We start from the raw sequence: 113,461 nt of genomic DNA on the forward strand, positions 1-113,461 counted from the left end.
CAGGTAGACCGGCTTGCGCCCGAAGGCATCGGAGAGCCGTCCGACCTGCGGGATCACCAGGAAGTGGATGACGTGGGCGACCAGCAGGGCCAGCAGCAGCTGGCTCGTGTCATAGGCGTGCACTGTCTTCAGGTACACGATGGTGAAGGAGACGATGATGTAGTAGAGGATGTTCTCGGCAAAGCGCAGGCCCATGGCCCCGAAGATGCCCTTGGGGTACTTCTTCACAACTTCAAGCACGCCGTAGCTGACTGCCTTGTCGGCTTCCACCTGGGCGCGGGCCTCAAGGAAGATCGGCGCCTCGGACACGTGGGTGCGGATGTAGTAGCCGATGACGACGATGACCGCGGACAGCCAGAAGGCCACGCGCCAGCCCCAGGAAAGGAACTGGTCGGACGGAAGGATCCAGCTCATGCCCAGCAGCACCAGGGTGGCCAGCAGGTTGCCCACCGGAACGGCGGCCTGCGGCCAGCTGGACCAGAACGCACGCGACTTGTTCGGGCTGTGCTCGGCCACCAGCAGGACGGCACCGCCCCATTCGCCGCCCACGGCGAAGCCCTGAATGAAGCGCAGGATCACCAGCAGCGCCGGGGCCCAGTAGCCAATGGAGTTGAAGCCCGGTAGGCAGCCCATCAGGAACGTGGCCACGCCGACCATGATGATGGTGACCTGCAGCGTGTGCTTGCGCCCGAGCTTGTCGCCGATCTGGCCGAACACGATGCCGCCCAGCGGCCGGGCGATGAACCCCACCGCGTAGGTCAGGAATGCCGCGATGATGCCGTCCAGCTCGCTGTCGGCGTTGGGGAAGAAGAACTTGCCGAAGACCAGGGAAGCCGCGGTGGCGTAGAGGAAGAACTCGTACCACTCCACCACCGTGCCCACCATCGAGGCGGCGACAATCTTTCTCAGCCCCGAGTCCTCTTTCGTGCCTACATCCGTTGGCTGGTTGACGCTCATCGGCGCACTCCTTTGTTCTGCCGGTGTCTGCGTCGACCTCGGCGTTGCGGGTGGTCCTGTGACCCATCGCACAGGAAGACTGCACCCAGTATGGACACGAACCCGACTCTGCAACAATGACCACTTAGGCAGAGATCGGGTGCAGAATTGCAGATATGAAATCCCCGTCACCCGGCGGCACCGCCGCCAACCCCGATGACCTGCTGATCCTGCTCGCCGTGGCGCGCACCGGGCGCTTCACGACCGCGGCCGAAAGCCTGGGCCTGAACCACACCACCGTCTCGCGCCGGATCGCCGCCCTGGAAAAGGCCCTTGGGGGCCGAACGCTGGCGCGCACCGTAGGCGGGTGGGAGCTGACGGACCTGGGCCGAAGGGCAGTGCGGGCGGCGGAGGACGTGGAAACCGCGGTGGCCACCATCGTGGCGGGCGATGAAGACGCGGACAAGATCGCCGGCGTGGTGCGCATTTCCGCCACCGACGGATTCAGTGCGTTCATCATTGCCCCGGCGGTGGCCCAGCTGCGCCGAAAGCACCCGAAGCTCAGCGTGGAGATCGTCAACGTCACCCGCCGGGCGCTGCAGCACCGCTCCGGGCTGGACCTGGAGGTGGTGGTCGGCGAGCCGCAGGTGCACCGGGCGGAGGCGATCCGGCTCGGCGACTACACGCTGGGGATGTACGCCTCGCGCCGCTACCTGGATGAATTCGGCACGCCCTCCGGTGTCACCGAACTGGGCGCACACGGGCTGGTGTACTTCGTCGACTCGATGCTGCAGGTCGATGACCTGGATGCCCCGCGCCGGCTGGTTCCCGGGATGTCGGATGCGCTCAGCTCCACCAACGTCTTCGTCCACGTCGAGGCCACGCGTGCCGGGGCCGGGATCGGCTTCCTGCCCTGCTACATGGCCGACCGCCACCCGGATCTGGTGCGGCTGTTGCCCGGGGACTTTGCCGAACGGCTGCCGTACTGGATGGTGCTGCGCCCGGACTCGCTGCGCCAGCCCGCGGTCGCCGCGGTGGCGCAGGCGCTGCGGAACCGCACGGCCGCCGTCCAGGAGGCCCTGCTGGGCGCCGAGGTGCTGGAGTACTGAGGATTCCCCGGGCACCGCCCGGGCTCAGCCCAGCAGGTTGACCGGCGTCCCCGCCGCCCAGGCGGCAATGTCCTTGACCGCGCCGGTGTAAAAGATCCTGAACTGGTCCTCGGTCACGTAGCCCAGATGCGGGGTGGCGATCACCCCGGGGGTATGGGCCAGGCGGTGGTTGGCGGGCAGGGGCTCGATGTCGAATACGTCGATGGCGGCCAGCGCCGGGGCGCCGAATTCCAATGCAGCCACCAGGGCATCCTCGTCGATGATGGCGCTGCGCGAGGTGTTGACCAGGATCGAGCCGTGCTTCATCAGCGCCAGCTGCCGCGCTCCCACCACGCCGGTGGAACGCTCGGAGAGCTTGAGGTGGATGGTGAGCACGTCGCTGCGCGCAAAGAGCTCATCCTCGCCGACCAGCTCGACCCCGACCTCCGCGGCGCGTTCGGCGGTGAGGTTCTGGCTGTGGGCGATGACGCGCATTCCGAAGGCCTGGCCGATGCGGGCGACCTGGCTTCCCAGCTTGCCCAGGCCGTAGACCCCGAGGGCCTTTCCCGACAGCTCGGTGCCCAGGGTCTGCTGCCATGGTTGGTCGGGTGCCGCCGGGCGTGCGGCGGAGAACAACTCGACATCCAGGCGGCGGGCCGCCGCCATGATCAGCGCCCAGGTGTGTTCGGTAGCCGCCGCGGGGCTGCCGGCGGTGCCGCACACGGTGATGCCCAAGTCGCTCGCCGCGTCCAGGTCGATCGAGGCATTGCGCATGCCCGTGGTGACCAGCAGCCGCAACGACGGGAGCCGGCGCAGCCGCTCCGCGGTGAAGGGTGTGCGTTCGCGCATGGCCACGATGACGTCGAAGTCCCGCAGCGCGGCGGCGACCGCGGAATCGTCGTGCCCCAGGAACGCGGTGAAGAAAACGACCTCGCCGGGAAGCGAATCCCAGTCGGCGAGGGAAGAGGCAACGTCTTGGTAGTCATCGAGGACGGCTATGCGCATGGCCCCAGTCTAGAAGCCCCGGGGCGGGTACGGTGCAGACACGGCCGCGGTGCACCGACGCGAACCCGGAAGATGCCGCCCGGTCGCGCCGTTGAACGAACCGAAAGACGGACAAGTCCATGAACGGGCGGCAGGGCGTTCCGTGGCGGATACCCCTGCCGGCCGCTCGCCTCGGACCATTGCCCCCCGGCGGTTAGGCCTGTTGGGTGGCCAATTCACCGGCGGCGGAGCGAACAGCCTGGGCCAGCGTCGTGGCGGGCCGGCCGATCAGGGAGCTCAGGGCGTTGCCCTCGACGAGCAGCTCGCCGCGGGCGATGCCGCTGTCGCTGTCTGCCAGGATCCTCGCGAAGGACTCGGGCACCCCGGCGCCCACGAGCAAGCGCGAGAAATCCTCCTCCGGCAAGTCCTGGTAGGTCACTGTCTGGCCCGTGGCGGTGCTGACCTCGCGGGCCAGATCGTCAAGGGTGAAGGATTCTTCGCCGCCCAGCTCGTAGACCATGCCCGCCTGGTCGTCCGCGAGAAGCACCGCCGCGGCGGCCTGTGCCAGATCGGCCCGGCTGGCGCCGTTGAGCCGGCCTTCGCCCGCGCTGCCGAAGACCGAGCCATGCTGCAGGTATCCTTCCAGCTGGTCGGTGTAGTTTTCCAGGTACCAGCCGTTGCGCAACAGGACGTAGGGGATCCCGGAGTCGCGCAGTGCCCGCTCGGTTACCTGGTGGTCCTCGGCCAGGGCCATGGTGGTGGTGTCGGCGTTGGGGATGCTGGTGTAGGCCAGCAGCTGGACACCTGCCTCCTTGGCGGTCTCGATGACGTCGAGGTGCTGGGCCACGCGCGGACCCGGCTCACTGCCGGATACCAGCAGCAATTTCTCGACACCGGTGAATGCCTCGCGCAGCGATGCGGGGTCGGAGTAGTCCATGGCGCGGACCTTGACCCCGAGTTGGGCGAGGTCGGCGAGCCTCGAAAGGTTCCTGCCCCCGGCCACAATCTGTTCCGCTGGAACGTTTCGCTCCAGGAGTGCTTCAACAACGAGGCGGCCGAGCTTGCCGGTGGCGCCGGTGACGAGAATGGTCATGGGGGAGTCCCTTCAAGGAATAATGACTGTCCCCCATCACAACCGCGGATCCGGAACATTACTTCCCGAAAGTCGGAACGCACTTTAATGCAAGGTGTTTTCACCTCGGCAACCCGGCGCCTCCAACCATTGGATGTTGAGTGCCGCGGTGAGCCGGGATTTGATTCCGCGCTTGCTACGGGCGAACAGCACTATCGGTGTTTTGCCTGGTCCGCTCACGGCGTGGTCTCTTGGATCCGGGGCGTATTAGGCGGCGGCTGGAGCGAGGGACTCGATGAGGCCCTCGATTCGGGTCTTGATTTCGTCGCGGATCGGGCGGACTGCGACTACGCCCTGGCCGGCGGGGTCCTCGAGGACCCAGTCCTCGTAGCGCTTGCCGGGGAAATACGGGCACTCGTCGCCGCAACCCATGGTGATGACGACGTCGGATTCCTTGACGGCTTCGGTCGTGAGGACCTTGGGGATCTCGGCGGACATGTCGATGCCGAGTTCGGCCATGGCCTCGACGGCGGCCGGGTTGACCGCGTCCGCGGGCTGCGAGCCCGCCGAACGGACCTCGATGGCGCCGCGGGAAAGCGTGGTGAGGAACGCGGCGGCCATCTGGGAGCGGCCCGCGTTGTGCACGCAGACGAAGAGGACGGATGGCTTCTTGGTGGTTTCAGTGCTCACTGGATTCTCCTGTGGTGGGCGGGGCTGGTGTCTGTTTGGATTGGGTTCGGGGATTCGCGGCTAGGCGGCGTGCAGCCGGGGCGCGAGGCCTTGGACGCGGCGGGCGATATCGAGGTAGGCGTCTTCGAAGGCTGCGCCGGTGTCCAGGCGCAGGGGATCGGGAACGGACCAATGGATGCCGTCCAGCTCGGTCAGTTCCTCGTGGGCGTTGTCGCACACCGTCACGACGAAGTCCCCATCGCGGGCCACCTGCTCCAAGCTTCGGGGCGCGAGGCTCGTAAGCTCCAGGCCATGGCGAAGGGCAACCTCGGTGGCGCCTTGGGCAATGCGGTCCGCCGGATGCGTCCCGGCCGAAGTCGCGGGGATTTCGCTGACTTGCCGCCAAAGCGCGGTCGCAAGTTGCGAACGGGCGCTATTGCGCGTGCAGACAAACAGGATGCGGTGGGCACCGTGCTCGGTGCCCGGGACCAGCCCGTCCAGTGCGCCGGTGGCCAGCCGGAAATAGCTACGGCGCTTGTCCGCCTCGGAGCGTTGGCGCATGATGAGGCCGGCCCCTTCCAACGCGCGCAGGTGGTGGGAAAGCAGGTTCGAGGGCATTCCGAGCTCGGCCTGCAGCTCCTTGGGGGAAAGGTCGCCCAGGGTCAGCATGTCCACGATGCGCAGTCGCGCAGGATCCGCGAGGGCGGCATGCCTGGCGGCACGCTCCCTCAGGGAATCCGTTAGCTCAATATTCATTGGTTCAACTTTGACTGAGATAAATTATTCTGTCAAGCTGATTTCCATGACTTCACACCAGCCGCCATTGTGGCGCCGCGCCATCGCCGAAGTGCTTGGAACCGGCTTGCTTGTGGCCATCGTCGTCGGTTCGGGGATTGCCGCCCAGCAGCTCTCCCCGAACGACATCGGCCTGCAGCTGCTCCAGAACAGCACCGCAACCGTGCTGGGCCTGACGGTGTTGATCCTCGTGTTGGGACCGGTCAGCGGCGCACACTTTAATCCCGTGGTTTCCCTGGTCGACTCGATCCTGGGCAGGCGCAGCGGCACCGGGCTGAGCGTGCCCGAGCTTGGAACCTACGTGGTGGCGCAGACGGTGGGTGGCATCGGCGGCAGCGTCTTGGCGAACGCCATGTTCGAGGTGGGCACCTCAATTTCCACCAAGGACCGGGCCACCCCGGGGCATTTGCTGGCCGAGGTGGTTGCCACCGCCGGGCTCGTCCTGCTGATCTTCGCACTGGCCGCCACCAACAGGGGCGTGTTGGCCGCGCCGGCGGTTGGTGCCTACATCGGGGCGGCGTACTGGTTCACCTCCTCGACATCGTTCGCGAACCCGGCCGTGACCGTGGGACGTATCTTCAGCGACACGTTTGCCGGCATCGCCCCCGCATCGGCCCCCGGCTTCATCGTGGCGCAGCTAATTGGTGCGGCGGTGGGCCTGGGCCTGCTCCTTGTCCTGTTTCCGTTCGCGGGACGCTCCGCGGACGACGTGGTGCTCCCGCACGGCGCCCAGAGCTCCAACCCCTAGCAGTTGTCACCGACGGGCCGCGGACGCCCGGACATGATCCAAAAACGCCGGGTCCCTGACAATTCAGCTGAATCGTCAGGGGCCCGGCGTTTTGTGTGTGGCAGGAAGCCTACTTGGCGTCCTGCGCCTCATATTCGGCAAGGACTGCCTTGCCGATCTTGAAAGCGGTGTTGGCCGCAGGCACCGAGCAGTAGATGGCCGACTGCAGGAAGACTTCCTTGATCTCGTCCGGGGTCATGCCGTTGCGCAATGCGGCGTGCACGTGCATTTCCAGTTCTTCCCAGTAGCCGCCGGCGATCAGCGCGGTCAGCGTGATGGCGCTGCGTGTGGTGCGCGGAAGCCCGTCGCGGGTCCAGATGGTGCCCCAGGCGTAGCGGGTGATCATTTCCTGGAACTCGTCGGTGAAGTTGGTCGAGTTGGCCGTGGCGCGCTCGACGTGTTCGGTGCCCAGGACCTGCTTGCGGACCTCGAGCCCGGCGTCGTAGGTGTCGCCGGGCAGGCGGGAAGAATCGGTCATGCCTTGGTCTCCTGTGTGACGGAAGCAAAGAACTCGACCAACAGTGCGGCGGTCGCCTTCGGGTCCTCGGCCGGGGCCAGGTGCGCGACGGTGTCGATGGTGGCAGCCTGGGCGTTGGGTGCGTGCTCGGCGATGAACTGCGCGTCGGCCGGAGGGCAGACGACATCGTGGGCACCGGCGATGGCCAGGATCGGGTCCTGCATGGAGGGAAGCGCCTCGCGCAGGTCGAAGCCGGCCAGGGCGCCGCAGACGTGCGCGTAGGCGAACCGGTCCGCATCCTGCAGGTTGTGCAAAAGGTCGGTGGACACCACCGGGTTGGCCTCGATGAAGCCGGGGGCGAACCAGCGCTCGGCCGAACCGGAGAGAACCACCGGGGTGCCGGCCTTGGCCACGAGCTCGGCGCGTTCCGTCCAGCCCTCCGGGGTGCCAATCTTGGCCGCGGAGCAGATGACCGAGAGCCCGGCGAAGGCACCGGGGAAGTCGTTGGCCAGCTGCAGGGCAATGGCCCCGCCCACGGAAACGCCGGCGTAGAACAGCGGGGCCGACGCGGTGATGGCCTTGTCGGTCTCCAACGCCTCGATCATCTTGATGACACCGGCGGCCAGCTCGGCCATGGAGAATTCCTCGGTTGACGGCGCGGACTCGCCGTGGCCGGGCAGATCCCAGGCCACCAGCTGGAAGTGTTCCTTGAGGAACGGCACGGCCGGTCCCCACAGGGCCAGCGAGCCGGTGCCCAGCGAGGGGCCCAGCACCAGGGTGGGGAGGTCGGCTGCCGAATGCAGCAGGGACGGGGTCAGGGCGGGAATGCTCATGAGTCCTTCCAATCTGTGAAGTCTTCGCGGATACGGGTAATGAAATCGGTGGCCGAACCCAGGTAGCCGGCCGGGTCCAGCAGGTCATCGAGGAACAACTGGTTGTCCATGTCCGAGGGCAGCGCCCCCTGCAACAGGGTACGCAACGGGGTGCCGGTGCGCAGGGAATCAAGGACCAGTTCCTGCACCGCGGCCTTGCCGCCCGCAACCAGGGGTGCTGCGACGGTGGCGATGCGTTCGGAAACCAGCAGGTCCCCGGACAGGGCCATGTTCCGCGACATGGCCTCGGGGTGCACGACCAGCCCGGTGGCCAGGACTGCCGCATGGTGCGCGGCGCCCCCGGCCAGGCGGACTAGCTCGCGCACCGAAGCCCACTCGGCGTGCCAGCCGCCGTCGGGGCGTTCGTCCACCGCCGTGCCGGCGGCGGTGTAGAGCGCGGCAACGTGGGCGGGGGCGGAGAGTGCCGCGTTGCGCAGCAGCACCGAGTGCACGGGGTTCTGCTTTTGCGGCATGGCCGAGGACCCGCCCTTGCCCGCCTCGCGCGGTTCGGACAGCTCGCCGATTTCCGGGCGCGAGGCGGTGAGCACGTCGGCGCCGAAGGTGCCCGCGGCGGCGATGACGGATCCCAGCGCGGAGCCGAGCCCCAGCACGGGCTGGCGCACGGTGTGCCACGGGGCGATCGGTGCGACCAGGCCGAGTTCTGCCGCCAGCGCGGCGGTGAGCTCGTGGGCGCGTTCGGCCAGGCGCTTTTCGGACTTGTACGGCAGCGCGGAACCCAGGCGCTGGTGCAGCGAGGCCAGGGTGCCCACGGCACCGCCCCATTGCAGCGGCAGGGAGGCGGCGACGGCGTCCAGTTGGCGCCCGGCGGCGGTGAGGGATGAAAGCCAATTGGCGGCGCGCAGCCCGAAGACCGTGGGCAGTGCATGTTGGGTGAGCGAGCGCGCCACGCACAGCGTCGAGGCATGGGCCGCACTGATCTCGGACAGGGCGCCGGCTGCGGTGAGCAGGTCGGTGCGGATCCCCGCGATGGAGCGGGAGGCAACGAGCATCAGGGCGGAATCGATGATGTCCTGGCTGGTGGCCCCGCGGTGCAGGGCGGTCGCGGCGGTGGCCGGTGCCCCCGTGTCAGCGAGTTGCTTGCGCATCATGCCCAGCAGCGGGATCAGCGCGTTGGCGCCGTCCGGGCCCGCGGAGGCGAGTGCGGCCAGGTCGTAGAGTTCGACCTTGGCGATCTGCTCCACGGCCTGCGCATCCGCGGAGCTGCACAGCCCGGCTTCGGCCTGGACCTTGACCCAGGTTGCCTCGACATCGAGCATTCCCTGGGCGAAGGCGGCGTCCGAGGCGGTTTGCGCCACGGGCGTCGCCGCCCATGCCGGGGTCAACAATCCGTAATCGGCCGGGTACATGGGCGGTGCTTCTCCTGTGGGTCTGTGGTTCGGGGGTGTTGCAGGCGGTGGGGGGGCGTGAACCCCACAAAACCCCCGCAGCGCGGGAACCCGCCTTTTCCATCATCCCGGTTTGGGAGGGGATCGGCGAGTTCCGTGGCGCACGGGGGTCACATGCGGGATGCGGCGTTGGCTAGCTCTCGCGCGGGTAGGAGAGGAACACTGTTTCGTCCTCGCCCTGGAGCGAAATGTCGAAGCGCAGCGAGCCGTCGGCCTCGCGGGTGGCGATCAGCGTCTTGCGCTGTGCGTCGTCCAGCGAGGAGAGCAGCGGATCGCTGGCCAGCGCCGCTGTGTCCTCCGGCAGGTAGATGCGGGTGAACAGGCGGTTGAGCAGGCCGCGGGCGAACACCGTGAGCATGATGAACGGTGCCTTGCCGGCCTCGGTTGCCCCGGGGTTCAGTGTGGTGAAGGTGTAGTGTCCGACGTTGTCCACGGCGGTGCGGCCCCAGCCGGTGAAGGTGTAGCCGTCGCGCACCAGCGAGCCGTCCTTGGAGACGATGTTGCCGTGCTCATCGGCCTGCCAGATTTCCAGCAGGGCGTCGGGGATCACGGTGCCGGCACCGTCGGTGACCACGCCGTGCAGGCGCACCGAAGCAGGGTGGGCCTGGTTGACCAGCTCGTTGTCCTTCTCGAAGGGCAGCGCGTAGCCGTAGAACGGGCCGATGGTCTGGCCCGGCGTGGCGGCGAGCTTGAGCGCGGGGGCCTGGGTGTTTGGTGACTGTGCCATGTTAGTGATCTCCCTCTTCGTCTTCCATCCAGGTCCGGTTGCTGCCGGTGAGTACGATGTCCCAGTTGTAGCCGGTGGCCCATTCGTGCGACGTAATCGAGTGGTCGTAGGTGGCGACCAGGCGGTCGCGGGCATCCTTGTCCGTGATCGCCTGGTAGATCGGGTCGAGGGGGAAGAGCGGATCGCCCGGGAAGTACATCTGGGTGATCATGCGCTGGGTGAAGTCGGTGCCGAAGAGCGAGAAGTGGATGTGCGCCGGGCGCCAGGCATTGTGGTGGTTCTTCCACGGGTAGGGTGCCGGCTTGATGGTGGTGAAGGAGTATTCGCCGTTGGGTCCGGTGATGGAGCGGCCCACGCCGGTGAAGTTCGGGTCGATCGGGGCAGGGTGCTGGTCGCGCTTGTGGATGTAGCGTCCGGCGGCGTTGGCCTGCCAGATTTCCACCAGCTGGCCGGCGACCGGGCGGCCGTCTCCATCGAGCACGCGGCCCGCGACCACGATGCGCTCGCCGATGGGCTCGCCGTTGTGCTGGATGGTCAAATCCGACTCCAGGGCGTGCACGTCGCGCTCGCCGAAGGCGGGGGAGTGCAGCTCGATGGTCTCGGGGTCCGCGTGGTGCAGGTTCTTGGTGGGGTGGCGCAGCAGCGAGGAGCGGTAGGGGGCGAAGTCGATGCGCGGCTGCGTCTCGGCCTTCTTCCCGTCCACGACCGACTGGCGGTAGGCCGCGTGGATGTCGGTGATTTCCTTGCTGATGGATTCCTGCGAGACGGTCGTGGCGGCGGGGTCCAGGACGTGCGAATCGTTGAACGTCTCGTTCGCGGTGGTTTGGGTGCTCACTGCGTGCTCCTTTCGGTGGGGCGTGCGGATGTGGTGAAGGGGGTGAACGGGGGCGGGGCTAGGCGTGCGGCCAGCCGGTGTAGGACTCGGCCAGATATTGCTGTCCATAGCGCGAGGAGGTGACGGTGTCGAGCTCGCCCAGGGCGCGCTTGGCCATGAACGGGTCGGCGTCCACCGGGGTGTGCAGCATCGAGGTCATCCAGTAGGAGAAGTTCTGCGCCTTCCACACGCGTTTGAGCGCCTTGTCCGAGTAGCCGTGTAGCAGGGACTCGTTCCGGGTGGAGTAGTAGGAGTCGAGGGCTTCGAAGAGCACCTTGACGTCGGCGAACGCGAGGTTCAGGCCTTTGGCGCCGGTGGGCGGGACGGTGTGTCCGGCATCGCCGATGAGATACATCCGGCCGTGGGAGAGCGGTTCGCGCACGAACGAGCGGAACTTCAGCACGGTCTTGTCGAAGATGTTCCCGGTCTTCAGGGTGAACCCGTCCGGCCCGTCGACGCGGCGCTGCAGCTCGTTCCAGATGCGGTCCTGCGACCAGTCATCGACGTTCTCGTTCGGGTCGCACTGGAAGTACATGCGCTGGACGGTCTCGGAGCGCTGGGAGATCAGCGCGAAGCCGTGCGGGGAGTTGGCGTAGATGAGTTCGGGGGCGGACTTGGGTGCCTCGGTGAGGATCCCGAACCAGGCGAAGGGGTACTCGACCTTGAAGTCCTTGCGGTTGGTGTCGGGCATCTGCCGGCGGCAGAAGGAGCGCGAGCCGTCCGCGCCGACCAGCACGTCGCAGTGCACCTCGAACTCGGCACCCGTCTCGTCGGTGAAGCGGAACTTGGGGGTGTCGGTTTCCAGGTCCAGCAGTTCGGTGACCTCACTGGAGTAGCGCACATCGCCGGCATCGCGCTTGCGTGCGGCGGCGAGGTCGACGAAGACCTCGTTTTGCGCGTAGAGGGTGACGGTGGCGTCGACCAGGTCGCGGAAGTCCAGCGGGTGGGATTCGCCGTTGAAGCGCAGGTCGATCCCGGCGTGCTCGTCCCCGTGGGTGAGCACGCGTCCCTCGACACCGGAGTCCACCAGCATCTTCACGGCCTGAGATTCGAGGATCCCGGCACGGTGGGTGTTGCGGATGGTCTCGTGGTCCCGGGCCTCCACGACGATGTTCTCGATGCCGGTCTTGGCGAGCAGGTGCGAAAGCATCAAGCCGGCGGGGCCGCCGCCGACGATGCCGACCTGGGTCTTGAGAATGGTGCGCGCTGGTGCCATGGGGGGATCGCGTTCCTTTGGTGCGGCGGATCGGCGGGTGGCAGCGGCACGTCGTCGTGTGGTGTGCTCCCGGCAGCGATCTGGGTTTGTGGGGTATCTGCATCCAGTCTGTGGGCGCGGACACCAAACGGCCACGACCATCTCATTGAATGAGAATTATCTGCCGCGTCTCCCAGCGTCCCCGCAAAGACGGAAAGGGAGATCAGGCCGCGTAAATGGTGACGGCGGTGGCCTTGAGCACGAAGTAGGCGCGGGTTCCAGGCACCAGTCCAAGGTCCGCCAGCGCCGCCGGGGTGATGTCGGCGGCCAGGTCACCCGCGCGCACCCGGATGGCGTCGCCGTGCGGCTCCAGGTCCGTCACGGTTGCCTCGAGCATGTTGCGCGGGCTTCCGTGTGGCGGTTCCAGGTACACCGAGACGGCGGAAGCGGGGAATGCCGCGGCCGCCGCCTCGCCGGGGACCAGCTCGGATTCACGAGTTCCGAAGATCCGCCCGAAGGCCGTGTCGATTCCATCCCCGTGCGCGGTGCCGGTGACGAGGTTCAGCCCGGCGAGCCCGGCGGCGAAGCGGGATCGCGGCCTTCCCAGTACGTCCCGGGTTGGACCGCTCTCGGTGATTCGTCCGTTCTCCAAGATGACGACCTTGTCCGCCAGCATGAGCGCATCGAGGATGTCGTGGGTGATGATGATGGCACTGCGCTCGGCGAGGACGTGTTTGAGCAACCGACGCATCAGGGGCGCGGCGTGGATGTCCAGGGCCGCCATGGGTTCGTCGAGCAACAGCAGGTCAGGGCCCGCTGCCAGCGCCCGGGCGACAGCGACCCGCTGCGCCTGCCCGCCGGACAGTTCGCCGGGCTTCCGTGCGGCCAGGGTCTGGGTGTCCGTGGCTTCGAGCCATTGACGGGCCGCCACCCTGGATTTGGCCGCTCCGGTGCCCTTGCTCCGCGGACCGAACGCGACGTTCTCGAGAACGCTCAGGTGCGGAAAGAGCAGGGGTTCCTGCGCAAGCAACGCGGTGCCCCTCGCGTGCGGCGCCAACCATTGCGGGCGCGCGGAATCGAGGTCAAAGAGCGTGCGCTCGCCGATGGACGCCGTTCCGGAATCCGGGCGCAGCAACCCGGCCATGATCGAGAGCAACGTCGACTTGCCGGCCCCGTTCGGTCCCAAGACCGCGAGGGTTTCGCCCCGGGCGAGATCCAGGGAGACGTCGAAATGCCGTGCGGTGAGCGTGGCTTCAAAACGGATCGTCACCGTGCCGCCCCCGGCATGGCCTTCTTCGTGCGGTGCCCGCCATAGGACAGGGCCACCACGATGACGGCCACGGCAACCAGGACCAGGGACAGGGCCACTGCCGCGTCGGCATCGGTCTCGCGCTGCAGGTAGATCTCCAGGGGCAGGGTCCGCGTGACACCCTGCAGGGAACCGGCAAAGGTCAACGTTGCCCCGAACTCGCCGAGGCTGCGTGCAAAGGAGAGGACCGCCCCGGAGGCCAAGCCGGGCAGCACCAAAGGAAGGCTCACCCGACGCAGCACCGTGGTCGGACGGGCGCCCAGAGTTGCTGCAACGGCTTCGTACTTTCCCCCGGCGGTGCGCAGGGCGCCCTCGAGGCTGACGACCAGGAAGGGCAGGGCAACAAAGGTCTGGGCCAGAATGACCGCTGTAGTGGAGAACGCGATCTGGATCCCCGCAATCTCAAGACTGCGGCCCAGCAGGCCCTGGCGCCCGAAGGTGTAGAGCAGGGCGATGCCGCCCACCACGGGCGGCAGCACCAGTGGCAGGAGCACGAAGGCCCGCAGCACGCGCTGGCCCGGGAAGCTTCCACGGGCCAGGACCAGCGCCAGCGGAACGCCCAAGAGGATGCACAGCATGGTGCTGGCCGCCGAGGTGCGCAGGCTCAACCCCAGCGCGCTCAGCGAGGATTCGGAGGTGATGAGAGGAATGAACTGGGGCCAATTAACCCTGGCGAGCATCGCCAGCAGCGGGAGCAGCACAAACAATGCTCCCGCGCAGGCGAGGACGTAAATCCACGAGGGAACGGCGGAGTACCCGGTGCCGCTGCGGCGAAACACCGGGGCCCTACGGCTTTCCGAAGCCGGCATCGGCCAGGACCTTCCTGCCCTCGGGGCCGGTCACGGCGGAGATGAACGAGTTGGCCAGATCCTTGTTAGCGCTGGTGGCGACACCGGCTATCGGGTAGGCGTTGACCGCCGTTTTGGATTCGGGGAACTTGATTCCCTTGACCTTGTCGCCGGCCGCCAAGACGTCAGTGACATAGACCAGCCCGGCATCTGCCTCACCGCTGGTCACCTTGCCCAATACGTCGGTGACGGAGGATTCCTCACTGACCGGAGTGAGCGTTGTCCTTGCGGCATCCTCGACGCTCTTGGTTGCTGCACCGCACGGTACCTGCGGCGCACAGATGACGACCTTCACCCCCGGAGTTGCAAGGTCGGAAAACGTGGCGATCGAGGCCGGGTTGTCCGGTGGGACCGCGATGGCCAGGGTATTGGTGGCGAAGGTTGTGGGCGCGCCGTCGACGAGCCCCGCCGCGGAAAGCTTGTCCATGTTGCTTGGGTCGGCCGACGCGAACACATCGGCGGGTGCTCCGGCGGAGATTTGGGTGACTAGGTCAGAGGACCCGGCGAAGTTCAGCCCGATCGCCGTGCCCGGGTGTTTCGCCTCGAATCCTTCCGCGATCTCGGTAAACGGGGCCTTCAGCGAGGCCGCGGCAAATACGGTGATTTCCCCGCTCGGGCCCGCGCCGACCGGTGGTGGCTGAGCGGGGGATGCGCATCCGGCCAGTCCCAGGACCCATGCCAAGGCGAGGACGATTGCAGCGCCGATCCTGCGGCGGACGCTCATGTCCCCGTCTTTCCCTGCGGGGATTCGATGATGACGGTGGTCGCCTTGACCACTGCCGTGGCGATCGATCCCAGCTCGAGTCCCAGTTCGCGGGCGGCTTCGCTGCTCATCAGGGACACGACGCGAAACGGGCCGCATTGCAGCTCGACCTGGGCCATGACGGTATCCATGGTGATGCCGGTGACCAATCCGACGAACCTATTGCGGGCCGAGGACCCAACCAGCGACTGGTCATCGGGGAGCTGGGCCTGGCTGCGTGACAGTTGGGCAAGCTCGAGTCCGTCCACGGCCACGCGACCGGAATCGTCCTTATGCGCGGTAAGGGTTCCGTTGTCGGTCCAGCGGCGAATGGTGTCGTCGCTGACACCGAGGAAGCGGGCTGCTTCGGAGACTCGAATTTTCGGCATGGTTCAATAATGCCTCATATGCGGTGATTTGAGGTTGATATCGTCGCAAATTCCAAATCCGAAGGATGCTGTCGAGACCAAACGGTGCTGCGGAGGGGCGGGTGGTTCCTTCGTTGCGCAGTGGTGCGGGGGCTGCGCGGGCGTTGCCGGGGGACTCGGTCTAATCACGGAAGGCAATGCGCGAGAGCAGTTCGCGCAGGGTCTCTTGTTCGGGCTTGCTCAGCATCGCCATGGCAATGGCTTCACCTTCGGCCGTGGCCGTCCGTGCCTTCTTGTAAAGCTGCTCGCCGGCCTTCGTCCCGGTGATGACCTTCGAGCGGCGGTCGTTGGGGTCGGCGGTCCGCTCGACCAGCCCCTCGCCCTCCAGCGCGTCCACCAGCGGCACGATCTGGCTCGGATCCAGCGAAAGGAATTCCGCCAGTTCGCGCTGCGTGGGTGCCAGCCCGCTGCAGGCCAGCGAGAGCACCGAGTAGGAGCGGACCTTTAGCCCCAGCGGGGCCAGGAGCCTGTTGGCGCGTGCCGATCCCAGTGAGCGGGTGCGGGCGGTGAGGAACTCGATGTCTCCCGCCAGTTCGCTGTCCAGGAATCGTTCAATGGTGTTCATGGTGGTGCCCGGCTTGGTCGCCATGCTGCTGCCCCTCGGGATTGATAAGAAACTTAATCGTTGACTTTATCAAGAGTTTAAGTTGTTATGTATATAGCAAGGTTCCCACGACAGGGTCGGCGGGGGCAATAACTACCCTTGAAGGAGCAGACATGTCACTGTCTGGAAAAGTTGCAATCGTTACCGGCAGCGGCCGCGGACTCGGCCTGAGCTACGCGCAGGAACTGGCCCGCCAGGGTGCCGCAGTGGTCATCAACGACGTCGATGCAGACGTGGCCGCCGAGGCCGTAGCCTCGATCAACGCGGCGGGCGGCAAGGCCGTGTCGGTCGTGGCCCCCGTTGGTTCCACTGAAACCGCCAAGGCGCTCGTGGCCTCCGCCGTGGAAAACTTCGGGCGCCTGGACATCCTGGTCACCAACGCCGGCGTCCTGCGCGACAAGTCGATCCTGAAGATGACCGACGAGGACTTCGATACGGTCATCAACGTGCACCTGCGCGGCACCTTCACCTGCGTCCGCGAGGCCTACGGCTACTTCAAGGAAAACAACATCGCCGGCCGCATCATCACCATCGGCTCGCCGACCGGGCAGCGCGGCAACTTCGGCCAGACCAACTACGCCGCCGCCAAGGCCGGCATTGTGGGCATGGTGCGCACCTGGGCCATGGAAATGAAGCGCGCCGGGGTCACCGTCAACGCCGTCATCCCTGTGGCAGCCACCGCCATGACCAAGACCGTCCCGTTCTTCGCCAAGGCCGTCGAGGCCGACCAGCGCGGCGAGGCCATGCCGGACTTCTTCCGCAAGGAGCTGGGTTTCGGCACCGCCGACGACGTCGCCGGACTCATCGCCTTCCTCGCCTCGGAGGAAGCCGGCAACATCACCGGCCAGGCGATCGGCGCCGGCGGGGACCGCCTGCAGCTCTGGAGCCACCCGGAGGCCATCGCCTCGGAATTCAACGACGGCGGCTGGGATTACGCCGCCTTGCGCGAACGCTTCCCGTTCTCCGATAACCTGCAGTCGGTCGGCGAGACGTTCCCCGAGCTGCCGGCCGAGCTGCAGCCCGAACCGGCCGCCAAGTAGAAAGCACCCGCACCACGATGAGCGTTCGCTACGAATCCAGGATCGACCTTGAGGCGATCACCGCAATCGACATGCACGTGCATGTCGAGGTCGATGATTGCGGGCACAAGGCCATGCCGGAGGACCTCTTCGAGGCCTCGGCCGCGTACTTCAAGTCCGAGGACCGCACCCCTTCGGTGGACCGCATCGCGCAGGTGTACCGCGACGCGAAGATGGCGGCGGTGCTGTTCACCGTCGACGCGCGCACCGCGCTGGGCCACGAGCCGAACTCCATTGACGACCTGGTGGCCGGGGCCGCGCGCAACAACGACGTGCTGATCCCCTTCGGCTCTGTCGACCCGCGCACCGGCCCGGCCGCGATCACCGAGGCGCGCCGCCAGGCGGACGAGCTCGGGGTGCGCGGCTTCAAGTTCCATCCCTCGCTGCAGGGATTTGACCCCTCCTCCCAGGAGTTCTACCCGCTGTGGGAGGTGCTCCAGGAACTGGGTCTGCCGTGCATCTTCCACACCGGGCAGAACGGCATGGGCGCCGGGCTTCCCGGCGGGCGAGGCATCAAGCTGCGCTACTCCAACCCGCTGCTGCTCGACGACGTGGCCGCGGACTTCCCGGGGCTGACCATCATCATGGCCCACCCCTCGGTGCCGTGGCAGGACGAGGCCAACTCGATCGCCACGCACAAGGCGAACGTGTTCATCGACCTTTCGGGCTGGAGCCCGAAGTACTTCCCGGCATCGCTGGTGAAGATGAGCAACAACGTGCTCTCGACCAAGGTGCTCTTCGGCACCGATTACCCGTTGATCACCCCGGCAAAGTGGCTCGGAGCCTTCGCCGAGCTGCCGTTGAAGGACGAGGTTCGCCCGCTGATCTTGAAGGAGAACGCGGTGCGGGTGTTGGGACTGGGCAAGTCATGACCGATTTCTACCCCAGTGACCAGTACGGCTTCGCCCGGCTGCTGTCCGACGCCGAACGGGCGGCGCTGCTGCGCCTGCGCGCCGTGCTTGATACGCACGTGCGTCCGGTGCTCGCCGATCATTGGGAGCGCGGGGAATTCCCCGAATCCATCGTCGCCCCGCTGATCGAGCTGGACATGATGCGCCCGGCCGAGGTGCTGGCCGCCGGCGAACAGGTTCGCGGCCTCTTCGGGGGCTTTAGGAACTTCGAGCTGGCCCGGGTGGACGCCTCGGTGGTCACCTTCTACAACGCCCAGTCCGGGCTGTTCCGCACCACGGTGAACCTGGGCGGCAGTCCGGAGCAGGCCGCGGAGCTGGATCCGCGCATCGCCTCCTACGAATACAAGGGCGTCTTCGCGCTCACCGAACCGGACCATGGATCGGACATCGCCGGGGGACTGGCCACCACTGCCACATTCACCGACGACGGCCGGGGAGGGCACTGGGTGATCAACGGAGCCAAGCGCTGGATCGGCGGAGCGGCCCAGGCGGACGTGCTGGCCGTCTTCGCCCGCGACACCGCGGACGGAAAGGTCAAGTGCTTCCTGGTTCCCACCGATGCCCCCGGGTTGAAGCTGAGCAAGATCGAGCGCAAGACCAGCCTGCGGATCATGCAGAACGCCGACATCGAATTGGTTGACGTCAGGGTTCCGGAGACGGCGCGGCTGGCGAACATCAACTCTTTCGCCGACGTCGCGGCGTGCCTGCGCAACATGCGCTCGGACGTCGCCTGGATCGCCGCAGGCGCGGCGGCCGGCGCCTACGAGGCAGCGCTGAAATACGTCACCGAACGCCACCAGTTCGGCAAGCCGCTGGCGTCCTTCCAATTGATCCAGGAAAAGCTCGCCACGATGCTCACCAACGTGACAGCCTCCCTGGCCATGGTCACCAGCCTGACCCAGGCCCAGGACGAGGGCATCTACAAGGATGAGAACTCGGCCATGGCCAAGATGTTCACCGCGCGCATGCTGCGCGAGACCGCTGCCCTGGCGCGGGAGGTCTGCGGGGGCAACGGCATCGTGCTTGACTACGATGTCGCCCGTTTCCACGCCGACGCCGAGGCCATCTATTCCTACGAGGGCACCGACGAGATCAACGCGTTGATCCTCGGCCGGGCCATCACCGGCATCGGGGCCTTCCGCTAGGCCAGGGCCCCGGCACCGCCAAAATCCCTACCAAACACGTCAATACCAACCACGTAATTAAAAGGAGTACCCATCATGGGCCAGACAGTTCTTTCCTACGAACAGCTCGCAACCGCCGCCGGCACCGACCTGGGGTACAGCGACTTCCGCACCGTCACCCAGGACCAGGTCAACACGTTTGCCGACGCGACCGACGACCACCAGTGGATCCACACCGATCCGGAAAAGGCCAAGGACGGCCCCTTCGGCGGTCCGATCGCCCACGGCTACCTGTCCCTGAGCCTGCAGATCGCCTTCTGGTCCGAGCTTTTCGACGTCACCGGGGTCTCCACCCGCGTGAACTACGGCCTGGACAAGGTCCGCTTCCCCTCGCCGGTGCCCGTCGGTGCACAGATCCGCATGAAGGCTCAGATTTCCGAGGTTGAAGAGGTCAAGGGCGGCTACCAGATCGCCGTCGACCAGGTCGTCGAGGTCGAGGGCGCCCCGAAGCCGGCCGTGGTGTCCCGCGGCATCTACCGCTTCTACGCCTAGCCGTCGTTCCGGGCACGCCGCGCGGCGGCTGGCCCGGTGCGGCTGACCCAGGTGGGCGCGGGAAGCCCCGCGCCCACCGTGGCGCCCCCCTTGTGCCCGAAATTGCACAGCCCCCACACTTGAACACACCTCGGCAGCGCCATCGAAACAGCGGTGGATGGAAGGAGAAACGCTCATGTTGAACCAAGGACTTGGAAGCTGGATCCACAAACGCCGCGTGAAGTCGCACGGACAAACGGCCGTCATCGACGGCGCGGTGACGCTGCGCTACGAAGAGCTGGCCGAGCGCATCGACAGGCTGGCCAACGCGCTCGCGGGTGCGGGGATCGGGCGCGGGGACCGCGTGGCCTACCTGGGCAACAACCATCCCGCCTTCCTCGAGACGCTCTTTGCCTGCGGCAGCCTCGGCGCGATATTTGTTCCGGTCAACACCAGGCTGGCACCGCGCGAGGTGGCCTTTGCCCTGCAGGATTCCGGAACCAGCCTGCTGGTCAACGCCCGCCAGTTGGAGTCCCTGGCCGCGGCGGCCACCGAGATCGCCCCCGTCGCCGCGCGGCTCGTCGTGGAGGAGAACCCCGAGACCGTGGGGTCCTACGAGGCGGCCATCCGCTCGGCTTCGGCGGAACACCGGGACGAGCCGGTCGCGCTTGAGGACACCGCCATCATCCTCTACACCTCCGGCACCACCGGGAACCCCAAGGGCGCGATCCTGACCCACGGGAACATGACGTGGAATTCGCTGAACGTGCTGGTCGACTACGACGTCACCAGTACCCAGGTGGCGTTGATGATCGCACCGATGTTCCACGTCGCTTCCCTGGGGATGGGCGCGCTGCCCACCCTGCTCAAGGGCGGAACCCTGGTCCTGCAGGACCGCTTCGAGCCCTCGGCTGTGCTGGCGGCCATCGAGCACTACGGCGTCACCGCGCTCTCCGGGGTGCCGACCACCTACCAAATGCTCGCCGAGCACCCCGCGTGGGAAGCCACCGATCTTTCCTCGATCCGCATGCTCACCTGCGGCGGATCCGCCGTCCCGATGCGGGTGCTTGAGGCCTACGAGGCCCGCGGGCTGTCCTTTTCCGGGGGCTACGGCATGACGGAAACCGCCCCGGGGGCCACGTCGCTGCAGCCCGAGTACTCCCGCGAAAAGGCCGGATCGGCCGGTCTTGCGCACTTCTTCACCGGCATTCGCGTCGTCGACGCCCTGGGGGAGGACCTTCCCGCCCACGAGGTCGGGGAAATCCTGATCGAGGGCCCCAACGTGATCCCCGGCTATTGGAACCAGGAGGACGCCACGGCGTCCTCCTTCCAGGACGGGACGTGGTTCAAGTCCGGCGACATGGGGTACCTGGACGACCAGGGTTTCCTCTTCATCGCGGACCGCCTGAAGGACATGATCATTTCCGGCGGGGAAAACGTCTACCCGGCCCAGGTCGAGCAGGCCATCATGGAATTGCCCGCGGTGGCCTCCGTGGCGGTGATCGGCGTTCCGGACGAGAAATGGGGCGAGGCCGTGCATGCGGTCATCGTTCCCGCGGAGGGACAGCACGTCACGCGCGAGGACATCGCCGCCCACCTCGACGGGAAGCTTGCCCGCTACAAGATCCCGCGCACCATCGAGGTCGTTGCGGACCTGCCGCGCACGGCCAGCGGAAAGATCCGCAAGACCGACCTGCGCGAGAACCACCGCAAGAGCACCCTGGCCTGAGCCCGGGGCAAGACTACGGAGGCGGGGAAAGGCGCAAGCGTGTCTTCCCCCGCCTCCGGCGTTTCCCGGCTGCGGGGCGAACGGCCACCTGCCTTCCTGCCCGCTGGCACTGGCCCCGCAGCCCATGTGCCAAGGCCGACCAGAGCATTCAATGAACAATTATTGATTTACTCAATGGTTTGGTTTAGGTTGTAGATATGGCCTGTGGCGAGGGTCACACATCGCAAATGAAGCCGGGGTTTCTTGGCCCCCGGACTAGCAAGGAGAACTCATGAAGAAGCGTCTTTCCACGCTCATCGCAGGCGCATCGATTGCCGCGCTGGCGCTGACCGGTTGCGGCCAGGGCTCGCTTTCCGGCTCGGCCGCGTCCGACAGCGAGTCGGCGGGCGCCTCGGGCGACGGCGCGTTGACGAAGGTGGTCGTCGGGGTCTTGCCCATCGCCCCGTCCGTGGCGGTGAAGTACGGAATCGACAAGGGGATTTTCGAAAAGCACGGGCTGGACGTGGAATTCACGACCAGTTCGGCTGGTGCCGCGATGCTGCCCGCTGTCTCCACCGGGGACCTGAACTTTGCCGTCGGCAACCCGCTCTCCGTGCTGACCGCCGTGGACAAGGGCCTGGACATGAAAATCGTCTCCGGCTACTCGGATTCCAAGGCCGAGGGCGATGACATCAACGGCGTGGTCGTGCGCGCCGACTCGGGAATCAAGGACTTTGCCGGCCTGGCAGGCAAGACCACCTCGGTCAATGCACTGAAGACGCAAGGCGACCTGACCATCATGGAATCAGCCACGATCGACGGCGGGGACGCGGGCGCCCTGAAATTCTCGGAGATGCCGTTCCCGGACATGGAAGCCCAGCTCGACCGCGGCAATATGGACGCCGTCTGGCTCCCGGAGCCGTTCCTGTCCAAGGCCCTGGCCAACCCGGACAACGAACTGCTTGGCTACCCGAACCAGAAGGCCATCCCGGGCTTGCCGACCATGGTCAGCTTCACCAGCGGCAAGTACGCCCAGGAAAACCCCGAGGTCGTCGCCGACTTCAAGGCCGCAATGACCGAAACCTTGGCAGCGGCCGAGGGCGACCAGGCCGGCGCCAAGGCCATGTTGCCGGAATTCATGAAGATGGACGCCAAGGTGGCCGAAAACCTGAAGATGGAAACCTGGGACGGCGCCGTGCCCAGCGACCAGCTGGCCAAGCTCGCCGAACTCGCAGCCAAGCTCGAATTCCTCTCCAAGGCCCCGGACGTCGAGGCCATGACCGTCAAGTAGCCGCCGCGCCCCCGGGCGCGACATGCAGCAACCGGCGTGCGGCGCGGAGGGGGCACTCCCCGCGCCGCACGCCCAACGATCCATGGCGGGGCATCCCGCCGCACCCACCGTCAAGGCACGATGAGGATTCATGAGAAACAAACTTGCACTCGCAATGGCCGCACTGGGGATCCTGGCCCTGGGCGCCTGCGGTTCGGGGTCGCCCAGCGGCCAGACCGCCTCCACGGCTGCGGATGGCGGAGCCGGCCTGGAGAAGATCACCGTCGGAGTCATCCCGATCGTGGACACCGCGCCGATCTTCTTGGGCGACTCCAAGGGCTTCTTCGAAGCCGAGGGCCTGGACCTGGACATCCAGACCGCCACCGGCGGCTCGGCCATCGTGCCGGGGATCCAATCAGGAAGCTACGACTTCGCCTTCTCCAACTACGTCTCGCTCATGGTCGCCAATGACAAGGGCCTGAGCATGAAGGTCGTTGCCAACGGCGTGACCACCTCCGGGAACGAGGACGGGGACTTCGGTGCCGTGGTGGTCCCGAAGGACTCGCCCATCAAGAGTCCGAAGGACCTGGCAGGCAAGAAGGTCTCGGTGAACAACCTTTCCAACATCGGAGACATCACCGTTTCGCAGGTCGTCAAGGACGACGGCGGGGATCCGAGCACCGTTGACTTCGTCGAGGTTCCGTTCCCCGAGGCCCCGGCGGCCCTGGAAAACGGCATAGTGGATGCCGCCTGGATCCTCGATCCCTTCCTGGTCCAGGCCAAGGGCGACGGCGCGCGGGTCGTGAGCAACAACTTCTCCGACTTCGATGCGGAACTGGACATCGCCGGCTACTTCACCTCCACGGACAAGGTCGCCGCCGAACCCGAGCTGACGGCCAAGTTCCAGCGCGCCATGAACAAGTCGCTGGAATACGCGAACGAGAACCCGCAGGAGGTCCGCGACATCGTGGGCACCTACACCAAGATCGACGAGGAAACCCGCGCCAAGCTGGTGCTGCCGCGCTACCGCGTGGACATCAACAAGGACGCAGCACAGAAGCTCGGCGACGCGACCCGGGAATTCGGGGCCATTTCCAAGCCCGTTGACCTCGAGACCCTGTTGCCATGACCCATACGACCGAACCATCGACGCGCGCCGCGGTGAAGGCCAAGGCCTCCCGCGCGCCGTCCAAGGGTCTGCCGAAGTGGGTGTTGGGTCTGGTGGGCATCGTGGTGTTCCTGGGGTTCTGGGAGCTGATGCCGGCACTGGGCGTGGTGCAGGCCAAGTACCTGCCGCCGGCTTCCGAGGTCATCGCGGCGCTGGTGACGGACCTGGGTTTGACGGCGTTCTGGGTGGCCGTGGGTGACACCATGGCCGCCTGGGCGATCGGGTTGGCGATTGCGGTGGTGGCCGCGCTGGTGTTGGGCCTGGTGATCGGGATGTCCCCGTTTTTGCGCCGCTTCACCAACTCGTCCATCGAGTTTTTGCGTCCGATCCCGTCGGTGGCGCTAATCCCGCTGGCGGTGCTGCTCTTTGGCATCAAGATCGAGTCCTCGCTGCTGTTGATCGTTTACGCCTGCTTCTGGCAGGTTCTCATCCAGGTGCTCTACGGGGTGGCGGACGTGGACAACGTGGCGATGCAGACTGCGCGGTCCTACGGCTTCTCCTACGCGCAGCGGGTGCGGGACGTTGTGTTCCCCACGATGCTGCCGTACCTGATGACGGGTATCCGATTGGCCGCTTCGGTGGCGCTGATCCTGGCGATCACCGCGGAGTTGCTGATCGGGTCCCCGGGGCTGGGCAAGGAGATTGCCTTGGCGCAGTCCGGCGGCGCGATCTCGGGGATGTATGCGTTGATCCTGGCCACCGGGTTCCTGGGTGTGGGCATCAACGCGGTGACGCGGGTGGTGGAGAAGCGGGTGCTGTCCTGGCACCCGTCGGTTCGCGGGGAGGCGACGGTATGAAAACCCTGAAATCCTTCGGCTACCTGTTGGGGTTGCCGCTTATCCTGTTGGCCTGGTGGTGGCTGGCGACCTCTGGGGAGCCTAACTTCTTCGTGCCCACCCCGGCGAAGCTTCTGACGACGTTCGTGGAGACCTGGTTCGGGGAGCGGATGCTCACCGACGTGCTACCCAGCATCATGCGCCTTCTCGTCGGCGTGCTGGCCGCGATCGTACTGGGCATTGTGCTGGGGCTGGCCGTGGGCCTGAACCGCACGCTGCGTGCGGTGACCGAGCCGGTGTTCGAGTTCTTCCGCGCGCTGCCGCCCCCGGTGCTGGTGCCGGTGCTGATGCTGCTGGTGGGCATCAACGACGGGATGAAGATCGCCGTGATCATTTCCGGCTGCGTCTGGCCGGTGCTGCTGAACACCATCGAGGGCGTGCGTTCCATCGACCCGGTGCAGAACGAGACCTCGCGGTCCTACGGGATCACCGGGTTCTCCCGGATCCGCTACCAGATCCTGCCTTCGGCGACCCCGACGATCATGGCCGGCGTGCGCCAGGCGCTGTCCATCGGGTTGATCCTGATGGTCATCTCCGAGATGTTTGCCTCGTCCTCCGGCCTGGGGTTCACCATCGTGCAGTTCCAGCGGTCCTTCGCGGTCCCGGAAATGTGGTCCGGCATCGTGGTGCTGGGGCTGATCGGCGTGGCCCTGTCCTTCATATTCCAATGGGTCCAGCGGCGCGTGCTGCGCTGGTACCACGGCCTGAAAGAGGTTGAAAATGCTGTCTAACAATCCCACGTCCCACCAAGGCGGGCGGACCCTGCCCGAGGGGCAGGCACTGCTGTCGGTCCGCGGACTGAAGAAGGTCTATCACACCGATGCCGGGGACATCGAGGCGGTGCGGAACCTGACCTTTGATTTGGGCCGCGGCGAGCTGGTTTGCCTGGTCGGTCCCTCGGGCTCGGGCAAGACGACGCTGCTCAAGTGCATTGCCGGGCTGTTGGGCACCACCGAGGGCGAGGTGCTGCTGGACGGGCAAAAGGTCACCGGGCCGCCGAAGAAGATGGCGGTGGTGTTCCAGGAATACGGCCGCTCCCTCTTCCCCTGGCTGCGGGTGGCCGAGAACGTCGAGTTGCCGCTGAAAAACGCCGGGGTTCCCAAGGAGGAACGCAAGCGCCTGGTGGCCGAAGCGCTGGAGGCGGTGGGCCTGGCGCACGTGCCCAAGTCCTACCCGTGGCAGCTCTCCGGCGGCATGCAGCAGCGCGTGGCGATCGCCCGCGCCGTGGCCTACCAGCCCGAGGTGCTGTTGATGGACGAGCCCTTCGCCGCGGTGGACGCGCAGACCCGTGCGGACCTGGAGGACCTGATCCGCAGTGTCTGGAAGAAGCTGGGCGTCACGGTCCTGTTCGTCACCCACGACATCGACGAGTCGATCTACCTGGGGGAGCGGGTGATCATCCTGTCCTCCTCCCCGACGATCGTGCAGGAGGACATCATGATCGACCTTCCGGCCGAGCGGGACCAGCTGGAGACCCGGTCGCTGCCGCGCTTCACCGAGCTGCGCCACCACGTGTATGCGGAGATCCAGAAGGCCAAGCAGGGGCACCGCCCCGAGGAAGCCATCACCATGACCGCCAAGTAGCGCCTTGGTCGACCAACGAGGCAGGGCCGCCGACTCCCGAGGGAGCCGGCGGCCCTGCGTCCGTAACCGGCCTACTTCCCGTAGGAGGTGCGCCATCCGCCCTGGTATTCGGCCCGGGCCACGTTCGAGTACGGCACCGGGCTGACCACCACGCGGGCCTCGAACTGGCGGTGCTCCTCGACGGTGGTCTTCTTCGTCCCGCCGTCGGGCTCGCCCCAGACCACCCGCAGCTCGGTGCCCTCCGGAACATCCGGATCGACCACGGCCAGGGACAGGCCGCGGCGCTCATTGGAGCTGTAGCCGGTGAACATGGACAGGCCCACGGTCTTGCCGTCGGCATCGATGACGCGGTCGTAGTTCGAGGATCCGTAGTTGGCCAGCGGCAGGTCGAAGTACTTGTAGGGGAGGGCGTCCGGATCGAGCATGGAGGTCAGGATGGTGCCCAGGTCCTCCGCGTTCCAGGCCAAGGTGACCTTCTTGCGCTGGGTGGCCGGATCGATCTTCTCCAGTGCCTCGCGGCCGATGAAGTCGTGGTCGAATTTCACGAAGGACCCGTATCCGAGCTCCCAGGGCGTGTGGTAATAATCCTCGATGTCCGCCGAGTCGAAGCTGCCGGCCACGGCGTTGGTGGCCTCGTAGCTGTCGGCTCCCAGCCATTCGCGGTATGGGCGCAGCTCTTCACCGGTGTAGATTCCCGGCAAGGGAGAAGGAATCCACCCGGATTCCAGGGTGTTCGAGGGATAGGCCCGCGCCCCGACCGGCATCATGCCGAACTCCGCACCGGCTTCCAGCACCGCCTCGCGGATCAGGTCGTAGGACTCGTACGGACCCCAGATCTCCAGCCCGGGCGCCCCTGCCATCCCGTGGCGCAGCGTGCGTACTTTTTGGCCGGCGATGGTCATGGTGTCCATGGAAAAGAAGCGCTGCTTTTCCAGCGGCTCCCCGTTCAGCTTCTCGATGATGTTCCAGGCCTGTGGACCCTGGATCTGGAATCGCCAGTACGTGCGTCGCACCGGCTTGCCCATGGGCCGGGAGGGCGAGCGGCGATCCACCTCGATCTGCACGTCGTACCCGCCGGTCTCGGACTGGAAGAGCAACCAGTTGGCGGCCGGCGCCCGGCCCACATAGACGTATTCGTCCTGCTCCTCGTGGAACAGGATGCCGTCGCCGATGACGTGGCCTGCGGGAGTCGTGGGTACATATTGCTTGGCTCGGTTCACCGGGAAGTTGGAAACGCTGTTGATGGCGGTGTCGGAGATCAGCTTCAGGGCGTCGGGGCCCTTGATGAAGAGATTGTCCATATGGTGGGTCTGGTCGTAGAGCACGGCGGTTTCCCGCCAGGCCCGCTGTTCGGTGCGCCAGTTCGAGAACTCCGGGGCCACGACCGGATAGACGTAGGCACCAAGCTGGGAATTGCGCAACAGCTCGACGGTGTTTCCGGCGGCATCCAGGACGTCTTGTAGGTTCTTGGGTGACATGCGAGAAGGCTTCCTTTCCTTGGGGGAGCGGTGCCCGCAACGACGGGGTCCGCCCTGGAACTCGAAGGCGCAGCCTACCGGCCGCTACCCTGACCCTAAGCCACCCAACTCACTAAGTCGATAGCTATTCACGCGAAAATCAGGCCGCGCCCGCCCGACGGTGATCGAGGTGAGGGTCCACAAGTTGGCGAGGCGCAAAAGATTAGTTCCAAACTCTCCCCAAATCACTATCAAAATAGGTAGTATGCGACGTACATCACTCGTCATTCGGGGAGACCCCCGAGAATCCTGGAGACCAGCATGAAAAAGATCAAGGGGGCCCTGGCCCTGCTTGCGGCATTGAGCCTGGCCGCCTGCGGCAGCGGATCGCCGTCGAGCGGCCCGGCCGAATCGTCCACGGGGGCGGCGACTGGCAGTGGTGCGGCCACCGCGCTGGAACAGATCGAGGTTGGCGTGATCCCGATCGTCGACGTTGCCCCGATCTACCTTGGGGTCAAGGAGGGGCTCTTTGAAAAGGAAGGCCTAGACGTCAAGCTGACCCTGGCCCAAGGCGGAGCGGCCATCGTCCCGGCCATCACGAGCAAGCAGATGGACTTCGGCTTCTCGAACGTCACCTCCATGATCGTGGCCCGTTCAAAGAACCTGCCGCTGAAGATGGTGGCACCCGGGGGCAGCTCCACCGGCGACACCAAGGCGGACTTTGCCGCGGTGATGACCAAGCCGGACAGCGGCATCAAGGACATCAAGGACCTGGTGGGAAAGAAGGTCGCCGTGAACACCCTGAACAACATTTCCGACTCCACCATCAGCGAGGCCGTGAAGCTGGCCGGCGGAGACTACACGAAGGTTCAGTTCGTGGAGATGGGCTTCCCCGACATGGCGGCACAGCTCGCTGCCGGCAACGTCGATGCGATGGCGGCGGTCGAACCCTTCGTGACCATCTCCGAGGCAGACGGAAACGTTCCGGTCTTCTCCAACTACGCCGAGCCGGTCGATGACCTGACCGTCGCCGTCTACTTCACCTCGGATGAGTACATCGAGGAGAATCCCGAAACGGCGGCCAAGTTTGCCCGGGCCATGATTGCCTCGCAGAAGTTCGCCGATGAGAACCCGGATAAGGCTAAGGCGGTTCTTCCCGACTACACCTCGCTGGAACCGGACGTGATTGAGAAGCTCACGATGCCCCGCTTCTACACCGAGGTGAATGAGGCTTCCATTGAGAAGATTGCCGAGATCTCGCTGGACCGCGGGCTCATCGAGCAGGTCCCGGATCTTGCGGCACTGCTGCCTGCCAAGTAGCACGCAGATGACATGACGGCGGTGGCCCGCCGGGAATGAGATTTCCCGGCGGGCCACCGTTGTCGCATGTTGTTGGGCGTCAGCGATGTGCGGCGACCCAGTCCGCGGTCGTCTCGATGCCGCCGAAGGTGTAGAAATGTAGCTTGATCTGTCCGTGCAGCGTCGGGACATGGTCCCGGGCCAGGTCCGCGACGAAGCGCTCGGGCCCGGCGGTTCCCAGCAGGTTCCCCAGGGAGAATCCGTAGCGCTTGGCTATCCCCGCGGAGGAGGCGACGCCGAACCTCCGGGCGTAGCCCAGCAGCCGCTTGATGCCCGCCGGCCCGGGGACGCCGATGCGCACCGGCAGTGTGATTCCTCGGCCGCGCAGCTCGGCCAGCCACTCCAGCACCGGCAGGGTGTCGAACCCGAACTGGGTGATGATCTCGCCCTCCAGCCCCTGTTCCCGGAGCGAGGCGGCCTTGGCCTCGAGCGCTGCCCACAGGGGACCTTCCGCAATGTCGGAATGGCCGCCGGGATACCCGGCGATCGACACCTTTTCCACCCCGGCTGCCTCGAGCCGGCCGGAGGTGATCAGCGCGAGCGCATCGGGGTAGGGGCCCATGGGTTCGGCGGGATCACCGCCGACGGCGAAGACGTGTTTGGCTGCCCCGACCCGGGCCAGTGCCTCGAGAAAACCGTCGAGGTCGCCGGCGGAGGAGATCCTGCGGGCGGAAACATGCGGCACGGGGTGGTGCCCGGCCTGTTTGACGGCCGCGGCGGCCGCCACGCGCATCTCAAGGTCCTCGTTGCCCAGGAACGTGACGTTGACCGGGGTGCCGGGCGGCAGCGTGGGTGCCGCGGCCCGGAGCTCGGGCACGTCCTTGCCGGTCATTTCCAGGGAGAACCCTGCCAAAAGGTCGGCGGCGGCGAACGTGGATCCGGGATGGTCGGTGGTCATGGGGATTTGCCCTTTCCGTGCCCCTGTGGGGCGGATCGGCGTCATTGCCTATGCCCATAGGTATATCCCGGAATCCGGGTGCTGTCCATGGCCGCCGGGTGCCGGCGGCCCGCCTGCGCGCCCGGCGCGGGCCGTTGGCCGGGCCGGGTCCGCGGCGGACATTGGCGGCGTTCAGGCGTTGAGCCGGTCGACCAGTTTCAGGCCGCGCCGCGCCCAGGCGATTTCGGCCTCGGCTTGAGACATGAGCCCTTCGTAGGTGAAAATCTTGTACGCGATCGTCTTGTCGCGGTCGGCTTTCGGGGTGTTGGCCAGACGGCGATTGAGCATGGCGCTGCTGCCGTCCTCGATTTCCCTGACCTTTTCGCGCCACTGGGCCAGCAGTCCGGTGTGGTGCTCGATGTGGGCCCGCAGCTGCTCCCTGGCGGCTGCGGGGTCCGCCCATTCCAGGTAGGCGGCCTTCAGGTGGGCCGGATCACGGGTACGCGCATATTCCAGCGGGGTGTCCATCCACGCCCTGAATGCAGCCTTTCCGGCAGTGGTGACGTGGTACTGGCGCTTCTTGCCGCGCGGCCCCCACGGGATCTCCTCACCCTCGAGCAACCCCTCGGCCTCCATCCGCTTGAGCTCCGGATAGATCTGCGAATCCGGCGCGTGCCACACATGGCCCACCGAGGATTCGAACTGCTTGTGCAGGTCGTAGCCGGTCATCGGCTCCACGACGAGCAGGGCGAACAGGGCATTGCGAAGGCTCATGGCGACTTTCTTCGGAGGCGGGTGTTGCAAATCACTATATCGACAGTTAGTCTTTGACCAACACCACTAACTATGTCGATAGGTAGTTTAGCTGCCGTATCGAAAGGAAATCCGCCATGACCGTCGTCTCCCAGACCAGTTCCACCACCAACAAGGTCCTGCCACACCCTCTGAACGCGTGGTACGTGGCCGGCTGGGACCACGAGGTCACCCGCAAGCCGATGTCCCGCCGCATCGCCAACCGTCCGGTGGCCCTGTACCGCACCGAGGACGGGAAGGCCGTCGCCCTGGCCGACGCCTGCTGGCACCGCCTGGCCCCGCTGTCGAAGGGCAAGACCGTGGGCAAGGACGGGATCCAGTGCCCGTACCATGGGATCGTCTACAACTCGGCCGGCCGCTGCGTCTCGATGCCCGCCCAGGAAACCATCAACCCCTCGGCCACCGTTCCCTCCTTCCCGGTCGTGGAGCGCTACCGTTACGTGTGGATCTGGATGGGCGACCCGACACTGGCCGACCCGGACCTGGTACCCGACATGCACCAGATGTCCAGCGACGAGTGGGCGGGGGACGGGCTCACCATCCACGCGGCCTGCAACTTCCAGCTGGTGCTGGACAACCTCATGGACCTCACCCACGAGGAATTCGTGCATTCCTCCACGATCGGGCAGGAGGAGCTGAGTGAATCGGACTTCGTCACCGTCCGCGAGGGCAACAAGGTCACGGTCACCCGCTGGATGCGCAATATCGACGCCCCGCCGTTCTGGGCGAAGAACATGCGCGACAAATTCCCCGACTTCGAAGGCAAGGTCGACCGCTGGCAAATCATCAACTTCGAGGCCCCCTCGACCATCAACATTGACGTGGGCGTGGCCAAGGCCGGCACCGGGGCCCCGGAGGGCGACCGCAGCCAGGGCGTCAACGGATTCGTCATGAACACCATCACGCCGGAGACCGACCGCTCCTCCCACTACTTCTGGGCCTTCATGCGCAATTACCGCCTGGACAGCCAGCTGATCACCACCCAGCTGCGCGACGGCGTCCACGGGGTATTCGGCGAGGACGAGGAAATGCTCATGGCCCAGCAGGCAGCCATCGACGCCAACCCGGACTACGAGTTCTACAACCTGAACATCGATTCGGGCGGCATGTGGGTGCGCCGCATCCTCGAGGCGATGCTGGCCGCCGAGGGACGCCTGGCCGTCTCCGCCTAGGGGTGGACGGACTACGAAGGGATACGGACAAGGACCATGGCAGCAACAAACATTGAAACCTGGCAATCGGCCACCGTCGAACAGGTGGTTCCGGTCGCCGACGGCATTGCACGCATCGTGCTCATACCCTCCCTGCCGCTGAAGGCCGAGCCGGGCTCGCACGTGGACCTGATGGTTCAGGTCAACGGGGAGGCGGCCAAGCGCTCCTACTCGGTGGTCGAATCCAGCGACGACGGCACCCGTCTGGTGATCAGCGTGATGAAGGCCCCGCTCTCGCGCGGCGGCTCGATCTTCATGCACTCGCTGGTTCCCGGGCAGCAACTGGAAATCACCCAGCCGCTGCAGAACTTCCCGCTGCGCGTCGGCGCGCGGCGCTACATCCTGCTCGCCGGTGGCATCGGCATCACCGCGATCGCCAACATGGCCGCGGTGCTCAGGCGGCTGAATGCCGACTACACCGTGGTGTACGTGGGCCGAACCCGCAGCGCGATGGCCTACCTGGCCGAATTGTCCGAACTGCACGGGGAACGGCTGCAGCTGCACGTCGACGACGAGGGCAGCCCGCTGAGGGTCCCCGAGCTGGTGGGCCGCGCCGATGCGGACACCGAACTGTACATGTGCGGGCCCATCCGGCTGATGGATGCGGTGCGCCGCAACTGGGCCGAGCGCGAACTGGATTTGCCGAACCTGCGCTACGAGACCTTCGGCAACAGCGGCTGGTACGACCCCGAGGAATTCATTGTGCGCGTCCCCAAGCTTGACCTGGAGGTCGTGGTCCCGCAGGGCCGCTCGATGCTCGAGGCCCTCGAGGACGCCGGGGCGGAAATGATGTACGACTGCCGCAAGGGCGAATGCGGACTTTGCGAGGTGCGCATCACCGCGCTCTCCGGGGCCATCGACCACCGCGACGTGTTCTACTCCGAACGCCAGCAGCGGCTCTCCACCAAGATGAATTGCTGCGTCTCGCGCGCCGTCACCTCCGCCACCGGCGCCCGCTCCGACGCGGCCCACGCGGGCCCGGCCATCATCACCATCGAGCCGAACTGAGCGCCGCACCCGGGGCGCCGCACCCGGCGTCCGGCACGGGCGCGGGTTGCCCGGCCGAACAGGGCAAAATGAAGGCAGACATCGTGAAAGGAACGGCCGTGGCCCAGACCCCAACCCCGCCGGTACTCGACTTCGTGGCAACCATCGACGTCGAGGTCAGCCCGACCATCGACATCGGCACCACCGCCCAGGGCATCCGCCGGGTGGCCCCGATCCGCGGCGGGACGGTGGCCGGCCCGGGCCTGTCCGGGAAGGTGCTCGATGCCGGGGCCGACTTCCAGCGCTACCCGGCGCCCGATCTCGCGTTCCTGGAGGCCAACTACGTCCTGGAGCTGGACGACGGCCAGCGGATCCTGGTGGAAAACCGGGCTATGCGCTCGGCGGACCCCGCCGACCTGGAACGCATGATGGCCGGCGAAACCGTCGATCCCTCCCGCGTCTACTTCCGCTGCGTGCCTGGCCTCTCGGCCGACGACTCCGGGCCGCACGCCTGGATGAACCGCACGCTGTTCCTGGGCGTCGGCGAGCGCCTGGCGACCGGCGTACGCATCGACGTATTCCGCGTGCGGTAGCCGGTCCCCGCCGGCGGCGGAGTCCGGGAGGTGTGCCTCCGCTACCCTTGAACAAAGCCCGAAGCCCGAGGAGAACCGCCGTGTCCTGCTGCCACCCCGCCGACCGTCCGCGTCCTGCCACAGCGGGAGCCGCTGCCCCCGCCGTGGACCCGGCCGTGCCCTCCGGCATGCTCGACGACGGCCCGCGGACGGTGCAGGAGGTGGCGCTGGCCGGCGGGCGCTTTGCCATGGGGGATGCCTTCGACGAGGGCTACGCGCAGGACGGCGAGGTCCCGGTGCACGCCGTTCGGCTTTCCCCCTTCGCGATCGATGCCACCACGGTGACCAACGCCGAGTTCGCCCGGTTCGTGGAGGCCACCGGGTACCTGACCGAGTCGGAGGTTTACGGGTTCTCCGCGGTGTTCCACCTGCTGGTCAGGGCGCCGAAGCGGGATATCGTGGGCAGCGCCGAGGGCGCCGGCTGGTGGCTCACGGTGCGCGGGGCCGACTGGGCCCATCCGCACGGGGCCGAATCCAGCTGGCGGGACGCCGCCGACCATCCGGTGGTCCAGGTCTCGTGGAACGACGCGCAGGCCTACTGCGCCTGGGCGGGCCGGTCCCTGCCCACCGAGGCCCAATGGGAATACGCTGCCCGCGGCGGTCTCGAATCCCGGCGCTACCCGTGGGGCGACGAGCTGCACGGGCCGGACGGGGAACACCTGTGCAACATCTGGCAAGGCGAATTCCCCACGCGCAACACGCTCGGTGACGGTTTCCTGGGCACTGCCCCTGTCACGTCCTTTCCGCCCAACGGCTTCGGGCTGCACGAAGTCAGCGGCAACGTGTGGGAATGGTGCGCCGACTGGTTCCTGCCCAAGTACTACCGCAATTCGCCCGACGCCGACCCGGCCGGGCCCAGCATCGGGCGCGGCCGGGTCATGCGTGGCGGGTCCTTCCTCTGCCACGACTCCTATTGCAATCGCTACCGGCTTTCGGCGCGCACCTCCAACAGCGCGGACTCGGCCAGCAGCAACACCGGCTTCCGCACCGTCGCCCGCACGGGCTGACGGGCGGAAGCCGGCCGGCTATTCGAAGACCCGGGCCATCTCCCGGTCCAGTTCCAGCACCTGCTCGGGGTTGTAGTCGGCCTTCGCGCCCGGGGTGTAGTGCACCCGGTGCAGGGTCCCGGTGTAGCGGAAGGCGCCGTGGCGCCGGGACAGCTCCCAGTCCACGGGGCCCCCGCGATCCAGCCCCACGCTGATCCCGGCGAACGGCGCCATCCCGGTCAGCTGCAGCAGGTTCTCCAGCCGCGCCGTTTCCACCCCGTCCACGAGCAGCCGCACATCCCACTTGATCCCGGGCCGCGCGATGAAGTCGAGGGTGACCAGGTGGCTGCCGGGCTCCAGCGGTGCGCCGGTGCGCAGCATCTTCCCGTACTGGTTGTAGGCCAGGGTCAGGTTCCCGTCCTCGGTGTACAGCACGTAGCCGCCACCCTGGTCGCCGTGGGCGACGAGCACGCCGGCAGCCCCCGGCCCGTGGTCGATGGCCACGTCGACGGTGAAGGAACGCAGCCGGATCAGCTTGGCGGAGCGGAAGCGCTCCAGCGTGGGGGCGCCGGGGTACAGGGTCGCCGGTGCCTCGAGCAGCAGCTCGGTGGCGGGGCGGTTGCGGTTGAAGGAGCCGTCGTCGTTCAGCGGGAACACCTGGTTGTGCCAGGCGGCGGCCCGCCAGCGTTCGGCCAGCTCGCGCACCTTCTGCGGGTGGGCGGCTGCCACGTCGACGGTCTCGGTCGGGTCGGCTGCCAGGTCGTAGAGCTCCCAGGTGCCCTGCTCCCAGCCGGGCCCGTTGGGTTCGGGGGCCACGGCCTTCCAGTTGCCGTCGAGGAGGGCGCGCCGGCCGTTGAGCTCGGTGTACTGCTCGGTGTGCGCCGAGTCCAGGGTCGGCTCGCGCAGCCACCTATCGAAGGGGATCCCGTCGGTTTCCTGGGCCGGGACCCCGTGGCGCTGCTCCAGCGGGGAGACACCGGCGAGGTTCAGCAGGGTCGCGCCGACGTCGGTGGCGTAGGCGTACTGGTGGCGGATCCCGTCATCGCCCGCGGCCTTCGGCAACCCCGCCGGCCAGGACAGCAGCATCGGCACGCGAGTGCCGCCGCCGTAGGTGTGCATCTTGTAGAGCCTAAACGGGGTGTTGGAGGCGTAGGCCCATCCGCGCGGGTAGTGCACGTAGGCCCGCGGCCCGCCGATCAGTTCCGGGTCGCGGGCCACGTCGGCGTCCCAGTCCTCGGGCAGGCCGAAGCGCGGGGCGCCGAAGCGGCTGAAGTAGCTGCGCGTGCCGGTGTCCCCGCCCTCGGCGGTGGCCCCGTTGTCGGAGGTGAACACGATGATGGTGTTCTCGTATTCGCCGGTGGCCTTCAGGTGGTCGGTGATCCGCTTGAGGTTCTGGTCCACGTTGTCCACGGCAGCGGCGTAGGCCTCCATGTAGCGGGCGAAGAGTTGGCGCTGTTCCGCCTCCAGCTCGTCCCAGGGCACCACCTCGGCGCCCGGCTCGGTGTTGCGCGGCGCGCAGGCGGTGCCCTCGGGGAAGAGCCCGGCGGCGATCTGGCGGGCGAAGCGCGCCGAGCGGATATGGTCCCACCCGGATTCGTAGCGTCCGCGGTATTTTTCCAGGTCCGCGGCCTTGGCCTGCAGCGGGCCGTGCACGGCCTGGTGGGCGAAGTAGAGGAAAAAGGGCTTGGCCGGGTCGTTGGCGCGCAGCTCGCCGATCATGCCCAGCGCCTTGTCCGTCAGGTCGTCGGTGAGGTAGTAGTCCGCGGGGTATTCGTCGATGACCACCTGGCTGTTGTCCGAGATGATCCGGTGCGGGTGGAAGAGCGAGGTGAACCCGTCCATGCAGCCGTAGTAGCGCTCGAAGCCGCGGGCCAGTGGCCAGCTGTCCTTCGCCGCCCCGTCGTGCATCTTCGATTCCACGGTCAGGTGCCACTTGCCGACCATGAAGGTCGCGTATCCGCCGGCCCGGAAGTTCTCCGCCAGCGTCGGGGCATCGGCGGGAAGTTCCATGGCGGTGTTGGGGAACCCGGGATCCATGTGCGGGACGTAGGCGAAGCCGGCGCGGTGCGGGTTCATCCCCGTGAGCAGCGCCGCCCGGGCCGGGGCGCACATCGGCGGGGTCTGGTAGTTGCCCAGCCGGTAACCGTCCTCGGCAATCTCGGCCAGCGTGGGGGTGTCGATCTCGCCGCCGAAGGGCGAGATGTCGCTGTATCCCATGTCGTCCATGAGCATCACGATCACGTTCGGCGCCCCCCGCGGTGCGTGCACCGGCGGCTTCCAGGCCGGGACCGAGTCGCTGGCCTTTTCGGAGACCGCCCCGGTGAAGGAGCCGTACCCGCGCACGGGGAAGGGGCCGGAATTTATCTGGGCGGACATCGTGGGACTTCTCTTTCGCTGGATTTCGTGGGACAATGTGCCGGCACCCCGGCCACCGCGGTGCTGCGGTGGCCGGGGTGGCCGGTCGGCTGTTAGGAGAGGCTGGTCTTCGAGCTTTCGCGGGTCAGCAGCACCGCGACCAGGCCGATGGCCATCACGACCATCCAGAACCCGGCGACCAGGCCGAATCCTCCGCCGGCGGCGATGACAAGCCCGGAGGCGATCATCGGGGTGAACCCGGCGCCGACCACCGAGGCGCCCTGGTAGGCCAGCGAGGCACCGGTGTAGCGGACGTGGGTGGGGAACTGTTCGGCCACGAAGGCGCCGATCGGGCCGTAAAGCAGGCCCTGGACCAGGCCGTTGCCCACAGCGATCGCGACAGCGAAGCCCCACATGGTGCCGTTGTTCAGCAGCGCCATCAGCGGGTAGGCCAGCACGATGCCGATGATGCCGGCGAAGACCAGCATGCGGCGCCGGCCCACGCGGTCGCTCATCCGGGCCGCCCAGAAGGTGACGACGAGGGTCAGCACCGCGCCGGCGGCCTTCCAGTTCAGCACGCCGGAGCGCTCAACTCCGTTGGACACCGCGATCGAGACGCCCCAGACGGTCAGCAGGCCCTGGCAGCAGTAGAAGCTGACGGTGGCCAGCAGGGCCAGCACCACGGCGCGCGGGTGGTTGCGCAGCACGTCCAGCAGCGGCATCTTGCGCTTTTCGCTGGCCTCGGCGAGCTTGTTGAACATCGGCGTTTCGGCGACCTTGAGCCGGATGACCATGCCGACGGCGATCAATGCAGCGCTGAGCAGGAACGGGATGCGCCAGCCCCAGGTCAGGAACTGGTCCCCGGTGGCGGCGGACACGGCGGAGACCACCAGGGTCGCCATGATCGCACCGGCCGGGCCGCCGGCGTTGGCGAAGGACGTGGCAAATCCGCGCTTGGACTGCGGGGCGTGCTCCAGGGCCATGAGCGCGGCCCCTCCCCATTCGCCGCCGACAGCGATGCCCTGCACCACGCGCAGCACCACCAGCGCCGTCGGGGCGAGGATGCCGATCTGCGCCGTGGTGGGCAGCAGGCCGATCATCGTGGTGGCCACACCCATCATCAACATCGAGAGCACCAGCATCTTCTTGCGGCCGATGCGGTCGCCGAAGTGGCCGAAGACGATGCCGCCCAGCGGCCGGGCCACGTAGCCCGCGGCCAGCGTGGCGAAGGAGGCGAACAGCCCGAACGAGGGGCTGAGGTCCGAGAAGAACACCTTGCCGAAGACGATCGAGGCGGCCGTGGCGTACAGGATGAAGTCGTAGTACTCGATGGCGCTGCCGACGAAGCTGGAGGCCAGGATGCGGCGCATGTCCTTGGTGTTCAGCGAATCGTGGGGAGCATGGCGTGGCGGCGTCTTTGCCGTCCCGATGGTCTTGTTGCTCATGGGGATTTCCCTCGGTTAGGTCGGATGGTGATTGGCTTGCCTCCAGTGTGCTCCACGCCACATGATATAGATAATCAATTGATTCAATGAGATTCATCAGGAGAACTTATGGGCGAGCTCACGCTGCGCCAGCTGCAGTATTTCGTGGCGGTCGTGGACCACGGGTCGGTCACCGCGGCTGCCGAAGCCTGCCATGTTTCCCAGGCGGCGGCCTCCATGGCGATTGCACAGCTGGAAAAATCGCTGGGGGTGGACCTGCTGATCCGCAGTCAGTCACGCCGGCTCTCGCCCACCGCGGCCGGGACCGAGTTCGCCGCCCATGCGCGTGCGGTGCTTGAGCGCCTGGCGGAGGCCGAGGCAGTGGTGTCCGAGAGCGTGGGGCAGATGCGCGGGGCCCTGCGCGTCGGCTGCAGCCCGACGCTCTCTCCCCGGCTCATTCCGCCGCTGGTGCAGTTTTTCACCCTTCACCATCCGCAAATTGACCTGCGCATCAGCGAAGGGGCGCCGGTCCAGACCCAGGACGATGTCCGCCATGGGCGGCTGGACCTGGCCTTCGGCTATGCATGGCAGGCCGACACCGATCTGCGCCGCGAGCACATCGCAGACGTCCGCCTCCAGGTGATGTTGGCCGCCGGGCACTCCCTGGCCGGACGCAAGTCGGTGCACTTGGCCGAGATCGTGCACGAACCGGCCGTGATCCTCAATGTGCCGCCCACCGCCGAGCGGCTCATTGCGCTGGTCCAGTCGCTTGGACTCGAGCTGGACATCAAGTTGACCAGCACCAACATGGAAACCATTCGCTCGTTGGTGGGACGGGGTCTGGGGTTCTCGTTCGTCAACAGCGCACCGGCCACGGGGACCACGTTCGACGGGCTGGAGGTCGTCTACGTCCCGGTGGCCGATGCGATGCCGCAGAACTCCATCGTGGCGATGCTTCCTGCCGGGCATGCTGTGCCGCGCAGGGTTTCGGCGGCGCTCGAGGTGCTGCGCGACGACGTCCGGTCCCATCCCTGAACGCAGGTCGCCGGCACGACCCGGACACAGCGGCGACTGCCACCTCCGCGTTGGTTGGCCATGGCAGATCGTCGGAATCCTTGGATTGGAGATGTTCTTACGGAGATTGGCCCGGGATTTCTGCGGCTTTCCGTGGGGATGGGCGTGGTGGTTCATGAGATCTATGGCGCGTTGTTGACGTGTCCGATGCCCGTGGTAATCGCGGACGAATAACCAAGTCGATGCAACAACAATGCCTGGGGTACTCCGAGCGGAACGGAATATCCCAGGCATTGCCTAGCTAGCTTGAATGGAGTGAGGCTTACCCTTGCAGGCTTGCGTTTCTTTCGCGGCGCGAGGACTCGTTGGCAGGCGCCTGGATTGCCGCACCCATGTCCGCATCCAGGTTCTGGATATCGGATCCGGAGCGGTCCTTGGCGTACAGCAGGGCGACCAGCGACATGGTCGAGAACGACATCCAGAGCAGGGCTACCAGCCAAAGGTCCCCGCCGCCGGCGATGACCAGGGCGGTGGCGATCATGGGGGTGAATCCTGCGCCAAGTGTGGAGGCCATCTGGTAGCCGATGGAGGTTCCCGAGTAGCGCACCGCAGTCGGGAAGAGCTCGCCGGCGAAGGCGCCGTAGGGCCCGGAGGTGAAGCCTTGGACAAGGCTCAGACCCAGCACGATGGCCAGCATGAAGGCAACCGTGTTGCCCATGTCGAGCAGCGCCATGACAGGAAAGGCCAGGACAATGGCTCCTGCGTTGCCCCAAATGAGGATCCTTCGCCGGCCGAGCTTGTCGCTGAGCTTCGAGGCAACGATGATGGCCAAGACGGTGAAAAGGCCGCCAAAGGCTTTGATGTTCAGTACCTCGGTCTGTGCCAGGATGGCTTGCTGCACGGCGAAGGAGATCGCCCAGGCACCCATCAGGCCCTGCGCCATCTGGCCGGAAAGCCCGGACACCATGGCAATGAGCAGCGGCTTGCGGTGATGGCGGAAAAGCTCGGCAATGGGAATGCGCTTCTTGGCCTCCTGCGAAGACTTGGAAACCTCGGTGAAGACGCGGGATTCGGAGACCTTCATGCGGATGAAGATGGCCAGCATCATGAGCACGGCGGAGAACACGAACGGTACGCGCCAGCCCCAGGCCAGGAACTGTGCCTTGGGCAGGGTCGACATCGCCGAAAGGATCAGGGTGCCCAGGATGGTTCCGGCCGGCGCCCCCATGTAGGCGAAGGCGGAGGCGAATCCGCGCGAGCCCTTCTTGGAGTTCTCAAAGGCAAGCAGCATGGCCCCGCCCCATTCCCCGCCCACGGCCAGGCCCTGGAAGACACGCAGGGAGACCAACAAGATGGGCGCCCAGATCCCGATCTGTGCGGTGGTGGGCAACAAGCCGATCAGCGTGGACGCGATGCCCATGGCCAATACGGTGGTGATCAAGATGGCCTTGCGCCCGATCTTGTCTCCCAGGTTGCCGAAGAGGAACGCGCCGAGGGGTCGGGCGATGTAACCGACCGCCAGGGTGCCGAAGGAAACGAAGAGCGCAACGTTCGGGTCCAGGTCTGCAAAGAACACTTGGTTGAACACGATGCCTGCGGCCGTCGCGTAGAGGATGAAGTCGTAGTACTCGACTGCTGTGCCGAGGAAGCTGGAAAACAGGATCCTGCGCATCTCCTTCGGGTTGGCGTGATAGACCTTTCCTTCCGGTGCTGGGCTTGCCGGATCGGCAGTGCTGCTGTGGCTCATGGCGTGGTCCTTTCAGGGCTCGGAATTGGGAGTTAGCGAGTGGTCGCGCTGGAGGAAGACAATCGCGCGGCGGCGCGGGCGGCGGGGCCGAATGGAATGACTTCCAAGTCGTCCGGGATCGAGAGGGTCCCGGCAAAAGTCGAGCGGGCCTCTTGCCAGGCTTCCGGTGGTGAATAGCTCGGTACCAGGTGATGGAGTGCCAGGTGGGTGGCACCGGCATCGCTGGCGATTCGGCCGGCTTCCGCCGCGGTGGTGTGTGCGCGGCGGTGGTGGTCCATGGTTGCCTGCAGCATCTGTGCGTCGGAGTATTGTGCGGCAAGGACTTCCAGATTGATGGCCTCGTGCAGCAAGAGGTCGGTGCCCCGGGCAAGGCGAACCATGTTGCTGCAGGGTGCGGTATCCCCGGATATGGTCACTGATCCGCCAACGGTCTCGAAGCGGAAGGCGTAGGCCGGGGCGGTGGGATGGTGGGAGACCAGAATGGCCGTGACGGTCACATGTTCGTCCCGGAAGACTTCGATGGGTTCCATCTCGGGGGCGACGTCGGTGTCGGGGTCAAACCCGATTCCCCCGGGCAACCGGATCTCTCGCGGATCGAACTGCGCCGCAGGGGAAACCGCGAGGGAGTCGAAGATCCGGTCGTTGCAGTCGGTCGCGTAGGCCGAAAGGATGCCAGACACCAGTCCCTCGATGCCGGGTGTTGGGCGATGCGGGGCAATCGGCGTTGGGGTGGCCGTGGCCCGCGGGGAGAGCGGCGGCAGCTTGCCGCGGTCGCCCGGTCCGACGATGGGAATCGGCCCGCGGGGGCTGTTTTTGAGTTCGAACGCCCCGAAGAGGAGCAAGGAGGGCAGATCGACGGTGTGGTCGGAGTGCATGTGGGTGATGAAGATAGCGCCCAGGTTCGACATCGATAGGCCGGCTGCATTCGCCTGGCGGCCGGCACCCTGACCACAGTCGACCAGGTACCAGGTTTCGCCGACCACCACCGCAGTGGCAATACCGAACCGCGGCGTACCCTCGTGGTCCTTCCACCAGCGGGGCCCGCCCGCGGTGCCGAGGGTGACTACATAGGGAATCATCGGAGACGGGCTGGCATCGGTCATGGTGGAGCTTCTCGCTTTCCGGCGGGTGGATGAACAAGTCGGAGACGGGGCTCCTGGCAAGAAGGCTTGCGTGCCGACTTATTGCTTGACTCCATCTTGGTGTCGTCCATCACATTTGCCTAGCTAGAATAGTTGCACGCGGTCATAAGGAGAGCTAATGAGCGAAATCACGCTGCGGCAACTCGAGTACTTCGCGGCGATCGCGGAAACCCAGTCGGTCACCAATGCGGCCCGTCATTGCCATGTCAGCCAAGGGGCGGTGAGTCTGGCGCTGGGACAGTTGGAGCATGCCCTGGGAGTCACTCTTGCGATGCGGCAGCGGGGCCGCGGCATTGCGCTGACGCCAGAGGGGCAGGAGGTTGCCACGCGGGCTCGATTCATTGCCGACCAGGTCGAACGGCTGCGCGACGCCGTCTCCAAGGCGCACACCGGACTGTCGGGGCGGCTGAGCATCGGGGTTTTCACGACGTTGGCGGTCCACGTGGTCCCGCATCTCATCGATTGGTTCTGTGCTCGCCACCCCGAGGTGCAACTGGTGTTCGTCGAGGGCAGCGGCCCCGAAATCCAGGAGGCATTGTTTGCCGGGCGCACGCAGCTGTCAATCGGCTACGAGACCCAGTTCGGCCAAGACTGCACGATGGAAGTGCTCCAGGAATTCCACCGGAAGGTCGCTGTGAGCCCTTCGCATCCGCTGGCACAATACGAAGAGATTGGTTTTGCCCAGCTTGCCCAATTCCCGGCGGCCTTCCTGAACCTGGAACCGGCACTGCAGCATACGCTGGCGGAATTCCAGCGTCATGGCGTCACCGCGAACGTCGGCTGGCTTCTGGCCAACGTGCCCTCCATCCATTCGATTGTGGGCCGGGGATTGGCCTACTCGCTGCTGATGCAACCGACCGAGAACAGCATGGAGGATCGCCCGCTGGTGTTCCGTTCCCTCTCGGATGAAACCCAGGCCAACTCGCTGGTGGCAGCGGTGCCCACGGGCGTCAGTCGCAGTGCCATGGTGACGGAAGCGCTGGCCGCCCTGCATGCCCAATGGAAATGAGGCCGGTCGGGCAGGATGCCATCCGGACGGGAATCTCCCGGTGCTGCCCGGGTATCTGCCGTGGATTGGAATTTGCGGAGCGGCGCTCCGCAAGCTTCTCCACGGGAAGAAATTGGGGTGGCGGATCCTGAAGGTCTACGGCTTTGGACCATGGACGGACATCGGCCATCCGGTATTACTGAAAATGTAGGGGACGAGTCCGCGGCGCCGCTGGAGGTCAACCAATCCTGATGGCCCGAACACCCAGCGCATGGTTCCTGCCCGCCGCCTTGCCGGTCCGGTCCAGGATCGAGGTGATGAGTTCTAGGGGTGGCGGGTGATCCGGCAGCGCGGCAAGGTAGGCTTCATGTGCGCCGAGCGAGGCGACCGCGAGGTCCACCGAGTGCTTGCTGACGGGTATGGCGTGGGTGTTTCGGGACTCGGTGACCAACAGCCAGGAGACTGACCACGCTTCGTCCACCGCTTCGCCTCCGGTGGTGCGAAAGAGCCATGGGTTGTCAGCGTCCCGGATTGCGTCCACGACCGCAAGCCCTGCAGCCCTGTGGTCCGCGTGGTTGAGTCCCCATGGGGTCTCCAGGTCCCACGTCATGGTCATGACCGCATCGGGTTTGAAGCGGCGGATGTGCATGGCAATTCGTTGCCTCAGGGCAAGCCCCGGTTCCAGCAGCCCATCGGGAAAATCCAGGATGGCCAAGTCGGTAACCCCAACGATTTCGCAAGCTCGCCTTTGTTCTTCGGCGCGAAGGGGACCTGCGGCGGCCGGTGGCAGGTTCCGTATGCCTGATTCGCCCGATGTCAGCAAGAGATAGCCCACCTCGACTCCCTTGGAAGTCCACTCGGCCACGACGGCCGAAGCGCCGTATTCCATGTCGTCGGGGTGCGCCACCACGCATAGCACGCGTTGCATGGCTGAATCGTCCAAAATCGGAAGCGGTTTTGTTGGACCGAAATCTTTTGCAACCGCGGAATCGTTGCCCATTTATTCAGTGTAGGGCTTCATGCATTGCCTCTGGCGCGGTGGTTTCGGGCTGATCCACCTCTGTTTCCCCGGGCCAGGGACGCTTTCCCGGCAGCCCCCAATTTCTCACGAGCCTTGAACCATGCCGCTGTAGCGGCCATGGCTACTTCAGCTGCAGGGATCAGGTGTCGGTCGCGGGAACCAGTGCGCGTCCGATGCCGCGCACCGCGGTCTGAAGGGCCATCACCGCAGCGGGCAAAAGATCCGAGCCGCGCGGAAGCACCACCGCCAGGACCGCCAGCGCATGGCCGCGGCCATCGAGGATCGGTGCGGCGGCGCCGGTGGATTCCGGGTCGATGAGCCCGTCGAAGGTCGCGTACCCGCTGCGCCGGATCTCGGCCAGCTCGTGGCGCAGCTTCGGGTGGCGGGCCAGCATGGCCTCGCCGTGGCGTGCGAGGTACCCCTCCAGCACGCTGGCGGGGGAGTAGGCCAGCAGGGCCATGCCCATGGAGGTCAGGTGGACCGGCATGCGGCCAGCCACGTTGGCCTGGTTGACCACCGATCCGGGGCGCGAGAGCCGCTCGATGACCAGCACGTCGTCCTCGTGCAGCACCGCCAGCTGGGTGTTCTGGCCCACCAGCTGGTTGATGTCCTCCATGAAGGGCAGGGCCGCCTGGCGCAGGCTCAGCGTCGAGGCGCTGCGGTTGGCCAGTTCCCACAGCCGCAGCCCGAGGCGCACTTGGCCGTCGGTGTCGCGGGCCAACAGGCCGTGGGCAACCAGGTTCTCCAGCAGCCGGTAGGTGGTCGCCCGGGGCACATCGGCGCGGCGGGCGAGCGCGTTGACCGTCAACGTGGGATTTTGCGCGTCAAAGGCATCGAGGATCCGCACGAGGCGGTCCAGCATCGAGTCGCCGCTGCGCGAATTGGCCATGAAACCACTGTAGAACAGTTGGAATCCGGTATTGGCCGCGAGGGACAGCGGACCCGCGGCAGCGCCGCGTGGAGATTAAAGTAACCGCGGCCAATCTTCCGGATTTCGGCGGACGAAGCCTACGATGAGCACAGCAGGCAACCAGGTGCAATAGGTTCATCCGACCCCGCTTTTTGCTGTTTGACAAGCGGTTCCCCGTCCCGTGGACCCACATGTGGCAACACCTGGTCCACAGACCAAAGGAGAAGCACGTGGCCGAGCCAGAAGACGCCGGGAAGAAGCTGAACGAACGTCCCGAATCCATGCCCGAGCGCAGCCGCTTCGGCGTCAGTGAACGGCGCAAGGACCCCGTCGCCGAGGAATTCCGTGCCCCGATCACCAGCACCGAACTGAGCAAGGGGCCCGGCGAACTCGTCGAGCATGCTGGCCCCACGGTCAACTGGCGCGTCTTCCTGATCTCCGCGGCCATCATCCTCGCCTTTTCCATCTGGGCCATCATCGTGCCGGACAACGCTGCGGCCTCGATGCGGGCGGCTGTCTCCTGGATCTCGATCAATCTCGGCTGGTTCTACGTCGTGACGGTCACCCTGGTCGTCCTTTTTGTCCTCTGGGTTGCCTTCTCCAAGGAGGGCAGCGTCAGGCTGGGACCCGACCACTCGCGACCGCAGTACAACCTCTTCACCTGGGTTGCGATGCTCTTTGCCGCCGGCGTGGGCATCGACATGCTCTTCTACTCGGTGACCGGACCCATCACCCAATTCATCGCCCCGCCCTCCGTCGACGCCGAGTCGGCCGCCGCAGCCCAGGACGCGGTCGTGTGGACGATGTTCCACTACGGCATCGCCGGCTGGTCCATGTATGCGCTGCTGGGCATGGCCATGGGCTACTTCGCCTACCGCTGGGGCATGCCGCTGTCCATCCGAGCGGCTCTCTACCCGCTGCTGGGCAAGCGCGTGCGGGGGGTGACGGGCGATGTCATCGACATCTTCGCCCTGGTCGGCACCGTGTTCGGTGTGGCCACCTCGATGGGCATCGGCGTGGTGCTGCTCAACGTCGGGTTCTCCTGGCTCTTTGGCCTGCCCGAGGGCCTGGCCCTGCAGATCGCCCTGGTGCTGGTGGCGGTCATCATGACCATTGCCGCCTGCACTTCCGGGGTCGACAAGGGAATCCGGCTGGTCTCCGAGCTGAACCTCTGGTCGGCTGCGGCCATGATGCTCTACATCCTGATCACCGGCAAGACCTCCTTCCTGCTCACCGCCCTGGTGGAGAACATCGGGCGCTTCATCTTCACGCTGCCCGAACGCACCCTGCAGACCTTCGCCTACGAGGACGGCGGGGCCGAATGGATGGGCAGCTGGACCCTCTTCTTCTGGGCGTTCTGGCTGGCCTGGGGCCCATTCGTCGGCCTCTTCCTGGCCCGAATCTCCCGTGGCCGCACGCTGCGCGAATTTGTCATCGCCGCGATCACCGCCCCGGTGCTCTGCGACTTCTTCATCGTCTCGATCTTCGGCAACAGCGCCATGAGCGAGGTGCTCGGCGGCAACACGGAGTTCGCGAAGCTGGCCATCGAGAGCCCGGAACACGGCTGGTACGCGTTGCTGGAGATGTTCCCCGGCGCCCCGTTCCTCATCGGCTTGGCCACGCTCTCGGGCCTGCTCTTCTACCTGACCAGCGCCAACTCCGGCGCGATGATCATGTCCAACTTCTCCTCATCCATCCCCGACCCCTCGCAGGACGGGGCCAAGTGGCTGCGCATCTTCTGGGCGCTGGTCACTGCGGTGCTGACCGTGGCGATGTTGATAGCAGGCGGTGTGACGACCATGGAGCACGCGACGCTGATCTTCGCGCTGCCGGTCACGATCATTGCCTACCTGGTCATGGCCTCCTTCTCCAAGGTCCTGCGGATGGAACACGCCGAGCGCGAGGGCCACGTCATGCGCCGCCGCTCGGTCGCCGCGCACGGCGGGGCCGCCCCGGAGAAGACCTGGCGCCAGCGGATGGCGCAGCTGCGCGCCTACCCGTCCAACAAGGCCGTCGCGCAATTCGTGGAGCGGACCATCCACCCGGCCCTGGAAGAGGTGGCGGGCGAGTTCAACAAGCTGGGCTACCAGGCGGAGCTGACCTCCACGCCGAACGCCAAGACGCACATCGACGAGCACACGCTGCTGGTCCACATGCACGACCACCGCAACTTCCACTACCAGGTGGCGGCGGTGGAGGCGCCGGTGCCCGCGTTCGGCGCGCGCACCGTGTCACGCGAGGTCGATGTGTACTTCCGCCTCGAGGTCTTCACCCAGACGGGAACCGAGGGGTACGACCTGATGGGCCTGAGCAAGCAGCAGGTCATCAACGACGTGCTTGACCGCTACGAGGCGCACCTGTCGTTCCTGAAATACTCCTCCGAGCACGACTACGCCTCGATGCTCACGCCCCCGCGCCCGGCCACGGGCATGATCCCGCAGGTGGACGGGGACCCAGACCATGAGGACGGCAAGAACAGTCAGTAAAACGTCCTCGGGAGCCTCTCTCGTGGAAGTCGCGAATCGACGGCGCACGGGAATACTTCCCAAACCCCTTGATGGGAGCCGGGCCTCCTGATAAAGTTCATTTGGTGAACAAGCGTTCGCGATGCGAACAAATCGACCAGGAAGCCAGGACCCCACATCATGAAGCAGGCGTACCTCTACGACGCGATCCGCACCCCCTTCGGCAAGATCGGCGGAAGCCTTTCCTCGCATCGCCCCGACGACCTGGCCGCGCACGTGGTCCGCGAGCTCGTCGCCCGCGCGCCGCAGCTGGATCCGGCTTCCATTGACGAATCGATCTTCGGCAACGCCAACGGCGCCGGCGAGGAAAACCGCAACGTGGCCCGCATGGCCACCCTGCTGGCCGGCCTGCCCACCTCGCTGCCCGGCACCACCATGAACCGCCTCTGTGGCTCCTCGCTGGACGCCGCCATCGCAGCCTCCCGCCAGGTCAACACCGACGACGCGGACCTGGTCCTGGTCGGCGGCGTCGAGTCCATGAGCCGCGCCCCGTGGGTCCTGCCCAAGACCGAGCGTCCCTTCCCGATGGCCAACCTGGAGCTGGCCAACACCACCCTGGGATGGCGCCTGGTCAACCCGGCCATGCCCAAGGAATGGACGGTGTCCCTGGGCGAGGCCACCGAACAGCTGCGCGAAAAGTACGAGGTCACCCGCGAAGACCAGGACGAATTCGCAGCGCTCTCACACACGCTGGCAGCCGAGGCCTGGGCCAACGGCAAGTACGACAACCTTGTGGTCTCCGTGCCCCCGGCCAACAAGCGCGGCACCGAGGTGACCATGGATGAGACCATCCGCCCCGGTTCCACCGCCGAGACCCTGGCCGGGCTGCGCCCGGTCTTCCGCGACGCCGCCACCGGCACCGTCACCGCGGGCAACGCCTCGCCGATGTCCGACGGCGCCTCCGCAGCCTTCATCGGCTCCGAGCGCGGCGGCGAGCTGCTGGGAGCTGCCCCGCTGGCCCGCATTGCCGGCCGCGCCTCCTCGGCCCTTGACCCGCAGTACTTCGGCTTCGCCCCGGTTGAGGCCGCCAACAAGGCGCTGGCCAAGGCAGGGATCTCCTGGTCCGACGTCGCAGCAGTGGAACTCAACGAGGCCTTCGCCGCCCAGTCGCTGGCCTGCGTCCGCGCCTGGGACATCGACGCCGGAATCGTGAACGCCTGGGGCGGTGCGCTGTCCATCGGCCACCCGCTGGGAGCCTCCGGCCTGCGCATCCTGGGCACCCTGGCACGCCGGCTGCAGGAGAACAACCAGCGCTGGGGCGTTGCAGCCATCTGCATCGGCGTCGGCCAGGGCCTTGCCGTCGTGCTGGAAAACCCGAACGCCGCCTAGGCACCCTCGGGGGAGTTGAACCCCCCCCATCCCCTGACCGAACAGATTTAGGAGAGAACAACTTATGGCACCACGTATTGCCACCTCGGCGGCCGAAGCCGTCGCCGATATCAAGGACGGAGCCACAGTGCTCATCGGAGGCTTCGGCAACGCCGGCCAGCCGATGGAACTGATCGACGCACTCATGGAGTGCGGCGCCAAGGAACTGACCGTCGTGAACAACAACGCCGGGCAGGCCGACGCCGGCCTGGCCCTGCTCATCAAGGAACGCCGCGTCAAGAAGGTCATCTGCTCCTTCCCGCGCCAGTCCGACTCCTGGCACTTCGACGAGGCCTACCGCGCCGGCGAGCTCGAACTCGAGCTGGTCCCGCAGGGCAACCTGGCCGAACGCATCCGCGCCGCCGGCGCCGGCATCGGCGGCTTCTTCACCCCCACCGGCTATGGCACCATGCTTGCCGAGGGCAAGGAAACCCGCATGATCGATGGCAAGGGCTACGTGCTCGAGACCCCGATCAGTGCCGACTTTGCCCTCATCAAGGCACTGCGCGCCGATGAGCTGGGCAACCTGGTCTACCGCAAGACCGCCCGCAACTTCGGGCCCATCATGGCCACCGCCGCGAAGCAGGCCATCGTGCAGGTTTCCGAGATCGTCCCCGCCGGGCAGATCGACCCGGAAACCGTGATCACCCCCGGCATCTTCGTCGATACCCTCGTCACCATCGGAGGCACCAAGTAATGAGCCAGTACAACTCCACCGAGGCCGCGCTGACCCGCGACGAAATGGCCAAGCTGGTCGCCGCCGACATCCCGGCCGGCGCGTTCGTGAACCTGGGCATCGGCCAACCGACCAACGTGTCCAACTTCCTCACCACCGAGCAGGGCGTCACCCTGCACACCGAGAACGGCATGCTGGGCATGGGCCCGGTCGCCACCGGCGAGGACGTCGACGAGGACCTGATCAACGCCGGCAAGATCCCGGTGACCGAGCTGGCCGGGGCCAGCTACTTCCACCACGCCGACTCCTTCGCGATGATGCGCGGCGGGCACCTGGACGTCTGCGTCCTTGGGGCCTTCCAGGTCTCGGCCGAGGGCGACCTGGCGAACTGGCACACCGGCGCCCCGGGCGCGATCCCGGCAGTCGGCGGGGCCATGGACCTGGCCATCGGCGCCAAGCAGACCTGGGTCATGATGGGCCTGTTCACCAAGACCGGTGAGTCCAAGCTGGTCGAGGCACTTTCCTACCCGGTCACCGGGCTGGGTTGCGTTTCGCGCATCTACACCGAGTCCGCGATCTTCGTCATCGACGAATCCGGGGTCACCGTTCGTTCGACGCACGGCATCACCTTCGAGGAACTCGACGCCAAGATCCCGGTGGACCTGATCAAGGCATAGCCCTGCAAGTCTGAAAGAATGGGGGCCGCCGAAAGAACGCCCCCATTCTTTTTGCCTTCCCCCGTCCATGCATTTTGGGCGGCAACCACCGATGAACACACAGGAGCCATTCGCCATGAGCCAGGATGCAGGAACCGCCGCAGCTGGCGGCTCCACCTCGGTCCAGTCCCTGGCCCGAGGCCTGGATGTCATCTGCGCCTTCGACGCCGAGCACCCCTCGATGACCCTGAGCGAGGTCGCCAAGCGCACCAACCTCTCCCGTGCCACGGCCCGCCGCTTCCTGCTGACCCTGCAAGAGCTTGGCTACATGCGCGGGGACGGGAAGTTCTTCGAACTCACCTCCAAGGTCCTGCAGTTGGGATACTCCTACCTCTCCAGCGCCACGCTGCCGCAGCTGATGGAACCGGTGCTCGAGGAACTCTCCTCGCAGGTCCACGAGTCGGCCTCCGCCTCGGTGCTCGAGGGCAGCGAGATCCTCTATATCGCCCGGGTGCACACCCGCTCGATCATGCGCGTGGGCATCAGCGTCGGGACGCGTTTCCCCGCGGCCAACACTTCAATGGGCCGGGTGCTGCTGGCCTACCAAGCGCCCGGGGTACTGGAGCAACTGCTGGCCGCGGGGGTGAGCGCGCCGACCGGACACGGGATCGGCAGCGTTGCGGAACTGCGCGAGGAACTCGAGCGCGTGCGCACCCAGGGCTACGCGATCGTCGACCAGGAACTCGAGGTGGGCCTGCGTTCGGTCGCGGTCCCGGTGTTTGCGGCCGACGGGGCCGTGGTCGCCGCGATGAACGTGTCCATGGGCGTGGGGCCGCAATCGCCTGTCAGTGCGCAGGACGCCGCGGCGCGCGTGCTGCCCGCGTTGCAGCGGGCCACGCACCAGGTCCAGGACGCGCTGGCCGCCAGCCGCTAGGCGGAATCGGCGGATGGAGCGACCCCGGTGGCCCGCGCCGGCACGGCAAGGGTGCGACGCGCGGCAAACTTCGCCGGTGCCGGACCGCTGCCGTCGGCCAGGTCCGCCAGGATCCTCCCGATGACCGGCGTGAACTTGAATCCGTGGCCGGAAAACCCGGCACCGATCACCAGTGGCCCGATGCGGTCCAGGACAAAATCCTCGTCCGGCGTGGTGGTGTAGGTGCAGCTGACCTCCGTGAAGGAATCGGCATCGACGCCCGGGAGCCACTGCCGGGCGTAGTCCTGCAAGGCACGCAGCTGGAGCGGCTCGGCGGCGAAACTTCGCCGGTCGGGATGGGTCAACGCCCCGGTTCCGTGCCAGCCCGCCTTGATCCCCTCGCCGGGTGTCAGCATGCCGTAAACCGGGGAGTAGGCATTTTCAAAGCCGGGGGAACCCGGAACCAAGGTATGGTTGAAGCCGGGCCACACATCCTCCTGCCGTCGCCGGGCAAAGTGCACCGGCTGTTCCTGCGTGACGCGCAGGGCCGGCAGGCGCACCGATCCGGGGAGCAGCTCGCCGGTCCAGGCGCCCGCGGTGACAACGACGCTGCGGGCCTCCACGGTTTCACTGCCTTCCGCGGTTTCCAAGGCCAGGTGGACCTCCCTGTCCCCGGCGATTTTCATCCCGGTGACCCGCACCCCGTGGCGGATGAGGGCGCCGTGCCGCTGCGCCACCTGCTGGAAGGACGGCAGGGCCAGGTCGGGGTTGAGCTGCCCGCCGTCGGGCATGTGCAGCGCGGGGCCCGTGAAGCGAAGGCCGCTCCAGCGCTCACCTGCCTCCGCGGCCGACAGTTCCTCCGCCGCGATGCCGGCAGCCGTCAGGGACGCCAGCACCCGTGCCTGTTCCCGCGGGGCGCCGTGGTTGACGATTCCCGCGCGCGTCACCTGGGTCTGGCCGCTTTGCTCGCCGAGCAGGTCCCAGAGTCCGAGTGCCTCGGCGAGCATGGACACGTAGACCGGATCCGCATAGCCAAGGTTGAGGTTCCGGGTACTGCCGTGGGATGCGCCCAGGGTGTGCCCGGGAGCGAACTGCTCCAGCAGCGTGACCTCGCGGCCGCGTGTGGCCAGCGCCCAGGCGGTGGCCGAGCCCATGGCCCCGCCGCCAACCACTACGGTATCCAAGCGGGTAACCATGTCGCGTGTTCCTTCCGTCGAACCACCAACCAGTCTATGCATCAGCCCACCTGTCCGCCGCCGAGGCGCATGCCCGTGCATTGCCGCACGGCACATGTGCCCAAACGGGCCACCTCATCCCGGGTGCAAACGCTTCCAACTTCACTGTGACCTGGGCCATACTCGGAGGCGTGATCGGCAAGCGGCAATTGCCCCAGGTGCCGTCCGTGGAACCTTCGGAGGTTGGAAGTGGCTTCATCTCGCCCCAGCAGTGACAGTATCCAGGAGCGCAAGGGACTCAAGCGCGTCGTGGTCGCCTCGATGGCCGGAACGGTCGTCGAATGGTACGAGTTCTTCCTGTACGCGACGGCGGCAACGCTCGTCTTCAACAAGATCTTCTTCCCCGAGGCAGCCAACGAGCTGGACAACATCATCAAGGCGTTCCTGACCTACGCCGTGGGCTTCATCGCCCGCCCGATCGGCGGCATCGTCTTTGGCCACTTCGGGGACAAGTACGGCCGCAAGCACCTGCTGCAGGTGGCCATCATCCTGGTGGGCGTCACCACCTTCCTGATGGGCTGCCTGCCGACCTTCGACGCCATCGGCTACGCGGCGCCGATCTTGCTGGTGGTCCTGCGTTTCTTCCAGGGCTTTGCCGTCGGCGGCGAATGGGGCGGTGCGGTGTTGCTGGTCGCCGAGCACGCACCGGACAAGGAACGAGGGTTCTGGGCATCCTGGCCGCAGGCAGCGGTGCCGGCAGGCAACCTGCTCGCCACCATCGTGCTGCTGGTGCTCTCCTCCACACTGTCCGAGGAGGCCTTCCTGGCCTGGGGCTGGCGGATCGGCTTCTGGCTCTCGGTGGTCATCGTCGCGGTGGGCTACTACGTGCGCACGCGGATCTCCGACGCCCCGATCTTCCAGGAGGCCAAGGCCGAGCTGGAGCAGAACGCCGAGGCCGGCTACGGCGTGGCCGAGGTCTTCCGCCGCTACCCGCGCGGCGTGTTCACCGCCATGGGCCTGCGGCTGGGCGAGAACATCCTCTACTACATGGTGGTGACGTTCTCCATCACCTACCTCAAGACCCAGCTGAAGATGGACACCTCCACGATCCTGCTGCTGATGCTGGTGGCACACCTGATCCACTTTGCGGTCGTTCCGGTGATCGGGCGCTACACCGACAAGCTGGGCCGCCGCCCGGTCTATGCCCTGGGTGCCGCGCTCATGCTGGTCTGGGGATTCGTGGCCTTCCCGCTGTTCAACACGCAGAACGACTTCGTGATCCTGCTGGTGGTCGTGGCGGGCCTGCTGGTCCACGGCCTGATGTACGCCGGGCAGCCGGCCATCATGGCCGAGATGTTCCCGACCCGCATGCGCTACTCCGGGGTTTCCCTGGGTTACCAGGTCACCTCGATCGTGGCCGGCTCGATGGCCCCGATCATCGCCACCTTCCTGCTGAGCATCTACGGGTCGTGGGTGCCGGTGGCCATCTACATCGGCATAGCGGCGATCATCACCCTGGCCGTCGTGTACTCCATGCGTGAAACCAACGGTATTTCCCTGCACGACATCGACGAGGCCGACCGGGCCCGGACGATCGTCATCAACACGGAGGCATCGGAGGCCGCGGCGCGCGACAGCGTGAAGTAGTACAGAGACATGAGGCAACAATGCCTGTGGGAAGCGGCGATGGCCGCTTCCCGCAGGCATTTGCGCGCCCGGGTCCCTACCCGGTGGCATCTCCCATGGCCGCAACCGCCGCCAGCACCGCCGGGTTGCGCAGCGCCTCTTCGCGCCCGACCACCCAATAAGTGGCGGCATGTGCATAGTCGCCCGGCAACAGACGCACCAGATCGGCCTCGAGGTCGGCCAAGAAGTCCGGCAGGATGCCGATCCCGGCCGAGGCCTTGGTCGCCGCAATATGGGAGAACACGCTGGTGGAGGTGATGCCCCGGGGCATCGGCGGCAGTGATTCGGTCGCACTGTCCAGCTCGTCAATGGTCAGCGCGGATTCCACATAGTAGTTCAGGCGGTGCGAGACGAGATCGGCAAGCCCCTGCGGTTCCCCGTGGTCGGCAAGGTACTCGCGGGAGGCATAGAGCCCCAGGTGGTAGGTGAGCAGCTCGGTCGCCACAGCCTTGTGCACGTGGGGCTTGCCCACCACCACTTCCAGGTCGACGCCCGAACGGGTTTGCCTGGCCCTCTGGGTTGCGCTCATCAGCTCGACTGCAAGCCGCGGGTGCTTGCGTTGCAGGGCGGCCATGGCCGGGGTCGCAAAATGCGCGGCGAAGGCGTCCGGCACCCCGATGCGAACCGTTCCGGCGAGTTCGCCGGTGGCACGGGTCTCGGTGAGGCCCGTCAGCGCCCGCTCGATGTCCTCGGCGACCCCCAGGGCACGACGTCCCAGGTCAGTGACCTCCCAACCGGAGGGTGTGCGCGTGAGCACGCGGCCGCCCACAGCCTTTTCGAGGGCGGCAATGCGGCGCGACACCGTCGAGTGGTTGACACCCAGCACGTCGGCCGCCGCGGTGTAGCGCCCGAGTCGGGCCACCGAGAGAAAGGTGATCAAGGATTCCAGATGGTGGTGGTCAAGGGTACGTTCCATGCACTCATTGTGCGTTGACGCACATGAGTGGTGCAAACCTGGGCCCATCTTGTGCGTTGAACGTCAAGAAGTGGACACATAGTGTGGTGGCTATCACGGCCCGATCGGGCGGACCACGGCGCAGGAGGAATCATGGCAGTTTACGGCTGGATCGGACTAGGAAACATGGGCGGGCCAATGACCGCAAATCTCGTTGCGGCCGGGCACCAGGTCAAGGGATACGACCTCAACCCGGAGGCCTGCATCGCCGCCAAGGAACATGGCGTCGAAATCGTTGGCTCCATTGCCGAGGCGGTCCAGGGATCCGATGCGGTCTTCACCATGCTCCCCAAGGGCGAGCACGTCCGCAGCGTGTACGAGGGCAATGACGGAATCTGGGCCCACGCCACCGCGCAGACGCTGCTGCTGGACAGCTCGACGGTAGACATCGAGACCTCGCGCTTTTGCCACGAAGGCTCGCTCGAGCGTGGCCTGAAATTCGTCGACGCACCTGTCTCCGGGGGAATCTCGGGGGCCGCCGCCGCAACCCTGGCCTTCATGATCGGGGGAATCCCGGAGCACACGGCCGAAGCGGTGGAGCACATCAAGCCGCTGGCGGGCAAGACCATCGTGGCCGGCGGGGCCACGACCGGCATCGCCGCCAAGATCTGCAACAACATGATGCTCTTCATCGACCTGATGGCCTCGGCCGAGGGTTCCCAGCTGGCCGAGAAGCTGGGGCTGGATCCCAAGGTCTTCTGGGAGATCGCCTCGGTCTCTTCGGGACGCTCGTGGGCGCAGCAGACCTGGTACCCGGTGCCGGGCGTCATCGACACCTCGGCTGCAAACAACAACTTCGATGCAACGTTCCGGGTGGACCTGGCCCGCAAGGATGTCGGGCTGGCCCTGGACGCCGGCGAGATGACGGGAGTCAAGCTCCCCGCGGCGACCCTGGCACGCGAGCACTTCGACGCACTGATCGCCGAAGGCCTGGGAGACAAGGACTGCTCCCTGATCGTCAAGAACGTTTCACCGGACGGCACCGTAGCCGGCTACACCCAGGAGAAGAACTGACCATGTCGCAAACCCTTGAACACCTGTCCGTGTCCACCATCGGCCACCACATCGGCGGCACGTCCATCACCGACTCCGAACGCTTCAGCCCGGTCTACAACCCGGCCACCGGCGAACAAACCGGCCAGGTAGCACTGGCCAGCGCACAGACCGTGCGCGAGGCAACCACCACCGCGGCTGCGGCACAGCGCGGTTGGCGCCGCCTGGGACTGGCCAAGCGCAGCCAGATCCTCTTCAAGGTCCGCCAGCTCATCGATGAACGCCGCGCCGAGCTCGGCGCGATTATCACCGCTGAACACGGCAAGGTCCTCTCCGACGCGGACGGGGAGATCGTCCGCGGCCTGGAAAACGTGGACTTCTGCACCGGGCTGATGCACCACCTCAAGGGCGAATACGCCGAACAGGTCGCCACCGGCGTCGATGTCCACCAGACCCGGCAGCCGCTGGGCGTGGTCGCCTGCATCACCCCCTTCAACTTCCCCGCCATGGTTCCGCTATGGATGATCACCACCGCCATCGCCGCCGGCAACGCGGTGATCCTCAAGCCCAGCGAGCGCAACCCCTCGGCCGCGAACTGGATCGCCGAGATCTTCGAGGAGGCGGGCCTGCCGGCCGGGATCCTGAACGTCGTTCACGGTGACAAGGTGGCAGTCGACGAGATCCTCGCCAACCCCGCGATCACCGGGGTTTCCTTCGTCGGTTCCACGCCGATCGCCAAGTACGTGTATTCCACCGCGGCGGCAAACGGCAAGCGCGTCCAGGCGCTGGGAGGCGCCAAGAACCACATGGTCGTGATGCCAGATGCGGACCTGGATGCCGCCGCGGATGCCGCGATCTCCGGTGCCTACGGCTCGGCCGGGGAACGCTGCATGGCCGTCTCGGTCGTCGTGGCCGTCGGCTCCATCGCCGATGAACTCGTTGCCAAGATCTCCGAGCGCATCCCCGGGCTCAAGGTCGGCGACGGGACGCACCCGGACTCGGAGATGGGCCCGCTGATCACCGCCGCCGCACGGGACCGGGTGGCAGGATTCATCGCCTCGGCCCAGGAAGAAGGTGCCGAGGTATTGGTCGACGGCCGAAACCAGCACTTCGATTCCAACGGCTACTTCATCGGGGTCTCGCTCGTTGACCACGTGAAGCCCGGGATGCGGGTCTATGACGAGGAGATCTTCGGCCCCGTCCTGGCCGTGGTGCGCGTGGAGGATTACGCGCAGGCCGTTGAGTTGATCAACTCGAACCGCTTCGCCAACGGCACGGCGGTCTTCACCCGCGACGGCAAGACCGCCCGCGAGTATGAGTTCGACATTGAGGTCGGGATGGTGGGCATCAACGTGCCGATCCCGGTGCCCATCGGCGCCTTCAGCTTCGGCGGGTGGAAGGACTCGCTCTTCGGCGACACCCACATGTACGGGCCGGAGTCCTTCAACTTCTACACCCGGCGCAAGGTCGTCACCAGCCGCTGGCCCGACCCGAGCGAATCCCAAATCGAATTGGGATTCCCCACGCACTGACCGAGTTTCCGCGCCAGGCTGGGTCGGGAACCCCCACGGGGGCGCTCGACCCAACCTGGCGTGGGGACCATCGAACACAGCCATAGATTTCGATTTAACCCAGGACAGGATAACGCGACATGCCCGAGTCCATGAACGCCGTGGTGGTTTCCGAACACGGAGGCCCGGAAACCTTTGAATTTCGGCAAGCCGAGCGGCCGTCGCCAGCGGCGGGCCAGGTCCTGGTGCGGTTGTCCGTCGCCGGGGTGAACTACCTCGACGTCGCCCAACGCAAGGGGGCAACACCGCTGCGGGCCCCGTTCCTTGCAGGGGTCGAGGGCGTGGGAGTCATCAAGGCACTGGGCGAGGAGGTCACCGGGCTTGCGCCCGGACAGCGCGTGGGGTGGCTTGCCGGAGGCCAGGGGAGCTTCTCCGAGTTCGCGGTGGTCGATGCCTCCAAGGTGGCGTCGATCCCCGACAGCATTGACGACGCCACAGCCGTGGCAGCGTTGATGCAGGGCATCACTGCCCACTACCTGGTGCATGACACCTACGCCGTCGGCCCGGGCGACACCGTGCTCATCCATGCGGCCGCCGGGGGAGTGGGCCAATGGCTGACACAAATCGCAAAGCTGAAGGGTGCACGGGTCATCGGGACGGTTTCCACCAAGGCCAAGCAGGACGTGGCGCTGGCCAACGGGGCGAATGAGGCCATCGGCTACGAAGGGTTTGCCGACAAGGTCCGCGAGCTCACCGGAGGGGAAGGCGCATCGGTCGTTTACGACGGGGTTGGGAAGGCGACCTTCGACGAAAGCCTGCGGGCCCTGCGGATACGCGGCGTGCTGGTCGCGATCGGCGGCGCCAGCGGACCGATTCCAACCCTGGACGTGAACTCGCTGGCCGGGCTTGGTTCCCTGTACGTCACGCGGCCGACCGTGGTCCACCACGTGCGCACGGCGGAGGAAATTGCCGGTCGCGCCTCGGACATCTTCGACTGGATCGCTTCGGGGGCCATCAAGGTTCCCCAGGTGACGCAGTACGGCATCGCCGATGTCGTCGAGGCGTTCAGGGCGCTGGAATCCCGCGGCACCACGGGCAAGGTGGTCCTGAAGCACTCGGCGGACAGCCGCCACATGGAGTAACTGTCGTGGCCGGGCGGATGGGTCCGAATCCCGCCGACTCCCGGGGAAATCAATCCTGTCCGGCGGCGTCGTACGCGGGATCTTAACGCGCGGTTCACCTCACCGTGGCCGCAGCGTTGTTCGGGGCGGGCAGCGTGGTGGGTGTCCGTCCCCGACATCGAAGGATCCCCATCATGAGGCTTCGCACCATCACCCTTGGAACACTCACCGCATGCCTGGCCGCAGGGCTGGCAGTCCCGGCCGTTGCCGCGCCCGTCGTACCGCAGGAGAACGAGGCGCCGATCCTGATCGGCCACCGCGGAGCCGCCGGCGTCGCACCGGAGAACACCCTGGCCGCAGTCAAGGCCGGCAGCCAGTCGGGTGCCGACTTCGTCGAGATCGACGTCCAGCTGTCCAGCGACGGCGTCCCGTTCATCTTCCACGACAACACCCCCGCACGCACCACCAACGTCGCCGAAGTGTTCCCGGAGCGCGTCAACGACCCGATCACCTCCTTCAGCTGGAACGAGCTGCAGCAGCTCGATGCTGGATCCTACTTCTCGGCCGACTTCGCCGGCGAAAAGATCCCGCACTTCGATGCCGTGGCCGACGTGCTCACCGGCGAGACCGGCGTGTTCATCGAGATCAAGTCCCCGTCCCAGTCCCCGGGCGTCGAGCAGGTCGTTGCCGATGCCCTGGCCAACGATGCCGAGTGGAGCGAGCTGGAAAAGGCCGGCAAGATCGAGGTCCTGGGCTTCGACGCCGCCTCGAACAAGGCTTTCGCGGAGCTGGCCCCGGAGGTCCCGCTGCAGCAGTTGACCGGCACCGTCCCCGGCGACGCGGTCCTGGCCGACTACGCAACCTACGCCGATTCCTTCGGCACCAGCTACCGCACCCTCGACGCAGCAGGCGCAGCTCGGGTCAAGGAAGCAGGCCTGGGCCTCGGCGTTTACACCGTCAATTCCACCGAGGCCGCGGATGCCTCCCTGGAACTTGGCGTCGAGCGCATCACCGGCGACTTCCCGCAGCAGGTCAACCGGCACCTCAATGGCCAGAAGGTCTTCCCATCGAACAACGGAGTTGTCATCTCAAACGCGATCAACGACGTGCCGGGCAACGACCTTCAGCCGGAAACCGGCGAACACGTCATCCTGACCAATAACGGCAACCGCACGATCGACGTCGGCGGCTACGTGCTGCGCGATGCAGCCAACAACATCCTGCGCATCGGCAAGGGTTTCAAGTTGACGCCGGGCGCGGAACTGCGCGTGTACTCCGGGCCCGGTACCAACACCGCCGAGACGTTCTACCTGGGCGGCGAGACCGCAGTCCTGAACAACGGCGGCGACTCACTCGGTCTCTGGACCGCCAAGGGCCAGCTGGCCGATACCTTCGCCAACTAGCTCCGGCAGCAGCAACTGCCGTACCAAGACGGCCGGGCCCACCCCAATCGCTCTAGGGGTGGGCCCGGCTTTCTTGTGTCTGCCTACAATGTGCGCACATCGCGCCGAATCGGATGGTCTTCGGGAACCTGCACCAGCACGATCCGGGTGCCGTCCGGGTCCTGGATCCATCCCTCGATCAGTCCCCACGGCTCGGTCTGCGCCTCCCGAGCGATCCCGACGCCGAGGCCCGCGAGTCGCTCCAGCTCCGCCTGGACGTCCCGTACCTGCAGCCACAGCACCAGGGACGAGTCGCTGCCGACCTCGCGGGTGCCCGCAACCTCGAGCAGGCCGTTGCCCAGGAAGAACAGCAGCCCGCGGTGCCCGGCGGGCCCGAACTCGCGGGACACAGCCAGGCCCAGCACGTCGCGGTAGAACGCTTGGGTCTCGGGCAGGTTCACGGGCCGCAGCAGCACCCGGCTTGAGAGGATCTCCATGGATCCCAATCTACCGGCGGCAGGGGTCCCTAGCGCCAGGAAACCTCATTGATGAGTGCCTGGCCCTCGGCAACGTATCCGGCCATCTCCTCCGGGGGCACCATGGAACCGCCGGTTGACCACACCACATGGGTCGCGTTGGCCAACGCCGCATCATCCAGCCCGAACGCGGCGCGGTACGTTTCGTCTTCGAGGATGCGCCACGGCCCGGCGAACCCGGCCGCTGCGGAAGGCTCCACGTCGATGCCCTCGGTGTCGTGCAACAGGCCGACGAACGCCTTCATGCGCTCGTCGGTGACGGTCACGTATCCGTCGATCAGCTGCTGCAGGTGCTCGCCGACCAGCCTCGAGGGGCGGCCCACTGCCAATCCGTCCGCGGCGGTGAGTCCGTCCAGGCCGATGTCCGCCACGGAAATTGAATCGTGCAACCCGGTGCGCACGCCCAAGGACATGCAGGGAGAGTTCACCGGCTCGGCAAAGACGCAGTGCACCGCGTCCCCGAAGGACACCTTGAGCCCGAACGTCACTCCGCCCGGGCCGCCGCCCACCCCGCAGGGCAGGTGGACGATCAGCGGGTGCCGCTCATCGACCCTGACGCCCAAGGACGCCAGCTGCCCGGCCAGGCGGGCCCCGGCGACCGAGTAGCCGGCGAACAGGCTCAGCGAGGCCTCGTCGTCGACGAACCAGACGCTCGGATCCTCTTCGGCGGTGCGGCGCCCGGCGGCCACGGCGTCGGAGAAGTTGCCCGCGTGCTCCACGACGGTGACCCCGCGGGCGCGCAGCAGCTCCTTTTTCCAGGCCCGGGCGTCCATCGACATGTGCACGGTGGTGTTGAACCCCAGCTCCGAGGCGACGATGCCGATGGACAGGCCCAGGTTGCCGGTGGATCCCACGGCGATCCCGTGGCGCGAGAGCACCTCGCGCACCTCGGGCCGTTCCAGCACGCGGGCATCGTCCGTCCCGGCCATCAGGCCGGCGGCGATGGCGATGCGCTCGGCGACCTCGAGCACCTCGTGGATGCCGCCGCGTGCCTTGATCGACCCGCTGACCGGCAACGAATCGTCGCGCTTGAGCCACAGCTTGCCCGGCAGCACGCGACCGAATCGGCTGCCCAGTTCCTCCTGCATGTCGGGGATGCCGACCAGCGGGGATTCGAGGATGCCGTGCGTAGCGCGGGTGTCAGGGAAATGCTCGGCGAACCAAGGGGCGAAGCGGCCGAACCGGAGCCGGGCGTCGTCCACGATGGCCGGGTCGATGCCCGAGGCGTCGATTCCCGCCGGGGTATCGGTCGGCTTGGCGGCGAACCAGGCGGTCTCCTCGGCCCGGGCCAGGGCCGCGACCACGGGGTCGGTAAGGAGTTGCTCGAGGTCGAAGGCTTGGTTCATTGTCGTGGGATTCTCCATGTTTGCGGGCATTCTGCTTCCCAATGTAGGACACCGGATTGTCGGCGGCGAATCGGCGGCGGTCAGACCAGGCAGGAAGGATGTTCGTAATGCACCTCAGTGGCGGAGGGACGAACCGGTGGGAACGACCGTGGAATTCACGAGTGACAACCGTTAGCGTGAGTCCCGTGAAGAGTTTGCCCATCCAGCAGGAAGAAGGCACCACATGCGCGCGATAGTTTTCGAGGAATGGAAGCAGTTTCCGACGCTCAAGGAAGTCCGAAAGCCGGAACCTGGCCCGGGTGAGGTCTTGCTCAAGGTCGCAGGTGCCGGGGCATGCCATTCAGACGTGAGTATCTTCCAGGATTTCACGGCAGAGATGCCGGGCAACATGAAAGCGGGATTTACGCTCGGGCATGAAAACTCCGGATGGGTGGATTCAGTCGGAGAGGGTGTCAGCGGTGTCAACATCGGAGAAGCCTATTTGGTCTATGGTCCCGTTGGCTGTGGCCGGTGCAAGGCCTGCTCGCGTGGACAAGACACGTACTGTGAAAACGCCGCGACCAATCCGTACGCCGGGATCGGGCTGGGGCGTGATGGCGGCATGGCCGAGTATGTCGCGGTTCCGGCACGCAACTTGATCCCGCTGGGCGATGCCGATCCGATTGCCGCTGCACCGCTCGCGGACGCGGCCCTTACCCCCTATCACGCGATCAAGGGTGCGCTGCCGCACCTGAATGCGGGCGGACGATTTGCGTTGGTCGTGGGCCTGGGTGGACTGGGCCAGATCGCGGTGCAGATACTCAAGGCGCTCACCGGCGCCACCATCATCGCCACGGACATGAAGCCCGAAGCGATGGCCAAGGCCGAGGAGGCCGGGGCAATCACCGTTCCATCCGGACCCGACCAAGTCCGGAAGATCCGAGAAATCACGGGCGGACGTGGGGTCGATGCGGCATTCGATTTCGTGGGTGTCACCCCCACGTTGGCGACCGCCACGGCTTCAATGGCGCAGGGCGGCAAGCTCGTCGTCGTCGGGATCGCCGGTGGCGTGCATGAGTGGAGCTTTTTCACCACTCCGTACGAGTCGGTCATTACCAACACCTACTGGGGAACCGTTGAGGAGCTCCACGAGGTTGTCGACATGTATCGGGCGGGCCAGATCACTCCGGAAATCGAGACGTACTCGTTGGAAGACGGACTGGAGGCCTACCGGAAAATGGTGGCGGGCAAGCTGAACGCCCGGGCGGTCATCGTTCCGCACCAGGCCTAACGAATCGATGCCCCGTCGCCGCTTGCGCAAGCGGCGACGGGGCATTCGTCATGGGGTCGTCGTCGTTGGTGCATGCCGCGCCAACGTGGCTCGGGCATGGCGCAGCAGCGGCTCGTCGACCATTTGCCCCTCGAAGGTGAACACGCCGGCGGATTTCTCCGCCGCCGCCAGGACGTTTTTGGCCCTGTCGACCTGCTCGGTGGTGGGAATGAAGGCCTGGCGGATTAACGGCATCTGGCCGGGATGGATCGAGGCCTTCGCCCCGAAGCCCGAGGCCGCCGCGTCAACGGACTCGCCCAGCAAACCCGCGTGGTCGTCGATGTCGATGTAGACCGAATCAATGGCAACCTTGCCATAGGCTCCGGCTGCCAACAGGACCTGGGACCTGGCATGCCTGACCACATCCCGGTACGTGCCCGACTCCCTGCGGGAAGACGATCCTCCCAAGGAGGCGACCAGATCCTCGGCACCCCACATCATGGCCACAACGTTGCGAGTGCCGGCAATGACCTGGGCGTTGAGGATGCCCAGCGCGGTCTCGCACAGCGCCACGACCGCGTAGGCGGACAGCCGGGACAGGTCCTCGGGCCCCTCGGTCTTGGCGAGCATGATGGTGCGGTAATCGGTGGAGGACAGGGCCCGCAAGTCCGCGCTGAAGTCAGCGGTGCCCACCGGGTTCACTCGGACGATGGTGCGCTCCGGATCCAAGGGATTGTCCACCAGTGCCTGGCGGGCAGCCGACTTGTTCTCCGGTGCCACCGCGTCCTCCAGATCGAGGATCACCGCGTCGGCGCGTTCGAGCGCCTTGGCATATCGATCGGGGCGGTCCGCAGGGCAGAACAGGATTGCGGGTCCCATGGTGAAGATGCTCATGGTGCTTCGTCCTCGGTGTCGTAGGTGAGTGTTGCGACAATTTGGTTGGCCTTGACCAGGTCACCGACCCGCAAACGTCCCATCTGTACGGTACCCGTCCCGGGGGCCCTCATGGGGTGTTCCATCTTCATGGCCTCGATTGTCACCAAGATCTCACCGGCTTCGACCCATTGCCCGTCGCTCACTCCCACCGCGATCACGGTGCCGGGCATGGGGGAGCGGACATCGGGCGAGGCCTCGCCGGCAACATGGTCGCGGTTGGCCAGTTCCCGGCGCAGCAGTTCGTGCCGGTCGGGGAATCTCACGGAGGCAACCCAGCCGTCGTGGCTGAGCCACAGGGTGGATTCGTCGCCAAATGCCGTTGCAGGATGTTGTTGAATCCCATCGACGGCAACCGAACCTCCGGGCAGGAACGCGACGTCGAAGTCCCTGCCGTCCATGGTGAACGTGCGTCCTGCTGCGGTGGGAACCGACGAGAGGGTGCGAATCCCGTCGTTCACCTCGAGGGTGGTGGCCAGCGCCGCGGGGGTTCCCGTCCTCCAGGAGTCCCGCGCGTGCCAGGTGCCACCTCGGCCCGGGTGCCGCGTCATCTCCAGTGCCGCCGCGAAAACAATTTCGGTGTCGGTGACGGCGCGGAACGCCATGGATGGCATCTTGCGTTCGATCAGCGTGGTGTCGAGGTTTCCCTCGCGCACGTCGGTGTCCTCCAGCAGCAGACGCAGGTATTCGATGTTGGTCAGCACCCCCAGGATCTCGGTGTGCCCGAGGGCGGCATCCAGCCGGCCCAGCGCAGCGTCCCGATCGGCGCCCCACGCAATGACCTTGGCCAGCATCGGGTCGTAGTGCGGGGAGATCTCCAAGCCCTCGGTCAGCGAGGAATCCACGCGCACATGTTCCCCTGCCGGTTCGCGCACTGCCAGCAACCGTCCGGTGGAGGGCATGAAGTCGTGGGCCGGATCCTCGGCATAGACGCGTGCCTCGATGGCGTGCCCGTGCAGGGACACCTGCTCCTGGGTGAAGCCCAGCGGCAGGCCAGCGGCGATGCGCACCTGTGCCTCGACCAGGTCGATGCGCTCGCCGTCCACCCGGGCAACTTCTTCGGTGACGGGGTGCTCGACCTGAAGGCGGGTATTCATTTCCATGAAGAAGAATTCGCCCGGTGCCTCGTCCGAAACCAGGAACTCCACGGTCCCGGCACCCACGTAGTTCACCGAGGCGGCGGCGGCCACGGCCGCCGCACCGATCTCCTCGCGGATGCGCGCCCCCTCCGGGTGGTTCGCCAGCAGCGGGGAAGGTGCCTCCTCGATGACCTTCTGGTGGCGGCGTTGCAGGGAACATTCGCGCTCGCCCAGGTGCACGGTGTTCCCCTGGGTATCGGCCAGGATCTGGACCTCGATGTGCCGCGGGCTGCGCACCAGGCGTTCAAGGAAAAGCGTGTCGTCGCCGAAGGAGCTCAATGCGGTGCGCCGGGCGCTGGCCAGCGCCTCCGGCAGCTTGTCCGCGGAATTCACGGCGACCATGCCCTTGCCGCCGCCTCCCGCGGAGGGCTTGATCAGCACCGGGAAGCCAATCTCGGATGCCGCGTCGATGAGTTCCTCGTCGCTGAGCTCGGGCTCGGCAATGCCGGGGGTCACCGGCACGTCGTGGGCAGAGACATGGTTCTTGGAGCGGATCTTGTCACCCATGAGCAACAGCGCATCCACCCCGGGTCCGATGAAGGTGATGCCGGCATCCTTGCATGCCCGGGCAAACTCGACGTTTTCCGAGAGGAACCCGTAGCCCGGGTGCACCGCCTGGGCACCCGAGGCTCGGCAGGCGGCAATGACGTTGCCGATGTTCAGGTAGCTTTCGGCGGCAGGGGAGCCGCCCACGTGGATGGCAACGTCGGCCTCGCGCACATGCAGCGACCGGGCATCCGCATCGGAGTAGACGGCAACGGACCTGATGCCCATGCGCCGGAGAGTGCGGATCACCCGGACGGCGATCTCGCCGCGGTTGGCAACCAATACCGTGTCAAAGAGTTTCGTGGTCATGTGCGCATCACATCCTGAAGAGGCCGAAGGAGGTTTCGGGCAAGGGTTGGGTGGCACAGACATCCAGTGCCATGCCAAGGATGCGCCGGGTGTCCACAGGATCGATGACCCCGTCGTCCCAGAGCCGGGCGGTGGAGTAGTAGGGGTTTCCCTGGTCCTCGTACTGTTGCTTCAGGGGTGCCTTGAACGCGTTCTCTTCCTCGATGCTCCACGTGGAACCGGCGGCCTCGATCCCGTCGCGTTTCACTGTCGCAAGCACCGAGGACGCCTGGTTGCCGCCCATGACGGAGATGCGCGCGGCCGGCCACATCCACAAAAAACGCGGGGAGTAGGCCCGTCCGCACATCGAGTAGTTGCCGGCACCGAAGGACCCTCCGATGATGACGGTGAGCTTGGGGACCCGCGCGGTGGCGACCGCGGTGACCATCTTGGCGCCGTGCTTGGCAATGCCGCCGGCCTCGTAGTCGCGGCCCACCATGAACCCGGAGAGGTTCTGCAGGAATACCAGCGGAATGCCGCGCTGGTCGCAGAGCTCGATGAAGTGGGCGCCCTTGAGTGCGGACTCGGAGAAGAGCACACCGTTGTTGGCAACCACGCCCACACGATGGCCGTGGATGCGGGCGAACCCGGTGACCAGCGTGGTTCCGTAGTTGGCCTTGAATTCGTGGAATGCGCTGCCGTCAACGATCCGGGCAATGACCTCGCGCACATCGTAGGTGGCGTTCACGTCGGTGGGTACGGCGCCGTAGATTTCTGCCGGGTCCGCGATCGGAGCAGCGACCTCGGGGATGACATCCCATACCGGCTCGGGGGTGCGCGGCAGCGTTTCGATGATGTTGCGCACGATGGAGATGGCGTGGGCGTCGTTCTCGGCCAGGTGGTCGACCACGCCCGAGGTCCTGGCGTGAAGGTCCCCGCCGCCGAGCTCCTCGGCCGTGACGACTTCGCCGATCGCTGCCTTCACCAAGGGAGGACCACCCAGGAAGATGGTCCCCTGGTTGCGGACAATGACTGTCTCATCGCTCATGGCCGGGACGTAGGCGCCTCCCGCAGTGCAGGATCCGAGCACCGCGGCGATCTGCGGGATCTTGCGTGCCGAGAGGTTGGCCTGGTTATAGAAGATGCGGCCGAAATGTTCGCGGTCGGGAAAGACCTCGTCCTGCATGGGCAAGAAGGCACCGCCGGAGTCCACCAGATAGACGCAGGGAAGCCCGTTTTCCAGGGCGATTTCCTGGGCACGAAGGTGCTTTTTCACCGTGATGGGGAAGTATGTCCCGCCCTTGACGGTGGCGTCGTTGCAGACAATCATCACGTAGCGGTCATGGACCAAGCCGATGCCCGTGATCAGTCCGGCGCCCGGGCTACCGCCCTCGTACATGTCCTCCGCGGCCAGCGGTGCGATTTCCAGGAAGGGCGAACCGACATCCAAGAGTGCCTGGACGCGGTCGCGGGGCAGCAGCTTGCCGCGGTCCACGTGGCGTTGCCGGGTCTTCTCCGAACCACCCTTGGCAGCGGTGGCCAGGCGTTGGCGAAGTTCGGAAACCAGCGCTTCCTGTTCGGTGGCGTTCTTGAGGAAGGCGGGGGCGGTCGTATCAATCGTGCTGGACAGTATTTCCATGGATACTCTTTCCTCTCGCGATGTCTTGGCGGCGCATGGCCCTAACCGGAAAATGTGACCGAAATTCCGGTCGGCTCGCTGGCCACAACGACAGGCGGGCGAATGTAGTCGATACCATCGAGCATGGTTTGGTTTGCCGAGAGGATCTTGCAGGCCATGGCCACGAAATTGTGTTGAACCTCGATCAGCGTCAGCCGACCGTCGGGCCGGTACCAGTGGGCCACACCGGTTCCCATTTCCATCAGGGCAAGGCGCGCCATGGTGGCGTCATCGGTGGAGAAATCGCCGACGCGGATCCCTCGCTCGACGACCTGCGCAAAGAGCGATTCGTAGTCATCGCGCAACTTCTGCATGGCGGTGCGGTTATCGGGTGAGAGCGCGCGCATCTCGTATTCGGCCACCCGTGCGGTCAGCGGATTGGTGGCGGTGAAGCCAACATGCGACGAAACCAGGGCCGCCAATTGGATGGTCGGCTCGGCGCTGATGCGCATTGCCGCCGCTCCGGAGGTGATCATCTCGTCAAGGCAGCTGCGCATCACCTGAACCAGCAGTTCTTCCTTGCTGCCTGCATAGTGGTAAATCGTGGCGGAGTTGATGCCAGCGGCCCCGCCCAGCTCTCGGATCCCGGTCGCGGCGAACCCCTGCCGGGCAAAGAGCAGTACGGCAGCCTGCTGTACCTTGCCGATGTTCACCATGGACCCCGCTGCCGAGTATAAAAACAGAACCAATCAATCGATTGGCTTCATGACTCCAGCAAACACTGTGATACGGGTCACTGTCAATCAATTGATTGGGAAACGTTGGTGCATGGCTGGCGCTGCAGGTTGCCCGGGTGCGCAACCCTGGTCTCGCCCGGGAGCTGGGCGGCGATACGCACAACGCGAAACCGCCCGCCACCGCCACAGATCCGCGGCTACGGCGCGGTAATGACCTGGCCGGCGTAGGACAGCCCGCCACCGAAGGCGAAGAGCAGGATCGGGGTGCCCGAGGGCAACGGCTGATCCGCCATCATTTTGGACAGTGCCAAAGGCACCGAGGCAGCCGAGGTATTTCCCGAATACACCACGTCGGTGGCGACGATTGCGTTGGGGGCACCGATCTTCGCGGCCAGCGGCTCGATGATGCGCAGGTTGGCCTGGTGCAGCACGATCGCCCCGATTTCTTCGGGGTCCAGCCCGGCGCGTTCGATGACCTTTGCGGCGATCGCCGGCAGTTGGGTCACGGCCCAGCGGTAGACACTCTGGCCGTTCTGGACGAACTTGCCGTTGTTGGATTCCTCGATGCGTATCGCATCGGACACCGAGGGCACCGAGCCCCACAGCACTGGGGAGATCCCCGATTCCGCGGAGGCCGTGACCACCATGGCTCCGGCACCGTCGGCGGTGAGCACGCAGGTGGTGCGGTCGGTGAAGTCGGTCGCGTCGGTGAACTTCTCCGAGCCGATGACCAGCGCGTTGGTGACGCTGCCGGCGGCGATGGCGTGCTGGGCCAGTGCGAGTGCGTGGCAAAAGCCGGAGCAGACCGTGTTCACGTCGATGGTTGCAGGTCCCTGGTCCATGCCCAGCGCGTTGGCCACGCGGGCGGCCATGTTCGGGGAGCGGTCCCGCTCGGTGCAGGTGGCCACGATGACCAGGTCAATTTGTGTGGCGTCGAGGTCCTCGGCATTGGCAAGGGCCATGCGACCGGCCTCGGCGGCCATGGAGTCCACGGTGTCGGATTCCCCTGCCCAGCGGCGTTCCTTGATGCCGGTGCGGCGGGTGATCCACTCGTCGCTGGTGTCCACCAGCTTTTCCAGTTCCGCGTTCGGCACGATGCGCCCGGGCTGGTAGTGGCCGAAGGAAACAACTCTGCTGGCGGTCAAGGGGTCGGCTCCTGCTTGCGGGAATGATCTCGCCTGCAAGGGTACTGCCTGGGGTGGTGTGCCGGTTATTTGCATGACGAGGGGCAGGCCGTCAGAGCAACTGCCCGCCGCGCTTGCGCGCCTGCAACACCATGGTGCTCTGCAGGTGGGTCATCGACTTGCTCCACGAAGGATCCGACAGGAAGTCGTAAAGCTGAGCAGGGTTTGCGACCGTGATGTCGGCAACCAGCTGGCAGTCCCCGGCCACCGCGGCCGCGTAGCGGACCTCCGGACGCCTGGCCAGGGCCGCGCCGAGGGCCTCGACCTGGTGCGGGGCGGTGTGGATCCACAGCAGCGCCTCGGTGTTCAGCCCCAGCGCCTCGGGCTCGACTAGCGTGCGGATCGCCAGGTGGGAGTTGCGGATCAGCCAGTCGATGCGCCGGGACACCGTGGACTCCGACAACCTGACCTGGCGTGCGACGGCCTCCACGCTGGCGCGGCCGTCGCGCTGCAGGGCCTGGATGATCAGCTCGTCGTTTTCGGTGAGCCGGGCCGCTGCCTCGCGCACGCCCTGCTGCCGCGTGTCGTCCTGGGTCAGCTCGGTGTGCAGCGCGAGCTCCTCCGCGGCGGTCAGCACCCCGATGCGCCAGCCGCGGATGGTGCGGAAGTACTTCAGCACCGGATAGGTCGAGCAGGAGATCAGCCCCGGGGTCGAGGGCACCTGCAAGGTGAGCAGCTCGTTCAAGGCATGCGCCTCGCAGATGACCTCGGCCACCACGTCGCCGACCCCCGTCACCATGTAGCTGAAGGTGGTGTCGGCGCGCTGGGCCAGCGATTCGCAGGCAAGTCTGGCCGTTCCCGGCGTGCACGCCAGGCGCATGATGACCGACGATTCGCGCATGCGCAGGGCAGCGACGGTGATGGCCTTGGAGGCGAGAAGCTCCGAGCCCTGCCTCGCCACGGTGCGCTCGTGCTCGTCGAGCACCTGGGCGATCTTGCGCCAGGTGGCGCGGCCGTCCACCTGGAGGGCGCCGATGATGCGTTGTTGCAGTGCGCTGAGATCGCCTTGGGCCATGGGGTCCCCTTTGTAGTGGAAGCTCGCCGACCACGGGTCGGCCAATGACTGGCAGGCAATGGCCGTGGCAACAGCGTATCCAATGCCCGTCCCGCTGTGGACTCCCGTGCAGGAACCAGCGCCCGGCACGCGCCATTACCGGATTTCCTGTCCCTTCAGTCCTGTTGCAACCCACTGCGGCGCGCGCTCGGCGAAGCTCGTTCGCTGCTCAAAGTCTCGGGCGTAGCACAGTAGTTCCACGTCCTTGTAGTGGTTGGCCGTCATTTGCAGGCCCACGGGCAACCCGTCGGCGGTGAATCCGGCCGGTATGGACAGTGCCGGCAGCGAAGTGCCGGAGATCAGGCATGCCGAGCGCATCCAGTCGAGGTAGGTGGTGGCCGGGACTCCGGCGATCTCCTGCGGGTAGCGCCAGCTGGCGTCGAAGGGCAGGACCTGTGCGGCGGGGCTCAGGAAGAGGTCGAACGTGGCGAAGAATTTCTGCACGGCGATTTCCAGCCGGGTTCGTGCCGCGGTGGTGGCGATCAGGTCCTCGGCGTCCAGCGCCCACCCCTTCTCGACATTCCAGATGACTTCCGGCTTGATGATCTCGCGCCGGGAACGCACCAGGTCGCCCAACATGGCGGCGAAATCGTACGCTCGGGTATTGCCGAAGACCAGGTCGGCTTCGCGCAGGTCGATGGAGGCCTCCTCGACATGCGCCCCGGCCTGTTCGAAGACGGCGATCTGCGCGTCCAGCACCTCCAGGACCTCCGGTTCGACCGGGACACCGATCCCAAAGTCCCTGCTGTAGCCGATCCGGATTCCGCGCAGCGCGTTTGGTTCCAGCTGCGCGAAGTCGCGGCCGGAGAGCGTGTTGGGTGTCAAGACCCTGTCGCTGTCGCCGGCGGTGGCCTCCATGAACAAGGCGATGTCGTCCACGGTCCGCGCCATCGGTCCGCTGCGTGCCAGCCATGACCACGCATCCGTTGGCGCGGGCATGGGGATCACGCCGTAGGACGGGCGGAAGCCAACCACGTTGCAAAAGGATGCGGGGATGCGCAGCGAACCGCCCATATCCGAGCCCTCGCCCAGGGGCTGGATGCGGGCGGCAATGACGGCGGCAACGCCCCCGGAGGAGCCGCCGGCACTGAGCGCGGTGTCGTAGGGGTTCGTGGTGGTGCCGAAGACCTCGTTGAAGGTGTGGGAACCGGCCCCGAACTCGGGAACGTTGGTCTTGCCCGTCCGAATGGCCCCGGCCGCGGCCAGCCGCGCGATCTGCAGGTCGTCGGTCTGGGGAACGTTGTCCTTCAGGGCGAGCGAGCCCTGGGTCGTGAGCAGGCCCGCGGTGTTGAACGTGTCCTTGTGCGTCATCGGCAGTCCATGGAGCAGCCCGGTGGACTTGCCCTGCGCAGTGGCCTCATCGGCCTTCGCTGCGAGTTCGCGGGCGCGGTCGAAATCGGTGGTGACGACTGCATTGATCGGGCCATTGACCCGCTCGATCTGCTCGATGTGGCTCTCGAGGGCTTCCCGGGCCGACAGGTCGCAGCGCTTGATCGCTTCGGTCATCTCCCGGGCGCCCATGTCTTGAATCGCGTTCACGTTTTCCACGTCCTTGCTTGATTGGTTGGTCGATCGGCGCTGGGCCGAGATTCCTGATGTCCACAGTCTGTGCGCGCCGCGGACCGTGTGAATAGTCTGGTCGGGAAATTGGTCCAGAATGCATGAAAACGACAAATCCATGACGAAATCCCTCATTGGTTGCCAGAATCCCGGGGGCGGCGCAATCTGGAACGAAAGAGACGTGGCTCATAGTTTAGCCGGGAATGTGGCTGACGGCGGCGGCGTCGATGAGACCAAAGGAGAAGTTGCCGTGCCGCAAATCCACCCCCTCGCTGCAAACCCGACATCCACGGATATCTGGGCCGTGGCGAACACCCCGATCCTCTGGATCTGCGCACTGGGCGTCTTCGCCGTGATCTTCGTGCAGACCTATCTCTATATCAAGGCCGCCCGCCGCGCGGCGCCGCACATCGGCATGCCGACGCGCGAACTGAAGGAATCCTTCCGGGCCGGGGCCGTCGCCTCCATCGGGCCTTCGCTGGCAGTGGTGCTGGTGGCCATCGCCCTCCTGGCGCTGTTCGGGACCCCGGCGGTGCTGGTCCGCATCGGGCTGATCGGCTCCGCCTCGACCGAAACGGCCTCGGCGTCCCTGGCGGCGATTTCCATGGGCACCGTGCTCGGCGGGCCCGAATACACGCAGCAGGTCTTCGCCGTCGCGTTCATGGCCATGTCCCTCTCGGGCGGCATGTGGATGCTCTCCACCCTGGTGCTGACCCCCGTGCTCAAGCGCGGCGGCAAGAAACTGGCGAAGGCCAATCCGGCGGTCATGGCACTGATCCCGGCCGCCGCATTGCTCGGCGCCTTTTCGATGCTGGCCATCGCGGAGCTGCCCAAGTCCAACATCCACGCGGTCACCTTGATGATTTCCGCTGCAACCATGTGCCTGTGCCTCTTCCTGGCCAAGCTGCTCAAGGCGCGGTGGCTCAAGGAATGGGCGCTGGGCTTCGCCATCATGGTCGCCATCGCCGCCGCCTACCTGATGCACACGGCCTAGCCCCGCGTTCCCTGCAAACAAGAAAGCAGAAAAACCATGACCACCCCCGTCGCCACCCATTCCGATGCCTCCATGGCCCGTTTTGAATCCGAGACCACGCGCTACGGATCCCTGACCATGCTTGCCGGTCTCGTCTTCTCGCTGCTCGGACCCGTCTACCTGGTCTTCTTCTCGGGCCTGGAGATCACCGGACCCATGGTCTGGATCGCGTTCGCCGCGGTCGCGGCCACCTTCGGGGTCTTTTGGTTCGTCGAGCCGCTGACCTACTTCCCGATCCTCGGCTCGGCCGCGATGTACCAGGCGTTCATGATCGGGAACATCTCCAACAAACTGCTCCCCGCCGCCATCGTTGCCCAGTCCAGCATCAACGCCAAGCCCGGAACCCGGCGCGGCGACCTGGCGGCCGTGATGGCCATCGGCGGGGCGGCCACCGTCCACCTGACCAGCCTGTTGGTCTTCGTCGGGCTGCTGGGCACGTGGCTGGTCTCGCTGGTCCCCGCCAGCATGATCGAGGTCGCCCGCCTCTACATCCTGCCCGCGCTCATGGGGGCCGTGCTCGTGCAGGCGATCGTGAGCATGAAGCGCCTGCGGCCGACAGTGATCGCGGTGGCCCTTGCCCTGCTGGTCCAATTCGTCATCGTCCCCGCCGCACCAAAGATGGCCCTCTTCGCCACCGCGCTGGTGGTCGTCTGCTCGATCATCCTCTCCTGGGTGCTGCGGGACCGAAAAGAAGTCCACACCGCCGTCGAAGTCGACTGATCCAACCCTCCGCCGGCCTCCGCCACACGCGGCGCCGGACACCGAACGAAAGGAAGCACCCACATCATGACCGCACCCACCCTGGACCTCGAGGGCATCGCCACCGACTGGATGCACGAGCAGTACCTGCACCTGCACCGGCATCCCGAACTCTCCATGCAGGAGCACGAAACCGCCGCCTACATCCAGGCGCGACTGGCCGAACTCGGCATCGAGAACTTCCGCTGCGGCGGCACGGGCGTGGTGGGAATCCTGCGCAACGGTCCGGGCAAGACCGTGGCCTTCCGCGCCGACACCGACGGGCTGCCGATCAAGGAGGACACCGGGGCCGACTACGCCTCGACGGCGACCTCGCATTTGCCCGACGGCACCGAGGTCCCGGTCATGCACGGCTGCGGCCACGACACCCATGTCGCGGTGCTGCTGGCCGCGGCGCGATTCCTCGCGGAAAACAAGCCGGCGTGGCACGGGACGCTGGTGCTGGTGTTCCAGCCCGGGGAGGAAACCGGCGCCGGGGCCCGGGCCATGGTCCAGGACGGACTCTGGGAGCGGGCGCCGCGGCCCGACGTCGTGCTCGGACAGCATGTCTTTCCCTACGCGGCCGGATCCGTGCACATTTCCTCCGGCACCGCGATGGCCCTGGCCGACGCCCTGAAGGTGACCCTGCACGGGAAGCAGTCCCACGGCTCACAGCCGCAGGACTCCATCGACCCGATCCTGCTCGGCGCCCACATCATTGCCAGGCTGCAGGGGATCGTTTCCCGGGAGCTGGCACCGACAACGCCGGCGGTGGTGACGGCGGGGACGTTCCACGCCGGCCTGAAGGAAAACATCATTCCCGACCGCGCCGAATTCACGCTCAATGTCAGGACGCTGACTCCCGAGGTCCGCGCCACGGTGCTGGAGGCGATCACCCGGATCGTCAACGCGGAGGCCCAGGCCTCCAATGCGCCCGCACCCGACATCGAGCACGTCTACGACTTCCCGCGCTGCTACAACGATCCGGACCAGACGCAGTCGGTCATCGCGTCGCTGCGCGCCGAGCTGGGCCAGGAGCAGGTGGTCCTGGCCCCGCCGGTTATGGGCAGCGAGGACGTGGGGTGGCTCGGCGATTCCATCGACGTGCCCACCGTCTACTGGTTCTTCGGGGGATTCCCCGCGAACCAGGAGCATCCGCCGGTGAACCACTCGCCGTATTTCCTGCCCGAGATGGAACCGACCCTTTCGGCCGGGGTCCGGGCGGCGGTGGCGGCCATTTCGGGCTACCTGGCCTAGAAACCAAACGGGTGCGGAAGGCGACGATGTCTCCTTCCGCACTTGCATGTTCCGGCCCGGCACCGCCTCATCTTCCCGTCCTCCGGTGCGGGGTAGTGGCCGTCCACAGTCCGTCGGATGAAGGCGCTGTCGCGAGGTGTGCCGGCGCATCCGGCGGGCTTGGAGGTGGAGCTGGTCAACGTCCTGCGGGTGGGATTACGCCAGCGACAACAGTCGTATCGTGAGCCGATACACGATACGGTAATTTCGTGATCGTCAGTTTCCGGCACAAGGGGTTGGAAGCGCTCTATCGCGACAATTCCAAGAAGGACGTGCAGCCCGCGCCTGGGGCCAAGCTCCTCCGCATCTTGGGCGTGCTCGATATTGCGCAAACACCGCCTGACCTCGCCATTCCCTCGTTCCGCACGCATGAGCTCAAGGGCGACCTTGCCGGACACTTCTCGATCTGGGTCAACGGCAATTGGCCTGTGACGTTCCGATTCGCTGGACAAGACGTCGAGCTCGTTGACTACAGGACTACCACTGAAGGAACAGCACCATGATGAAGAACCCACCGCACCCGGGTGAGATCATTCGCGAAGACGTGCTCGCCGAACTCGGCTTGACCGTCGCTGAAGCCGCGCTGAGGTTGGGGGTCTCCCGCGTGACCCTGAGCCGCGTTGTCAACGGACGTGCCGGCATCAGCCCGAACCTGGCCGTCAGGCTGGAGCTTGCCGGGACCGGTACCGCCCGAGGATGGCTTGCCATGCAGGTGAACTATGACCTTGCCCGGGAGCTGAACGGCAAGACACACGACGTGAAACCACTCGACGCCGCCTGAACAGTGGGCTAAACACGGGCACTCCCACGCTTCGATGAAGTGTGGGAGTGCCCGTGTTCGCGTTCGGCCAATGTGAGGCCCGAGCTTGTTGGCGCTACAGCGCCCTTAGAATCACGGCGCTTCCCTGTCCGCCGCCGCCGCAGATGCCGGTGGCGCCCACGGATCCGGCGCCGAGCTCGGCGAGCTGGCGGGCAAGGGTGCCGACGATCCGGGCGCCCGAGGCACCGATCGGGTGGCCCAGGGCGATGGCCCCGCCCTTGGCGTTGACGATCTCCGGGTCGATGCCGAGCTTCGCGGTGGAGCGCACGCCCACGGCGGCAAAGGCCTCGTTGATCTCGACCGCCTTAAGATCCGCCGGCGCAATGCCGGTGCCTTCCAGTGCGGCCAGGATGGCATTGGCCGGCTGTTCGTGCAGCGTGACGTCGGGCCCTGCCACCAGGGCGTGGGAGACGATCTCGGCCATTGGCTTGATGCCAAGGCGTTCGGCGGCGGCCTTGCTGACCAAGACCACCGCGGCGGCGCCGTCGGTGATCTGCGAGGCGTTGCCCGCGGTGATGGTTCCCTCCTTGCTGAAGGCGGGGCGCAGCTTGCCCAGGGAATCGACGGTGGTGTCGGCGCGGATGCCGTCATCGGCGGAGACGACGGTGTCCCCGCGCCGGGAGGAGATGGTGAAGGGTGCGATCTCCCCGGCGTGGAAGTCGGCTGCCGCGGCGGCCAGCTGGTGCGAGCGGGCGGAGAACTCGTCCTGCTCCGCACGCTTGATGCCCATGGAAGTGTTGCCGTCCTCGGTGGATGAGCCCATGGAACGCTTTTCAAACGCGTCGGTGAGTCCGTCGAATTCGAGGGTGTCGATCATTTCGATGGCACCGTACTTGGTTCCGGCCCGGGCGCGCTGGACGTGGGGTGCCAGCGACATGGATTCCTGGCCGATGGCCACCACCACGTCTGCCTCCCCGGCGTCGATCATGCGGGTTCCCGCCACGACGGCCTCGGTGCCCGAGAGGCACACTGCATTCAGCGTCAGGGCAGGGATGTTGAGGCCGATGCCCGCGCCGACGGCGGACTGGCGTGCCGGGTTCTGCCCGGCACCGGCCTGCAGCACTTGGCCGGCGAAGACGCGCTGGACTTGGTCGGCGGGGATCCCTGCACGTTCGAGCGCCGCAGCGGCGGCGTGGGCTCCCAAGTCAGTGGCCGACACGGTGCCGAAGGCCCCGTTGAATCGGGCAAAAGGGGTGCGGGCGTACCCGGCGATCAGTGCGCTCATGCTGCTGCTTCTTCCTCAAGGTCAATGGTGAATGGTGCGCCGGTGGTTTCGCGCAGGGACTCGACGGTGATTCCGGGGGCCATGGCGCGCAGCACCAAGGCGGCATCGAGCACGTCGAACACGGCACGGTCGGTGATGATCCTGTCCACCACGCCGACGCCGGTCAGCGGCAGGTCGCAGGTTTCGACGATCTTCGGGGTGCCGTCCTTGGCCACGTGGTCGGTGATCACGATGACGCGCGGGGTGCCGGCCACCAGATCCATGGCCCCGCCCATGCCCTTGACGAGCTTGCCGGGGATGGTCCAGTTGGCCAGGTCGCCGTTGGCGGCGACCTGCAGGGCGCCGAGGATCGCGGTGGCCACATGCCCGCCGCGGATCATGCCGAAGGAGGTGGCCGAGTCGAAGTAGCTGCCGCCGGGCAGCAGGGTGACGGTCTGCTTGCCGGCGTTGATCAAGTCGGCGTCCTCTTCCCCCTCGTAGGGGAAGGGGCCCATGCCCAGCAGGCCGTTCTCGGACTGCAGGGTGACGTTCACGCCCTCGGGCAGGTTGTTGGCCACCAGGGTCGGGATGCCGATGCCCAGGTTCACGTACTGGCCGTCGGTCAGTTCGCTTGCGGCAATTGCCGCCATTTCATCGCGTGTCCACATGTTGGCTATGCCTCCTGGCGGACGCGCACGGTCCGCTGTTCGATGTCCTTGATGCCGTCGGTGGCGACGACGTGCTGCACGAAGATGCCCGGGGTGTCCACGAGGGACGGGTTCAGGTAGTCCTCGTGGATGAGCTCCGCCTCGGCGAAGGTCACCCGCCCGGCCGCCGCGACCAGCGGGTTGAAGTTCCGCGCCGTCATCCGGTAGCGCAGGTTGCCTTCCGGGTCGGCCTCGAAGGCGCGGACCAGGGAAATGTCCGCGATGATGCCGCGTTCCAGGATCGCGGCGCGGCCGTCGAATTCCATGGTTTCCTTGCCCTCGGCGACCGGGGTGCCCACGCCGGTGGGGGTGTAGAAGGCGGGGATGCCCGCACCCCCGGCGCGCAGCCGCTCGGCCAGCGTGCCCTGCGGGACGAACTCGACCTCGAGCTCTTTATTGAGGAACTGCTGGGCGAAGAGTTTGTTCTCGCCCACATAGGAGGCCAGGACCTTGGAGACCTGCTTGTTTTCCAACAGCACGCCCAGACCCTTGCCGTCCACGCCCATGTTGTTCGAGACGATGGTGAGCCCGGTGGCGCCAGAGTCGCGCAGGGCGGTGATGAGTCGGTTGGGGATTCCGCTGAGGCCGAAACCGCCAACCGCAATGGTCATTCCATCGCGCACGGTTGCGGCCAACGCCGCAGCGGCGTCGCCGATGACTTTCGTTGCCATGGTTCTCCTTGTGTCGTCCACGATGTGGAATGCTCCGATGTCCTGCTTTGACCGTACCGATCCGGTGATATCCCGGTCAATGGATCGGGCCTATGTGACCTGGATTGCTCGATGGGTGGTTAGTTGGCTGAATCTCGACCATAATATGGACATGAATTCCTCGTTCCCCGGCGCCCAGGTGGTGGGCCGCATGGCGGCGGTGCTGCGTGCCGTCAGCACCGCGATGCCCAGGGGCATCTCCACGGCAGAGGTCGCACGAAGCACCGGGCTGGCCCGCCCGACCGTGCACCGGCTGCTCGCCGCGCTAACGGCCGAGGGGTTTTGCGACCACGACAACCAGGAGGGGCTGTGGCTGCTGGGCCCGGAAATGTACCTGATGGGGACAGTTGCGGCAGAACGCTACGACATCACCGAGATCGCCCGCGACCACGTTGCCGCCCTGGCCGAGGCGACGGGTGAAAGCGCATTTCTCTCGGTGCGGCGGGGAGACGAGACCGTGTGCCTGCTGCGGGCCGACGGGGCATTCCCGATCCGCTCCTTCGTGCTCTACGAGGGCAAGCGCTTCCCGCTCGGCGTGGCCTCGGCGGGGTTGGCGATCCTGTCGTTCCTGCCCGAAAAGGCGATCGAGCGCTACCTGGAAGGCCGGGACCTGGCTGCCGAGCATGGAAGCGACCACGCCCCCGACCCGTTGCGCAGGCGCATTGCCGAGACGCGGGCGCGCGGCTGGGCAGAGAACCCGGCACTGATCGTGGAGGGAAGCTGGGGGATGGGCGCCGCGGTCTTCGATGCCGCGGGCCAGCCCGCCTGGGCGCTGAGCCTGACCGGCGTCGAATCGCGGTTTTCCCCCGAGCGGCGTCCCGAGATGGGCCGGCTGCTGATGCACCACGCACACGAGTTGTCCAAGAGGTTGCGTAATGACCAAGTATCGCCCGCGCGCTGAGCCCAGCTCCCTGCGTTCAGCATGAATCTGTCCGAACCGTAGCCGTCCAAGGCACCTGGGATGAATTCAGCCCAGGGGTCTGCGAATCCAATCAGCCGTCGCAGGGCACCGCCGAAAGTTGGAATTCCCGCAGTGCCCCAGTGAAGTCCCCGAGGAAACTCGGGCGCAGGTCAGGAACGGTGGTGCAAGTTCCCTTCGAGCTCCGCCGCCAGTAGTTCCCTCGCCTGGGAAAGGTGCCCATCCAACGCGGTGGCCGCCCCTTCTGGGTCGCCGGCCTCGATTCGTTCCAGAATAGCCGCGTGCTCGGCAGCAATCCGAGCGGTGTCGAGCAGTTCCAGCGACTGCACGCGTGTCATGCAGAGTTGGACTTCACCCAACAGTGACCGGTACATCGCGCTGGTCCGCTGGTTGTTCATCGCGTCGACCAAGGCGGTGTGGAATTCCATGTCTGGGTCGATGACTGTCGTTGCCGGCTGCGAAATGCGGGCGGTAATTTCAGCATTCGCCCGCACTGCCGCCGGTGGCACTGTCGTGGTCGTTGCCAGCCGACGCACCACCTCGGATTCGAGGTAGGCCCTGGCAAAATAAATGTCCCTGACCGAGTCGGCACCCAATGTCTTCACTCGTGCCGTTTTGTGGGCACCGCGCTCCAAGAGGGAATCGGCAACCAGCCTCTCGATGGCGGCCTTGGCCGTCGGCCGGGCAACGTCGTAGCTTCCCGCAACGTCCGATTCGGTCAGCGCGGTTCCCTGTTCAAGATCGCCCTCATAGATTCGCCGGCGCAGGTCCTCGACGATTGCATCAATGATGGAAAGCGCGGTGACGCGTTGACTCATGAAGACGGGATCCTTTGACTGGCGGGCAACCGAGACAACAATCGTGACAGATTTTCTCGAATGCAGCTTGATACACAAGTGTACTTGTTAGACAATCATAGGGTCGGTGTGGCGCCGGTCTCAAGGCCGTCGCACAACCGACGGCAAATTTTCGATTCATGGAACGGAAGAGCCATATCTTGATTCCCACACTGCGCCGCGCGCTGGCCAATGACGACCAACTCACGCAGCGCCCCATCGACCTGCACGCCTACGCCAACGATGCCTCCCACTTCCTGTTGACCCCGCAGGCCGTGGCGATCCCGAACAATGCCGCCGAAGTCGGCGCCCTGCTGAAAGCCAGTGCCGAAGTCAACCTTCCCCTGACGTTCCGCTCCGGTGGGACGTCGCTCTCGGGGCAGGGCGTCACCGACTCGCTGCTGGTCGACGTGCGAAAGAACTTCAAGGACATCGATGTCTTGGACAACGGCGCCCGCGTGCGGGTCCAGCCCGGAGTCACCGTGCGAGCGCTGAACGCACGGCTGGCACTCTACGGTCGCAAGTTCGGACCCGACCCGGCTTCCGAGGCGGCCTGCACCATTGGCGGCGTTGTGGCCAATAATTCCTCCGGCATGCATTGCGGAACCGTTGACAACGTGTACCGCACCCTGGAGTCAGTGGTCATCGTTCTGACAAGCGGCACCGTCATCGACACCGGTGCCCCGGATGCCAACGAGAAACTTCGGGCCCTTGAACCCGCGGTCTTTGCCGGTCTCGAGGCCCTGACCAAGCGGGTGCGCTCCAATGCGGAATCGGTGGCGACCATCAAGCACCAGTTCTCCATGAAGAACACCATGGGCTACGGACTGAACTCATTCTTGGACTACGAAGATCCCGCGCAGGTCCTGGCACATCTCATCATTGGCTCCGAGGGCACCCTCGGGTTCGTGGCCGAGGCAACGTTTAGGACCGTGCCGGCGTACAAGCACGTCACCACATCCTTGATGGTCTTTGATGACCTGTTCACAGCCAACGAGTCGCTCGAGGCGCTGGTGGGATCCGGAGCGGCAACCGTTGAACTGATGGATTCACTGTCGTTGAAGGTGGGTCAAACTCTGCAGGGAGCCCCGCAGATCATCACAGACCTCAACGTGCATTCACATGCGGCATTCTTGGTCGAATACACGGCTTCGAGCGCCGAAGAGCTGGCCGATCGCCAGGCCACGGGAATGTCCCTGGCCAACTCGCTCAAACTCAGCGCCCCGGCGCAATTCAGCCCGGACACAAAGACCCGGACCCAATTGTGGAAGCTGCGCAAGGGCCTCTACGCCTCCGTTGCCGGTGCCCGGGCCCAGGGAACCACGGCATTGCTCGAAGACATCGTGGTTCCGGTTCCGGCGCTGGCGCGGACCTGCGCCGAACTCTCGGTGCTCTTTGACCGGTACGAATACGAGAACTCCGTGATCTTCGGCCACGCCAAGGACGGCAACGTCCACTTCATGCTCACCGACGGATTCCACACCAGCGAACAGCTCGGGCGCTATTCGGCCTTCACCGAGGACATGGTTGAGCTGGTGCTCGGAGAGGGCGGATCGCTCAAGGCAGAACACGGCACCGGCAGGGTCATGGCACCCTATGTTCGCCGCCAATACGGCGACGAACTGTACGACGTCATGCGCGAACTCAAGATGCTGTTGGACCCTGCGGGGTTGCTGAACCCAGGGGTCATCCTGGATGAGGACCCGAAGGCGCATTTACGCCACATCAAGGTCACGCCGGCCGTGGACCCGGAAGTCGACCGCTGCGTGGCCTGCGGTTATTGCGAGCCCGTTTGCCCATCGCGGAACCTGACCCTGACCCCGCGCCAGCGCATCGTGACGCTGCGCGCGATCGAGACAGCCAGACTGGCCGGCGACACCAAGCTTGCGGCCGAACTCGAGAAAGACTATTCCTACGAGTCTGTGGACACCTGCGCTGTCGATGGCATGTGCCAGACTGCCTGCCCCGTGGACATCAACACCGGGACCCTCGTGAAAAAACTGCGGGCCAAGAACGTGAACACGGTGGAAGGTTCGGTGTGGGATGCCGCCGCGCAGCACTGGTCGGCGGTGACCCGGGGCGCCGGCAAGCTGCTGGGTGTCGCAGACAAGGTACCGCTTCCGCTGGTGCTGGGCGCCAACAAGGCAGGACGCGCGGTGCTGGGTGCCGACGTGTTGCCGCTGTACTCGCCGGAGTTGCCGGCAGGCGGGCGTCAGAGAGCACGACCCGCACCGGCGCAAGAACCGGTGGCCGTGTACTTCCCCGCCTGCGTGAACACCATGTTCGGGCCTGCCGACCCACGGCAGGAAGGAATCCAAGAAAGCTTCGGTGCCCTGGCCCGGCGGACGGGAGTGGAATTGCTGGTTCCGGAGGGCATTGATTCGCTGTGTTGCGGGACCCCTTGGTCCTCCAAGGGCATGGAAAAGGGCAGGGCCAGCATGGGGGAGCTCACCATCTCCGCCCTGCGCGCCGCCAGCCGCAACGGCAAACTGCCGATCCTCTGTGACGCCTCATCCTGCACGGAAGGACTGCGCCACGCCATCGAGGAGGAAGTGCCTCCCGCAGGCGGCCTGCCACTGCGGATCATGGACGTGGTCGAATACACGGCCGAGCACATCCTGCCGCTGCTTCCCGCGGGAAAGAAGGTGGCCAGCCTCGCGCTGCACCCCACGTGCTCCTCCACCCGGATGGGCCTGAACCCGGCGCTGCAGACCGTTGCCGAGGCTGTTGCCGACACGATACAGATCCCCGAAAACTGGGGCTGCTGCGGATTTGCCGGGGACCGAGGGATGCTCCACCCCGAACTCACGGCATCGGCCACGGAGGTACAGGCCGCCGAGGTACGCGCCTTCGGCGCGACCACGCATGCCTCGTGCAATCGGACCTGCGAATTAGGCATGACCCGGGCGACGGATCATCCCTACGAGCACGTTCTGGAACTGCTGGAGCGCACCACGCGACCGTGATGCCGGGCCGACGTCCGCGAGCGCTCGCGGGCGTCGGCGGCTGCCCTTGCTCGGGCAGTGGAGACCTGAGAATTGTCGCGCTTGAATTGCCGCGCTCGAATTGCCCACGAGCATATCGGCCTCGGTCTTGTTGCAGACGGACTGAGTTCGGCGCCCTCGGCGCCGGGCGAGTTGTCGGCATGAAATACACCCGCTCCGGAAGGCATTTCGATCGGCAACCATGGGAACAGTAACTGCCATTTGACCAGTCCTTACTCGGTTAATTCGGTTCGGACGCAGGGCTCGCACCTCTTCGATGGCGGGAATGGGCTCGTTGACAAAGGTCTCGAATGCGCGCTTGACAGGTCGTGTGACTTGCCTCATTCTGGATTACTGTAAACCTTTACAGTTTTGGTGTCCGGCATCACTGATGCGGCATTTCGGACCATCAATTCGTCAACGAAGACAGTGAGAGTGAGGTACCGGCGTGGCCAATATCCACGATGTTGCGCGTGCCGCAGGGGTGTCCATCGCTACTGTCTCCCGGCACCTGGCGGGCCAACGGATCCGCTCCACTGCTGCCGTTGACAGAGCCATCGCGGAACTGGATTTTCGACCCAACACCAGTGCGCGCGGCCTGAGGCTGGGCCGCCACAACACCGTCGCGGCCATCGTTCCGGACATCTCCAACCCCTATTTTGCCCAGATCGTCCGCGGCCTCGAGGAAACCATCGCCCCGGCAGGTCTGCGCGTGGTCGTCGCCAGCAGCAACGAGGATGCCGACACCGAGGTCCAGTTGCTGAATCGACTCAGCGATGCAGTCGACGCATTTGTGCTGGTGCCCGCCATCGAATCCGATGCCACCAAGCTCGCGCTGGAAAGGATTGCGCTGCCCACGGTCTTGGTCGACCGCGTCCTGCATGAGGAATCGGCTTTCGACGTCGTCGTGGTGGACAACGCCGCCGGGGCCGAGCTGGCCGCCCGGCACCTGGCCGGGCTCGGCCACACGCTCCTGGCCATCATCAGCGGCCCCCAGACTTCCCTACCCGGCCGGATCCGCCACGAGCAATTCGTCGCCGCCGCCGCGGAGGCCAATGTCGAGATCCCCGAGCGTTTCCGCAAGATCGGGCAATTCACGCAGGACTTCGGATACGAGGCCACCCGCGAACTGCTTGCCGAACCGGAGCGACCGACAGCCATCTTCGTGGGAAACAACCTCATGGCCCACGGTGCGCTCAAGGCCCTGAACGAGGCCCACATCGCCGTTCCCGCCGAGCTGTCCATGCTGAGCTTCGACGACTTCGCCCTGGCGGAACTCCTGAACCCTCCGCACTCGGTCATCTCACGCCCGGCGGGCCTCGAAGGCCAGATCGCCGGAGAGCGGATCCTGCATCGGCTCGCCCAGCCGGACGCGCCTGCCGTCAAGCGCATCCTGCCGGTGAGCCTGACCCTGCGTGCCTCCACGGCTCCTCCTCCGCGCACGGCACCCTGAACGCTCCCTTCACCTCAGCATTCCCCGGCACCCAGCCCAGCACAAAGGACACGGCCCCCAAACATGAACCCGAACACGCCCCGCGCCAGCAAGGTAGTGGTCATTGGCAGCATCACGTGCGACCTGACCACGTTCTCCACCCGCCTGCCAAAGCCCGGCGAGACCATTCTCGGCAACGACTTTTCCATGGTCCTGGGCGGCAAGGGCGCCAACCAGGCGATCGCCGCCGCACGCGCCAACAGCGAGGTCCACATGATCGGCTGCGTTGGCGATGATTCCTTCCGGGACCTGGTGCTGGATTCGCTGAACGCCGAGAACATCGACACCACCTCGGTGCTCAGCGTCGCCGGTCCCACCGGAATCGCGCACATCCGTGTTGACGATTCGGCCGAGAACGACATCGTCATGGTTCCCCTGGCCAACGCCAAACTCGGCGTGCAGCAGGTCACCGACGCGCTGGCCGCACTCGGCGCCCCCGGCGACGTGGCCTTGATCCAGCTTGAGATCCCGCATGCAAGTGCGATCGCCGCGGCGCACCTTGCCCACGCCTCCGGCATGACCGTGGTGCTGGATCCCGCACCGGCGCCGGCCACCGCCTTGGATGAGTCGCTGTGGGCCTCGGTGGACATCGTGACCCCTAACGAAACCGAGGCCCGGCTCATCACCGGCATCAATGTCACCGATGCCGCCACGGCGGTCGAGGCCGGACGCTGGTTCACCGACCGTGGAGTAGGTCGGGCCATCGTCACTCTGGCCGGTGCAGGAACCGTCGTGGTCTCATCCGGGGGCGCGGAGCACTACCCGGCGTTCAAGGTGACGGCGATTGACACCACCGCAGCCGGGGACGCATTCGCCGGTGCGCTTGGCTCCGCCATGGCGGCCGGCAACGAATGGGAAGAAGCACTCAACACCGCCATGGCCTCCGGTGCGCTGGCCGTGACGGTCGCCGGAGCAAGCCCCAGCATCCCCACCCGTGCAGCGGTCGAGGAATTCCTCGCCGCACACAAATAAACCCAGGCCCCCGAACGACAAGGACGTCAAGCGTGCGCAAGAACAACGGAACACTGAACCCGGCATTGAGCCGGGTCATCTCCGAGACAGGTCACACCGACGAAATCGTCATCACCGACGCTGGACTGCCCATTCCGGCAAGCGTCGAGCGGATCGATTTCGCACTGAAGCCCGGCACACCCGGGTTCCTTGAGGTGCTGGATGTCGTGCTCAACGAGATGGAGGTCGAGGGAGTGGTTCTGGCCCGGGAGGTCCAGGACCAGAGCCCGGCGATGTTTAGCGAGATCAAATCCCGCTTCGATGAATTGGGCATTGCCCTGCAGCTGATCCCGCACACCGAGTTCAAGGAACGGACCAAGGGCGCCCGTGCGGCGGTCCGCTCCGGCGAAACGACCTCGTACGCGAACGTCATTCTCCAGGCCGGGGTGGTGTACTAGCCATGGCCGTTGAAATAGTCGAAATCCACAAGTCCTTTGGCGAGAACGAGGTCCTGCGCGGCATCAGCCTGTCCCTGGCTCCGGGGGAAATAGTGTCCCTGGTGGGGGAGAACGGCGCAGGCAAGTCCACGCTGACCAGCATCATCTCCGGCGCCCACAAGCAGGACTCCGGCAAGATCCTCATCGACGGGACCGAGCACAGGTTCTCCGCCCCGCAACAGGCCATGGCAGAAGGCATCCAGGTCATCTACCAGGAAATCAAGCAAAACCTCTTCCCGCACCTGGACGTGGCCACCAACCTCTTTGCCCGCGACCACGAGCGCAGCTTCGGCTCGCTGTTCGTCCGCAAGAACCTCATGCATGCCACGGCCGCCGAGGTCCTGGCCCGGGTGGGCCTGGACGTTGACACCCGCGCGCCGGTCTCCTCGCTGTCCGTGGGGGAGCAGCAGATGGTCCAGATCGCCAAGACCATCCACAACAAGGTGCGGGTGCTGATCCTGGATGAGCCCACCGCGGCCCTTGACCAGCGCGAATCCGAGCAGCTCTTTGAGCAGGTCAACAAGCTCAAGTCCGAAGGCGTGGCCATCATTTACATCAGCCACCGGCTCCCTGAGGTATTTGCCCTCTCGGACCACATTGTGGTGCTGCGCGACGGACAGGTCTCGCTGCGCGGGACCCCGGACGAGCTGACCGAAAAGCAGGTGGTTGCGGCCATGGTCGGTGAGCAGGTCGACGACTTCTATCCCAAGGAAGAACACGCCACGTCCACCGAGCGGCTGGTGGTTTCCGGGCTCTGCCGCGGCGACGACTTCCACGACGTCAGCTTCACCGTGAACGCCGGAGAGGTCCTGGGCATCGGGGGAGTGATGGGCAGCGGCAAAAGCGAGATCCTGCGCTCGCTCTTCGGACTCGAACAGGCGCAGGGGCAGGTGCGCATCGACGGGAAGGATGCACGGGCCAAGAGCCCCAAGCAGGCCATCTCCCGGTCCATCGCCTACCTGACACCCGACCGGCAGGCCGAGGGCCTTGCTTTGGGCCAATCCATCGCGCACAACCAGTCCCTGGCCACGCTCGAGGAGATCAGCGCCGGAGGCATCGTCAGCCGCTCCCGGGAGCGGGCACGGTCCCTGGAAGTCTCCGGCAAACTGAACATCAAGACCACCAGCGTGAACGCCCTGGTCTCGTCCCTGTCCGGCGGAAACCAGCAAAAGGTCCTGCTCGCGCGCTGGCTCTTGAGCAACCCGAAGGTCTTGCTCATGGACGAACCCACGCGCGGGGTGGACGTCGGTGCGAAGGCGGAGATCTACCGGATCATCCAGAACGCCGCGGCCGAGGGAATGGCCGTGGTGATGGTCTCCTCGGACCTCCCCGAACTGGTGGAGATGTCTGACCGGGTGATCGTCATGCGCAATGGCACCCCGGTCGCCGAGTTGAGCGGCCCCCAACTAACCCAGCATTCAGTCCTTGAACACGCTTTGGAGAGTACCTCGTCATGAATCGATTTGCAGCAGTAGCGGATCAACTCCGCGCGGTCTGGATGCTGGCCATCGTGGCCATCGCCCTGGTCATCGCAACCCCGTTGTTCCAGCAACCCACCAACCTCTTGAACATCCTGGTCACCGCGGCGGTGGTCACCCTGCTGGCCATCGGCCAGACCTATGTCATCATCCTGGCCGAGATCGACCTCTCCGTCGGCGCCGTCCTGGGTTTCAGCGCCATGTCTTCCGCCATGGTCATGGCCGAGCACGGCTTCGTTGCCGGCTTCCTCGTCGGACTTGGCGTTGGCGCCGGGGCCGGGCTGGTCAACGGACTGCTGGTCACCAAGACGAGGATGCCATCCTTCATTGCCACGCTGGCCACCATGTCGATTTTTGCCGGGCTGGCGCTGCAGCTCTCCCAGGGCAACCCGGTGGGCGTCACGTCCAACGCGTTCCTGGGCATGGGCCAGGGCAAGTTCCTGGGCATCGCCAACCCCATCTGGATCATGCTGCTGGTCGCCGCGGTCGCCGGATATGTCTTGGCCCGCACCAAGTTCGGCCGGGAGCTCTACGCCACCGGTGACAACGTCGAGGCGTCGAGGCTCTCGGGCATCTCCACCGATCGCGTCAAGATCCTGGCCTTCACGATCTCGGGCGTGCTCGCCGCCATCGCCGGATTCATCCTCACGGCCCGCCTGGGAACCGCCCAGCCGACGGCCGGCACGGGACTCGAGCTTGCAGCCATTGCCGCGGTCATCATCGGCGGCACGTCCCTGGCCGGTGGTCGCGGCGCCATCATCGGCACGGTGATCGGCGGCATCCTGCTGGCCACCATCGACAACGGACTGAACCTGCTCAACGTCTCGCCCTTCCTGCAGAACGTCGTCAAGGGCCTGGTCATCCTGATCGCCGTCTACCTTGACCGGAACTCGGGCATGCTGGCGCGCATCTTCAAGGGCACACCCGTGGGCAAGGCGACCAAGCGGCCCAATGGAAAATTCGTGCTTCCTGCCATCGCCGTGATCGTCGCCATCGCCGTCATTGCCGTCGTCACGGTGGTGAACCGCGGCAATTCCGCGGTCGCCGAGGCCAAGAGCGCGACCCTGGTCATCTCCACGCTGAACAACCCGTTCTTCGTCTCCGTTGCCGACGGGTCCAAGGCCCAGGCCGAGGCGGACGGGATTGCCTTGGATGTGCAAAACGCCAACAACGACGACACCGCCGCGTTGAACCAGGCCACCACGGCACTGGTGAAGAAGCCCGACGTTTTGATCCTGGACCCGACCTCGAGTGAATCGGGTGGCTCGATCGTGCAGCAGGCCAACTCCGCGGACGTTCCCGTGGTCGCCTTCGACCGCATGCCCGACAAGGGCGAGCTGCGTGCCTTCATCGGATACGACGCCGTGGAGGCGGGCAAGAACGGTGCCAAGGCCTTGTGCGAGGCCGTCGGCGGGAAGGGCAATGTGGCCGAGGTCCAGGGCATCTTGGGCACTTCCGTGGCACGCGACCGTTCCAATGGCTTCCGCGAGGGGATGAAGGAATGCCCCGGTGTGAAGATCGTGGCGACGCAGACGGCCAACTTTGACCGCGGAAAGTCCTTGGACGTCACCAACAACATCCTCCAGGCCAACCCGTCCCTTGACGGCATCTATGCGGCCAACGACGAAATGGCCCTGGGCTCGGTGGCCGCCGTGAAGTCCCGCAACCTTGTGGGCCAGGTGCAGATCGTCGGCAACGACGGCATCGGAGATGCACTGAGCGCGGTAAAGTCCGGCCAGATGTATGCGACAAACGCAGAGTCTCCCTTCGCCCTCGGCCAGGAAGTCGTGCGGATCGCCGGAGAGGTCGCCGCCGGAAACGACGTCAACAAGGAACAGGTCCTGCAGGGCCGGATCGTCGTCAAGGACGATGTTCCCGGATTCTGCGACTACCTCACCGGTCTCGGCGACGCCACCACATGCAAGTAACAGGCAACAAGACAGGAACAACGATGACCGAGAACACCGTGGACGGCCCCGAACTGGCCGGCCTGATTGACCACACGCTGCTGACGCCAGAGGCGACCCGGCAAGATGTACTGGCCGCGGCGGCCGAGGCGGCCGCGCTGGGCACCTATTCGCTTTGCGTCTCCCCGGCCATGCTGCCGCTGCCCGAAAGCACGGTTCCCGTGGTCGCAGTGTGCGGATTCCCCTCCGGCAAGCATTCGGCCGCCATCAAGGCCACCGAAGCCGCCGAGGCCGTGGCCAACGGCGCCTCGGAGATCGACATGGTCATCAACCTGGGCCTGGCCACGGCCGGGGACTTCGCCTCTGTGGAAGCGGAAATTGCCGCGGTCCGGGCGGCAGTGCCGGCACCGCGTGTCCTGAAGGTGATCATCGAATCGGCAGCGCTCAGCGATGCCCAGGTCATCGGCTGCTGCGAGGCATCCGAACGCGCGGGCGCCGATTTCGTCAAGACCTCCACCGGCTTCCACCCGGCGGGCGGCGCCAGCATCCACGCCGTGGAATTAATGGCCAAGACCGTGGGCGGGCGTTTGGGCGTCAAGGCCTCGGGCGGCATCCGTGACCGCGAAACCGCGCTGGCCATGATTGCTGCCGGTGCCACCCGGCTGGGGGTTTCGGGCAGCAGGAACCTGTTGCAGGGAACGGCGGCAACCTCGGGCTACTAATGCCCAATGCCAACGGGAGAAGGACGGTGCGCAAGCACCGTCCTTCTCCTTTTACCGACACTCACCGAGGGCACCGGCGCCGATTCCTTGCGAGTTGACCTACCGCGGTGTCCGCCCCGGTTCTAGGCTTGGAGCATGTCGCAGGAAGATCCGTCCTCCGCGGACATCGAAACGACCGACAGGCAAGCCGCCGCGAATGCAATGCCGCCCAAGACGGGGCACCGCACATTCATGCATGTGCTGGTCAATACGGCCCTCGCGAACGTCATCACCAGCTTCCTCTGGTTTGCCCTGACCTTCTGGGTGTATCTGGAAACCCGTTCGGTGCTGGCCACCGGGCTCATTGGCGGCACCTACATGCTGCTGGTTGCGTTCTTTGGCCTGTTTTTCGGGGTGCTGGTGGACAGGTACCGCAAGCACGCGGTGATGGTGGGTTCCACGCTGTTTACCGTGGCCTGCTTTGGGGTGGCCGGGGCAATGTTCATGCTGGTTCCCGAGGCCGATCTGATGAGCCTGACCGGGATCTGGTTCTGGCTTTTTGCCCTCGTGATCCTCATTGGCGCGGTGGTCGAGCAACTGCGCAACATCGCCCTGTCCACCACCGTGACCCTGCTGGTGCCCGCGGACCGCCGGGTCAACGCCAACGGCTTGGTGGGGACGGTGCAAGGCCTTGCGTTCATGATCACCTCGGTCTTCAGCGGACTGGCCATCGGGTTCCTGGGGATGGGAGGCGCGATCATCATTGCGCTGGTGGCCTGCGGTGCGGTGCTGGTGCATCTGCTGGTCCTGCGGATTCCGGAGCCAAAGATCGTGCGGGCAGAGGGGCGCGAGAACTTCGCCGATCTCCGTGCCGGCATCGCTGCGGTGCGGGCCACCCAGGGACTGTTTGCCCTGATCCTGTTCACCACCTTCAACAACCTGACCGGCGGGGTGTTCATGGCGCTGATGGACCCGTACGGCCTGACGATCTTCCCGGTGGAAATCTGGGGCGTGGTGCTCGGGGTGACCGCCACCGGGTTCCTGATCGGCGGCGGACTGGTGGCCAAGTTCGGCCTGGGCAAGAACCCGATCCGGACCATGCTGATCCTGGTGGCCTGCACCGGCGTGCTGGGTGCCACGTTCACGATCCGCGAGTGGTGGTGGCTTTATGCGGTGGGGATCTGGATTTTCATGATGATTATTCCCGCGGTGGAGGCGGCCGAGCAGACGGTGATCCAGAAGGTGGTGCCGTACAAGGTCCAGGGCAGGGTGTTTGGCTTCGCCATGACGTTCGAATCGGCCGCCGCTCCGATCACCGCGTTCATGATCGCGCCGCTGGCCGAGTTCTGGATCATTCCCTACATGGCCTCCGACCCGGGCAAGCAAAGCTGGGGTTGGCTGCTAGGGGAGGGGAACGCCCGCGGGATCGCGATGGTGTTCCTGGTTTCCGGGATCGCCTCGATCATTCTTGGGCTTGCTGCACTGGCGACCAGGTCCTACCGGCGGCTCTCGATCGCCTATGCCACGGCTCCGGAGAGCGCGCCGATCGCGGAGGGCCAACAGGACGTGGAAGCCACTTCCGACGACGATTCCTGAACGCCGATTCAGGCGGGTTGATGCCCCGCACCAAGGTTGCGCTCGATCCGGCGATCCGGGACCAGCCAGAGCACGGCAACGGCCACGAAGAACGCGACGCCCAGGTAGCCCCAGACCCTGTCGTGTTCGCCGCCCAGCAGGGCGGCAAGGATCCCGAGGGTGTAGAGCACCAGGGACGCCTTGCCCTTCCGGTCCGGTCCCATGGCGCGCTTGAGCGCCGAGTCGGCGCCCTGCCCGCGGATGATCACGCGCTGCAGGATGAGGTAGGCGGCTGCCGCCGCCAAAAGATTGATGCCGTAGGTGACGACGGGCGTCCTGGCCAGGGAGCTTTCATCCATCCAGGCGGTGCTGAACGGCAGGAGGGACAGCCAGAAGAGCAGATGCAGGTTGGCCCAGAGGACTCCGCCGGTGATCTTCTCGGTGACCTGGAACATGTGGTGATGGTTATTCCAGTAGATGCCGATGTAGACGAAGCTCAGCAGGTAGGTCAGCAGGCTGGAACCGATGACCGGGAGGAGCGAAGCCAGGTCGTGGCCCTCGGGAACCTTGAGTTCCAGGACCATGATCGTGATATACCGTGTCTCTCATCTGCACGAATTGCCACGGGTCGGCCGCGTCCGGCCGCCGAGGGACTCGAGAGGAGCACGACATGGAGAAGAAGACCGCCCCGGAACCGGTGCGCGACCAAGCCCGGGACCACCTGCTCACGCCGCAGAACTGCGTGTTGGCGTTGATTGACTTCCAGCCCGAACAGTACGGGACCGTCACCTCGACCACGCGCGAGCGGATCGACCTCAACGTGGTGGCGCTGTGCCGGCTGGCCACGAAGTTCGGGGTGCCCGTGGTGCTGTCCACCGTCGGGGTGGACATGGGCGTGAACCAGGGAACCAGTCAGGTGATCAAGGACGAGTTGCCCGGTGTGAGGGAGATTGACCGCAGCGGGGTGAACGCCTGGGAGGACGCGGACTTCCGCGCGGCGATTGAGGGCACCGGGCGCCGCAAGGTGGTCATCGCGGGATTGTGGACCGAAGTCTGCCTGACCTTCCCGACCCTGGACATGCTCGCCGAGGGCTATGGCGTCTATCCGGTGGCGGACGCCGTCGGGGGAATCTCCCAGGTCGCCCACGACCGCGCCTTCGAGAGGATGATCGCCGCCGGCGCCCAGCCGGTGACGGCGATTTCCTTCGGCTCGGAGCTCATGCGCAACTGGGCCCGCGAGGACTCGGACAAGCTGCGCGAGGTGATGCGCTGGTACTTCCCGCGCAAACAGGAACTCGACGCGGACGGCAAGTAGGACCGCTACCCCCCCGAACGCTCAGCGGCGCAACCGCAGCGCACCCGATGTCCGCCGGGCCCGGGCGTACTGTCGTGCCGCAGATCTGGCGATGCCTTCCTCCCGCTTGAGAATCTTTTCGCACGCGTGCCGGGTATCCTCCCGTAGGGAAGGTTCGGCGGCCAGGGATTCGAGGAAGGCGCGGGTCATCACGCTGTCCTGGTGGTTGCCCAGGATCTTCTGCAGCCGGCGTGCCCGGTGGGCCAGGGTGGCGGCCCGTTTCGAGTGGATCCCGGCGGCGGATTCCGCGGCGTGCAGCAGCCGCTTGGTGTCCTTGCGCAGCCGGTGCAGCGCCACATCGCGGTCGTGCCCGGGTTCGGTGCGCACCATGGCCCGGTACGCGCGGTCAACGATCCTGGCCTGGTCGTTGACCGATGCCGCGACCTCGGTGCCGGCGGGGCGGCGGGCAGGTTCCCTGGCCGGGGGATCGTCCCGGAATCGCTCGAGGTCCTCCAACAGCCGACGATAGCGCCTGGACTTCAAGGCCTTGCCCACCCGCCGGTGTCCGGCGTCGAGGGCATCGCCAAGCCCGCGTTCGAGGGACTCCACGAGAACCTCGGTCCGCCACTTCGCGGGCAGCTCCTCGATGCGGTCACGGAGTCGTTCGCGCACGACCTCGGCATCCCGGGAACGGCCCAGGGCCTTGGCCAGCCATTTGAGCTCGTGGCCCAGACTCCGGCGTGGGCTTGCCTCGAAAAGATGCCCGTAGATTTCAAGGGCGGAGCGCAGTCGCCGGGTTGCCGATCTCATGTCGTGGACGGCTTTTGGGTTGCCGGAACGAACCTCGGGATCTTGGATGAGCAGTTCCTTGATTTGGTCGTCCAGGTAGCCGATGGCCACATCCAGGACGATCCCGTTTTCGCGCTTCGCCGGGTTGCCCGAGGTGTGGCCGGGCGGCGGCGGGTCGGCGGGTCCCCGGGCATTGGCCATGGCGTGCATCCTTTCCCGGAACCTCGAACACGGGTGGCCTCCGCGGGCAGATCCCGGGCGGCCCGCCGCGGTTGCGTCAATCCCGATTCTAGAACCCGGAGGCCAACCCGGACATACGCGGATCTGGGCAGGCAATGGGCAGCAGTCACCCGCGCCGACCCCTCGGCCGGAGGAGACAGCATCTACCTGCCGCCCAACGGTCCGGGCGGATTCGGGATGTTCTTTCAGCCGGGAACCACGCCGCGGGCGACCGAGGTCCAGCGCTTGATCGGGCTCGGAGCCACGCACCAGTGGGACGTGCTCGACGAGGTGCCCTACGTCCGGTGGACCACCCTCGCCGATCCGGAGGGCAACCTGTTCTGCGTGGCCGAGCACCCGCCGGTGGACCAGCAACGCGCATAGGGACGGGCGAAGTATCGGCTGTCGAACGGAAGCGACGTCGGGCGTCGCACCGCTGACGGGCTGCTGGAAATGGAAACTTGAAGGAACTTGCTCAGGCCACGAGCTGGTGCTGCCGCGAGTCCACGGTGGGCGCATTTCCGGGTTGCGGTGAAGCGCTCGCCTCGGTCACCTGGTCCATGGAGATCCCATGGTCCAAGGCTGTTTGGATGATGGCGTCCAGCGCATCGGTACGCTCCCGAAGGAGTATCCGGGCGGAGGAGACGTCTTCGGTTGCTGCGCGGATCAGATCCAGCTCATGCACGGTTTTTCCCTTTCATTGGCTTCAAAGTTCGCATCTTGAAGGCTAGCCTGTCCACCTTTGCACGCCATGAATGGCGGGTTAAATCGAGGATTCCGATGGGTCAGGTACCCGCTCAAACTGGCTGCGCCTCGCTCAACGCCTACCTGTTGGAACGATCCGCAATGCTCCAACCAAGGGCTCCCGCCAACCCTGCCGCCGTGTGAACCGTGAGTTCGTTGTCCACGGCAGAGCCTCATTGCCGGACTCGGCATGGATTCCCAGCAAACACCAAGAAAAGAATCCTAAGTTAGGGAATGTTCCTGTTTTCATCTATCGAAGGAGGGCCTCATGGGTCTCGATGACAAGATTGGCAACAAAGCAGAAGAAGCCGCCGGAAAGATCAAGGAAGAGACCGGCAAGGCCACCGACGACGAGAAACTGCAGGCCGAGGGGGCTGGCGAGCAGGCTGCTGCGAAGACCAAGCAGGCCGGCGAACACCTCAAGGATGCTGCAAAGGACGTGACGGGTCACTAATCCCGCCACATCGCCCAGCAACACAGGCTCCCCGTGCGGAGATCCAAGCAACATCGGATCCCACACGGGGAGCTTCCTTGTTCACCCGTCGGCAGCCGCTCCGCGCCACCGGCAGACGGACGGCGACGGTCAGGGCTAGGCCCTCGGGCAAACAGCGTGCGCAGGTGCGTCGTCTTCAATGTCCATTGGTCGGTTCAACGAACAGGGAAAGGCCTTCATTTCGGAGCTCCTGACAGATCGGATGGTGGCCGTTTCTTCCGAGGAAGCATCCGGGCAATCCACCGGTTCGACCGGGACAGTATTTCCCTGCGCGCGCAGACCATTGATAAACCCCCGGTGAAAAGCGATGATCAAGACATAGTCGCGATCGGTCGAAGTTTTGCCGACGCGGACCGATGCTCCACCCCCCGAGGGAAGGATTGGTTCCATGGCCATCGCCGCACTTCTCTGCTGGCTCGTCACCGCTGCCCTGGGTCTCACGATGTTCGGTCTATGGCTGCGCAACGGCGGTCTTCGCGCTGCCCGGGGAGATGCCTCCTTCCCGACGCGACTCGTGCCGCCGCTGATCTTCGGCCACCTCTTCCTCGCGGTTGCCGGCTTGGTGGTGTGGATCATCTACATTGTCAACAAGGAGGTCCTCCTTGCCTGGACCGCGCTCGGCCTGCTGGTCCTCGTTGCAGTCCTGGGGGAGATGATGTTCCTGCGCTGGAAGAACGGCAGGACCGAAGGTACCCCGGAATCGCGGTTCCCGCTCGCGATCATCTACGGGCACGGCCTGTTCGCTGTGGCCACAGTCGTCCTGGTGTCGCTGACCGCATTGGGCATTGGAACTTGATCCAGCCGGACAATGCCGGCATTCCGAATACTGGGCCATCTGGAGGTAAGGCAATGAGTAGCGCATCGAACAGTGAACGGCTCGAAGGCGAACCAATATCACTTTGGGTTGCCACCGGCGGAACCACCGACTATCCCGGCCCGCGCGGCGACGTGGAGGTGGACGTTGCGGTGATCGGCGGCGGTATCGCCGGATTGACGACGGCGTTGGCGCTTAAGCGCGCCGGCCGGAGCGTGGCGGTCATCGAGACCTCCAAGGTGGGCACCGGCGTCACCGGCCACACCACCGGCAAGGTCACCTCCCTGCATCGGCTCGCCTACACCGACTTGCGCGACAGCCACGATGCGGACACCGCCCGGGTCTATGGGCAGGCCAACGAGGCAGCCATCCGCCATATCGCCGACGTGGTGGCCGCCGAAGGCACCGATTGCGACTTCCGCACGGTGGCCAACTACACCTACGCCGAATCCGACGACGCCCTGGCACGCGTGCGTGCGGAGGCCGAATTGGCCACGGAGCTTGGCCTTCCCGCCACGTTCACCACCGATGTGCCGTTGCCTTTCCCTGTCAAGGGTGCGGTCAGGTTCGACGGGCAGGCGCAGGTGCATGCCGTGAAGTATCTCCAAGGGCTCGCCCGGGCCGTCAACGGGGATGGCAGCTTCGTCTTCGAGGGGACACGTGCGAAGGACATCCAGGAGGGCTCGCCCTGCATCGTCAGCCTGGATGGGTGCATCGTCCGGGCGCGCGACGTCGTCGTCGCCACGAATGTGCCCTTCGGCGACCAGGGGCTGTTTGACGCCCGGTGCCTCGCGCACCGTTCCTACCTCGTCGCCGCGCAGGTGGAGGATGCGCCGCTGGACGCAACGTTCATCAGCGTCGACGAACCCATGCGCTCCATCCTGACCGTCGCCGTGGACGGCAGGAATTATGTGCTCGCCGGCGGGGAGGGGCACCGCGTCTCCGAATCCGGCGACACGGCCGAGCGCTACCGCAGGCTGGCCGCCTTCGCCCGCGAGGCCCTGGGTACCGGCGAGATAGCCTACCGGTGGTCGACGCAGGACGGCATTCCGCTTGACGGCCTGCCCTACGTGGGTCTCATGTCTCCCACCGCCAAGCACGTGTACGTGATCACCGGCCTGCGCAAATGGGGCCTGACCAACGGAACGGCCGCGGGCCTGATTCTTGCCGACACCATCACTGGCCGGGAGAACCCGTGGGCGGAGGTTTTCAACAGCAACCGCGTCACCCCGGTGGCCAGCGCGAAGCGGCTCATCGGGGAGAACCTCAAGGTCATCGCGACCGATTTGACCAGCAAACTGGCCCGCCATCGCGACCGAGCGGAATTGGCGCCCGGCCAGGGGGAGGTGTTCGAGGCCAAGGGCGAGAGCACGGCCGTTTACAAGGATGCCGAAGGGCAGCTCCATGCCGTTTCGGCCATCTGCACGCACCTGGGCTGCACCGTTGAATTCAACTCGGCCGACACCACCTGGGACTGCCCCTGCCACGGATCCCGCTTCGCCACCGATGGCAGCGTCATCCAGGGACCTGCCATCGACGCCCTCCAAGCCAAGCCGGTGCCCTGGGCCAACGAAGAAGAGGGGGCCGGCACCGCCGGAGACGCCACGCCCGCAGCCGACTAGGTGGAGGCGGAATGCCGGTGGCGACCCGCCGCGCCCCGTGGATTCCAAGCATGTGAGGGGCCGTCGTCGAGGCCCCCGCACCAGGGATCGGGTGCAGTGGGCTCCATGTAAACCAACAACTGTTGCTTTCACGTCGCGCCGCCCCGACTTCACCTTCGAAGCGCGGGCGGCGTCGTTTGGATCATGCCGTCGGGAACGCCCATAAGTCTGCACGTGGGCATCAAGGGAAACCAGAACTGGAAGCGCAAGCGCCAGAAACCCCGACAGTAAGGGAACCTGACCACCTCCCAAACGCAACTTCCCTGGGAACTGGACGTGAACGGGGACCGGGCGTGCTCCGGGCGCGAAGACTTGACCGCGGGGTCGTCTGCTGGAGAGCAGAAATTAACCGCCCGGCCACTTCACTGGGCTTGAATCAATGTCCAGCAGGTTTCCCTCTGGAGGGAAACGAAAAAAACTCATTGAGGAAAGCCCCCGATATGTCCCGCCCCACGGAAGCCACCACTTCGGTGCCGAACCTGCGCCGGGTCCCCTCCGCCGGTGCTGGTCGGCTGTTTAGGTCCGCTGCCCCCAGCGAACTTGAACCCGAAGGCATGCGGGAACTCAATCGCCTCGAGGTGAGGACGGTCGTGGACCTGCGCGAGTCCTTCGAAATTGCCGAACGCCGGGGCTACGTCCCCAACGGCGCCGTGCATGTTTCCGTCCCGCTGTATCTCGGTCCACTGCCCGTGGCCACTGCCATCGAGGATGTCTACTATCGCCTGCTGACCACCCGCGGCACGGAAATCACCAAGGCCGTGGGTGCCATCGCCGCAGGTCTGCCGACCGGCGTGCTGGTGCACTGCGCCGCGGGGAAGGACCGCACCGGCCTGGTGGTGGCCCTGGTCCTTGAAGTCGCGGGTGTCCCGCGGCAGATCCTGCTGGACGACTATGCGCGCAGCGCCAGAGACCTGCCGGCGATCTACCGCGAACGCGTGAACCACGAATTGTCCTGTGCGCTGGGCGACAGCTCGGAATTGCAGGCCGCGCTCCACTTGCACCTGGAGAGTCCGGCGGCGGCCCTCGACGCTGCACTGGACATGGTCGAAGCGCGCTTCGGTTCGGCCGCCTGCTACCTACTGGCCCACGGGCTGGATCCGGCCGACCTGACCATTCTGCGTGAGGAGTTGGCGGGTCCCGGTGCCGCAGAGGAAGCCGGCCCGGACCTATGAGTGCAACCGGCGCCACGTTGGTGCAATTGACGGACCTCCACTTAATGACAGGCGGAGCCCTGCTGCACGGGTGGATCGACACCTGGGCGCGCACCGCCGAGGCGCTGGAAGCCGCCGCCCGGTTTTCCCCCGACGCCATCCTGGTGACAGGCGACATTGCCGACCGCGGTGCGCAGGTCCATGCCCGTGCGGCCAGGTTGTTTGAGCACGCGGAGAGGGAACTGCAATGCCCGGTCATCGTGGTGCCGGGCAACCATGATCCGGCTGGCTCGGTGGGTGCCAGGTTCAATCGACAGCGCATCGCCAGCGGCCCCAATCCGGCGGACACCGTGCACATGATCGGGGGCTTGCGGATCATTGGGCTGGACACCCACGGGTTCCGCGAGGCTGCCGGCGGACTCAGCCAGCCACAGCTTCGATGGCTGTTGGCCGTGTTGGAGACTCCCGCCCCCGGCGGGACGGTACTCGCGCTGCACCATCCACCGATTGACTGCCTGATGCCAGCCCTGGCAGGCCGCGGACTGGCCCGCCCCGGGGAACTGGCCGCCGTTCTGGCCGGCAGTGATGTCAGGGCCATCCTGTGCGGGCACTACCACCTGCCCACGTCCGGAAGCCTGGGAAGCATTCCGGTGTGGGTCGGACCGGCGGTCTCCTACAACCACAAGCTCTTCGCCACCGACGCTCCGGCCCATGACCAGGACACCAGTTGGTTCAGCGTCATCAAGGTCGGGGCAGGGCAGCTGTCAGCAACCCCGGTACGGGTTCCACGACCCTTGGCCGTTACCGCGCCGGTGGTGACGATGCCTGCCCGGCAACCTGCCTTGCTCTGAAGATCCCCGCAAAACCCGTAACACCCACTCGCAAGCCGCACCCCTGGGGGTGCGGCACTTCAAGGAGAAGAAATGAACAAGCGTATGAGCGCGATTGCCCCGTTGTTGTTGATCCCCGTGTTGGGCCTGACCGCCTGCGCCGGCGGAGCCTCCGCCGACGGGGCGGGGGAGGCAGCACCCAAGACCCTCACCGTTTACACTTCCGAGCCACAGGCCAAGATCGACCAGGTCGTCGAGGCCTTTGAAAAGGCCAACGAGGGTGTCAACGTCGAGGTCTTCCGTGCCGCCACCGGCGAGCTGAAGACCCGCATCGCCACGGAAAAGCAGGCAGGCAAGATCACCGCCGACGTCATCCTGGCGGCCGATGTCCCCACCTTCGAGGCCTATGCGGCCGACGGAGCGCTGGCCCCGCTGGACGTGGAGAACGCCGCCGCGCTGGATCCGAAGTTCGCCGACCCCGATGGCTTCTGGGTGGGCACCCGGATCATCCCCACCATCATTGCCTACAACACCGGCGCCATCACCGAAGCACCCGCCAGCTGGGCCGCGCTCACCGAGGACACCTACAAGGGCAAGATCGCCATGCCGAACCCGGACGTCTCGGGTGCAGCTGCATTCAACACCGCGGTCTGGCTCCAGGAACCGGCACTGGGCAAGTCGTGGATGGAATCGCTGGTGGCCAATGAGCCCACGGTCCTTGAAAGCAACGGTCCGGTCGGACAGGCAGTGGCCGCGGGAAGCTCCGAGGTAGGCATCGTGGTCGATTACGTGGCGCGCGAACTGGCCGCCAAGGGCTCACCCATTGCCGTGGGCTACCCGAGCGATGGCGTGCCCTACGTGTCGCAGCCCGCCGGTGTCTTTGCCGATTCCGAGAGCCAGGAGCTCGCCAACGACTTCGTTGATTTCCTGATTTCCAAGGAAGGCCAGGAGCTGGCGGTGATGCAATCCTACCTGCCGGTTCGCTCGGATGCAGGTGTCCCTGCCGGTGCTCCGGCACTGAACGAGATCAACCTGCTGGACCCGGACCAGGCCAAGATCGCAGCCGGCCAGTCGGAAGCAGTCGAGTACTTCAACTCCCTGCTGAAGTAATACGCCCATGACGACCCACACCATCGACAAAGCAGCCGCGAAACCGGAACAAGTACACGCCGAAAGCGCAACCGCGCCGATTCTGAGGCGGCCGGCGGGCAAGAAGCTGTTCCGTGGACCCCGCCGGCCCGGGGACGGCCTCGGGGTGCTGCGCACGGTGGTGTGGGTCGCCGTGGCGTTCCTGGTGGGGCTGCCACTGGCGGCATTGGCCGTGCAGGGAATCCAGCCTGCAGCACGGCAAGTCTTCGGGGATCCGGCGGTGGCTACGGCCGCGCTGAACTCTGTGGCCAGTGCCTCCGGCTCAGCACTGCTGGCCACCATCGCCGGCGCGTTTCTCGCCGTGGTGCTCGAACGCAGCAACGTGCCTTCCAGGGGCATGCTTCGCTGGCTGGTCATGCTGCCTTTCTTGATCCCGCCTTTCATTGGCGCCATGGCATGGATGGCACTGCTCGGTGCCAACGGCCCGGTCAACAAGTCCCTGCAGGGGCTGGGCATCGACGCCGAGATGAGCATCTTCGGCGGCTGGGGAGTGGTGTTCCTGCTCGCGGTGCATTCCTACCCCGTGGCCTACCTCGTCATTGCCGCCGCGCTGCGGCGGATCCCCGGGAACCTGGAGGAAGCGGCACGAATCTCCGGGGCGGGAACCGCCCAGGTACTCGGCTCGGTGACCCTGCCGTTGCTGCGTCCCGGGCTGCTTGCTGCCTTCGTGCTCACCCTGGTGGGAAACCTGTCCGACTTCGGCATCCCGGCCCTGATCGGGCTTCCCGAGCGCTACAAGACCCTGACCACGCTGGTGTATCGCTACCTGGCCTCCAGCACCACCAGCAACCCGCTGCCCGCGGTCTCGGCAATCGGCCTGGTGCTCTTGGTGCTCGCCGTGCTCACTGTTCTTGCCCAACGCCGGCTGCCTGCCGGCACGCAATGGGGTTCCGGGGCCACCGGCATCGATTTGGAGTTGGGCCGGGCCCGTCTTCCGCTGGTCATCCTGTTGTGGTCATGGGTGGGGATCATTTGCCTGGTGCCGTTGCTGGCGTTGGCCACGCAAGCGTTGCTGCCGGCCCCGGGTGTGCCTCTGACGTGGGAAAACCTGACCATGGACAACATCATTCGGGCTTCCACCTCACCCGGTGCGGTGTCCGGGATCGAGAACTCGGTGATGCTGGCAGGGGGAGCGGCGGTGTGCTGCACCGTGCTGGGAATGGGCATTGCGCTGCTGCTGACCCGCGGCAAACACCGCAGCAACGGGTCACTCGATGTGGCGGCGACCCTGCCCCAGGCCCTGCCGGGTCTGGTGATTGCCGTGGGGTGGTTGCTGATTGCCCCCATGCTGGGAATCTTCAATACCGGTTGGGTGATCCTGGGTGCCTACGTCATGGCATTCACCGCCCTGGTGGTCCAGGCCGTGCGCGCACCGATGGACTCCGTGTCCACCACGCTCGAGGAAGCCGCCCGCTCCGCCGGGGCAACTCCATTGCGTGCCCTGCTGGATGTCACCGCTCGCCTGGCGGGCCCGGCCGCCGTGACCGGCGGGGTCGTGGTGCTGCTGACGGCTGTGCGGGAACTGACCATTTCCATCCTGTTGGTGGCCCCCGGAAGCCAGACCCTGGGCGTGACCATCTTCAACCTGCAACAGTCGGGCGACTACGGCGGAGCCTCCGCCCTTGCCCTGGTGGTTGCACTGGTGGGAATCCTCGGACTCTCGGCCACCGCCGCGCTGGCCAACCGCCGTGCGGACAAATAAGAATCTCCTGAAAGGAACTTCCCGTGGCAACCATTGAAATGACCAATCTGGGCCATGTCTACGGCGACGGGCATGTGGGCTTGGAAGGGATCGACCTGAACGTCAAGGACGGCGAGTTCCTGGCCTTGCTCGGCCCCTCCGGCTCGGGCAAGACGACACTCCTTCGGACCATCGCCGGATTCATCCGGCCGACCGCCGGAAATCTTGCGATCGGCGGACGCACCATGGCCGGGGACCGAGTGTGGGTGCCTCCCGAAAAGCGTGCGCTGGGCATGGTCTTCCAAGACCACGCCATTTGGCCGCACCTGAGCGTTGCGGGCAACGTCGGCTATCCGCTGAAACTGGAAGGCGTTCCACGGCCGCAATTGGCCAAGAGGGTGGCCGCCGTGCTGGAGCAGGTAGGTCTTGCTGAATATGCCAACCGGAAACCCGCGGCGCTCTCCGGTGGCCAACGCCAGCGCGTGGCCCTGGCCCGGGCGATCGTGGCCAAGCCGCAGGCGCTGCTGCTGGACGAAGCGCTTTCCGCACTCGATGAGCCCCTCCGTGCCAGACTCCGGTTGGAACTGCGTGAGCTGACCCGTGAGGAAGGGCTGACCGCGGTGCACGTGACGCACGACCGCGCCGAGGCGCTTGGGCTTGCCGACCGGGTGGCCGTGTTGAACCAGGGAATGATCCAACAGATCGGGACCCCAAGGGAATTGCTGGAAACACCGGCAAACGCCTTTGTCGCATCGTTCGTATCGGATGCAACGCTGTTCCCCGGCACCCTGGTGGACGGGAACTTCCATGCGGACCATCCCGGGTTCCGGCTGCCGGTCCAGCACGGATTGTCCCGGGATGGGAAGACCCAAATGAGCGGTGTTCGGCCAGCGGCCGGGACGAGGTCGAGGCGAGCCGTGGCCGCGGTGGCGCCGACTGCCATTCGGCTGGACCCCGAGGACAAGCAAACCGGGGCGGAAGCCCGGACCGGAGCGCCGCTGGCCCGAGTCACTTCCGCGCTGTACGGGCGGCATGGATATGAAACGAGCCTGGATTGGGCAGGTACACGGCTGCGCGCGCTGGTCCACGGGTGGGTTCCGCAGGAGGGCGAGTTGGTCCGCCCGGTGATCGAGCAGGCACATGTGTTCTGCGAGGAGGCGGGCACCGCCGGGGAACAAGCGGCCTGAGCGAGCTGGATTGGTTCGAGGCACGCAGGAACGGTGAACAACCCGGCGGCCGATCGCCGGCTACCAACGCCTCACAGAGATGCTGGCCGCGCCCATGGCCATGTTCCGCGAAGCGCATAACTAGAAACGCGAAGGAGTGAGAGCACGAGACTCCGTGCTCTCACTCCTTCGCGATTGATTCAGGCATCATCCGCTCCCCGCGGACAGAGGCAAATGCGAACTCGGAATCCCCGGTGCCTGTCCATGACCACGGCCCGCGCGGAGGGTTAGGGGCGCTTGTCCAAGCGCTTGCGCGCTTCTTCCCGCGCGCGTTCGATCTTGTCCAGGTGCTTGCCCTTGGTGGCTTTTCCAGCCAAGACCGCTGCCTTGTCGACCACCTGGCCACCGGCCTGCCTGACCTTGGGGTTTTTCGCTGCTTCCCTAAGGATCTTGCTGAATTTACTGAAACCTGCCACGGCGTTTCCCACCTTCTATCACTCGGAATCATGCGGTCGAAATTAATGATCGCATGTCTATCCAACGGATGGGGGTGCCGGATCATCCCCGGTGCCGAGGTCAACGGCCGCCGTTTCCCGCGACGACCTAATGTCGAGCATGGACGCATCCCTGAGCGGGTCACTTCCACGGACGCTCGCGGCGGCAGCGGGTGGTCGGCCAGGAACCTGGGCGGGTTCGGGGCCTCGGGACTCACTTGGCCTGATTCGCGGGCCTGCTTGATGACTGCCTTCGCATCGGAGTCGTTGAAATTGCCGATCAGGTCGTAGTTGAACATCTTCTCCACGGAAGTACCGACGGCTCAGGAACTGTGTTCCACCTCACCTCGTAGGCCCAGAAGGAATAGCGTTGCCGCGTGGCCGGTTGCACCAGGCAACCCACCCCAACGTTTGGAGTACTGCCCCATGGACCTGTTTTCCCCGCTCACCCTCGGAGACCTCGAACTGCCCAACCGACTCGTCATGGCACCGCTGACCCGCTCCCGTTCCCGCGTGGACGGCGTGCCGAACGACGACGTCGTCGAGTACTACCGCCAGCGCGCCTCGATGGGGCTGATCGTGTCCGAGGGCGTGTACCCCAGCGCCACCGGCCAGGGGTTCGTCCGCCAGCCGGGACTGGCCACCGCAGAGCAGATTGCCGGATGGAAGCGGGTCACCGACGCCGTGCACGCCGAAGGCGGACTCATTGTCGGCCAGGTGATGCACGCCGGCCGGGTCACGCACACCGAGACCACCGGGCAGGCCCACGTCGTGGCCCCGAGCGCCATTGCCGTTGACGGGGTCACCCGGACCTACACCGGCAAGCACGCCTACCCGGTCCCGCACGCACTGGAGACCGGCGAGCTGCCCGGAATCATCGAGGAGTTCGTGACCGGATCCCGCAATGCGATGGCCGCTGGCTTCGACGGCGTGGAACTGCACGGTGCCAATGGCTACCTGCTGCACGAGTTCCTGGCACCCAGCTCCAACACCCGCACCGACGCCTACGGTGGATCCCCTGAAAACCGGGCGCGCTTCGTCATCGAGGTGGTCACCGCCGTGGCCAACGCCATCGGGGCGGGGCGGACCGGCCTGCGCATTTCCCCCGAGCACAACGTCCAGGGCGCGTTGGAGAGCGATCCGGCAGATGTCGCGGCCACCTATGCCGCGCTCATCGACGGGATCGCACCCCTGGGCCTGGCCGCGCTGAGCATCCTGCACGCCGATCCCGCAGGCGCACTCGTCCAGGACCTGCGCTCCCGCTTCAACGGACCTGTCCTGCTGAACACCGGGTTCCAGACCGTCACCACGTACGACGACGCGGCCGCGGTGGCAGCCAACGGCTGGGGAGATGCAGTGGTGGTCGGCCGCCCGGCGATCGCCAACCCAGACCTGGTCCGCCGCTGGCAGGAAGGCTTGCCGCTGAACGAGCCCGACGCCTCCACCTTCTACACCGAGGGTGCGGCCGGTTACACCGACTACCCGTTCTGGCAGAACTAACAGAACTAACCGCTGGTTCGGAGGCTGCCGTCGCCTGATCGGCGGCAGCGGCCACCGAAGCGGATGGATGGTACCCAGGGGGTTGGTGGCATTTTCGCGAGGACTGGTTACGCTCGGGTGCGCTTTCCGGCTCGCAGCGCGAACTGAACTGGGTCACTCCCTTGTTTCTCAGCAGCGCGCCGACCAGGGCCCTGCCCGTCCGACCGTTGCCGTCGGCGAAGGGGTGGATTGTCTCGGGAGTGGGCGTGGGCGATGGCGACCTGGGTCAGGATCGGCAGGTCATCGCGGCGCATGAAGCCGACCAGGTCCCCAACGCGGTTTGGATCCCTTCGTGGCGTGGTGGAACGAAGTGTGCGGGGAATTGCCGCCGCTCCACACCGGTGCGGTGCGCAACTCACCGGCGACCTGCGGGTGCGAGGACTGAAGCAGGGCCCGGTGCATGGACAGGATAGGGGCAGTGCCAGGTCGTCGGAAAGCGCAATGGCGGCATGCATGGCGCAGACGCTGGCGGCAATCAGTGATGCGTCGGCGCTGGAGCGGTCTCCCAGTTGGGCCAGCGCGATTTTCTTGGCCCCCGCGGTGAGGTTCTCGATTTCGGAGCTGGCCACGGATTCGCTACGCAGCAGCATGGCCTCGAAGGGGGCAGCGCTTTCGCCAGGTCCCGGTCGAAGTGGACCATCTCAATGGTTGCCTCCTCGGCCAGGGCGAGGACCCGGGGGCTGCTGACCGGGCTTGCGTCCGCGATGGACGGCACGATGGCGGCTTGGCGGGGTCCTCGAGCCCGAAGCCGCTGAAGACGGGACGCGCTGGCATCGGCAGGCACATCCCACCGGACTTCCTCGAAATGGATCGAGGGCCAAATGGCGCGGTCGATGCCCATGGGTGCCTCTGGTGCTGCCGATTGCTTGGCCCGGTCCCGGGTGATGGTGGGAATTCAGGGACCCTGATTTCCCATTAATAGCCGATGTTGGGAAAGCGGGGCACCCGCTTTGCCGTTGGACATAGATGGGAGTTCGACAGCGCCGCCAGGTCGCAAGGTCGGCTCCAAGGCCTTGTATACGCTGTTGCGGAGACCGAGATCGACGCGATCGACTCTCCACTGAGATCGGGAATCGGAATGGCCGCACAGATGATGTCGAGTTCGGATCATCGGAGTGGGTCGGACGCGATTGCTCCCCTGGGCCCGGCCGCGCTGAGCATCCTGCACGCGGATCCCGCCGGGGACCTCGTCCAGGACCTGCGCTCCGCGCTTAATGGCACCAGCGACATAACACCAGCGATTAACAGACCCAGTTCAATGGACTGGGGTCTTTTTGTCCTCGGCACCGATTAGGACTTGTTCATCTACAGGCGAACGATCCTCTTGTTCATGAATTCCTCCATGCCTAGTGCGCCCAGTCCCGCCCGACGCCGGAGCGTTTGATGCCGCCGAACGGCAGATCGCTCGCCATCTACCGTTTTCAGCGGCCGGTGATTTACCAGAACATGCCCACGGAGTTGTTGCCGCAGGCGTTGCAGGACGCCAACCCGTGGGGCCTTCCCCGCCAGATCATCGCGTCCTTCCCTCACGCTCGGACGAAACATATGAGCTAAAACACAATACCGGTTGACCTAGCCCCAGAGGCAATGAGAGTATCTCATATCAAAGGTTCTTAGATCCAAGCTATTTTCATTTCATCGATTGAAGATGACCGGAAATCTTGAGTCTGGAACGGGGCTAGCCAGGTGACTCGACGAAAATAGGAAACGACATGAAGAAAAACCGTCTCGTAATAGCGGCAGTGACCGGCATTCTCGCGTTGGCATTGTCCAGCTGTGGAGGGCCGAATGAAGCACCTGCCGAGCCCGGTGCGTTGGAGAAGGCTGCGGTCAAGGTGGGAGTTATGCCTCTCGCCGATTACGGGGCCGTCTACTGGGCCAAGGACAAGGGCTTCTTTGAAAAGGCCGGACTCGACGTTGAGCTTGTTCCGTTGCAGGGTGGTCCGATCGGAGTTCAAAAGGTTGCCTCCGGCGAAATCGACTTCAGTTTTTCAAACACCATGTCATCTACCCAGGCGATTAACGGTGGAGCTCCGGTGACAACAGTCGTTCTCACCAGTAGCGTGGGGCCGGGTTCCATCGGTGTGTATGTCACCCCTGATTCCCCGATTAAGGACATCGGCGACTTGGACGGAAAAACCGTTGGCATCAATACCACCAACAACATCGGAGACGTGAGTTTCCAGAGTTTGGCGAGTTCGATGAACCTTGATACCAAACCAATCTGGGTAGAAGTTCCTTTCAACGAAATGATCTCCGGCGTCCAAGCGAATTCTATTGAAGCCGGCTACATGCCTGAGCCTTTTGGCTCGGCGGCACTGGAAGCAGGACTTCGCAAGGTAGTCGACTTGACAGAAGGACCCAACGAAAAGCTCCCCGTATCAACTTTCGTGGCAAGCAACAAGTTTGTCGAAAGCAACCCGGTCACCACCGAAGCCTTCGCGACCGCAATGTACGAGGCAGGGAACGATATTGCGTCGAAGGAAAAAGAATTTCGCCAGTGGCTTCCCGGGGTAGCCGGGGTCTCCCAAGAAGTCGCCGAGACCATGACTATTCCGGTAATGGAGCCGAAAATGGACGTAGCAAAGGTTCAATACATCGCAGATATGCTCATTAAGCAAGGAATTATCGATTCCTTCGACGCCTCTAAGTCCACATTTGTCGCAGGCTCCAAATAGTGAAAATGCTTAGTCAGACGCTAACGCGCAAGCAACAGGTGATATATGGGGTGGTTGGAACGCTCGGCATCCTTGTGATGTGGGAGCTCTTCATGCGAAGTGGCATCTTTGCAAAGCCCGGTTTGCCCGTCCCTACGCAGGTATTCACGCAAGCGGGTCGCCTTCTCCAAGACGCAAATTTTTGGGAACAGGTCTTGTATACGATGGGGGTCTGGCTTCTGGGGCTTGCCATTGCGGCCATCGCCGGGGTCATTCTAGGCAGCCTGATGGGCGCCTTCTCCAAGATGTTTATTGCTTTTGAACTGCCGGTCGAGGTGTTCCGCACGCTTCCTTCGATTGCGGTTGGCCCAATCCTGGTGCTTCTGCTGGGATCGGGCGCATTGCCGATTGCAATCACCGTGGCATTGTCGAGCGTATGGCCGATACTTTTGAACACGATGTATGGCGTGCGCAGTACGGACACCACAGCCGTGGCGACGGCAAAGACCTTTGGGATCAAGCCCTTTGGCCTGCTGATGCACATCAAGTTAATTAGCGCGCTGCCATTCTCCTTTACCGGCATCCGGATTGCTGCCTCTATTGGCCTCATCGTCACCGTTAGTGCCGAACTGCTGATCGGCAGCGGCCAAGGGATAGGCGGTTTCATTTTGATTGCGAGCGCTAATGCGGTCAATCTTGATGGTGTTTACGCAGCGACTCTTATTGCCGGAGTCCTTGGTGTTGTAGTGAACATGGCGTTCGCGGCTATCGACAACTCCGTTTTCGCATGGAAGAAGGGTCTTTCACAATGACCGTCGTAGATAACGCGAAGAGTAAAGATTCCATTAAGGATTTACGCATTTCTGCAAACGGACGCCGGATGATCCAGCCAAATCCGTCAGTGCATGCTAAATCGCAGGCTGTGAGGCAGCGGATCATCCGTGTTGGGGTTCGCCTGGTTGTGCCGATTATCCTGGTTTTGGGGTGGTTCCTGCTTTCACAGGCACCGACAAGCCAGCTGTTTGTTGCAAGTCCTTGGACCTCGTTTCTGCGAGTCATTACGGACTACTTCAGCACGGATCCTGCCAAGCTATTCTTGGGTGAAGTGACGTATGGTCATCTCCTTCCCAGCCTTGGGCGCGCGCTGGCTGGTTTGGCCCTGGCCGTAATCGTCGGCGTCGGGGTAGGGATAGTCTTGGGCATCTCACCCGTGGTTACAGCACTCTTCCAGCCGCTGATTCATTTGGGGCGGTCGATTCCCAGCCCGGCACTTCTAGGAGTTTTCTTCCTGCTGTTCGGCACCGGCGACAGCCCTAAAATCTTCCTGATCGCATTCGGCGTGGTTTGGCCGATTCTGTTCAACACCATTGATGGTGTTGGTTCGATCGGTGAGCAGAGGTTGCAGGCGGCAGCTGTATTCAAAATCCGACGCTCGGATGTCCTGACCAAAATCATCCTGCCGGGCGCTTCCCCAAAGATCTTTGCTGGTATTCGAACATCGATGTCGCTGTCACTCATCATCATGATCATTTCCGAACTTCAGAAATCCGAAAACGGTCTTGGATATCTCTTGGTGATGACGCAACGGACATTTGATTACGAAGGCTTCTGGTCGATCTTGATCGTCTTGGCTGTATTGGGCGTATTACTGAACGCTATTTTCCAAATCGTAGAACGCCGGGTCCTGGCCTGGCATCGAGGAGTGACCCAACAAAATGACTAGTTCAACCACGACTAAAATGTCCGCAGAACTCAACCTTCAAGGCATTTCCAAATCCTATGGAACGCTGATGGCTGTCCGGAGTATTACGGCACAAATCCCCGCAGGGAAAGTGTCCGTCATTGTCGGTCCGTCGGGCTGTGGAAAATCAACGCTTCTGCGCATCATCAGTGGCCTGGATACGCCGACTGAAGGTGCAGTAGCTTTTGACGGCGAGCCGGTAGTCGGTGTTCCGGATGGCTTGGCCATGGTATTCCAGGACTACTCAAGGTCCCTGTATCCATGGATGCGCGTTGATGCAAATGTGGCCTTCCCGCTCCGGCACCTGCCCCCGGCCGAGCGCAACGAACGCGTGCGCGAGAGCATTGAAGCCGTGGGACTAAAAGGCAAGGAAAAGCTGTACCCGTGGCAGATGTCGGGTGGAATGCAGCAGCGCGCGGCCATCGCCAGGGCCCTGGCATTCAGGCCAAAGCTGTTGTTGATGGACGAACCTTATGCGTCAGTTGATGCGCAGACCCGTTCCGACCTTGAAGATCTCTTGCTGGAGATCCAGGCAAAGCTCGAAATCACAGTTCTCGTGGTTACCCACGACATTGATGAAAGTGTGTACCTGGCGGACAAGGTGATCGTACTTTCAGCACCTCCGAGTGTGGTTGCCGAGACGGTTGAAGTGGACTTGCCGCGTCCTCGTGATCAGGTTAGAACCAAACAGGATCCGCGCTTTGTGGAGCTTCGTGCGCATGTTACCTCACTTCTGCGGGGTGGCTCGGACTAGACGAATAGGGCAACTTCGTATTCAACTTTGGGAAAAGTGGCGCAGGTTGGATCAGTGACCCACTCGCTTGAAGGGGTCTCCATCGCGATGGAGACCCCTTCGTGGCATTTCTCTTGACACAAAGTATCTTATTACTGGTATTCTTTTGACATGACCTAAGTCACGACGAGGTGGATGTCGTGAACGGGTTCTCTGAAACGAAACGAGCAGACAATGACGATGATGGCAGATAGCACGATGCTGAGCAGTGTCTTGGTCCTGGATGACGTCGTAAAAGACATGACAACATTGCGCCAGCTAGTCTCCACGCCCGATGAAATCTTCGTCGCCGGCGTGTGGAAGCGCGGAGAGGGCGCTGCTATCAACTCGGTGAACCCCGCGACCGGAGAGGTCTTCGCCTCATTGCACGGAGCCACCGTTGAAGATGTGGAACTTGCCGTCCAGGGAGCCACCAAATCGCTTTCGGCCTCCGGCTGGGCGACTTGGCTCCCGCATGAACGCGCGATTGTTTTGCACCGGATTGCTTCCAAGATCCAAGAAAACGCAGATCTGATTGCCGCCCTGCAGACACTCGACACGGGCAAAACCCTACGCGAGACGCGCGCATTGGCGATGAGTGCCGCTGGGACCTTCAAGTTTGCTGCTGCAGCCGTGGAAACACTGGAAGATGCCATTACCCCTTCACGGGGCGAAAACTTGACCATGTCCATTTATGAACCCTTGGGTATCGTCGGAGCAATCACTCCCTGGAATTCCCCGATTGCCAGCGATGCGCAGAAGCTCGCACCGGCCTTGGCGGCGGGAAACGCCGTTATCGTGAAGCCCCCTGTGTGGGCACCATGGGTCTCCCTTTTGTTGGCCCGACTTTGCGAAGAGGCCGGACTCCCGGAAGGGCTGCTCTCGGTTCTGCCCGGTCCGGGCCGAAGCGTCGGAGACGCCCTAGCTCGACACCCGAAGGTTGGAAAAATTTCCTTCACCGGTGGAACGTCTACCGGGAGGGCGCTTGGACACGTAGCGGCCGAAAAGATTATGCCGATCACGCTTGAATTGGGCGGAAAGTCTCCGACCATTATTTTTGCGGATGCCGATATCGATCAAGCCATCGCAGGTGTGCTGTACGGGATATTTTCCTCCACCGGACAAAGCTGCATTGCCGGTTCGCGGGTCTTCATCCATAAGTCCATCTACGCCGAAGTTGTTGATCGTCTTGTTGTCGCTACGCGCGCTCTTCGCGTGGGCCCAGGATCCGATCCCCGCACGCAGGTCGGACCATTGGTTGCGCACGCACATAGAGACGAAGTCGCGGCTATGGTCGAGGCGGCACGTGAAGCCGGGGCGCAAATCCTTTGCGGGGGTGGTGCGCCGCACGGGGAAGCCATGGCAGCCGGTGCCTACTACATGCCGACGATCATTGCCGGAGTCGGGAACGACGCCTTGATTTGCCAGGAAGAGATCTTCGGTCCAGTGGCGGTGGTGCTCCCCTTCGATGACGAATCTGACTTGGTGGCACAGGCCAACGACACAGTATTCGGCCTGGCCTGCGGGATCTGGACCGCAGATTACAGGCGAGCATTGCGTACGGCGAAGGCTATAGCCGCGGGAACAGTGTGGGTGAACACCTACAAACAATTCAGCATTTCGACCCCTTTCAGCGGCACCAAGGATAGCGGACTTGGGACTGAAAAGGGCCGTGAAGGCATCCGGTCGTACATGAGGCAGAAGAGCATCTACCTGGACCTCTCGGGAACTCCTCTTCCGTGGGCCAAGCAATAATCCTCCTTCATCAGTAACAAAAACATCCAAAAAGTTTACGAAAGGCCAAAAATGAGCGCTCATCCCTATAGTCCGGCTTTCGAGGTCGGCGGATTCGGCTTTGTCTCCGGCGCGTTGTCGATCGATGCGGACGGCGTGGCGGTGGGAGGACGTACAGAAGCCATAGACGCAGCCATGACGCGACTTTCCGAACGGCTGGCCACCATTGGAATGACCTTGTCTCAAATTGTGAAAACCACCTATTTCGTCACGGATGTAAGTCTGCGAGACGAAGCGAACAAGCACTATGAAGCAACCTTTTCCGAACCGCGTCCGGCTCGTTCGTTCGTCGAGGTTTCAGCGCTGCCCTATGGTGCCACCGTTGAAATTGAAGCAATCGCGCACGGACGAAAGTGAAATGGAATGAGCATCGCGGGTTTAGAAACAGAAATTGAATCCACTACCGCTATTGACACACCAAGCAGTCTGCGTTCCCTGCGGCTTCAGATACTGGGCTGGGAAGCTGAAGGTATCATCAGTCTCCGGTTCACGGATCCTATGGGCGGCACGCTTCCGGTATGGAAGCCGGGTGCGCACCTTAGCCTCC

106 protein-coding genes and 1 pseudogene (2 of these 107 only partly in view) are annotated in these 113,461 nt (G+C 65.4%); 62 read left to right on the plus strand and 45 right to left on the minus strand.

The window, feature by feature from the left end; translation table 11 throughout:
- Positions 1-957 carry the 5' portion of an MFS transporter gene (locus tag Q2T94_RS09375; RefSeq protein ID WP_302263832.1) on the minus strand. The gene continues 417 nt to the left of window position 1, outside the view, so only the first 957 of its 1,374 coding nucleotides appear in the window; it begins with the start codon at positions 955-957; its stop codon lies off the left edge, out of view.
- Positions 958-1,112: 155 nt separating this feature from the next.
- On the opposite strand from Q2T94_RS09375, the gene Q2T94_RS09380 reads away from it, so the two are divergent.
- Positions 1,113-2,045: a LysR family transcriptional regulator gene (locus Q2T94_RS09380; RefSeq protein ID WP_302263833.1), complete on the plus strand. Its 933-nt coding sequence runs from the start codon at positions 1,113-1,115 to the stop codon at positions 2,043-2,045.
- A 24-nt stretch (positions 2,046-2,069) separates the two neighbouring features.
- On the opposite strand, the gene Q2T94_RS09385 is transcribed toward Q2T94_RS09380, so the two are convergent.
- The 4 genes from Q2T94_RS09385 to Q2T94_RS09400 all read right to left on the minus strand — a co-directional run bounded on the left by Q2T94_RS09385 (position 2,070) and on the right by Q2T94_RS09400 (position 5,505).
- On the minus strand, positions 2,070-3,029 hold the full coding sequence (locus tag Q2T94_RS09385; RefSeq protein WP_302263835.1) for a D-2-hydroxyacid dehydrogenase family protein: 960 nt from the start codon (positions 3,027-3,029) through the stop codon (positions 2,070-2,072).
- A 193-nt stretch (positions 3,030-3,222) separates the two neighbouring features.
- Positions 3,223-4,101 (minus strand): SDR family oxidoreductase, encoded by an 879-nt coding sequence (locus Q2T94_RS09390; RefSeq protein WP_302263836.1) that lies wholly within the window; start codon positions 4,099-4,101, stop codon positions 3,223-3,225.
- A 246-nt stretch (positions 4,102-4,347) separates the two neighbouring features.
- The gene (locus Q2T94_RS09395) at positions 4,348-4,770 is read right to left on the minus strand and encodes an arsenate reductase ArsC (protein WP_264268638.1); all 423 of its coding nucleotides are present in this window, start codon (positions 4,768-4,770) and stop codon (positions 4,348-4,350) included.
- Between the two features lie 60 nt (positions 4,771-4,830).
- Positions 4,831-5,505, minus strand: a complete 675-nt coding sequence (locus tag Q2T94_RS09400) for a metalloregulator ArsR/SmtB family transcription factor (protein WP_302263838.1) — start codon at positions 5,503-5,505, stop codon at positions 4,831-4,833.
- Between the two features lie 46 nt (positions 5,506-5,551).
- On the opposite strand from Q2T94_RS09400, the gene Q2T94_RS09405 reads away from it, so the two are divergent.
- Complete coding sequence (locus Q2T94_RS09405; RefSeq protein ID WP_302263839.1) at positions 5,552-6,292, plus strand: aquaporin; 741 nt, start codon at positions 5,552-5,554, stop codon at positions 6,290-6,292.
- A gap of 109 nt (positions 6,293-6,401) precedes the next feature.
- On the opposite strand, the gene pcaC is transcribed toward Q2T94_RS09405, so the two are convergent.
- The 11 genes from pcaC to Q2T94_RS09460 form a co-directional block, all read right to left on the minus strand.
- Positions 6,402-6,809, minus strand: coding sequence for a 4-carboxymuconolactone decarboxylase (gene pcaC, locus Q2T94_RS09410; RefSeq protein ID WP_264268641.1), 408 nt, complete (start codon positions 6,807-6,809; stop codon positions 6,402-6,404).
- Positions 6,806-7,621 (minus strand): alpha/beta fold hydrolase, encoded by an 816-nt coding sequence (locus Q2T94_RS09415; protein ID WP_302263841.1) that lies wholly within the window; start codon positions 7,619-7,621, stop codon positions 6,806-6,808. The genes pcaC and Q2T94_RS09415 overlap by 4 nt, the downstream gene beginning before the upstream one ends.
- A complete protein-coding gene (locus Q2T94_RS09420) occupies positions 7,618-9,027 on the minus strand; it encodes a lyase family protein (protein WP_302263842.1) in 1,410 nt (469 codons plus the stop codon). Before Q2T94_RS09420 ends, Q2T94_RS09415 begins: the two co-directional genes overlap by 4 nt.
- Positions 9,028-9,199: 172 nt before the next feature.
- Positions 9,200-9,793, minus strand: a complete 594-nt coding sequence (gene pcaG, locus Q2T94_RS09425) for a protocatechuate 3,4-dioxygenase subunit alpha (protein WP_302263844.1) — start codon at positions 9,791-9,793, stop codon at positions 9,200-9,202.
- Position 9,794: 1 nt separating this feature from the next.
- Complete coding sequence (gene pcaH, locus Q2T94_RS09430; protein ID WP_302263846.1) at positions 9,795-10,628, minus strand: protocatechuate 3,4-dioxygenase subunit beta; 834 nt, start codon at positions 10,626-10,628, stop codon at positions 9,795-9,797.
- Positions 10,629-10,686: 58 nt separating this feature from the next.
- The gene (locus tag Q2T94_RS09435) at positions 10,687-11,883 is read right to left on the minus strand and encodes a 4-hydroxybenzoate 3-monooxygenase (RefSeq protein ID WP_302263848.1); all 1,197 of its coding nucleotides are present in this window, start codon (positions 11,881-11,883) and stop codon (positions 10,687-10,689) included.
- Between the two features lie 202 nt (positions 11,884-12,085).
- Complete coding sequence (locus Q2T94_RS09440; protein ID WP_302263850.1) at positions 12,086-13,132, minus strand: sulfate/molybdate ABC transporter ATP-binding protein; 1,047 nt, start codon at positions 13,130-13,132, stop codon at positions 12,086-12,088.
- A complete protein-coding gene (locus Q2T94_RS09445; protein ID WP_302263851.1) occupies positions 13,129-13,980 on the minus strand; it encodes an ABC transporter permease in 852 nt (283 codons plus the stop codon). The genes Q2T94_RS09440 and Q2T94_RS09445 overlap by 4 nt, the downstream gene beginning before the upstream one ends.
- Positions 13,958-14,743 carry a molybdate ABC transporter substrate-binding protein gene (modA, locus tag Q2T94_RS09450; RefSeq protein WP_302263853.1) on the minus strand — a complete coding sequence of 262 codons (786 nt, stop codon included), beginning with the start codon at positions 14,741-14,743 and terminating at the stop codon, positions 13,958-13,960. The genes Q2T94_RS09445 and modA overlap by 23 nt, the downstream gene beginning before the upstream one ends.
- Positions 14,740-15,150 (minus strand): TOBE domain-containing protein, encoded by a 411-nt coding sequence (locus Q2T94_RS09455; RefSeq protein ID WP_302263855.1) that lies wholly within the window; start codon positions 15,148-15,150, stop codon positions 14,740-14,742. The genes modA and Q2T94_RS09455 overlap by 4 nt, the downstream gene beginning before the upstream one ends.
- Positions 15,151-15,310: 160 nt before the next feature.
- Entirely contained in the window at positions 15,311-15,778 is a 468-nt protein-coding gene (locus Q2T94_RS09460; RefSeq protein WP_302263856.1) for a MarR family winged helix-turn-helix transcriptional regulator, read from the minus strand.
- Positions 15,779-15,906: 128 nt separating this feature from the next.
- Here Q2T94_RS09460 and Q2T94_RS09465 point away from each other — a divergent pair, with 128 nt between their 5' ends.
- The 10 genes from Q2T94_RS09465 to Q2T94_RS09510 all read left to right on the plus strand — a co-directional run bounded on the left by Q2T94_RS09465 (position 15,907) and on the right by Q2T94_RS09510 (position 26,004).
- Positions 15,907-16,833 carry an SDR family NAD(P)-dependent oxidoreductase gene (locus Q2T94_RS09465; protein WP_302263857.1) on the plus strand — a complete coding sequence of 309 codons (927 nt, stop codon included), beginning with the start codon at positions 15,907-15,909 and terminating at the stop codon, positions 16,831-16,833.
- A 17-nt stretch (positions 16,834-16,850) separates the two neighbouring features.
- Positions 16,851-17,744 carry an amidohydrolase family protein gene (locus Q2T94_RS09470; protein WP_302263859.1) on the plus strand — a complete coding sequence of 298 codons (894 nt, stop codon included), beginning with the start codon at positions 16,851-16,853 and terminating at the stop codon, positions 17,742-17,744.
- On the plus strand, positions 17,741-18,928 hold the full coding sequence (locus Q2T94_RS09475) for an acyl-CoA dehydrogenase family protein (protein WP_302263861.1): 1,188 nt from the start codon (positions 17,741-17,743) through the stop codon (positions 18,926-18,928). Before Q2T94_RS09470 ends, Q2T94_RS09475 begins: the two co-directional genes overlap by 4 nt.
- Before the next feature lie 75 nt (positions 18,929-19,003).
- A complete protein-coding gene (locus tag Q2T94_RS09480; protein WP_302263863.1) occupies positions 19,004-19,459 on the plus strand; it encodes a MaoC family dehydratase in 456 nt (151 codons plus the stop codon).
- 175 nt (positions 19,460-19,634) lie between these two features.
- On the plus strand, positions 19,635-21,167 hold the full coding sequence (locus Q2T94_RS09485) for an acyl-CoA synthetase (RefSeq protein WP_302263864.1): 1,533 nt from the start codon (positions 19,635-19,637) through the stop codon (positions 21,165-21,167).
- 271 nt (positions 21,168-21,438) lie between these two features.
- Positions 21,439-22,437 carry an ABC transporter substrate-binding protein gene (locus Q2T94_RS09490; RefSeq protein WP_302263865.1) on the plus strand — a complete coding sequence of 333 codons (999 nt, stop codon included), beginning with the start codon at positions 21,439-21,441 and terminating at the stop codon, positions 22,435-22,437.
- A 130-nt stretch (positions 22,438-22,567) separates the two neighbouring features.
- Positions 22,568-23,545, plus strand: coding sequence for an ABC transporter substrate-binding protein (locus Q2T94_RS09495; RefSeq protein ID WP_302263867.1), 978 nt, complete (start codon positions 22,568-22,570; stop codon positions 23,543-23,545).
- Positions 23,542-24,381: an ABC transporter permease gene (locus Q2T94_RS09500; RefSeq protein WP_302263869.1), complete on the plus strand. Its 840-nt coding sequence runs from the start codon at positions 23,542-23,544 to the stop codon at positions 24,379-24,381. The genes Q2T94_RS09495 and Q2T94_RS09500 overlap by 4 nt, the downstream gene beginning before the upstream one ends.
- Complete coding sequence (locus tag Q2T94_RS09505; RefSeq protein ID WP_264268660.1) at positions 24,378-25,151, plus strand: ABC transporter permease; 774 nt, start codon at positions 24,378-24,380, stop codon at positions 25,149-25,151. The genes Q2T94_RS09500 and Q2T94_RS09505 overlap by 4 nt, the downstream gene beginning before the upstream one ends.
- Positions 25,141-26,004, plus strand: a complete 864-nt coding sequence (locus tag Q2T94_RS09510; protein ID WP_302263871.1) for an ABC transporter ATP-binding protein — start codon at positions 25,141-25,143, stop codon at positions 26,002-26,004. The genes Q2T94_RS09505 and Q2T94_RS09510 overlap by 11 nt, the downstream gene beginning before the upstream one ends.
- Before the next feature lie 71 nt (positions 26,005-26,075).
- Here the strand turns inward: Q2T94_RS09510 and ligM are convergent, their stop codons facing one another.
- Positions 26,076-27,482, minus strand: coding sequence for a vanillate/3-O-methylgallate O-demethylase (ligM, locus tag Q2T94_RS09515; protein WP_302263873.1), 1,407 nt, complete (start codon positions 27,480-27,482; stop codon positions 26,076-26,078).
- Between the two features lie 300 nt (positions 27,483-27,782).
- Between ligM and Q2T94_RS09520 the strand changes: the two genes are divergently transcribed.
- Entirely contained in the window at positions 27,783-28,781 is a 999-nt protein-coding gene (locus tag Q2T94_RS09520; protein ID WP_302263874.1) for an ABC transporter substrate-binding protein, read from the plus strand.
- A gap of 79 nt (positions 28,782-28,860) precedes the next feature.
- On the opposite strand, the gene Q2T94_RS09525 is transcribed toward Q2T94_RS09520, so the two are convergent.
- Positions 28,861-29,718 (minus strand): methylenetetrahydrofolate reductase, encoded by an 858-nt coding sequence (locus Q2T94_RS09525; protein ID WP_302263876.1) that lies wholly within the window; start codon positions 29,716-29,718, stop codon positions 28,861-28,863.
- 171 nt (positions 29,719-29,889) lie between these two features.
- Entirely contained in the window at positions 29,890-30,471 is a 582-nt protein-coding gene (locus Q2T94_RS09530) for a PadR family transcriptional regulator (protein WP_302263878.1), read from the minus strand.
- A gap of 116 nt (positions 30,472-30,587) precedes the next feature.
- Here Q2T94_RS09530 and Q2T94_RS09535 point away from each other — a divergent pair, with 116 nt between their 5' ends.
- From Q2T94_RS09535 to Q2T94_RS09550, 4 genes are all read left to right on the plus strand, one after another.
- Positions 30,588-31,682 (plus strand): Rieske 2Fe-2S domain-containing protein, encoded by a 1,095-nt coding sequence (locus tag Q2T94_RS09535; RefSeq protein ID WP_302263880.1) that lies wholly within the window; start codon positions 30,588-30,590, stop codon positions 31,680-31,682.
- A gap of 36 nt (positions 31,683-31,718) precedes the next feature.
- On the plus strand, positions 31,719-32,729 hold the full coding sequence (locus tag Q2T94_RS09540; protein ID WP_302263882.1) for a PDR/VanB family oxidoreductase: 1,011 nt from the start codon (positions 31,719-31,721) through the stop codon (positions 32,727-32,729).
- Positions 32,730-32,827: 98 nt separating this feature from the next.
- Positions 32,828-33,301, plus strand: a complete 474-nt coding sequence (locus tag Q2T94_RS09545; protein ID WP_302263884.1) for a DUF3237 family protein — start codon at positions 32,828-32,830, stop codon at positions 33,299-33,301.
- 167 nt (positions 33,302-33,468) lie between these two features.
- Positions 33,469-34,347, plus strand: a complete 879-nt coding sequence (locus tag Q2T94_RS09550) for a formylglycine-generating enzyme family protein (RefSeq protein WP_302266395.1) — start codon at positions 33,469-33,471, stop codon at positions 34,345-34,347.
- An 18-nt stretch (positions 34,348-34,365) separates the two neighbouring features.
- On the opposite strand, the gene Q2T94_RS09555 is transcribed toward Q2T94_RS09550, so the two are convergent.
- Positions 34,366-36,702, minus strand: a complete 2,337-nt coding sequence (locus Q2T94_RS09555) for an arylsulfatase (RefSeq protein ID WP_302263886.1) — start codon at positions 36,700-36,702, stop codon at positions 34,366-34,368.
- Between the two features lie 92 nt (positions 36,703-36,794).
- A complete protein-coding gene (locus Q2T94_RS09560) occupies positions 36,795-38,126 on the minus strand; it encodes an MFS transporter (RefSeq protein ID WP_302263888.1) in 1,332 nt (443 codons plus the stop codon).
- A gap of 108 nt (positions 38,127-38,234) precedes the next feature.
- On the opposite strand from Q2T94_RS09560, the gene Q2T94_RS09565 reads away from it, so the two are divergent.
- Positions 38,235-39,140: a LysR family transcriptional regulator gene (locus Q2T94_RS09565; protein ID WP_302263890.1), complete on the plus strand. Its 906-nt coding sequence runs from the start codon at positions 38,235-38,237 to the stop codon at positions 39,138-39,140.
- A 301-nt stretch (positions 39,141-39,441) separates the two neighbouring features.
- On the opposite strand, the gene Q2T94_RS09570 is transcribed toward Q2T94_RS09565, so the two are convergent.
- Positions 39,442-40,866: an MFS transporter gene (locus tag Q2T94_RS09570; protein WP_302263892.1), complete on the minus strand. Its 1,425-nt coding sequence runs from the start codon at positions 40,864-40,866 to the stop codon at positions 39,442-39,444.
- Positions 40,867-40,898: 32 nt separating this feature from the next.
- Positions 40,899-41,969, minus strand: coding sequence for an MBL fold metallo-hydrolase (locus Q2T94_RS09575; protein ID WP_302263893.1), 1,071 nt, complete (start codon positions 41,967-41,969; stop codon positions 40,899-40,901).
- Positions 41,970-42,126: 157 nt separating this feature from the next.
- On the opposite strand from Q2T94_RS09575, the gene Q2T94_RS09580 reads away from it, so the two are divergent.
- A complete protein-coding gene (locus Q2T94_RS09580; protein ID WP_302263895.1) occupies positions 42,127-43,017 on the plus strand; it encodes a LysR family transcriptional regulator in 891 nt (296 codons plus the stop codon).
- 217 nt (positions 43,018-43,234) lie between these two features.
- Here Q2T94_RS09580 and Q2T94_RS09585 read toward each other — a convergent pair whose 3' ends face one another.
- Positions 43,235-43,924: a PIG-L deacetylase family protein gene (locus Q2T94_RS09585; protein ID WP_302263897.1), complete on the minus strand. Its 690-nt coding sequence runs from the start codon at positions 43,922-43,924 to the stop codon at positions 43,235-43,237.
- 232 nt (positions 43,925-44,156) lie between these two features.
- Positions 44,157-44,906 (minus strand): IclR family transcriptional regulator, encoded by a 750-nt coding sequence (locus tag Q2T94_RS09590; RefSeq protein WP_302263899.1) that lies wholly within the window; start codon positions 44,904-44,906, stop codon positions 44,157-44,159.
- A gap of 302 nt (positions 44,907-45,208) precedes the next feature.
- Here Q2T94_RS09590 and betT point away from each other — a divergent pair, with 302 nt between their 5' ends.
- The 5 genes from betT to Q2T94_RS09615 all read left to right on the plus strand — a co-directional run bounded on the left by betT (position 45,209) and on the right by Q2T94_RS09615 (position 51,086).
- Positions 45,209-47,413 carry a choline BCCT transporter BetT gene (betT, locus tag Q2T94_RS09595; protein WP_302266396.1) on the plus strand — a complete coding sequence of 735 codons (2,205 nt, stop codon included), beginning with the start codon at positions 45,209-45,211 and terminating at the stop codon, positions 47,411-47,413.
- A 159-nt stretch (positions 47,414-47,572) separates the two neighbouring features.
- Entirely contained in the window at positions 47,573-48,781 is a 1,209-nt protein-coding gene (locus Q2T94_RS09600; protein ID WP_302263901.1) for a thiolase family protein, read from the plus strand.
- 64 nt (positions 48,782-48,845) lie between these two features.
- Positions 48,846-49,517 carry a 3-oxoacid CoA-transferase subunit A gene (locus Q2T94_RS09605; RefSeq protein ID WP_264268688.1) on the plus strand — a complete coding sequence of 224 codons (672 nt, stop codon included), beginning with the start codon at positions 48,846-48,848 and terminating at the stop codon, positions 49,515-49,517.
- Entirely contained in the window at positions 49,517-50,173 is a 657-nt protein-coding gene (locus tag Q2T94_RS09610) for a 3-oxoacid CoA-transferase subunit B (RefSeq protein ID WP_302263904.1), read from the plus strand. The genes Q2T94_RS09605 and Q2T94_RS09610 overlap by 1 nt, the downstream gene beginning before the upstream one ends.
- 115 nt (positions 50,174-50,288) lie before the next feature.
- Complete coding sequence (locus tag Q2T94_RS09615) at positions 50,289-51,086, plus strand: IclR family transcriptional regulator domain-containing protein (RefSeq protein ID WP_302263906.1); 798 nt, start codon at positions 50,289-50,291, stop codon at positions 51,084-51,086.
- On the opposite strand, the gene Q2T94_RS09620 is transcribed toward Q2T94_RS09615, so the two are convergent.
- The gene (locus Q2T94_RS09620) at positions 51,083-52,261 is read right to left on the minus strand and encodes an FAD-dependent oxidoreductase (protein ID WP_302263908.1); all 1,179 of its coding nucleotides are present in this window, start codon (positions 52,259-52,261) and stop codon (positions 51,083-51,085) included. The two genes, Q2T94_RS09615 and Q2T94_RS09620, sit on opposite strands and share 4 nt — an antisense overlap.
- Positions 52,262-52,489: 228 nt before the next feature.
- Between Q2T94_RS09620 and Q2T94_RS09625 the strand changes: the two genes are divergently transcribed.
- Positions 52,490-53,887 (plus strand): MFS transporter, encoded by a 1,398-nt coding sequence (locus Q2T94_RS09625; protein WP_302263910.1) that lies wholly within the window; start codon positions 52,490-52,492, stop codon positions 53,885-53,887.
- Between the two features lie 76 nt (positions 53,888-53,963).
- On the opposite strand, the gene Q2T94_RS09630 is transcribed toward Q2T94_RS09625, so the two are convergent.
- Positions 53,964-54,842 (minus strand): LysR family transcriptional regulator, encoded by an 879-nt coding sequence (locus Q2T94_RS09630; protein WP_302263911.1) that lies wholly within the window; start codon positions 54,840-54,842, stop codon positions 53,964-53,966.
- A 132-nt stretch (positions 54,843-54,974) separates the two neighbouring features.
- On the opposite strand from Q2T94_RS09630, the gene mmsB reads away from it, so the two are divergent.
- From mmsB to Q2T94_RS09650, 4 genes are all read left to right on the plus strand, one after another.
- Entirely contained in the window at positions 54,975-55,895 is a 921-nt protein-coding gene (gene mmsB, locus Q2T94_RS09635; RefSeq protein WP_302263913.1) for a 3-hydroxyisobutyrate dehydrogenase, read from the plus strand.
- Between the two features lie 2 nt (positions 55,896-55,897).
- Positions 55,898-57,406, plus strand: coding sequence for a CoA-acylating methylmalonate-semialdehyde dehydrogenase (locus tag Q2T94_RS09640; RefSeq protein ID WP_302263914.1), 1,509 nt, complete (start codon positions 55,898-55,900; stop codon positions 57,404-57,406).
- 119 nt (positions 57,407-57,525) lie between these two features.
- On the plus strand, positions 57,526-58,527 hold the full coding sequence (locus Q2T94_RS09645) for a quinone oxidoreductase family protein (protein ID WP_302263915.1): 1,002 nt from the start codon (positions 57,526-57,528) through the stop codon (positions 58,525-58,527).
- Between the two features lie 173 nt (positions 58,528-58,700).
- Positions 58,701-59,909 (plus strand): glycerophosphodiester phosphodiesterase family protein, encoded by a 1,209-nt coding sequence (locus Q2T94_RS09650; RefSeq protein ID WP_302263916.1) that lies wholly within the window; start codon positions 58,701-58,703, stop codon positions 59,907-59,909.
- Positions 59,910-59,992: 83 nt separating this feature from the next.
- Here Q2T94_RS09650 and Q2T94_RS09655 read toward each other — a convergent pair whose 3' ends face one another.
- Both Q2T94_RS09655 and dsdA read right to left on the minus strand, forming a co-directional pair.
- Positions 59,993-60,385, minus strand: coding sequence for a VOC family protein (locus tag Q2T94_RS09655; protein WP_302263918.1), 393 nt, complete (start codon positions 60,383-60,385; stop codon positions 59,993-59,995).
- Positions 60,386-60,414: 29 nt separating this feature from the next.
- On the minus strand, positions 60,415-61,770 hold the full coding sequence (gene dsdA, locus Q2T94_RS09660) for a D-serine ammonia-lyase (protein WP_302263920.1): 1,356 nt from the start codon (positions 61,768-61,770) through the stop codon (positions 60,415-60,417).
- A 223-nt stretch (positions 61,771-61,993) separates the two neighbouring features.
- On the opposite strand from dsdA, the gene Q2T94_RS09665 reads away from it, so the two are divergent.
- The gene (locus Q2T94_RS09665) at positions 61,994-63,040 is read left to right on the plus strand and encodes an NAD(P)-dependent alcohol dehydrogenase (protein WP_302263922.1); all 1,047 of its coding nucleotides are present in this window, start codon (positions 61,994-61,996) and stop codon (positions 63,038-63,040) included.
- A gap of 48 nt (positions 63,041-63,088) precedes the next feature.
- Here Q2T94_RS09665 and Q2T94_RS09670 read toward each other — a convergent pair whose 3' ends face one another.
- From Q2T94_RS09670 to Q2T94_RS09700, 7 genes are all read right to left on the minus strand, one after another.
- Positions 63,089-63,913, minus strand: coding sequence for an HpcH/HpaI aldolase/citrate lyase family protein (locus tag Q2T94_RS09670; protein ID WP_302263923.1), 825 nt, complete (start codon positions 63,911-63,913; stop codon positions 63,089-63,091).
- Positions 63,910-65,946 (minus strand): acetyl/propionyl/methylcrotonyl-CoA carboxylase subunit alpha, encoded by a 2,037-nt coding sequence (locus Q2T94_RS09675; RefSeq protein ID WP_302263925.1) that lies wholly within the window; start codon positions 65,944-65,946, stop codon positions 63,910-63,912. Before Q2T94_RS09675 ends, Q2T94_RS09670 begins: the two co-directional genes overlap by 4 nt.
- 7 nt (positions 65,947-65,953) lie before the next feature.
- Positions 65,954-67,564: a carboxyl transferase domain-containing protein gene (locus tag Q2T94_RS09680; RefSeq protein ID WP_302263927.1), complete on the minus strand. Its 1,611-nt coding sequence runs from the start codon at positions 67,562-67,564 to the stop codon at positions 65,954-65,956.
- Positions 67,565-67,605: 41 nt separating this feature from the next.
- Positions 67,606-68,292: a TetR/AcrR family transcriptional regulator gene (locus Q2T94_RS09685; RefSeq protein ID WP_302263929.1), complete on the minus strand. Its 687-nt coding sequence runs from the start codon at positions 68,290-68,292 to the stop codon at positions 67,606-67,608.
- Positions 68,293-68,477: 185 nt separating this feature from the next.
- A complete protein-coding gene (locus tag Q2T94_RS09690) occupies positions 68,478-69,425 on the minus strand; it encodes a beta-ketoacyl-ACP synthase III (protein ID WP_302263930.1) in 948 nt (315 codons plus the stop codon).
- Between the two features lie 91 nt (positions 69,426-69,516).
- Positions 69,517-70,479: an Lrp/AsnC family transcriptional regulator gene (locus Q2T94_RS09695; RefSeq protein ID WP_264268705.1), complete on the minus strand. Its 963-nt coding sequence runs from the start codon at positions 70,477-70,479 to the stop codon at positions 69,517-69,519.
- Positions 70,480-70,614: 135 nt separating this feature from the next.
- The gene (locus Q2T94_RS09700) at positions 70,615-72,039 is read right to left on the minus strand and encodes an amidase (protein WP_302266397.1); all 1,425 of its coding nucleotides are present in this window, start codon (positions 72,037-72,039) and stop codon (positions 70,615-70,617) included.
- Between the two features lie 298 nt (positions 72,040-72,337).
- Here Q2T94_RS09700 and Q2T94_RS09705 point away from each other — a divergent pair, with 298 nt between their 5' ends.
- The 5 genes from Q2T94_RS09705 to Q2T94_RS09725 all read left to right on the plus strand — a co-directional run bounded on the left by Q2T94_RS09705 (position 72,338) and on the right by Q2T94_RS09725 (position 75,926).
- Positions 72,338-73,072 carry a DUF5058 family protein gene (locus tag Q2T94_RS09705; RefSeq protein ID WP_302266398.1) on the plus strand — a complete coding sequence of 245 codons (735 nt, stop codon included), beginning with the start codon at positions 72,338-72,340 and terminating at the stop codon, positions 73,070-73,072.
- A 36-nt stretch (positions 73,073-73,108) separates the two neighbouring features.
- Entirely contained in the window at positions 73,109-73,831 is a 723-nt protein-coding gene (locus tag Q2T94_RS09710) for a hypothetical protein (RefSeq protein WP_302263933.1), read from the plus strand.
- 66 nt (positions 73,832-73,897) lie between these two features.
- Positions 73,898-75,106 (plus strand): amidohydrolase, encoded by a 1,209-nt coding sequence (locus tag Q2T94_RS09715; protein ID WP_302263935.1) that lies wholly within the window; start codon positions 73,898-73,900, stop codon positions 75,104-75,106.
- A gap of 248 nt (positions 75,107-75,354) precedes the next feature.
- Complete coding sequence (locus tag Q2T94_RS09720; RefSeq protein WP_302263937.1) at positions 75,355-75,648, plus strand: type II toxin-antitoxin system RelE/ParE family toxin; 294 nt, start codon at positions 75,355-75,357, stop codon at positions 75,646-75,648.
- A complete protein-coding gene (locus tag Q2T94_RS09725) occupies positions 75,645-75,926 on the plus strand; it encodes a HigA family addiction module antitoxin (protein WP_302263939.1) in 282 nt (93 codons plus the stop codon). Before Q2T94_RS09720 ends, Q2T94_RS09725 begins: the two co-directional genes overlap by 4 nt.
- Positions 75,927-76,020: 94 nt before the next feature.
- On the opposite strand, the gene Q2T94_RS09730 is transcribed toward Q2T94_RS09725, so the two are convergent.
- Genes Q2T94_RS09730 through Q2T94_RS09740 form a run of 3 tightly spaced genes read right to left on the minus strand, consistent with a single transcriptional unit; the run spans position 76,021 to position 78,547 of the window.
- Positions 76,021-77,190 carry an acetyl-CoA C-acyltransferase gene (locus Q2T94_RS09730; RefSeq protein ID WP_302263941.1) on the minus strand — a complete coding sequence of 390 codons (1,170 nt, stop codon included), beginning with the start codon at positions 77,188-77,190 and terminating at the stop codon, positions 76,021-76,023.
- Positions 77,187-77,837, minus strand: coding sequence for a CoA transferase subunit B (locus Q2T94_RS09735; protein ID WP_302263942.1), 651 nt, complete (start codon positions 77,835-77,837; stop codon positions 77,187-77,189). The genes Q2T94_RS09730 and Q2T94_RS09735 overlap by 4 nt, the downstream gene beginning before the upstream one ends.
- Positions 77,838-77,842: 5 nt before the next feature.
- Positions 77,843-78,547 carry a CoA transferase subunit A gene (locus Q2T94_RS09740; RefSeq protein WP_302263943.1) on the minus strand — a complete coding sequence of 235 codons (705 nt, stop codon included), beginning with the start codon at positions 78,545-78,547 and terminating at the stop codon, positions 77,843-77,845.
- Positions 78,548-78,698: 151 nt separating this feature from the next.
- On the opposite strand from Q2T94_RS09740, the gene Q2T94_RS09745 reads away from it, so the two are divergent.
- Positions 78,699-79,487, plus strand: coding sequence for an IclR family transcriptional regulator (locus Q2T94_RS09745; RefSeq protein WP_436836825.1), 789 nt, complete (start codon positions 78,699-78,701; stop codon positions 79,485-79,487).
- 170 nt (positions 79,488-79,657) lie between these two features.
- Here the strand turns inward: Q2T94_RS09745 and Q2T94_RS09750 are convergent, their stop codons facing one another.
- Positions 79,658-80,323, minus strand: coding sequence for a GntR family transcriptional regulator (locus Q2T94_RS09750; RefSeq protein WP_264268712.1), 666 nt, complete (start codon positions 80,321-80,323; stop codon positions 79,658-79,660).
- 158 nt (positions 80,324-80,481) lie between these two features.
- On the opposite strand from Q2T94_RS09750, the gene Q2T94_RS09755 reads away from it, so the two are divergent.
- The 8 genes from Q2T94_RS09755 to Q2T94_RS09790 all read left to right on the plus strand — a co-directional run bounded on the left by Q2T94_RS09755 (position 80,482) and on the right by Q2T94_RS09790 (position 91,947).
- Positions 80,482-83,307, plus strand: a complete 2,826-nt coding sequence (locus Q2T94_RS09755) for an FAD-binding and (Fe-S)-binding domain-containing protein (protein WP_302263947.1) — start codon at positions 80,482-80,484, stop codon at positions 83,305-83,307.
- A 466-nt stretch (positions 83,308-83,773) separates the two neighbouring features.
- Complete coding sequence (locus Q2T94_RS09760) at positions 83,774-84,778, plus strand: LacI family DNA-binding transcriptional regulator (RefSeq protein WP_302263948.1); 1,005 nt, start codon at positions 83,774-83,776, stop codon at positions 84,776-84,778.
- A gap of 63 nt (positions 84,779-84,841) precedes the next feature.
- Entirely contained in the window at positions 84,842-85,789 is a 948-nt protein-coding gene (locus Q2T94_RS09765) for a ribokinase (RefSeq protein ID WP_302263950.1), read from the plus strand.
- A 32-nt stretch (positions 85,790-85,821) separates the two neighbouring features.
- Positions 85,822-86,226 carry a D-ribose pyranase gene (gene rbsD, locus Q2T94_RS09770; RefSeq protein WP_302263952.1) on the plus strand — a complete coding sequence of 135 codons (405 nt, stop codon included), beginning with the start codon at positions 85,822-85,824 and terminating at the stop codon, positions 86,224-86,226.
- A 2-nt stretch (positions 86,227-86,228) separates the two neighbouring features.
- Entirely contained in the window at positions 86,229-87,722 is a 1,494-nt protein-coding gene (locus Q2T94_RS09775) for a sugar ABC transporter ATP-binding protein (protein WP_302263953.1), read from the plus strand.
- Positions 87,719-89,671, plus strand: coding sequence for an ABC transporter permease/substrate-binding protein (locus tag Q2T94_RS09780; RefSeq protein WP_302263954.1), 1,953 nt, complete (start codon positions 87,719-87,721; stop codon positions 89,669-89,671). Before Q2T94_RS09775 ends, Q2T94_RS09780 begins: the two co-directional genes overlap by 4 nt.
- Before the next feature lie 23 nt (positions 89,672-89,694).
- Complete coding sequence (deoC, locus tag Q2T94_RS09785; RefSeq protein WP_302263956.1) at positions 89,695-90,372, plus strand: deoxyribose-phosphate aldolase; 678 nt, start codon at positions 89,695-89,697, stop codon at positions 90,370-90,372.
- A gap of 135 nt (positions 90,373-90,507) precedes the next feature.
- The gene (locus Q2T94_RS09790) at positions 90,508-91,947 is read left to right on the plus strand and encodes an MFS transporter (RefSeq protein ID WP_302263957.1); all 1,440 of its coding nucleotides are present in this window, start codon (positions 90,508-90,510) and stop codon (positions 91,945-91,947) included.
- An 8-nt stretch (positions 91,948-91,955) separates the two neighbouring features.
- On the opposite strand, the gene Q2T94_RS09795 is transcribed toward Q2T94_RS09790, so the two are convergent.
- On the minus strand, positions 91,956-92,510 hold the full coding sequence (locus tag Q2T94_RS09795; protein ID WP_302263958.1) for a TMEM175 family protein: 555 nt from the start codon (positions 92,508-92,510) through the stop codon (positions 91,956-91,958).
- Between the two features lie 86 nt (positions 92,511-92,596).
- Here Q2T94_RS09795 and Q2T94_RS09800 point away from each other — a divergent pair, with 86 nt between their 5' ends.
- Complete coding sequence (locus Q2T94_RS09800; RefSeq protein ID WP_302263960.1) at positions 92,597-93,241, plus strand: isochorismatase family protein; 645 nt, start codon at positions 92,597-92,599, stop codon at positions 93,239-93,241.
- Between the two features lie 21 nt (positions 93,242-93,262).
- Here the strand turns inward: Q2T94_RS09800 and Q2T94_RS09805 are convergent, their stop codons facing one another.
- On the minus strand, positions 93,263-94,210 hold the full coding sequence (locus tag Q2T94_RS09805; RefSeq protein ID WP_302263961.1) for a CHAD domain-containing protein: 948 nt from the start codon (positions 94,208-94,210) through the stop codon (positions 93,263-93,265).
- 216 nt (positions 94,211-94,426) lie between these two features.
- On the opposite strand from Q2T94_RS09805, the gene Q2T94_RS09810 reads away from it, so the two are divergent.
- Positions 94,427-94,612 (plus strand): VOC family protein, encoded by a 186-nt coding sequence (locus tag Q2T94_RS09810; RefSeq protein ID WP_302263963.1) that lies wholly within the window; start codon positions 94,427-94,429, stop codon positions 94,610-94,612.
- A 91-nt stretch (positions 94,613-94,703) separates the two neighbouring features.
- On the opposite strand, the gene Q2T94_RS09815 is transcribed toward Q2T94_RS09810, so the two are convergent.
- Positions 94,704-94,913: a hypothetical protein gene (locus tag Q2T94_RS09815; protein WP_302263965.1), complete on the minus strand. Its 210-nt coding sequence runs from the start codon at positions 94,911-94,913 to the stop codon at positions 94,704-94,706.
- 327 nt (positions 94,914-95,240) lie between these two features.
- Between Q2T94_RS09815 and Q2T94_RS09820 the strand changes: the two genes are divergently transcribed.
- The 8 genes from Q2T94_RS09820 to Q2T94_RS09855 all read left to right on the plus strand — a co-directional run bounded on the left by Q2T94_RS09820 (position 95,241) and on the right by Q2T94_RS09855 (position 103,938).
- Positions 95,241-95,426 carry a CsbD family protein gene (locus Q2T94_RS09820; RefSeq protein WP_264268719.1) on the plus strand — a complete coding sequence of 62 codons (186 nt, stop codon included), beginning with the start codon at positions 95,241-95,243 and terminating at the stop codon, positions 95,424-95,426.
- A gap of 427 nt (positions 95,427-95,853) precedes the next feature.
- Positions 95,854-96,261: a hypothetical protein gene (locus Q2T94_RS09825; protein ID WP_302263968.1), complete on the plus strand. Its 408-nt coding sequence runs from the start codon at positions 95,854-95,856 to the stop codon at positions 96,259-96,261.
- A gap of 53 nt (positions 96,262-96,314) precedes the next feature.
- A complete protein-coding gene (locus Q2T94_RS09830; RefSeq protein WP_302263970.1) occupies positions 96,315-97,901 on the plus strand; it encodes an FAD-dependent oxidoreductase in 1,587 nt (528 codons plus the stop codon).
- A 479-nt stretch (positions 97,902-98,380) separates the two neighbouring features.
- Positions 98,381-99,112, plus strand: coding sequence for a tyrosine-protein phosphatase (locus Q2T94_RS09835; protein WP_302263972.1), 732 nt, complete (start codon positions 98,381-98,383; stop codon positions 99,110-99,112).
- Positions 99,109-99,942 carry a metallophosphoesterase gene (locus Q2T94_RS09840; protein ID WP_302263973.1) on the plus strand — a complete coding sequence of 278 codons (834 nt, stop codon included), beginning with the start codon at positions 99,109-99,111 and terminating at the stop codon, positions 99,940-99,942. The genes Q2T94_RS09835 and Q2T94_RS09840 overlap by 4 nt, the downstream gene beginning before the upstream one ends.
- Positions 99,943-100,014: 72 nt before the next feature.
- A complete protein-coding gene (locus tag Q2T94_RS09845) occupies positions 100,015-101,031 on the plus strand; it encodes an ABC transporter substrate-binding protein (protein ID WP_302263975.1) in 1,017 nt (338 codons plus the stop codon).
- A gap of 7 nt (positions 101,032-101,038) precedes the next feature.
- Positions 101,039-102,772 (plus strand): ABC transporter permease, encoded by a 1,734-nt coding sequence (locus tag Q2T94_RS09850; protein ID WP_302263977.1) that lies wholly within the window; start codon positions 101,039-101,041, stop codon positions 102,770-102,772.
- 23 nt (positions 102,773-102,795) lie between these two features.
- Positions 102,796-103,938, plus strand: a complete 1,143-nt coding sequence (locus Q2T94_RS09855; RefSeq protein ID WP_302263979.1) for an ABC transporter ATP-binding protein — start codon at positions 102,796-102,798, stop codon at positions 103,936-103,938.
- A 266-nt stretch (positions 103,939-104,204) separates the two neighbouring features.
- Here Q2T94_RS09855 and Q2T94_RS09860 read toward each other — a convergent pair whose 3' ends face one another.
- A complete protein-coding gene (locus Q2T94_RS09860) occupies positions 104,205-104,393 on the minus strand; it encodes an antitoxin (RefSeq protein WP_264268727.1) in 189 nt (62 codons plus the stop codon).
- A gap of 444 nt (positions 104,394-104,837) precedes the next feature.
- Here Q2T94_RS09860 and Q2T94_RS09865 point away from each other — a divergent pair, with 444 nt between their 5' ends.
- Positions 104,838-105,911 carry an alkene reductase gene (locus tag Q2T94_RS09865; RefSeq protein ID WP_302263982.1) on the plus strand — a complete coding sequence of 358 codons (1,074 nt, stop codon included), beginning with the start codon at positions 104,838-104,840 and terminating at the stop codon, positions 105,909-105,911.
- Positions 105,912-106,086: 175 nt separating this feature from the next.
- Here the strand turns inward: Q2T94_RS09865 and Q2T94_RS20570 are convergent.
- Positions 106,087-106,143 (minus strand): annotated as a pseudogene (locus Q2T94_RS20570) (Fic family protein); the annotation flags it as partial.
- Positions 106,144-107,662: 1,519 nt separating this feature from the next.
- Between Q2T94_RS20570 and Q2T94_RS09870 the strand changes: the two are divergent.
- The 7 genes from Q2T94_RS09870 to Q2T94_RS09900 all read left to right on the plus strand — a co-directional run.
- The gene (locus Q2T94_RS09870; RefSeq protein ID WP_302263983.1) at positions 107,663-108,628 is read left to right on the plus strand and encodes an ABC transporter substrate-binding protein; all 966 of its coding nucleotides are present in this window, start codon (positions 107,663-107,665) and stop codon (positions 108,626-108,628) included.
- A 5-nt stretch (positions 108,629-108,633) separates the two neighbouring features.
- Positions 108,634-109,419, plus strand: a complete 786-nt coding sequence (locus Q2T94_RS09875) for an ABC transporter permease (RefSeq protein ID WP_302266400.1) — start codon at positions 108,634-108,636, stop codon at positions 109,417-109,419.
- Positions 109,416-110,330, plus strand: a complete 915-nt coding sequence (locus Q2T94_RS09880) for an ABC transporter permease (RefSeq protein ID WP_302263985.1) — start codon at positions 109,416-109,418, stop codon at positions 110,328-110,330. Before Q2T94_RS09875 ends, Q2T94_RS09880 begins: the two co-directional genes overlap by 4 nt.
- Positions 110,323-111,102 carry an ABC transporter ATP-binding protein gene (locus Q2T94_RS09885; RefSeq protein ID WP_302263987.1) on the plus strand — a complete coding sequence of 260 codons (780 nt, stop codon included), beginning with the start codon at positions 110,323-110,325 and terminating at the stop codon, positions 111,100-111,102. The genes Q2T94_RS09880 and Q2T94_RS09885 overlap by 8 nt, the downstream gene beginning before the upstream one ends.
- 213 nt (positions 111,103-111,315) lie before the next feature.
- The gene (locus tag Q2T94_RS09890; RefSeq protein ID WP_367281536.1) at positions 111,316-112,875 is read left to right on the plus strand and encodes an aldehyde dehydrogenase; all 1,560 of its coding nucleotides are present in this window, start codon (positions 111,316-111,318) and stop codon (positions 112,873-112,875) included.
- Positions 112,876-112,926: 51 nt separating this feature from the next.
- Complete coding sequence (locus Q2T94_RS09895) at positions 112,927-113,271, plus strand: RidA family protein (protein ID WP_302263989.1); 345 nt, start codon at positions 112,927-112,929, stop codon at positions 113,269-113,271.
- A 6-nt stretch (positions 113,272-113,277) separates the two neighbouring features.
- A protein-coding gene (locus Q2T94_RS09900) for a PDR/VanB family oxidoreductase (protein ID WP_302263991.1) crosses the window boundary here: on the plus strand, positions 113,278-113,461 show its start. The gene runs 824 nt beyond the window's last position; only the first 184 of its 1,008 coding nucleotides appear in the window; it begins with the start codon at positions 113,278-113,280; its stop codon lies off the right edge, out of view.

The sequence above is a fragment of the Paeniglutamicibacter sulfureus genome, assembly GCF_030512175.1.
GTDB lineage: Bacteria > Actinomycetota > Actinomycetes > Actinomycetales > Micrococcaceae > Paeniglutamicibacter > Paeniglutamicibacter sulfureus.

Coding starts and splice junctions, on each gene's coding strand:
- Q2T94_RS09495 (WP_302263867.1), top strand. CDS start 22,568: ATGAGAAACAAACTTGCACTCGCAATGGCCGCACTGGGGATCCTGGCC.
- Q2T94_RS09695 (WP_264268705.1), bottom strand. CDS start 70,479: ATGGCCCAAGGCGATCTCAGCGCACTGCAACAACGCATCATCGGCGCC.
- Q2T94_RS09655 (WP_302263918.1), bottom strand. CDS start 60,385: ATGGAGATCCTCTCAAGCCGGGTGCTGCTGCGGCCCGTGAACCTGCCC.
- modA (WP_302263853.1), bottom strand. CDS start 14,743: ATGAGCGTCCGCCGCAGGATCGGCGCTGCAATCGTCCTCGCCTTGGCA.
- Q2T94_RS09470 (WP_302263859.1), top strand. CDS start 16,851: ATGAGCGTTCGCTACGAATCCAGGATCGACCTTGAGGCGATCACCGCA.
- Q2T94_RS09875 (WP_302266400.1), top strand. CDS start 108,634: ATGCTTAGTCAGACGCTAACGCGCAAGCAACAGGTGATATATGGGGTG.
- Q2T94_RS09435 (WP_302263848.1), bottom strand. CDS start 11,883: ATGGCACCAGCGCGCACCATTCTCAAGACCCAGGTCGGCATCGTCGGC.
- Q2T94_RS09850 (WP_302263977.1), top strand. CDS start 101,039: ATGACGACCCACACCATCGACAAAGCAGCCGCGAAACCGGAACAAGTA.
- Q2T94_RS09830 (WP_302263970.1), top strand. CDS start 96,315: ATGAGTAGCGCATCGAACAGTGAACGGCTCGAAGGCGAACCAATATCA.
- Q2T94_RS09465 (WP_302263857.1), top strand. CDS start 15,907: ATGTCACTGTCTGGAAAAGTTGCAATCGTTACCGGCAGCGGCCGCGGA.
- betT (WP_302266396.1), top strand. CDS start 45,209: ATGCCCGAGCGCAGCCGCTTCGGCGTCAGTGAACGGCGCAAGGACCCC.
- Q2T94_RS09380 (WP_302263833.1), top strand. CDS start 1,113: ATGAAATCCCCGTCACCCGGCGGCACCGCCGCCAACCCCGATGACCTG.
- Q2T94_RS09615 (WP_302263906.1), top strand. CDS start 50,289: ATGAGCCAGGATGCAGGAACCGCCGCAGCTGGCGGCTCCACCTCGGTC.
- mmsB (WP_302263913.1), top strand. CDS start 54,975: ATGGCAGTTTACGGCTGGATCGGACTAGGAAACATGGGCGGGCCAATG.
- Q2T94_RS09415 (WP_302263841.1), bottom strand. CDS start 7,621: ATGAGCATTCCCGCCCTGACCCCGTCCCTGCTGCATTCGGCAGCCGAC.
- Q2T94_RS09520 (WP_302263874.1), top strand. CDS start 27,783: ATGAAAAAGATCAAGGGGGCCCTGGCCCTGCTTGCGGCATTGAGCCTG.
- Q2T94_RS09385 (WP_302263835.1), bottom strand. CDS start 3,029: ATGCGCATAGCCGTCCTCGATGACTACCAAGACGTTGCCTCTTCCCTC.
- Q2T94_RS09640 (WP_302263914.1), top strand. CDS start 55,898: ATGTCGCAAACCCTTGAACACCTGTCCGTGTCCACCATCGGCCACCAC.
- pcaG (WP_302263844.1), bottom strand. CDS start 9,793: ATGGCACAGTCACCAAACACCCAGGCCCCCGCGCTCAAGCTCGCCGCC.
- Q2T94_RS09580 (WP_302263895.1), top strand. CDS start 42,127: ATGAGCGAAATCACGCTGCGGCAACTCGAGTACTTCGCGGCGATCGCG.
- Q2T94_RS09475 (WP_302263861.1), top strand. CDS start 17,741: ATGACCGATTTCTACCCCAGTGACCAGTACGGCTTCGCCCGGCTGCTG.
- Q2T94_RS09530 (WP_302263878.1), bottom strand. CDS start 30,471: ATGAGCCTTCGCAATGCCCTGTTCGCCCTGCTCGTCGTGGAGCCGATG.
- Q2T94_RS09555 (WP_302263886.1), bottom strand. CDS start 36,702: ATGTCCGCCCAGATAAATTCCGGCCCCTTCCCCGTGCGCGGGTACGGC.
- Q2T94_RS09405 (WP_302263839.1), top strand. CDS start 5,552: ATGACTTCACACCAGCCGCCATTGTGGCGCCGCGCCATCGCCGAAGTG.
- Q2T94_RS09420 (WP_302263842.1), bottom strand. CDS start 9,027: ATGTACCCGGCCGATTACGGATTGTTGACCCCGGCATGGGCGGCGACG.
- Q2T94_RS09745 (WP_436836825.1), top strand. CDS start 78,699: ATGAATTCCTCGTTCCCCGGCGCCCAGGTGGTGGGCCGCATGGCGGCG.
- Q2T94_RS09680 (WP_302263927.1), bottom strand. CDS start 67,564: ATGGAAATACTGTCCAGCACGATTGATACGACCGCCCCCGCCTTCCTC.
- Q2T94_RS09735 (WP_302263942.1), bottom strand. CDS start 77,837: ATGTGGACACGCGATGAAATGGCGGCAATTGCCGCAAGCGAACTGACC.
- Q2T94_RS09575 (WP_302263893.1), bottom strand. CDS start 41,969: ATGACCGATGCCAGCCCGTCTCCGATGATTCCCTATGTAGTCACCCTC.
- Q2T94_RS09540 (WP_302263882.1), top strand. CDS start 31,719: ATGGCAGCAACAAACATTGAAACCTGGCAATCGGCCACCGTCGAACAG.
- Q2T94_RS09885 (WP_302263987.1), top strand. CDS start 110,323: ATGACTAGTTCAACCACGACTAAAATGTCCGCAGAACTCAACCTTCAA.
- ligM (WP_302263873.1), bottom strand. CDS start 27,482: ATGTCACCCAAGAACCTACAAGACGTCCTGGATGCCGCCGGAAACACC.
- Q2T94_RS09445 (WP_302263851.1), bottom strand. CDS start 13,980: ATGCCGGCTTCGGAAAGCCGTAGGGCCCCGGTGTTTCGCCGCAGCGGC.
- Q2T94_RS09750 (WP_264268712.1), bottom strand. CDS start 80,323: ATGAGTCAACGCGTCACCGCGCTTTCCATCATTGATGCAATCGTCGAG.
- Q2T94_RS09780 (WP_302263954.1), top strand. CDS start 87,719: ATGAATCGATTTGCAGCAGTAGCGGATCAACTCCGCGCGGTCTGGATG.
- Q2T94_RS09610 (WP_302263904.1), top strand. CDS start 49,517: ATGAGCCAGTACAACTCCACCGAGGCCGCGCTGACCCGCGACGAAATG.
- Q2T94_RS09510 (WP_302263871.1), top strand. CDS start 25,141: ATGCTGTCTAACAATCCCACGTCCCACCAAGGCGGGCGGACCCTGCCC.
- Q2T94_RS09480 (WP_302263863.1), top strand. CDS start 19,004: ATGGGCCAGACAGTTCTTTCCTACGAACAGCTCGCAACCGCCGCCGGC.
- Q2T94_RS09400 (WP_302263838.1), bottom strand. CDS start 5,505: ATGAATATTGAGCTAACGGATTCCCTGAGGGAGCGTGCCGCCAGGCAT.
- Q2T94_RS09525 (WP_302263876.1), bottom strand. CDS start 29,718: ATGACCACCGACCATCCCGGATCCACGTTCGCCGCCGCCGACCTTTTG.
- Q2T94_RS09840 (WP_302263973.1), top strand. CDS start 99,109: ATGAGTGCAACCGGCGCCACGTTGGTGCAATTGACGGACCTCCACTTA.
- Q2T94_RS09550 (WP_302266395.1), top strand. CDS start 33,469: ATGCTCGACGACGGCCCGCGGACGGTGCAGGAGGTGGCGCTGGCCGGC.
- Q2T94_RS09870 (WP_302263983.1), top strand. CDS start 107,663: ATGAAGAAAAACCGTCTCGTAATAGCGGCAGTGACCGGCATTCTCGCG.
- Q2T94_RS09890 (WP_367281536.1), top strand. CDS start 111,316: ATGACGATGATGGCAGATAGCACGATGCTGAGCAGTGTCTTGGTCCTG.
- deoC (WP_302263956.1), top strand. CDS start 89,695: ATGACCGAGAACACCGTGGACGGCCCCGAACTGGCCGGCCTGATTGAC.
- Q2T94_RS09805 (WP_302263961.1), bottom strand. CDS start 94,210: ATGGCCAATGCCCGGGGACCCGCCGACCCGCCGCCGCCCGGCCACACC.
- Q2T94_RS09605 (WP_264268688.1), top strand. CDS start 48,846: ATGGCACCACGTATTGCCACCTCGGCGGCCGAAGCCGTCGCCGATATC.
- dsdA (WP_302263920.1), bottom strand. CDS start 61,770: ATGAACCAAGCCTTCGACCTCGAGCAACTCCTTACCGACCCCGTGGTC.
- Q2T94_RS09755 (WP_302263947.1), top strand. CDS start 80,482: ATGGAACGGAAGAGCCATATCTTGATTCCCACACTGCGCCGCGCGCTG.
- Q2T94_RS09820 (WP_264268719.1), top strand. CDS start 95,241: ATGGGTCTCGATGACAAGATTGGCAACAAAGCAGAAGAAGCCGCCGGA.
- Q2T94_RS09810 (WP_302263963.1), top strand. CDS start 94,427: ATGTTCTTTCAGCCGGGAACCACGCCGCGGGCGACCGAGGTCCAGCGC.
- Q2T94_RS09845 (WP_302263975.1), top strand. CDS start 100,015: ATGAACAAGCGTATGAGCGCGATTGCCCCGTTGTTGTTGATCCCCGTG.
- Q2T94_RS09535 (WP_302263880.1), top strand. CDS start 30,588: ATGACCGTCGTCTCCCAGACCAGTTCCACCACCAACAAGGTCCTGCCA.
- Q2T94_RS09740 (WP_302263943.1), bottom strand. CDS start 78,547: ATGGCAACGAAAGTCATCGGCGACGCCGCTGCGGCGTTGGCCGCAACC.
- Q2T94_RS09700 (WP_302266397.1), bottom strand. CDS start 72,039: ATGGGCGCCCGGGAGATGACCGAAGCGATCAAGCGCTGCGACCTGTCG.
- Q2T94_RS09665 (WP_302263922.1), top strand. CDS start 61,994: ATGCGCGCGATAGTTTTCGAGGAATGGAAGCAGTTTCCGACGCTCAAG.
- Q2T94_RS09390 (WP_302263836.1), bottom strand. CDS start 4,101: ATGACCATTCTCGTCACCGGCGCCACCGGCAAGCTCGGCCGCCTCGTT.
- Q2T94_RS09455 (WP_302263855.1), bottom strand. CDS start 15,150: ATGCCGAAAATTCGAGTCTCCGAAGCAGCCCGCTTCCTCGGTGTCAGC.
- Q2T94_RS09880 (WP_302263985.1), top strand. CDS start 109,416: ATGACCGTCGTAGATAACGCGAAGAGTAAAGATTCCATTAAGGATTTA.
- Q2T94_RS09565 (WP_302263890.1), top strand. CDS start 38,235: ATGGGCGAGCTCACGCTGCGCCAGCTGCAGTATTTCGTGGCGGTCGTG.
- Q2T94_RS09670 (WP_302263923.1), bottom strand. CDS start 63,913: ATGAGCATCTTCACCATGGGACCCGCAATCCTGTTCTGCCCTGCGGAC.
- Q2T94_RS09485 (WP_302263864.1), top strand. CDS start 19,635: ATGTTGAACCAAGGACTTGGAAGCTGGATCCACAAACGCCGCGTGAAG.
- Q2T94_RS09790 (WP_302263957.1), top strand. CDS start 90,508: ATGTCGCAGGAAGATCCGTCCTCCGCGGACATCGAAACGACCGACAGG.
- Q2T94_RS09460 (WP_302263856.1), bottom strand. CDS start 15,778: ATGGCGACCAAGCCGGGCACCACCATGAACACCATTGAACGATTCCTG.
- Q2T94_RS09825 (WP_302263968.1), top strand. CDS start 95,854: ATGGCCATCGCCGCACTTCTCTGCTGGCTCGTCACCGCTGCCCTGGGT.
- Q2T94_RS09570 (WP_302263892.1), bottom strand. CDS start 40,866: ATGAGCCACAGCAGCACTGCCGATCCGGCAAGCCCAGCACCGGAAGGA.
- Q2T94_RS09560 (WP_302263888.1), bottom strand. CDS start 38,126: ATGAGCAACAAGACCATCGGGACGGCAAAGACGCCGCCACGCCATGCT.
- Q2T94_RS09710 (WP_302263933.1), top strand. CDS start 73,109: ATGACCACCCCCGTCGCCACCCATTCCGATGCCTCCATGGCCCGTTTT.
- Q2T94_RS09500 (WP_302263869.1), top strand. CDS start 23,542: ATGACCCATACGACCGAACCATCGACGCGCGCCGCGGTGAAGGCCAAG.
- Q2T94_RS09585 (WP_302263897.1), bottom strand. CDS start 43,924: ATGCAACGCGTGCTATGCGTGGTGGCGCACCCCGACGACATGGAATAC.
- Q2T94_RS09835 (WP_302263972.1), top strand. CDS start 98,381: ATGTCCCGCCCCACGGAAGCCACCACTTCGGTGCCGAACCTGCGCCGG.
- Q2T94_RS09600 (WP_302263901.1), top strand. CDS start 47,573: ATGAAGCAGGCGTACCTCTACGACGCGATCCGCACCCCCTTCGGCAAG.
- Q2T94_RS09630 (WP_302263911.1), bottom strand. CDS start 54,842: ATGGAACGTACCCTTGACCACCACCATCTGGAATCCTTGATCACCTTT.
- Q2T94_RS09865 (WP_302263982.1), top strand. CDS start 104,838: ATGGACCTGTTTTCCCCGCTCACCCTCGGAGACCTCGAACTGCCCAAC.
- Q2T94_RS09505 (WP_264268660.1), top strand. CDS start 24,378: ATGAAAACCCTGAAATCCTTCGGCTACCTGTTGGGGTTGCCGCTTATC.
- Q2T94_RS09645 (WP_302263915.1), top strand. CDS start 57,526: ATGCCCGAGTCCATGAACGCCGTGGTGGTTTCCGAACACGGAGGCCCG.
- Q2T94_RS09675 (WP_302263925.1), bottom strand. CDS start 65,946: ATGACCACGAAACTCTTTGACACGGTATTGGTTGCCAACCGCGGCGAG.
- Q2T94_RS09895 (WP_302263989.1), top strand. CDS start 112,927: ATGAGCGCTCATCCCTATAGTCCGGCTTTCGAGGTCGGCGGATTCGGC.
- Q2T94_RS09715 (WP_302263935.1), top strand. CDS start 73,898: ATGACCGCACCCACCCTGGACCTCGAGGGCATCGCCACCGACTGGATG.
- pcaC (WP_264268641.1), bottom strand. CDS start 6,809: ATGACCGATTCTTCCCGCCTGCCCGGCGACACCTACGACGCCGGGCTC.
- Q2T94_RS09775 (WP_302263953.1), top strand. CDS start 86,229: ATGGCCGTTGAAATAGTCGAAATCCACAAGTCCTTTGGCGAGAACGAG.
- Q2T94_RS09490 (WP_302263865.1), top strand. CDS start 21,439: ATGAAGAAGCGTCTTTCCACGCTCATCGCAGGCGCATCGATTGCCGCG.
- Q2T94_RS09765 (WP_302263950.1), top strand. CDS start 84,842: ATGAACCCGAACACGCCCCGCGCCAGCAAGGTAGTGGTCATTGGCAGC.
- Q2T94_RS09795 (WP_302263958.1), bottom strand. CDS start 92,510: ATGGTCCTGGAACTCAAGGTTCCCGAGGGCCACGACCTGGCTTCGCTC.
- Q2T94_RS09590 (WP_302263899.1), bottom strand. CDS start 44,906: ATGGCCAATTCGCGCAGCGGCGACTCGATGCTGGACCGCCTCGTGCGG.
- Q2T94_RS09730 (WP_302263941.1), bottom strand. CDS start 77,190: ATGAGCGCACTGATCGCCGGGTACGCCCGCACCCCTTTTGCCCGATTC.
- Q2T94_RS09725 (WP_302263939.1), top strand. CDS start 75,645: ATGATGAAGAACCCACCGCACCCGGGTGAGATCATTCGCGAAGACGTG.
- Q2T94_RS09650 (WP_302263916.1), top strand. CDS start 58,701: ATGAGGCTTCGCACCATCACCCTTGGAACACTCACCGCATGCCTGGCC.
- Q2T94_RS09800 (WP_302263960.1), top strand. CDS start 92,597: ATGGAGAAGAAGACCGCCCCGGAACCGGTGCGCGACCAAGCCCGGGAC.
- Q2T94_RS09620 (WP_302263908.1), bottom strand. CDS start 52,261: ATGGTTACCCGCTTGGATACCGTAGTGGTTGGCGGCGGGGCCATGGGC.